An 85,969-nucleotide genomic window follows, 5' to 3' on the forward strand; every position below is an offset into this window, starting at 1 on the left:
AGATTTCGCCGATCATGCTGGCCTGGCTGGTGGCAGCGGTAATCCGCATCGCCACCGGTTCCGCCACGGTCGCCACCATTACTGGCGCGGGCATTGTCGCACCGGTGATCGAGCTGGTCCCGGGTGTGAACCGTGAGTTGCTGGTGCTGGCCACCGGTGCTGGATCGTTGATCCTGTCCCATGTGAACGACGCCGGCTTCTGGCTGGTGAAGCAGTATTTCAACATGACCGTAGCGGAAACCTTCAAGACCTGGAGCATGATGGAAACCATCCTCTCGGTGGTTGGCATCATCTTCATCATGTTGTTGGCACAGGTGGTGTAACCGTTTATCGGGGTCATGGCACCTTGATGCTTTGGGTAGGGCCAAAGGAAAGTATGAGACCTACCCGAAGCAAAGGAGCCTGCCATGCCCCGCTCAAGCATTCTGCTGATTGCCCTGCTCGCCTCGCCACTGGCCCTCGCGGCCGGAACCGGCCCTACCTACCCTGACGATCCCCACAATCCGGCACCACGGCCGGGCGTGGACAGCACCCTGAACCCGATCGAAAAGCCCATGCCGCGGGATACTGACACGCGCATACAAGGTAACGACCCAGAAAGCCCACCGGCAAAGCAGAATGACAACCGCGATCTGCCAGGGATGGATGGGAGTGGTTCGGAGGGTACCGTTCCTCGGGGAAATAGCGGCACCGGTACAGGCAACCCATAAGTACGCTGCTTAATGGGCCCCGCTCAAAACTGCAGCGTTTGGTTTGTGCCTGCACTGGCCTCTTCGCGGGCATGCCCGCGAAAAGGCCAGCATGGGCAGTAAAGATTGATGATTTACCACTGACGCTTGTCGGGGCGTGTCAGCCCCAGCTTTTCTATCCTGTAACGCAGCATGTCCCGCGACAACCCGAGCATCCGCGCCGACTTGGTCACGTTCCAGTCCGTACGGTCCAGCGTCTTACACACCAGGTCGCGTTCCATGTCTGGCAGGCTGGTCCCTGGCTCCGGCTCGTGCCGCGGCATTTCGAACATCGCTGGCGCTGGCGGCTGCACCAATGGCTCGTCAATCAAGGTCATGCACAGGTTCAACTGGTGCGCCTGCACCACCTCGTTCGGGGCCAGCAGTACAGTCTGTTCAAGCATGTTGCGCAGTTCGCGCACATTGCCTGGCCAACTGTAGCCCAACATCAGGCTCTCGGCCTCGGCGGAAAACCGCAGGTTCGGCTTGCCGTAACGCCGGCCATGGTGGGCCAGGAAATGCCTTGCCAGCAGCATAATGTCCTGTCCACGGGCATACAGGCGCGGCACCTTGAGGGCGATGATGCGCAGGCGGAAGAACAGGTCGCGGCGGAATTTGCCCTGCTGCACCATCTGCTCCAGGTTGCAGTTGGTGGCGCTGATGACCCGCAGGTCAACCTTGCGCTCCTTCACCGCACCAATCCGGCGGATGCTGCGATCTTCCAGCAGCTTGAGCAGCTTGGCCTGCAACACCAGGTCCATCTCGCCGATCTCGTCGAGGAACAGGGTGCCTCCGTCGGCCGCCTCCACCAGGCCCAACCGTCGCTCCTTGGCATCGGTGAATGCGCCCTTCTCGTGACCGAACAGCTCGGCCTCCAGCAGGTTGGCCGGGATTGAGGCGCAGTTGAACTCGATGAACGGCCCTTTGCTGCGGGAGCCGTCAAAATGCAGGGCGCGCGCCACCAGCTCCTTGCCGGTCCCGGTCTCGCCTTCGACCAGCACCGGTGGCAAGTCGTCGCTGGTCATGCGCCGTTCGGCATCCAGCACCTGGCGCAGGGTGTGCTTGAGGGTGAGCATTACTGGCGACTCGCCGATCAAGGCCTGTAACCCGGACTTCTGAGCCTCGCGCTCCTGGTAGAACGACAGTGTGCGCTCCATGCGTTCGGCAGCCAGAGCCTTGTCCAGGGTCAATTTGAGCTCGGCAAGCACTACCGGCTTGGTCAGGTAATGGAAGGCACCCTCCTTCATCGCCTGCACAGCATCTTCGACATTGCCGTAGCCGGTCATCATGATCACTTTCAGGCCCGGCACCTGCGCCACAAGGCTGCGCAGCAGGTCGTGCCCGCTCATGCCCGGCAACGAGTTGTCGGTCAGCACCGCGTCGGGCTGGGCCCGCTTGATCTGCTCCAGCGCAAGCTCGGCGCTGTGGCACACGGTGACCTCAAAGCCCTTGAGGCTGAGGTAGGTGCGAATGTTGTCAGCGAGGATTTCATCATCCTCGACTACCAGGATGCTGTGCTCCATGGTCCCCTCCCGCTGCGATATTGAATGTAAGGCTGACGCGGGTTCCTTCCTCTTCGCGGCTGCTCAGGCTGACCGAGCCGCCAAAACGTTCCATGATGCGCTTGACCAGGGCCAGGCCCACACCGAGCCCCCCCTGCTTGGTAGTGAAGAACGGTTTGAACACCATCCGCTCCTGCTGCTGGCTCATGCCTTTGCCCGTGTCGACAAGTACGAACTCGGCACGCTGGCCATCCTGTACATTGACCTGGGCAGTCAGCATGCCGCCCGCCGGCATGGCCTCCAGAGCATTGGAGAACAGGCTGTTGAGAATCTGCGTGAGCTGCAGCGGCTGGCTGGCCACCCACTGCTGATCAGGCCCTTCGAAGTGGAAGCGCACACCATTGCGCTCGATCTGCTGGACGAACGCCAGGTGGGTGTCCTCGATGGCCGCCACCAGGTCCACAGCCTCGGCCTCGTCACTCACCGGGCGCAACGACACCAGCAAGTCGCGCACCCAACGCGACATGCGGTCCACCTGGCTGATGATATCGGTGATGTTCTTCTGCGCCGCAGGGTTGGCGATTTCCTGGGCCAACTCGGCGCTGGAGCGGATGTTGGCCAGCGGGTTGCGCAGGCTGTGCGCCACCGCAGATGACATCTCACCCAGTGCCACATAGGTTTCACTGGCCACCAAACGGTCCTGTTGCAGATGCAGCATCTGCGCCGCGCGGCGGACGATCCAGAACAGCCCGAAGTAGATCAGCGCCCCGCCGACCAGGGTCGAAGCCCAGATCAGTACGTATCCGCGCTGGATCCGCCTTATCAGGTCCTGCGGTTCCTTGTAGATTTCTACCATGGCCATCACCTGTTCGCCTTGGCTGTCGAACAGCGGGATGTAGTTCTCGATGAACAGGTAGCGCGGTTCTCGCAGGAATTTCTGCTCCTCGCGGTCATCCTCAGCCTTGTGGTAGCTGGCCGACACCGCCCTGCGCGAGCGGAAGGCGCGATCCAGATCGCCATCGGCTTCTATCCGCTTGCCGATCAGATCGACGTTGGTGGACCAGACAATGGTGCGGTCGCGGGCGTAGACATTGGCCAGCAAGGTATCAGGCAGGTGCTCGACATGGTCGAGAAACTCGATCCGGGTCGATTCGGCCAGTGCCGGGGTGAACTGCAGGTGCTGCTGGTCCAGGCGCGGGTCGAGCAGTTCACCCATGGTGGTGCCCGGAGGCAACTGCGAATGGCGTACCTCGGCCTGGGCCATGGCCTGAATGAACTGCGCGGTCAGCATCGCGTCACGCTGCACGCTATCGCGGACCACAAAGCGCGTGGACACATAACCCAGGCCGCCCGCCACCGCAGTGATGATCAACAGGCTGATGACCGAAAACCAGCGCAACAGGTTGAACTCACGCAATGGCACGGCCAGACCGCTGGCAGTCGCACTGGCCTTGTCGCGAACTTCGTTTTCCAGCATCTGCATCGCGTGGTTCCCGCACAAGGCGTCCGTCCAGAAATGCATCAAGGCCAACCAACACAAGCCAGTTGATAGCATCCCGCCTGGGCAGCCATAAGCTGCCATGTGTCGCGTGTTGCGCTCCGCCTGTCACGTTGCAAGAACTTGGCCAGCGCAAAGTCCAAAATGTAAATCAATATTTTTCAGTGCTTTAGGATGCCTTTTTAAAAACAACCTAAGGATAAGGCCCCACATTTGGGTACTAATAACCCAAAAACCAATTACGTATTTTAAATCAATAGGTTGCGTTGAATTTTTAAAGACATTCAACAAGTCATTGCCAAGCGGAAATTCAACGACACCCGCGTACCATGGCCTTCACTGCTGCTGAGCCTGACCGTGCCGCCGAAACGTTCCATGATGCGTTTCACCAGCACCAGCCCCACCCCCAACCCACCCTGTTTGGTGGTAAAGAACGGCCGGAAGGCCATGCGCTGCTGCTCTTCGTTCATCCCCTTGCCGTTGTCGGCCAGGCGCAGGGTCAGGCTGCGCCGGTCATGGCGCACTACCTCGATACGCAGCCGTCCGCCCTGCTCCATGGATTCCAGTGCATTGGCGATCAGGCTGCTGAAGATCTGCCGCAGTAACGCCGGATGCCCCAATACCTGTACCGCCGGTAACGGTTGCAGGTCCAGGCTCACCCCGCCACGCGCCAACTGCACGGCGTAGCTCTGCAGGCTCTCCTGCAACGCCAGCGGCAAGTCCACCGCCACCGCCTCATCGTTCAGTGGGCGCAGCGACTGCAGCATCTGGCGGATCCACTGCGACATCCGGTCAACCTGGCTGATGATGTCGTTGATATTGCGCTGTGCCGGCCCTTCGTCGAACGCCTGGGCCAGCTCGGCACTGGAGCGGATACTGGCCAGCGGGTTGCGCAGGCTGTGGGCCACCGCTGAGGACACCTCGCCCAGTGCCACATAGGTTTCGTTGTTGATCAGCCGCTTCTGCTGCACCGCCAGCAACCGCGCAGCGCGGTGCATGATGCCGTACAGGCCAACGTAGACCAGTGCGGCGCCGACGGTGATCGCCAGCCAGATCAGTATCAGGCCATGCTCGATGCGCACGATCAGGTCATGGGGCTCTTTATAGATCTCGACCATCGCCGTGACGTGCTCGCCATCAGCAGCGAACAGTGGAATGTAGTTTTCGATGAACAGCTGCTCGGGCGGGGTGACAAACTTCTGCTCAGCGCGGGCCTTTTCGAAGTTGTGATAGCTGGCCGAGACTCGCATCTTGTACTCGAAAGCCCGCTCCAGGTCGTCGTCGCTGTCAATCAGCTTGCCAATCAGCGCCGGGTTGGTGGACCAGATCACCGTACGGTCCGGGGCATAGATATTGGCCAGCAGCATGTCTGGCAGGTGGGCGATATGGTCAAGAAACTCGCCGCGGGCCTTGCGCCGGGCATCCGGGTCGACGTCCGGCAGGTTGCTGCGATCGGTGCGCGGATCCAGCAGCTCGCCCATCGTACGCACGTTGGGGATCGACACATGGCGCACTTCGGCGTCGGCGATGGAGGTGATGAATTGTGCCGTGAGCAAGGCATCGCGCTCAACGCTCTCATCGATGATGAATCGGCTGGAAATCAGCCCTAGGCCGACAGCCACCGAAAGGATAATGGCCAGGCTGACCCAGGCATACCAGCGCAACAGGTTGAACGGCTTGCGTGGGGCTGCCAGCTCGTTACCGGCAGGCACTTCGATGGCGTCGGAACGGGGGGCGATGTCCATGGCGGGCTCCACAGCTGGGCACCTTCAGAAGGTTATAGCCCAGACCTGGGGAAACCGTAGTGCTAAATTGATGGCAACCGCCGAAGGGTACAGGGACCGCGTAACCTCTGACAGGCAATTACAGTGGCGAATCATTCGCCAACCCCTGCAGCTTGCGGTATTCGCGCAGCACCGTGGGCACATAGCGCCGGGTCTCGGCAAACGGCGGCACAGCGCCGCGCCGCATCACGGCGTCCGGCCCCGCGTTGTAAGCTGCCACGGCCAGGGTGATGTCGTTGTCGAAGAGGGTAAGCATCTGCTTGAGGTATCGTGCCCCGCCCTGCACGTTGTCTTCCGGGTCCAGGCGGTCTTCCACGCCCATTTCGCGGGCGGTATCCGGCATCAGCTGCATCAACCCTACTGCCCCCGCCCGCGAACGGGCCTTCGGGTTGTAGCCGGACTCGGCCTTGATCAGCGCATGCAGCAACGCCGGTGGCACGTTGTGGATGCGCGCGGCCGTGGCGACCACCTCGGCGTAAGGGCGGCCAGTGATCATCTGCGCGTTGGCCGGGCCAGCCTGGGCCAACTGTTCGCTGATCACCTTTTCATAGTGGCGCCCGGGTCGATGGACGTTGGTCAGTACGTAGCCGCCCTTGGCATCGATGGAGATGTACACATCGGCCTGGGCGGCACCTGCCGCCAGCCAGATCAAACCGAGGATGAGTCCACGCATGATGGTCGCCTCTTTGTCGTGGCCCCCAAAGTGGGGGAAATGCCCCGGAAAACCCGAGGTCGATGACCACGACGCAAGCACTGTGCCGCTTCCTGTTCCGCATGGCGCAAGGCCCCGAGGCAGACGTGCACGGCTGTTGCATGGTGCCTGGCAACCCGTGTCCCCATGCAGTGGAGGGCTTCACCATGCAGCGCAGAACCAACCCGCAACGTGGCTTCACCCTGCTTGAACTCCTGGTGGTGCTGGTGGTGCTCGGCCTGTTGGCCGGCATCGTCGCGCCCAAGTACTTCAGCCAGCTCGGTCGCTCCGAAGCCAAGGTGGCGCGGGCGCAGATAGAAGGGCTGAGCAAGGCGCTGGATTTGTATCGCCTGGAAGTCGGCCACTACCCCAACAGTGAGCAAGGCCTGCAGGCGCTGGTAATCGCCCCCAGTGGCGAAGCGCGCTGGACCGGCCCGTACCTGCAGAAGGCCGTGCCACAGGACCCATGGGGCCGCCCTTACATCTACCGGCAACCTGGCGAAAACGGTGGTGAATACGACCTGCTGTCGATGGGCAAGGATGGCCAGCCCGGCGGTGACGGGGAAAACGCCGAAATTACCAGCTGGCAGTAAGGAGAGTGGCCATGCGCTACAGCCTCAAGGCCCTGGGCAGACAGGGCGTGGTGCAGTTGCAGATCGACGCCGAGGACGCCGACCAGGCCCGCCGCCAGGCCGAGGACCAAGGCCTGCGCGTGCTCAGCCTGCGCAGCAACGGCGGCGCCTTGCGCGGCATGGCCTGGCGACGCGAAGCGGCATTCGACCTGGTGCTGTTCAGCCAGGAACTGTCGACCCTGCTCAATGCCGGCCTGCCGCTGATCGACGCACTGGAGAGCCTGGCAGAAAAGGCCCCTGCATCTGCCACACGCAAGGTGCTGGCCGAGCTGGTACGCCAGCTGTACGAAGGCCGTTCGCTGTCCCAGGCCCTGGCCCAGCAACCGCGGATATTTCCGCCGCTGTACGTGGCGCTGGTACAGTCCAGCGAACGCACCGGTGCGCTGGGCGACGCCCTCACGCGCTATATCAGTTATCGCCAGCGCCTGGACCTGGTACGGCAGAAGCTGGTGGGGGCCTCGGTCTACCCGTTGCTGCTGTTGCTGGTGGGTGGCGGCGTGGTGCTGTTCCTGCTCGGCTATGTGGTGCCGCGTTTCAGCCAGGTGTTCGAAGGCATGGGTACCGAATTGCCCTGGCTGTCACGGGTGTTGATGCAGATCGGGCTGTTCCTGCATGCCCAGCAACTGCCGCTGGCGCTGGGCACGGTCGCTGGGGTCACGGCGCTTTGGTTGCTACGCCGCCACCCACGGGTACGGCGCTGGGCATCCTGCCAGTTGCGCCGCCTGCCGGCGCTGCATCAACGCTTGATGATGTACGAGCTGGCGCGCTTCTATCGCTCGTTGGGCATCCTGCTGCAAGGCGGCATTCCCATCCTCACCGCCATGGGCATGGCCCGCGGCCTGCTCGGCAGCGCGGCAGCCCAGGGCTTGGGCCAGGCCAGCCAACGGGTGGGCGAAGGGCTGCCATTGTCCGACGCGCTGGAGGCCGGGCACCTGGTTACACCCGTGTCGCTGCGCCTGCTGCGGGCCGGCGAGCAATCCGGCAACCTGGGCGAGATGCTGGAACGCTGCGCCGACTTCCATGACCAGGAAATCGGCCGCTGGGTGGAATGGTTCGTGAAACTCTTCGAACCGCTGCTAATGACGTTCATCGGCCTGCTGATCGGCCTGATCGTGATCCTGATGTACATGCCGATCTTCGAACTGGCCTCAAGCATTCACTGAATGGGCAGCCCCAGGCTCTCGCGCAGTGTGCTGCCCTCGTAGGCCGTACGGTACACCCCGCGCTCCTGCAACAGCGGCACCACCTGCTGGGTAAACCGGCGGAACTGCCCGGGGTGGCCGATGTAGATGTTGAAGCCATCCAGCGCCCGCGCCTCGAACCACTCGGTCATTTTTGCCGCTACCGTTTCGGCCGAGCCAACGAAGGCTCCTGGGCGCAGCTTGCGCCCGAATTCCACCGCCTGGCGCAGGCTGAACCCCTGCTCCCGGGCCTGGTCGGCGATGCGCTTGGCGTTGGTGAAAAAGCTGCTGCGTGCGTGCTCCAGGCTTTCCTGGGGGAACGGCGCATCAAGGTCGTACTGGCTGAAGTCGTGCCAGCCGAAATTGCGCCCGAATTCCTTGAGGGCCAGCTCGAAACTATGGTCCTGCTGGTGGTAATGGCGTTCGATCTCGCGGGCGTGTTCGTCGGTGTCGCCCACGTAGATCTCGGCACCAGGCAGTACCAGCAGTTGCTCGGGGTCGCGCCCCAGCCGCGCAGCGCGGTCTTTCACATCGCGGTAGAACGCCTGACCCTGCTCGATGCTGGCGGCATGGGTAAAGATGACATCTGCCGTGGCTGCCCCAAGCTCGCGCCCTTGCTGCGAGTCTCCGGCCTGGAAAATCACCGGCTGGCCCTGGGGGGAACGCTGGATATTCAATGGCCCTACGACCGAGAAGTGCTCGCCCTTGTGGTTCAGGGCATGCATCCGGCTCGGATCGAGGAACTGCCCGGTCGCGCGGTTGCGCGGGAACGCGCCGTCTTCATAGGACTGCCAGAGGCCCTGCACCACCGCCACGTGCTCCTGTGCGCGGGCGTAACGGGTGTCGTAATCGTAGTGTTCGTCACGGCCATAGTTGCCCGCGGTGCCGGCGTCACCGCTGGTGACCACGTTCCAGCCGGCGCGGCCCTTACTGATCAGGTCAAGCGAGGCCAGGCGACGGGCGACGTTGAAGGGTTCGTTGTAGGAGGTGGTCAGGGTACCGACCAGGCCGATGTTGCGGGTAGTCACGGCCAGTGCCGAGAGCAGGGTCAGCGGCTCCAGGCGGTTGAGATAGTGCGATGGCGAGCCGGGGGTGATGTACTGGCTGTCGACGATGAACATGAGGTCGAACAGCGCCGCTTCGGCCTGGCGGGCGATGTCGATGTACCAGTCGATGTTGACGCTGGCATCGGCGGGCAGCTCCGGGTCCAGCCACAGGTTGTGCCGGCCTGGGCCGCCGCAGCCCATGGTCAGGGCGCCGAGCTTGATTTTGCGGGTAGTCATGGTCATTCCTCAAAAAGTTGCTGCCTGTACCGGCCTGTTCGCGGCGGTTCGACGCCTCGATGAACCCGCGAAGGGCCGGGACTGCAGAAATCAATGGTCGAACGCTGCCGCGAACGAGGTATCGAACAGGCTCGACGCCGGGTAGTTCTTGATCAGCCCCAGCCCGGCAAAGAAGTCCACGGTCTTCTGCGCATCCACGATCACCTGCGGGTTCAGCGGCGCGACATCGGTACGTGCGCGGGCAAACCAGATGCGGGCAATGTCGCGATCGGCACGGGTGCGTTTGGCCCAGGCATCGGCATAAGCCTCGGTATGGGCCGGGTCGCTCAGGGTCCAGTCACGGGCCTTTTTCAGGCGCTGCAGAAAATCACTGATCTGTGCCCGCTTGGCCTCCACCGCCTTGGCATTGGCCACCACGAAGCTCTGCGCCGGGATCAATCCTTCGGCCGTGGCCAGCACCCGCGCCCCTTGGCGTTCCTGCTGGGTGACATAGGGCTCCCAGGTCGCGATCACATCCACTGACCCGCCATCCAGGGCATGGGAGGCGTCCAGGGCGCTGAGGTAGCGCAGCTCCAGGGCATCACGCGGCACGGCGGCCTTGTCCAGCGCGCTGAACAGCAACTGCTGGCTCCAGGAGCCCTTCCAGATCGCCGCACGTTTGCCGCGCAGGTCTTCGAGGCTGTGAATGTTCGAGTCCTTGCGCGCCAGGATCGCCACGCCATCCAGGTTCTGCCGGCTGACCGCAATCACCTTGATCGGCGCGCCCAGGGCACCAAGGAACAACGGCGGCGCATCGCCCAGCAGGCCGATATCCAGGCTGCCCACGTTCAGCGCCTCGGCTACCGGCGAGCCGGCCGTAAACTGCTTCCACTCCAATGTATACGGCAGGTCGTCGAGCACGCCGGCCGCTTCCATGACCGCTCGGGCATTGAAGCTCTGGTCACCGACTACCAAGGTTTGCGCGGCAGCGGCCAGGCTGAGGGAGCTGGCCAGCACACCGGCGGCCAATTGCTTGAGGTATCGCACGTTCGTCTCCAGGTACCGTTGGGTACTTCAGGCCGATCCGCGCGTGCGGTCTCGTGGGGGCATGGGGGCTGACATATTCACTTTGAATATAACCAGGGCAATGCTTATAAGTTATCGATTAAGCGCAGCGCCGTGAAATTCGTTTTGGGCATAACCTAATGCTTTGCCCATGCGCCCATTTCAAAACAGATCCGCCAATCTGTAAATGCGCAATTTGCATATTAGCTTATTCATATTTTTACTTTTGAGAATATTCAGTGCGTTTGCTAGGGTTAACCCAAACCGTCAGCCGAGCCTGAACCATGAGCCAACCCCTGCGCCTTGAGCGCCTGCGCCACTTCATCGACGCGCTTGCGCAACTGGTGGACCAAGAACCCGACGAAGCCACCCTCCTCGACCACGGCCAGGGCCTGCTGCGCAGCCTGGTCGCCCATGACGACTGGTTGCCCGAAGCACTGGCGCAGCCAGACCCGGCCCGTTACCAGCAATATTTGCTGCATTGCGATTCGCGCCAGCGCTTTTCCATCGTCAGCTTCGTCTGGGGGCCAGGCCAGCAGACACCGATCCACGACCACCGGGTCTGGGGCCTGATCGGCATGCTGCGCGGCGCGGAATATTCGCAAGGCTTCGCCCGTAGCGAACACGGCGCATTATTGCCAGCGGGTGAGCCCGTACGCCTGGACCCCGGCCATGTAGAGGCCGTTTCGCCGCGCATTGGCGATGTTCATCAAGTCAGCAACGCGTTCGACGACCGGGTGTCGATCAGCATCCACGTCTATGGCGCCAACATCGGTGCCGTCAGCCGCGCGGTGTACTCGCCCGACGGCAGCGAAAAACCGTTCATTTCCGGCTATTCCAACAGCCTTCTGCCCAACATCTGGGACCTGTCCAAAGAGAACCCTGCCCCATGAGTACCGTTGCCACCCGCTCCTACCAAGACATTCGCCAGGCCTTGCTGGCCCATGAAGAATTGGCGCTGATCGATGTGCGCGAGGAAGACCCGTTCGCCCAGGCACACCCCCTGTTCACCGCCAACATCCCCTTGTCCAAGCTGGAGCTGGAAATTTACGCCCGTGTGCCACGGCGCGACACCGCCATTACGGTGTATGACGACGGCGAAGGCCTGGCACAGCAGGCCGCCGCACGCCTGCTGGCCTTGGGGTACAGCGATGTCGCATTGCTCGAAGGCGGCCTGGCCGGCTGGCGCGCCGCCGGTGGCGAGCTGTTCCGTGACGTGAACGTGCCGAGCAAGGCGTTTGGCGAGCTGGTTGAAAGCGTGCGCCATACCCCGTCGCTGGCGGCCGAACAGGTGCAGGCGCTGCTGGACGACAAGGCCGATGTGGTGGTGCTCGACGCCCGCCGCTTCGACGAATACCAGACCATGAGCATCCCGGGGGGCATCAGTGTGCCGGGTGCCGAACTGGTACTGCGGGTTGCCGAACTGGCGCCCAGCCCCGCTACCCAGGTCATCGTCAACTGCGCAGGGCGCACCCGCAGCATCATCGGCACCCAGTCGCTGGTCAACGCCGGCATTCCCAACCCTGTGGCTGCCCTGCGCAACGGCACCATCGGCTGGACCCTGGCCGGGCAAGCGCTGGCACACGGCCAGGAGCGCCGCTTCGCCGAGGTGAGCGACACCACCCGCGCCGACGCCGCCCAACGCGCACGCAATGTGGCCGACCGTGCCGGTGTGCTGCGCCTGGGGCGCGAAGCCCTGGCCGCCTGGCAGGCCGATACCCAGCGCACCACCTACCTGTTCGATGTGCGCACCCCCGAGGAATATGCCCACGGCCACCTGCCGGCCAGCCGCAGTGTACCGGGCGGGCAACTGGTGCAGGAAACCGACCACGTCGCCAGCGTGCGCGGGGCGCGCATCGTGCTGGTGGATGATGACGGCGTGCGGGCCAACATGAGCGCTTCCTGGCTGGCGCAAATGGGCTGGGAGGTAGCCGTGCTCGATGGGCTGTCAGCGCAACATTTCAGCGAGACCGGCGATTGGCAGCCCCCCCAGCCTGCACTGCCTGCAGTCACCGAAATCGGGGTCGAGCAGCTGGACGACTGGCTGCAAACACCAGGCACCGTGCTGCTGGACTTCACCACCAGTGCCAACTACGTGAAACGCCACATTCCGGGTGCCCACTGGGCAATTCGCGCGCAGTTGCCGCAGGTGCTGGAACAGCTGCCAGTAGCCGAGCGCTATGTACTGACCTGCGGCAGCAGCCTGCTGGCACGCTTTGCGGCGGTAGACTTGCAGGCGCTTACGCAGACACCGGTGTACGTACTGGAGGGCGGCACGGCGCGGTGGATTGCGGCAGGCAAGCCGCTGGAAAGTGGCGAAACGCACCTGGCGGTGGCGCGTACCGACCGTTATCGCCGGCCTTATGAAGGCACTGATAACCCGCGTGAGGCCATGCAGGGGTACCTGGACTGGGAGTTCGGGCTGATTGCCCAGCTGGAGCGGGATGGCACCCACGGGTTCAACGTATTGAGCTGAGATTGCCGGGGGCGCGTTGCGCCCCTTTTCCGGAACACATCACCGCGCCCTGCTTGTTCCGGGCAGCTTCTCTTCCCCCTCACCTTTGTAGCTGGGCCATTGCTGAATGTGCGCAATTGAAATAAATTGCGACTAATTCTCATTAGCGCGCAACAGCACCATGCCTGACTCCCTCCCCTCGACCGGACACAGCCTGGCCGGCTTGTACGCCAACCACCATGGCTGGCTGGTGAACTGGCTGCGTGGCCGCCTGCAGTGTTCGCAGCAGGCCGCCGACCTGGCCCAGGACACGTTCGTGCGTGTACTGCTGGCCGACCGCAGCCAGCCTTTGCTCAGTGAACTGCGCGAGCCACGCCACTTTCTGGTGACCATGGCCAGGCGCGTGATGATCGACAGCTTCCGCCGCCGGGCACTGGAGCAGGCCTACCTGCAACTGTTGGCCGAACAGCCCGAGCAGTATGCGATGTCCCCCGAGGAACGCTGGATGCTGGTGGAAACCCTGCAAGCACTGGATGCGATGCTTGAAGGCCTGGGCAAGAAGGTCAAGCAGGCGTTTCTGTTATCGCAGTTGCGTGGCCTGGGCTACAAGGACATCGCCGCCCATATGGACGTATCGGTCAGTTCGGTCACCAAGTACATTGCCCGCGCCACCGAGCACTGCTTGCTGTTTGCCCTGGAACACGGCCAGTGAGCCCGCTGCTCCAACGGCAGGCACTGAGTGCCGCCGCGCAGTGGTTTGCCCGGCTGGGCGAGGCCCCTGCAGACCCGGACCTGCAGCAACGCTGGCAGGCCTGGCATGCGGCCGACCCGCAGCACCAGTGGGCCTGGCAGCGGGTGGCCATGTTGCAGGCACAACTGAACCAGGCACAAGGCGCACTGGGCCATGACGTGCTGGAGCGTGCCGGCCAGCAGGGCCCGGCGCTGCAACGGCGCATGCTGCTCAAGGGGCTGTTGCTGGGCGCGGGGCTTGGCGCCCTGGGCTGGCGCGGTTATCGCGATGCGCCGGTGTGGCTGGCCGACGTGCGCACTGCCATCGGCGAACAGCGCAGGTTGACGCTGAATGACGGCAGCCGCCTGATCCTCAACACCGGCAGTGCGGTGGACATTGCCTTCAGCAACGACACCCGCCAGCTACGGCTGCGTGCGGGGGAGATCTTTGTCGAAACTGCCACCGATCACCGCCCGTTCATGGTCAGCACTGCCGAAGGCCACATCAGGGCGCTGGGCACCCGGTTTAGCGTCAGACAACAGGACCACCAGACCCGCGTATGCGTTTACCAGCATGCCGTCGTCGTGAACCCGATCAACGCGGGTGGCGAGCAAACCCGCCTGGACAGTGGCCATGGCCTGTTGTTCGACAACACCCGCATCCTGCAACGCATGCCACTGGCCAGTACCGACGCGGCGTGGACCGACGGCCAACTGGTGGTGGACGATTGGCGCCTGGATCACCTGCTCGAAGAATTACAGCGGTACCGCAGCGGCTATCTGGGCTGCGACACGGCGGTCGGCCACTTGCGGGTTTCCGGCGCCTATTCGCTCACCGATCTTGACCTGACCCTGGCCACCGTTGCCCGCTCGCTGCCGGTAAAGCTGGTGCGCCATACCCGTTTCTGGACACGCGTGGAGCCATTGAGCGGCAATGCCTGAAAAAAAATGCACAGGGCATTGTCGATTTGCCCTCGCCCACTCGCCTCCCTGGCAATAACACCGAAAACACTACGCCCAGGAAGCCCGCATGCGCCGCCTTATCTCACCACCCCGCCAAGCACTCACGTTTGCCTTGCTCGGCGCCTCGCTCGCCCTGCTTGCGCCGCTACTGCCCGGTACAGCCATGGCCCAGGCAGCCAACGCGCAGAAGACCTACGCCATCAGCGGCGGCCCGCTGAGCACGGTGCTCGGCCGCTTCGCCAACGCGGCCGGGGTTGTGCTGTCGTTCGACAGCCAGCTCACTGCTGGCAAGCACAGTGCCGGCCTGCAAGGCACCTACAGTGTCGAACAGGGCTTCGCCACTCTTCTGGCTGGCACCGGCCTGGGCGTTGCGCCTGCCCAGCAAGGTGCCTATGTGCTGTACCCAGCCGAAACCGGCAATGCCGTGCAGCTGGGCGCGACCAGTGTGGTGGGCGATGGCCTGGGCGAAACCACCGAGAACACGGGTGCCTACACCACCGGGCGTACCCGTACCGCAACCAAACTGGGCCTGTCACTGCGCGAAACGCCGCAGTCGGTCAGCGTGGTCACTCGCCAGGTGATGAATGATCACCACCTGGCCTCGATCGACGATGTGGTGAAGTTCACCCCGGGGCTTTCCAGCAACCATCGTGACAGCGAACGCTATACCTTCTACGCCCGCGGTTTCCAGATCCAGAACTTCCAGTACGACGGTATCCCTGCGCAAATCGCCAACGAGTCGCAGCAATTCACCAGTACCTTGGCCGACATGGCAATTTATGACCGAGTCGAAGTGGTACGAGGTGCCACCGGCCTGCTCAGTGGCGCAGGCACGCCGTCAGCCACGCTCAACCTGGTGCGCAAGCGGCCTACGGAGGATGCACAGGCGACGGTGGCTGGCGAAGTCGGTTCATGGGACCGCTACCGCACCGAGGCCGATGTCTCCGGGCCGCTCACCGAAGCCGGCAACATCCGTGGCCGCCTGGTCGGGGTGTACGAAACCGCCAACTCGTTCGTTGACTGGTACAAGACCGACAAGCGCGTGATGTACGGCGCCCTGGACATCGACCTGAGCGAAGACACCCTGCTGCGCCTGAGCCTCGACTACCAGAACAACAATGCCGATGGCGTCAGCTTCGGGCACATCCCTTTGTTCAACAGCGATGGCAGCGCAACAAACTTCTCGCGGTCGTTCAACCCGGCCGCGCGCTGGAGCTACCTGAACAATACCCAGTACAACTTCACCGGCATGCTGGAGCACAAGCTGGCCAACGACTGGGTCGCCAAGGCCGCCTACAGCCACCAGTACGCGTACCGCCGTGGCGTCACCGGCTCCGCCAGCGGCGGTACGCCCGACCCGCTTACCGGCAGCGGCGTATCGATGTATATCAACCGCCTGGACAGCTACCAGACCCAGGACAATTTCGACCTGTACGCCACCGGCCCCTTCCAGCTGGGCGGCCGCGAACATGAGCTGGTGCTGGGCAGCAACCTGGCCTACACCCACCTCAACTACCCCACCTACGAACGCGGCTTCCCTGCGGTCGACAACATCTATGAATGGGATGGCGACCCCCATGGCAAACCGCACCTGGACAAGACCGAAGAGAGCCTGTCACGCCTGAGCCAGTCCGGTGTCTACGCCGCCGTGCGCCTCAAGCCGTACGATCCGCTGTCGATTATTCTCGGCAGCCGGGTCAGCTGGTGGAACCAGAAGGACGACAGCAGCGATGATTTGACCGGCGAGGTCACTGGCCGCGACCGCACGAAGAAATCCGGCGTGGTCACGCCCTACGCCGGTGTGGTGCTGGACCTGAACGACACGTATTCGGTGTACGCCAGCTGGACGCAGATTTTCCTGCCACAGACCTATTACAAGACCGCCAGCAATACCTCGCTTGACCCGCTCGAAGGCGACAACTACGAACTTGGCATCAAGGGCGAGTTCTATGACGGCGCTTTGAACGCCAGCGCCGCACTGTTCGAAGTCAAACAGAAGAACACGCCGCAATTGGTGGATGACAGTGGCCCACAGGAAATCTACCGGGCCATTGCCGGCACCACTACCCGCGGCATCGAGACGGAAATTTCCGGCGAGGTACTGCCAGGCTGGAATGTATTTGGCGGTTACACCTACCGCGAGTCCCACGACAAGGAGGGCAACCGCGTCGAGACCAACCAGCCGATGAACCTGTTCAAGCTGGCCACCACCTATCGCCTGCCCGGTGACTGGAACAAGCTGACAGTGGGCGGCAACATGACTTGGCAAAGCGACATCTACGCGGTCAATTCAGACCTGGGCACCAAGGCGCACCAGCGTGACTATGGCGTGGTCGGGCTGCTGGCCAACTATGCCTTCGATGAACACCTGAGCGTAGGGCTGAACCTGAACAACCTGTTCGACAAGAAGTACTACGACGGCCTGGGTACGTTCAGCTCCGGCTCTTATGGTGAGCCACGCAACCTGGTGGCGAATGCCCGCTGGCGGTTCTGAGGGAATGCAAGCGAACGGGGCTGCCGGGCAGCCCCATCATGCCCGCCATCGATGAATGATCCACACATATCATTCAGCGTGATATTAACCTTCGTCCCGTTCGATTCGTGCCTCACGCGCAACACACTCACACTCCGCCCACTACTAATACATTGGCGGAGTTCTCCATGGAACAATCTCTCAAACCCTTGCGCTTTCCCCTCGCTGCCCTGGCAGTGGTGGTGATCAGCGCTTGCGGTCGAACCCCAGACGCCGTGCAGGCTCCCGCCGCGCCGAAGGTCACCGTGGCCAAGGTGATCGAGCAACCGATCAACGAATGGGACGAGTTCACCGGCCGCCTCGAAGCCCCGGAAACTGTTGAAGTTCGCCCGCGGGTTGCCGGCCAGATCGACCAGGTTGCCTTCACCGAAGGCGCCCAGGTGAAAAAAGGCGACCTGCTGTTCCAGATCGACCCACGTCCGTTCCAGGCTGAAGTCCGCCGCCTTGAAGCCCAACTGCAACAAGCAAAAGCCACCGCCATTCGCAGCGCCAACGAAGCCCGCCGTGGCGAGCGCCTGCGCGACAGCAACGCCATTTCTGCAGAGCTTGCAGAATCGCGTAGCAGCGCTGCCGCCGAAGCCCGCGCCGGGGTCGACGCGATCCAGGCACAGCTCGACCTGGCGCGGCTGAACCTCAGCTTCACCCGCGTCACCGCGCCCATCAGTGGCCGCGTCAGCCGTGCCCAGTTCACTGCCGGCAACATCGTCACGGCCGATGTCACCCCGCTGACCAGCGTGGTGTCCACCGACAAAGTCTACGCCTACTTCGACGCCGACGAGCGCGTGTACCTCAAGTACACCCAGCTGGCGCGCGAAGGCCAGCGTGGCCAGAGCACCCCGGTGTACCTGGGCCTCACCAATGAAACCGGCAACCCGCACCTGGGCCAGATGAACTTCGTCGACAACCAGGTCAACCCGCGCACCGGCACCATCCGTGGTCGTGCGGTGTTCGACAACCGCGACGGCCAGTTCACCCCGGGCCTGTACGCACGCCTGAAGCTGGTCGGCAGCGCCCAGTACGACGCCATGCTGATCAATGACGAAGCCGTGGGCACCGACCTTGGCAAGAAGTTCGTGCTGGTCATGGACAAGGACAACAAGGCCACCTACCGCGCCGTGGAACTGGGGCCGAAGCTGGAAGGCCTGCGCATCGTGCGCAGCGGCCTGGCCAAGGATGACCGCATCGTGGTCAAGGGCCTGCAGCGCGTGCGTCCAGGCTCGCCGGTCACCCCGGAAGAAACCCCAATGGCCAGTGAGCAGACCCTCGCCGCCCTCGCCCAGCAGCGCCAGGCACTGGAGGCCAGCAACCCGGCGCCGAAAGTGGCGGGCAACAACGTGAAAGTCGCCAGCGCCCAGGCGCCACGCGGTTAAGGGAACATACCGATGAACTTCTCGAAATTCTTCATTACCCGGCCGATTTTCGCCGCGGTGCTGTCGCTGGTGCTGCTGATTGCGGGTTCGATCTCGCTGTTCCAGCTGCCGATCAGCGAATACCCCGAAGTGGTGCCACCCACCGTGGTGGTACGTGCCAACTTCCCCGGCGCCAACCCCAAGGTCATCGGCGAAACCGTCGCCGCGCCACTGGAACAGGCCATCACGGGCGTTGAGAACATGCTGTACATGTCCTCCCAGTCCACCGCTGATGGCAAGCTGACGCTGACCATCACGTTCGCCCTGGGCACTGACCTGGACAACGCCCAGGTGCAGGTGCAGAACCGCGTTACCCGTACCCAGCCCAAGCTGCCCGAGGAAGTGACGCGTATCGGTATCACCGTCGACAAGGCCTCGCCAGACCTGACCATGGTCGTGCACCTGACGTCGCCGGACAACCGCTACGACATGCTCTACCTGTCCAACTACGCCATCCTCAACATCAAGGACGAGCTGGCGCGTCTGGGCGGCGTAGGCGACGTGCAGCTGTTCGGCATGGGCGACTACTCGCTGCGCGTGTGGCTCGACCCGAACAAGACCGCTTCGCGCAACCTCACCGCCAGTGATGTGGTCGCGGCAATCCGCGAGCAGAACCGCCAGGTGGCCGCGGGCCAGCTGGGCGCCCCGCCTGCCCCGGGCTCCACCAGCTTCCAGCTGTCGATCAACACTCAGGGCCGTCTGGTCAACGAGGAAGAGTTCGAGAACATCATCATCCGTGCCGGTGCCGATGGCGAAATCACCCGCCTGAAGGACATCGCCCGCGTCGAACTCGGCTCCAGCCAGTACGCCTTGCGCTCGCTGCTGAACAACCAGCCTGCGGTGGCCATCCCGATCTTCCAGCGCCCAGGCTCCAACGCCATCGAGATCTCCGACGAAGTGCGGGCGAAAATGGCCGAGCTGAAGAAAGACTTCCCTGAAGGGATGGACTACAGCATCGTCTATGACCCGACCATCTTCGTGCGCGGCTCCATCGAAGCAGTTGTGCACACCCTGTTCGAAGCACTGGTGCTGGTCGTACTGGTGGTCATCCTGTTCCTGCAGACCTGGCGTGCCTCGATCATCCCGCTGCTGGCCGTGCCGGTATCGTTGATAGGTACCTTTGCGGTGATGCACCTGTTCGGTTTCTCGCTTAACGCCTTGTCGCTATTCGGCTTGGTGCTGGCCATCGGCATCGTGGTGGACGACGCCATCGTCGTGGTGGAGAATGTCGAACGTAACATCGGGCTGGGCCTGAAACCGCTGGAAGCCACGCAAAAGGCCATGAGCGAAGTGACCGGGCCGATCATTGCCACCGCCCTGGTGCTGTGCGCCGTGTTCGTACCGGCTGCGTTCATTTCCGGCCTTACCGGGCAGTTTTACAAGCAGTTCGCCCTGACCATCGCCATTTCCACCGTGATCTCGGCGTTCAACTCGCTGACCCTGTCGCCGGCCCTGGCTGCCGTGCTGCTGAAGGACCACCATGCGCCCAAGGACCGTTTCTCGCGGTTCCTCGACAAACTGCTGGGCAGCTGGCTGTTCTCGCCGTTCAACCGTTTCTTCGACCGCGCCAGCCACAGCTACGTCGGTGGTGTGCGCCGGGTCATCCGCTCCAGCGGCATCGCCCTGTTCGTCTATGCCGGCCTGATGGGCCTGACCTACCTCGGCTTCTCGTCCACGCCGACCGGTTTCGTGCCTGCCCAGGACAAGCAGTACCTGGTGGCCTTCGCCCAGCTGCCGGACGCCGCCAGCCTCGACCGCACCGAAGCGGTGATCAAGCGCATGAGCGAAATCGCCCTGAAGCAGCCTGGCGTGGCCGACTCGGTGGCCTTCCCTGGCCTGTCGATCAACGGTTTCACCAACAGCCCGAACAGCGGCATCGTGTTCACTCCGCTCAAGCCGTTCGATGAGCGCAAGGACCCGAGCCAGTCGGCGGCGGCCATCGCGGCTGCACTGAATGCCCAGTTCGCCGATATCCAGGACGCCTACATCGCCATCTTCCCGCCACCGCCCGTACAGGGCCTGGGCACGATCGGCGGCTTCCGCCTGCAAATCGAAGACCGTGGCAACCTGGGTTACGAAGCGCTGTACAAGGAAACCCAGAACATCATCGCCAAGAGCCACAACGTGCCGGAGCTGGCAGGCTTGTTCACCAGCTACCAGGTCAACGTGCCGCAGGTCGATGCCGCCATCGACCGGGAAAAGGCCAAGACTCACGGCGTGGCGATCACCGATATCTTCGACACCTTGCAGGTTTACCTGGGCTCGCTGTACACCAACGACTTCAACCGCTTTGGCCGCACCTATCAGGTCAACGTCCAGGCTGAGCAGCAGTTCCGCCTCGATGCCGAGCAGATCGGCCAGTTGAAAGTGCGCAACAACCTCGGCGAAATGATCCCGCTGGCGACCTTCCTCAAGGTCAGCGACACCTCCGGGCCGGACCGCGTCATGCACTACAACGGCTTCATCACTGCCGAAATCAACGGTGCCGCCGCCCCGGGCTATAGCTCTGGCCAGGCCGAAGCTGCCATCGAGAAGCTGCTGAAAGAAGAACTGCCCAACGGCATGACCTTCGAGTGGACCGACCTGACCTACCAGCAGATCCTCTCGGGCAACACCGCACTGCTGGTCTTCCCGCTGTGCGTACTGCTGGCGTTCCTGGTGCTGGCCGCCCAGTACGAAAGCTGGAGCCTGCCGCTGGCAGTGATCCTGATCGTACCGATGACCCTGCTGTCGGCCATCACCGGTGTGATCGTGTCCGGTGGCGACAACAACATCTTCACCCAGATCGGCCTGATCGTACTGGTGGGCCTGGCGTGCAAGAACGCGATCCTGATCGTCGAGTTTGCCAAGGATGAGCAGGCCAAAGGCCTGGATCCACTGGCTGCGGTGCTGGAAGCCTGCCGCCTGCGCCTGCGGCCGATCCTGATGACTTCGATTGCCTTCATCATGGGTGTGGTTCCGCTGGTGTTCAGCTCTGGTGCAGGTTCGGAAATGCGCCATGCCATGGGTGTGGCGGTGTTCTCGGGGATGATCGGCGTGACCGTGTTCGGCCTGTTCCTGACCCCGGTGTTCTTCTTCCTGATTCGCCGTTTCGTCGAGCGTCGCCAGGCCCGCAAGGCCGAGCGCGTTCAAGTGCTGGAGAACCATGCATGAACCTGCTCAAACCCCTAACCCCAAGCCTGCTCGCACTGGCCCTGGCAGCCTGTGCGGTAGGCCCGGACTACCAGGCCCCGGCAACCGAACCTGCACAACTGAGCAGCGATATGCAGGCCAAGGCCTACGACCGTAGCCGCTTCGAAAGCCTGTGGTGGAAGCAGTTCGACGACCCGGTGCTGAACCAGCTGGTGCAGGCTTCGCTGGACGGCAACCGTGACTTGCGTGTGGCCTTCGCCCGCCTGAAATCCGCCCGTTCGATCCGCGAAGACGCCGAAAACGACCAGTTCCCGGTGGTCACCAGCCGCGCCAGCAGCGACATCGGCAAGGGCCAGATCCCCGGCCAGACCACGCAGCGGGTGAACAGCGAGCGCTATGACCTGGGCCTGGACATGGCCTGGGAGCTTGACCTGTTCGGTCGCATCCAGCGCCAGATCGAGGCCAGCGAAGCCCAGGAAGCGGTAGCCGCCGCCGACCTGCAACAGTTGCAGGTCAGCCTGATCGCCGAACTGGTCGATGCTTATGGGCAACTGCGCGGTGCGCAGTTGCGCGAGAAGATCGCCTTGGCCAACCTCAACACCCAGCAGGAATCGCGGACCATTACCGAAACCCTGCGCGATGCCGGCGTGGGCAATGACCTCGATGTGGTACGTGCCGATGCACGCCTGGCCGGGGTCGAAGCCACCGTGCCGCAACTGCAGGCCGAACAGGCACGGGCGCGGCACCGCATCGCCACCCTGCTCGGCCAGCGCCCGGACGCGCTCAGCGTAGACCTGTCACCCAAGGACCTGCCGGCCATCTCCAAGGCGTTGCCGGTGGGTGACCCCGGTGAACTGCTGCGCCGTCGCCCGGACATCCGCAGTGCCGAGCGCCAGCTGGCTGCCGCCACCGCCAACGTCGGCGTGGCCACGGCAGACCTGTTCCCCCGCGTCAGCCTCAGCGGCTTCCTTGGCTTTACCGCCGCACGCGGCTCGCAGATCGGCTCCTCGGCAGCCAATGCCTGGGCGCTGGGCCCAAGCATTACCTGGGCAGCCTTCGACCTGGGCAGCGTACGGGCCCGCCTGCGCGGCGCCAAGGCCGATGCCGAAGGGGCACTGGCCAACTACGAGCAGCAGGTATTGCTGGCCCTGGAAGAATCGGCCAACGCCTTCAGCGATTACGACAAGACCCAGCAGCGACTGCTGTCGCTGATGCGCCAGAGCGACGCCAGCCGCAAGGCAGCGGAGCTGGCCTCGATTCGATATCGCGAAGGTACGGTGGACTACCTGGTACTGCTCGACGCCGAGCGCGAGCGGCTGAGCGCTGAGGATGCGCAGGCCCAGGGTGAGGTTGATCTGTACCGCGGTATCGTCTCCATCTACAAGGCCCTGGGCGGCGGCTGGCAACCGGAGACCGTGGCCAGCGCACGCTGATACACCCGTTTCAACGACTCCTTTGGTTGGCTCCTCCCCCAACCGTTTGCCCCGCTGGCCTTGGTCCGCGGGGCTTTTTTATGCCGTTGAAGCTTCAGCGCCAGCGAGATCGAGCGCCGCCCGCGCGGCGCATCGCGAGCGAAGCTCGCTCCTACGTTTGTTTCGGGCCAATTATTCCTGTGGGATTTGCGCGCGACCGCCTTGGTGCCTGCACTCGGTTGCATTTGCCCCCCGGCTGGCCCAAGCTCTGCCCTTCCCGCCGCCACGGACCGTCCGATGCACAGACGCAACCGCTACCTGATCGCCCTGCTGCTGTTGATCCTGGTATCGGCCCTGTTCGGTTACCTGTGGCGCGATGAGCAGCCAGCCCCGCCGACCTTGCCTGCACACAGCTATGCCAAGGCCCTGCGCCAGGCCCATGACGGCCAACCCGGCGCTGCGCGCGTGCTGTACCAGCAATTGCAACGCGACGACCTGCCCCCTATCCGCCGCGCTGCACTTTATGCCGAGTTACCCAACTACCCCTCGCCCCAGGCATTGAAACTCGCCCGCCAGGACCTGGAGCATGCCGACCCGCTGGTGCGCCGTGCGGCCATTGCCGGTATCCGCCGCCTGCTGCCGGCGGCGCAGCGCAGCCTGGTGCTCGGCCCATTGCTGGACGACGACGAACAAAGCGTGCGCTTTGCTGCCGTGGATGCCCTGCTGGGCCTCGATCCCGATGCCATCGGCCTGTATTTCGGCCCTTTGCAGGCAGCCCTGGAACAATACCAGCAGGCGCTCGAGCAACAACCCGAGGATGCCGACGCCCAGGTACACCTGGCGCGCCTGTACCTGCACGAAAACGACTACACCCAGGCAGCCACGGCCTTGCAGCGGGCGCTGGAGGTTGCACCCGGCAACCTCGACGCCCTGGCCACCCAGGTGCGCCTGCTGGAGCGTCAGGGCCACCACGATGCCTCGCGCCAGGTCTTGGGCAAAGCCTTGGCGCTAAGCCCCGACTCAGCCTTCCTGCAGTACGAGCTGGGGCTCTGGCTGAACCGTCATGAGCAGCGCGAGTACGCCTTGCTGGCTTTGTCCCGCGCCGTCGAACTGGACCCGGACAACGCAGACTACCGCTATACGCTGGCAGTCACGCTGCACGAGCTGGAACAACTCGACGCCGCGCAAAAGCAGCTGGAAACCGTGCTCAACCGGCAACCGGCCAACCGCCGGGCGCGGGTGCTGCTGATCCAGTACTCGAAAGAGACCGGGCAATTGCAGAACGTACAAGTGCTGCTGGCCGAGCTGGAGCGTCAGAACCCGGACGACCCCGTATTACAACAGGGCCTGTAGGCAACACCTAAATATTGTTGAACCCTGAGCATGTGCCCAGGGTCCAGTGGGTATCAGGCCACCCTACAGGAGAGTCGTTTTGGCCCATTCACTGGCGCTGGATGAACGTGCCTTGATCCTGGCACCTGCGCCGTTAGCAGCGGATACCTCGCGCCTGCTCGCCACCGCCGGCATCGATAGCCTGTGTGCCGTCGACCTGCCCAATCTGCAGGCTTGCCTGGAAGAAGGCGCAGGCATGGCGATCATTGCCGAGCAAGTGTTCAGCGAGGGCCCAAGCGCGTTGCTGCAGGCATTCATCGACCAGCAACAGAGCTGGTCGGACGTGCCTATCATGCTGCTCATCCAGGGGGCGTGGTCGGCTGCTGGCGCGAGTAACCATCCCGTGGGCAATATCTTGCTGCTGATCGCCCCGTTCGATAACGCCCAACTGCTGCAGATGACCCAATCCGCCCTGCGCAACCGGCGCCGGCAGTACGCGGCGCGCGACCAGTTGCAGAACCTGCAGCACCGCCTGAACACCCAGGTTGCGCTGCCGCCAGAGATGGAACCGGACTGTAAGGAGTTCGCCCACTATCAGGCACGCAAGATGGAAGCCATTGGCCAACTGGCCGGGGGAGTCGCTCATGACTTCAACAACCTGCTTACCAGCATTGGCGGCAGCTTCGAACTGATTGAACGGCGCCTGCATCAAGGCCGCAGCGATGGTTTGGACAGCGTGCTGCATATGGGCCGTGAGGCAGTAGCACGCGCTACCCGCGTGACCCACCGCTTGCTGGCGTTCTCCTCCCGCCAATCGCTGAACAGCCAGCGTGTCGACCTGCACGGCATGCTTGAGGTGAAACGCCTGACGGCCTGCCTGAACCCATCCGTAACCTTGCACGTGCACATCGCCAAAGGCCTCTGGCCTGTAGAAGCTGATGACAAGCAGTTGCAGGAAGCCCTCGACAACCTGCTGCTCAACGCCTGCGAAGCCATGCCCAGTGGCGGCCAGCTACGAATCGAGGCGAGCAACCAGCACATCGGGAGCACGCAGTTCAGCAGCGGATCTTTGTGTGCTGGTGACTATCTGCGCCTGAGTATCATCGATGACGGCCAAGGCATGGCGCAAAGCACACTGGAGCGCGCTTTCGAGCCATTTTTCAGTACCAAGGCGATTGGCCAGGGCATCGGCCTGGGCCTGTCGATGGTGTATGGCTTCAGCAAGCAGTCTCACGGGCATGTCACCCTGCACAGCCAGATCGGCCAGGGCACCCGGGTGGACCTGTACCTGCCGCGCCATATCGGCCAGGCCAAGGCACCGAGCAAGCCTGTATCTGTGCAGAGAAGCCGCGGCCGTCACGTGCTGGTAGTCGAGGACGACCCCCACGTGCGCCAATTGCTGTGCCAGGCCTTGCGCGAAAGTGGCTTCCCCTGCCGCAGCGCGGCCAACGCCACCGATGGGCTAAAGGTACTGCGCTCGACACAACCCGTGGACCTGCTGGTCAGCGATATCGGCCTGCCTGGCATGAATGGACGGCAACTCGCCGAAATTGCACGCAGCCTGTATCCACACTTGCCCGTGCTGTTCATCACCGGCTACGCGGAAACGGCCATGGCCCGCGCGGGTTTTCTGGGCACGGGCATGCACCTGATCTGTAAACCGTTCGAACTCAAAGACCTACAGACTCAGGTAACGCAAATTCTAGGCCGCCCCTGACCCTCATTATTTTTCGAGCATGTTCAGCGCCTGATCGGCAAGGTCCGCCAGCAAGAACGGCTTGTTCATCAATGCCGTTCCTGGCTGTTCAAGCAACTGCGCTTCAACAGCATGGTCAGCATAGCCGGTAATGAACAGGATCTTCTGAGCTTGAACCTGCATGCGCATGGCCTTGGCTACTTGCCTGCCACTGAAGCCGCCCGGTAAACCGATGTCGGTAATCACAAGGTCAAAGGGTTCGTCCAGACGAAAGCGCTCCAGCGCAGTATTGGCGTCGCTCGCTTCGGTGACCACAAAACCGCGTTCGGTCAGATACTCGCGCATCACGGCGCGCAAGTTCACCTCGTCATCGACCAGTAACAGGCGTTCACCCTGGGCTATGCGCCGGGAACGCTGAATGGGTCTGGACACTTCTGGTGCAGGCTCATGGCACCTCGGGAAAAGCATTGAAATTCTGGTGCCCTGGTTCGGGTTCGACTCGATCCACGCATATCCGCCAGATTGACCGACAAAGCCATACACCATCGATAGCCCAAGCCCGGAACCCCGTCCCATGCGCTTGGTGGTGAAGAACGGCTCAAAAGCCCTGGCAATGTCCTGCGCCGACATGCCATGGCCATCGTCCTCTACATGCAACGCAACATAGTCGCCCGGCGGCAGGCCATTCTCATCAGGGAAACAGGACGTCAACCGCTCGTTGACGCTGCGAACAGTGACGTTACCACGCTCCAGGCAGGCCTCCCGGGCATTGGTGCAAAGGTTGACCAAGGCATTTTCAAGTTGGGTAACGTCAAGGCATACCGCCCACGGCGCGACATCCAGTTGCCAATGCAAGCACATTTCTGCGCCCAGCGCCTTCAGTAGTAACGGCTCACTTAGCCGCAACTGTCGATTGAAGTCCAGCGGCCTGGGTGCAAGTGGTTGGTGCCGAGAGAATGCCAGCAGGCGATGAGTCAGCTCCATGGCGCGCATCACCGAGTCGCGAGCGACCTCCAAATAGGCGTCGATCCGCTCCAGCCGCCCATCCTGAAACCGCCGCTGCAAAAGTTCGAGACTGCCACCGATACCAGAAAGCAGGTTGTTCATCTCATGGCCCATGCCCCCGGCCAACTGGCCAACCACCTCCATGCGTTCGCTATTGCGCATCAGCGCTTCAGAATTACGCGCTGCCTCTTCGCGGTCCTCGGTGATATTGCGACCGACTGCCGTCAACAGGCTGCCGTCGAACCGGGCACTCCAGCGAAACCAGTGATAGTGGCCATCGCAGTGACGCAAGCGAGTTTCCAGCTGCTCGGTATTGCTGTATTTCAGAAACCCAGAGACTGCCACTTGTACCTCGGCGCGATCTGCAGGATGTACCAATTCCAGCACCGGCATATCGTGAATCTGCTCATTGGTCCAACCCAGAATGCGGCACCAGGCAGGGTTGGCAGCACGCAACTTGAGCTCAGGGGTAACCGTCATCATTGCATCACGGGACAGTTCCCATATCTGCTCGCGTTCGGCCACATGGCGCTGTATCTGTCGTTCATAGCCCTGCACCTGGTCACGCCAATGATGGTATGCCTCAACGCTGGCCGTGGTCTCGATCACCTTGTGCAGAAATCCCGCCACGTTTCCAAATTCATCGCGCAGGGGTGCATAACCGAATGCGCACCACAGCGGCTCGCTGCCTTCCACGCAGATGAGCAGAGGGGGGTCCTCGACAAAGTTCGAAACCCCTTCAAGCGCCTTGAACACCCAGGGCCCCATGACCTGCCAGAGGTCACTCCAGAGCGCATCGAACGCACTGCCCAGCGCATCCGGCCTGGCGGCCCGCAGCGCCCTATAGCCATCGTTGTGCACCACGCAAAGGTCCGCTCCCCAGACCACTGCGCAGGGAAACGGAGACAAATGCATCATGTCCACGGCAATGCGCAACGATGCCGGCCATCGCGGTAACGGCCCAAGGGTTGTACGCCCCCAGTCAAATTGCGCAATTCGTTCGCTCATCAGACCAAGCGGTGCCGATACGGGCGTTTTCAAGGTGAGCTCCCGCGCAGCTTTGCGCGGCGTACCGTGTACGGCCAATAGCGTTACTCCAACAATGCGAAGATGTACCCAGGTGTCAAATTGCCCCGAGGGTTTCGTTGAAGTTAGCACAGCACAAGCTGTGCACCATGGCGTACTTGTGCCTGGCAGCTATGCTGATTAGGTTTTCCCTTGGGCCAGGGCGCAACGGCCCATTCAGGTTTCCGACGGGAGCGTGGTCATGAGCGAGAAAATGCTGGTAGTGCTGACCAATACAGCCAAGTATCCGACCCTGAAACGGGCTACTGGGCTATGGCTGGGTGAAGCGGTGCACTTTGTCGAGAAAGTCGAAAAGGCCGGCTACACGGTCGATTATGTCAGCCCAGAGGGTGGCTATGTCCCTGTCGACCCACACAGCCTGCAGATGGCTCCCGACCTGGACTGGCAATGGTATGACGACAAGCGTTTCATGACGCGACTGGGCACCAGCTTGAGCCCTGGCCAGGTCAAGGCCAACGAATACAGCGTAATCTACTACACAGGCGGGCACGGCGTGATGTACGACTTCGCCGATAATCAGCCGCTGCAAGAGCTGGCGCGCAGGATCTACGAAAAGGGGGGCATCGTTGCCGCGGTCTGCCACGGCGTAGTCGGCCTGCTTAACATCAAGCTCAGTGACAACAGCCTGCTATTGAAAGGCCGTAAGGTGACCGGGTTTTCAAATGTCGAGGAAAAACTGGCTGAGCTGGATACCGTGGTTCCTTTCTTGACAGAAAACGAGCTAGGCGGCCGCGGCGGTGAGTACAGCAAACATGATGAGCCGTGGAAGGCATTCGTCATCGAGGATGATCGGTTGATCACCGGGCAGAACCCCAACTCCACTGCACTCGTGGCAGAGAAAGTACTGGCAAGACTCAACGTTAGGTAAAGCCTTACAGCACTCTTTTGGTTTTCCTCTCGCCCAAACTGCTAGCGGACTACAGCCGGCCGGACAATGAACGCATAGGCTCGGGGCTCAGCTGTACCCTACGAACAGCTCAGGCCGGAGAGCGATTGCCCTATGTTGAAAATCATGCACGCGAGGCACCGCCTGCGGGAGCTGCTGCTACTCATCACGGTGGGCTTGGTGCCTGTGATTTCCGGCTTGCTGGTGATGATTGTCCAGCTGGAAATGAAACTTGCGGAAAATGCGACTATCTCGGTCCAGGAAGCGGTATTCAGCATTGATCAGGCACTGAACCGGATGCATGAAGCGGCCCAGCGTGCCCTGCCGCTTGCAGGCCAGTCCTGCGACAGCGTCAAGAACGTATTGCAGGATCAGGCGGTGAGCCGCTCCATGCTAAGGTCGCTGACATTGGTAAAAGGCGACAAGGCCTACTGCAGCAGTACTTCGGACCCACTGGAACACTTGTCGGCCTTTGCCTTGTCCGGCCGGCAGGTCGAATTGTCATACGGGCAACCCGATAACCGCCGCAAGCTGCTGGTCAACTATTACCTGCAGGGCAAGAACGGTGGCGTGATCGTGACCGCTTACGCCATACAGCTGCGCAACGAACTGGACGGTTTCCAGGATGGGCTGACTCTGCTTCTGGAGTTCGACGACCGCTATATCTGGAGCAAAGGCGATAGCCGGGATGTAAAGCGCCCCTCGCAGTCCGAGTTTTCCGCAAGCGCGCTGTCCTCACATTACGGATACAGGGTAAAAGGCGGTTATGCCGATGGTTTCACCGCAAAGGAAATCCGCCAGTCGATGCTGCAGATCGTTCCATCGTTGATGCTGGTAGGGATCGGGACCGGCTCGATCGTATATCTGGGCTTGTACAGGGCACGGGCCCAAAGGCGTGGGGCGGTCGCCGAGCATGCATGATGGCGGCGCCCCTCCACCAGCTTCAGTCGGTGCTCAGCACGCCACGGCGCACCTGGTCGCGCTCGATGGATTCGAACAACGCCTTGAAATTGCCTTCACCAAAGCCATCGTCACCTTTGCGCTGGATGAACTCGAAGAACACCGGGCCGAGCAGGGTTTCCGAGAAAATCTGCAACAACAGGCGTTTGTCTTCGGGCTGCGAGGCACCATCGAGGAGGATGCCGCGTGCTTGCAACTGGTCGACCGGCTCGCCGTGACCAGGCAGCCGCTCTTCAAGCATTTCGTAGTAGGTTTGCGGCGGCGCAGTCATGAAGCGCATGCCAAAGCCCTTCAGGGCATCCCAGGTCTTGAGCAGGTCGTCGGTCAGAAAGGCCACGTGCTGGATACCTTCGCCGTTGAACTGCATCAGGAACTCTTCGATCTGGCCTGCACCCTTGGACGACTCTTCGTTGAGCGGAATGCGGATCATGCCATCGGGAGCGGTCATGGCCTTGGACGTCAGGCCGGTGTACTCACCCTTGATATCGAAGTAGCGGATTTCGCGGAAGTTGAACAGCTTCTCGTAGAAGCCAGCCCAGTAGGCCATGCGCCCGCGATAAACGTTGTGGGTAAGGTGGTCGATGATTTTCAGGCCGGCACCCACTGGGTTGCGGTCAACACCTTCGATGAAGTTGAAGTCGATGTCATAGATCGAGCTGCCTTCTTCGAAGCGGTCGATCAGGTACAGCGGCGCACCACCGATGCCTTTGATTGCCGGCAGGCGCAGCTCCATCGGCCCGGTTTCGATTTCAACCGGCTGGGCGCCCAGTTCCAGGGCACGGGCATAGGCCTCATGGGCATTGCGCACACGAAACGCCATGCCGCACACCGACGGGCCGTGTTCGGCCGCGAAGTACGAGGCGATGCTCTTGGGTTCGTTGTTCAGGATCAGGTTGATGCCACCCTGGCGGTACAGGTGCACATCCTTGGAACGGTGGCTGGCCACCTTGGTGAAGCCCAGAATCTGGAAGACCGGCTCAAGTACGCCTGGGGTCGGCGAAGCCAGTTCGATGAATTCGAAGCCCATCAGGCCCATTGGATTGTCGAAGATATCAGCCATGTTCGTGTCCTCATCTGCAGCGAAATATTATTGATTGCGTAGGATGTGGGACAGAAACGGCGGGGCGCACGGGATACCTCGCACGCTGCGGGCGAGGAAGTCACCTATGATCAGCTTGAACCCATGGTATGTCATATGGACCCATTCTCGGCGGGCTTGATCCTTCGGTATTGAAGGACCTTATTGTTGTATTCGTAAATGGATTCTACATTGCGTAAAAACGTTTGTCGCGTTTTAGTTGGCCGCACGTCCCGACAAGCGGCTATCCTCTCGTTACCCCTCCCACAGATCATTCCCGCATGCCTCTTACCGCCAAACGCCGCGCCAGCCTGGGCTGGCGCAACCTGCTGCCCTGGGTCGTCGGGGTGCTGCCGGTAATGTGCGGCCTTGCCGTGATGAACTGGCAGGTCGAGCGCGAGATGCAGGCCAGCAGCCAGGCCACCACCCGTCAGGCGGTGGAGCACGTCGAACGCATCCTCGACAACCTGTCCGGTGCTGCCAATGCGCTACTCCCCCTGACTGCCAGCCCTTGCGACCAGGTCCAGCTTACGCTGCGTGCCCAGGTGACCCGCAATGCCTTCGTGCGCTCGACCAACCTGTTCAGGCACAACAACCTTTATTGCACCTCGCTGTTCGGCGAATTCGACGAGCCGGTCAACGCCAGCGACTACACCGACGGTAAACTGTGGTTGATGGACGGCAACTCGGTCACCCCAGGGCATCCGCTGTTGGTGTACCGCGCAAGCGACGGCGACCACGGCGCAATCACCACGGTGGATGGCGACCATTTGTTGACCGCATTGCGCCTGATCGGCCCGGATGAAGACCTGCAAATACGGGTGGGCAACGCCTGGATGGGCAAGGACGGCGTTGTACACGAAGGCGCACCACCTGCCGCAGCCAGTGCCAACGTGCTGCTGGGCTCCACACGTTACCCGTTCAGCGTGCAGGGCGGCTACAGCGCCGATAAGCAAGGCCAGCTGCTGCGCGTTCACTACCCTGCCCTGCTCGGCCTGCTGCTGGTCCTGGGTAGCGTGGCCGCGCTGGTTTGCCGCTGGCAGATTCGCCGCGCCTCCTCGCCCCGCGCCGAGCTGGATCGAGCCTTGCAGGCCGACGAATTCCTGCCCTACTTCCAGCCGGTGGTGCGCAAGGGCGATTTCCGCTGGGCCGGTGTCGAAGTGCTGATGCGCTGGAACCACCCACGAGAAGGCCTGGTTCGCCCTGACCTGTTCATTCCCTATGCCGAGCACAGCGGGCAGATCGTCGCCATGACCCGTGCGCTGATCATGCACACTGCCCAGAGCCTGGCGCCCTATGCCGGGCTGCTGGAGGATGGCTTTCACATCGGGATCAACATCACCGCCGACCACTGCCGCGACTTGCGCCTGCTGGACGATTGCCGCACCTTCCTGCAGCACTTCCCGCCTGGCCGGGTGGTACTGACCCTGGAGCTGACCGAGCGCAAGCTGATCGAGCCCACCCCGGTGACCCTGGAACTGTTCGAGAAACTGCATGCCATGGGGGTGATGATTGCACTCGACGACTTCGGCACCGGGCAATCCAGTCTTAATTACCTGCGCCAGTTCAAGGTCGACTACCTGAAAATCGACCAAAGCTTCGTCGCCATGATCGGCGGCGATGCGCTGTCCCTGCACATCCTCGAAACCATCATCGAGCTATCTGCCAAATTAGGCCTTGGCATCGTTGCCGAGGGTGTCGAAACCGACACCCAGCGCGATTACCTGGCCCGCCATGGCGTGGACTTCCAGCAAGGCTACCTGTTCGCCAGGCCCATGCCGGCGGCGCAGTTCCTTGAGGCACTGGCCGCACATCCGGGCGCGTCACGGTTGCCGCAAGGAGCGCCCCCTGAGATCATGCGCGGCTGATCCAACCGCTCAACTCCCCATTCGAGGCATTTGTGTCAAAAGGCATTGTTTCATCGGTCATGGCGTCCTGTCTGTTCGCTGTGATGTACTTCTATACCTCGCTGCTCACGCCACTCGATGGCGAGGAAATCTTTGGCTGGCGCACCCTGCTGACGCTGCCCTGCCTCACCTTGTTCATGCTTGTCTCGAAGGACTGGAAACGCGTAGGCGAGCTGCTAGCCCGGGTAAAACGCACGCCCGTGCTGTTGCTAGGCATGGTCGGTACGTCGTGGCTGATGGGCGTGCAGTTGTGGCTGTTCCTCTGGGCGCCCCTGCACGGGCGCAGCCTGGAAGTGTCGATGGGCTACTTTCTGCTGCCGCTGGCCATGGTCCTGACCGGGCGGCTGGTGTATGGCGAGCGCCTGTCGCGCCTGCAAAAGGTAGCCGTGGCGTGCGCCGCGCTGGGCGTAGGCCACGAGCTGTACCAGAATGGCAGTTTTGCCTGGGAAACCCTGCTGGTGACGATCGGCTACCCGATCTACTTCGTACTGCGCCGGCGTTGCCGCACCGACCACCTGGGTGGCCTGTGGTGCGACATGTGCCTGCTGCTGCCATGGGCGCTGTACTTCGTGATCCAGGGCCCGCTTTCGTCTGGCGACCTGCAGGCTCACCCGGGCCTGTATGCCCTGATCCCGGTCCTTGGGGCCATCAGCGCCTCGGCCCTGATCGCCTACGTGCTGGCCAGTCGCATGCTGCCGTTCAGCCTGTTCGGCCTGCTCAGCTACGTCGAGCCCGTGCTGCTGGTGGGGGTGGCGCTGCTGCTGGGCGAGACCATCGGCCCGGATCAGTGGCTGACTTACCTGCCGATCTGGGCCGCGGTGCTGGTACTGGTGCTCGAAGGTTTCAAGCACCTGCTGCGTCAGCGTCGCCGTTCGGTATAAGCCGAACCTGGCGCACCCGCCGCTCTTCAACCGCCTCCACGGTCAGCGTCCAGCCATTCCAGGCAAGGCGATCCCCCACCATCGGCAGGCGGTCGAGCAGGCTCATCACCAGGCCTGCCAGGGTCTGGTAATCGTCGGTGGCACGGGCACTGAAGCCAGTACGTGCCTGCACCTGGCTCAGGTTCAGTGCACCGCTCACCACAAAGCCTTCCCCCTCCTGGACGATACCGGGGCCTTCAACCTCGCTCGCATCCGGCAGCTCACCGGCAATCGACTCAAGGATGTCGGTCATGGTCAGCAGGCCGGTGAAGTCACCGAACTCGTTGACCACAAAGGCGATGTGGGTCGACTGCCCACGCATCTGCTCCAGGGCATTGAGGATGCTGAAGCTCTCCAGCAGGTTCAACGGCGCCCGTGCCATGCCTTCCAGGTCTGGCTGGCTGCCCGACAATAACTCCTTGAACAGCTCCTTCTTGTGCACGAAGCCAAGTGGTTCGTCGACACGGCCATCGCGGATCAACGGCAGGCGCGAGTAAGGCGAATTGGCCAGGGCCTGCGTAATGGCTTCAGGCGGCTGCGCCAGGTCGATCACATCGACCTCGGTACGGGCGGTCATCACCGTACGGATCGGCCGCTCGGCCAGGTTCAGTACGCCACTGATCATTACCCGCTCACGACGGTCGAACAGCACCTGCTGCTCGCCACCTTCGACCAGATCGGCGATTTCCTCGCCCACCTCGTCAGCCTCGACCCGGCGGCCGCCCAGCAGGCGCAGCACGGCATGTGCGGTACGCTCACGCAGCGGCCGGTGCTGCTGCAAGCTGCGCTTGCGGCGGGCACGGGCCAGCTGGTTGAACAGCTCGATCAGGATCGAGAAGCCAATCGCTGCGTACAGGTAGCCTTTCGGGATATGGAAGCCCAGGCCCTCGGCGGTGAGGCTGAAGCCGATCATCATCAGGAAGCCCAGGCACAACATGATCACAGTGGGGTGGGCGTTGACGAAGCGGGTCAGCGGCTTGCTGGCAACGATCATGATACCGATCGAGAAGATCACCGCGATCATCATCACCGATAGCTCATCGACCATGCCCACTGCCGTGATCACCGCATCCAGCGAGAACACCGCGTCCAGCACCACGATCTGGGCGACGATAGGCCAGAATGCGGCATGGCGCAGCGTGCCACTGGCCTGGGTCACATGGCCTTCCAGGCGTTCGTGCAACTCCATGGTGGCCTTGAACAGCAAGAACACACCGCCGAACAGCATGATCAGGTCACGGCCAGAGAAGCTCTTGCCGAACACGTCGATCAACGGTGCGGTGAGGGTGACCATCCACGAAATGCTGGCCAACAGGCCCAGGCGCATGATCAACGCCAGGCTAAGGCCAATCACCCGCGCGCGGTCGCGCTGATGCGGAGGCAGCTTGTCTGCCAGGATGGCAATGAACACCAGGTTGTCGATACCCAGCACCAGCTCAAGGACGATAAGCGTCAACAGGCCTAGCCAGGCCGTGGGATCGGCTAGCCATTCCATTAGCGGGTACTCACGAAGGAAGCGTCACGAGGACAGAGGGAGGACGGCCTGAGAGGCCAGAGACTGGGGGGCTCCGCGAAGGTGCTCATATATACCTTGATAGAAAATTGGGAAAATAATCCTACAGGCACAGCAGTTTTCTCTGATAGCGCAAAACTATTACAAAACCTGTAACGCGTGTGAGTCCGCATTGGGGGTACTTTTATTCAATACTTTAGACAACCCACAGCTGAAAATCAGGGTTCCTTGCAACCACCCGGATCTCTCACATGAGCCTGTCCCTGTCCATGGCCGCCTTTGCACTGGCGGCGTCAATCTCCCCCGGCCCGGTCAACATCGTTGCCCTGAGCAGCGGCGCCAGCCATGGCTTACGTGCCAGCCTGGCGCATGTCGCCGGCGCCACCCTGGGCTTCTGTCTGTTGCTGGTGCTGGTCGGGCTGGGCCTGCACCAGCTGCTGCTGCGCTGGCCTGTGTTGAGCGTGCTGCTGCACTGGGGTGGGGTGATGTTTCTGCTGTACATGGCATGGAAACTGGCCCGCGACGATGGCCAGCTGACTGGCGCGCACTCAACACCCGCCCCCTCGGCCTGGCACGGCGCGGCCATGCAATGGCTGAACCCCAAGGCCTGGCTGGCGGCAGTGGCCGGGGTCGGCGCTTATACCGGCGGTGAGCAGCACTTGCTGTGGTTGTTCACCTGGATCTACGGGCCGATCTGTTTCATTTCGGTGGCCAGTTGGGCATGGGCCGGCAGCGTGATTCGCCAGTACCTGAGCAACCCACGGCACATGCGCCTGCTCAATCGAGGGTTGGCGGTTTTGCTGGTGGGCAGTGCTGTGTACCTGGTTATCTGACCCCGGTGGCATTGCGGTAATGACCCGGCGTCGCAGCCAGATGCTTTTTGAACGCCCGCTGCAAGTGCGCCTGGTCGGCAAACCCGGCCTCCTGCGCAACCTCGGCAATCGCCCGCCCCTGACGCAACTGCGCCCTCGCCAGCTGAACCCGCTGGTCGAGCAGGTAGCCATGCGGTGTCAGCCCGTAATGTTGGCGAAAGGCACGAATCAGGTAGGCGCGCGACAGGCCGCACGCTGTGCAGATATCTTCCAGGCTCAGCGGATCGCTGCGATGAGCGCGTATGAACGCTGCCGCCGCGTCCAGCCGGGGGTGGCCTTCGTCACTGACACGGGCATTGGCGCCGAGAAAGCCCGGCAAGGCGCCGAACAGCGCGGCCAGCCGGCCTTCCCGGTCAGGCACCCCCGCATCGAACAGGTCTGCAAACGCCTGCAATAACCGTTGGTACAACGCAGGCGAGTCACTCCAGGTTTGCGTCGGCAATTCAAAGCCATGCGCCTGTAGCCAAGGCAGGTCGACGAACAGCATCAGGTAAGACCAGGGCTCACTGCCGATGGGATTGCAGGTATGCACAACGCCCGGGTTCATCAGCACCGTGGTACCGGCCCCTACCTGGATGCGCAGGTCACCGTTGAGGTAGGTGCTTCGCCCGCCGGTGATCACACCGATTGAAAAGCTCTCATGGGAGTGCGCGGCGTAGCACACCTGCCGCCCGTCCCCTACCCGCCGCGCCTCGACAAAGGGTAATGCAGGGTCACGCCAGAACCGCGAAACCTCGATCATCCCCTTGCCCACTCGCTGCTGACATACATCGATACTACCCGTTTACCTGTGGAAACAGGTCCAGCGTCCGCTCCACCTCACCGATATCGATCAGGAAGCCATCACCCTCCGGTATGCCGACCACAAAGCCAAAATGCTGGTAGTCACGATCCGTCAGGTACTTGTAGTAGCTGACAAAGCGGTTCGGCGGCTGCAAGGTCAGCAGGCAGCCGCCAGGCTGAAGCACATTCACCCCGTGCACCAACTGGCTGCCCTCCACGCCGATGACCACTCTGGCCCCGGCACAGGCCGCAACAATACTCGGCAGGTCAGACTTCAGCGGATTGACGACGCGAAAACCACGGGTAACACGCAGGTGCTCGGCAAGCTCCAGTTCATTGCGCAACAGGCGCAGGTCCCCGTCACCGCCGCGCAGCAGGAATACGCCAGGATGCGGGGCATGCGGCACGTGCGACAGCAGTTTGTCACCCATGGCCTGGTAGCGGGCATGCCGGCTGCGATTATTGCTCTGGTCATCGAACAGCACCAGCTCACGGAAAAATGCACTGCGCAGGCGCACCGGCTTCATGCCCAGCCAGTCTTCGTAGGCCGGCGCCTGGGTGAACAGCGGGTACCTGGCCGATGGCGCGGTGGTCACCGGTATGCCCTCGTTACAGGCCAGCGCATAGGTCGGGCAATCTTCCATCAGCCAGGTGCCGAACCACGAGTTGCCATTTTGCGTGCAATAAACGGCCCCGCGGTCTATTTCGTTGTCCACGATGATGGTCGGGAAGGTGCTCGGCTTCAGCGACAGCCAATGGCTGGCCTTGCCCTTGTACAACGCGCCATCGACCAGCCACACATTCTTGATCAGGTAGCCGCGGGTTGGCCCTTGTAGCGTGCTGATACCGCCCTCCATGGTGCGAGCGGGGTGCACGTAGGGGTAAAAACGCTTGCCCTCCCAGCCCGTTACCCGCTCCAGCTGGCCAGGCAGAAAGATGGCCGCCGGCGACACCGTGGTTTCGCCCGGAGCAATGTCCCAACTCTTGGTGGCGATACTCTTCAGGTCGATGGCCGTATGCCTGCCCAGCCGCTTGCGCGCCATGTAACGATAGGCGGCCAAGGTCCAGGTGTGCTGCCTGGCAGCGGAAGATGCACTGAACTGCGAGATGTCGCCTCCCATGAAGCGTCCTCCCCTGATGACGAAGTCTAAACCCTGGCGTAAAGCGCCAGATCAATGCATCCCTGGCAGCCACTCAGTTGCACGTGACTCTCTCCATGGTCGGCGGTGACTGCAAGCTGGCGTAACGGCTGCGCAGAGTTTCTACGAAGGGTTCACCCGCACCGTTGTTACCATAGAGATAAATCTTGTGCAGGCCCCCGAACACCATTTCGTGGTAACGGCTGGCAACCTCCTCATCGCTCGGGCCATCCGGCAACCCCAGGTGCAGCGTGAGTTTGTCGCCCTCCACTGCGAACATTGGCGTATCCCACAAGAACTTCGCGGTCCCGGTCTTGGGCAAGCGGACAAATAGATAAGCATGGTTGCCCAGCGAGTCGATATCCCCTCCGCGACGGCGCTTCCATTTCAGCAGGCCGTCATCCGGGCGCGCGAGGCACAGGCCGATATCGTAGTAATCGAAGCCCTGCTCCAGTGCCCACTCAAGCGCCATGAAGGTGGTGATCGAATTTACCTCGCGCAATCTTTTGGCATCATTGAACACCGCCTCGCAATAGCCGAAACGCAACGTGCTCCAGTAACGCTTGCCACCGCGTACCACTTCGCAACCCAGATGGCAGCCGATCACTTCGTCACCCAGCGTGATCAGGTCGAGCCGGCCGACGCTTTTGGCAATGCGGAACACTTCTTCCGTGGGGAACTGCGCAGCATGGATACCCTGCCTGGCAGTGGCATAGGGGCGTAGCAGCTCACGGTCCGCCATGGCGATCTCGTCGTCCGAGAGGGCCTGGCGCATCTGGTACAGCGGGCGATTCTTGCGAATACTGCGCCGCAGTTCGCTGTCGTAGCGCGCCGTGATGTCCTCCAGCGAACGGCCCAACGGCACTACGGCGCTCAGGTAATGGGGCACTGACAGCGCCCCCGACGAGGGCATTTCGCTGATGACAACGACATGATTGGCGGCCGCTGTGGCACTGGCACTGTCCACGATCGAAGCGCTGCCCTGGCCCTTGCCACCGATCAGCAGCTTGGCCATTTCCCGCTGTTGCTTGCGGCCGATATAGAGAATTTCGTAAGGGCTTTCCTCTTGTAGCCGAAACCTGGCTATTTCCCAACGCCAGAAACAGGCACGCGACGCCATTTCTCGGGCTTTGCTGGCCAGCAGCCGCATTTCGTAACGCAGGGAGGGTGATAGGTGCTTTCGCGCCACAGCCGTCAAGGTCTCTTTCATTTCTTCTTCGACGTCCTTTGAAGTGCTCTATGGTCTATCTGAAAAAGAGAAAAAATCAGCAAAAACACTTAACGCTTTGATTTTTATAATGTGCCCTGCAACTTCGCTATCACATTCAGTAACAATTTAAGATGCCTGCAAACCCTTTGGCAAGCGGCTCCTGGCCGACTTTAGCTGAAGTTTCATGGCGTCAAATTTCCTGCGTAAAAATCCACCCCATCTAGAAGTTTGCTATAAGCGTGCCACCCACACGGTATTTGATTACCACTTGCTTATTGAAAATAAGCGTTTGATGCCCTCTTTGTGTAGAAGGAGCATCGGCATGCCTGCAAACAATCCTCATCAAGCCCTGCTTGAGGCCCAGGTGCCACACTGGACGCGCCGGGTAACCCCCATTCAGTGGGCTGCGTTGCAGCAAAGCCAGGCCAGCCCTTGGCAAGAGCAAGACTGGTTCGCCAACGCCGCCCCTGACCTGCGCCAGGCGGTAGATGCCAGCCAGGCATGCCTGGTACGCTCACAAGCAGCCTTGGCCCGCTCACTCAGGGGGCTTGAACAGATCACCGAATTCGCCGAGCCTTTACTACAAAATTTCTTGGCCGAACGAGGCTTTCTAGCTCCGGTGCAAAAATCAAGGCTGCTGCGTGTCAAACGCACTTGGCACTGGACCGCCCTGCGCTATCTCTACAGTCATCGTAGCGACAACCTGTTACAGGCTGCGATGCAGAACTTCGCCGATGACGAGGCGTTTACCTCTCAAAGCGCCATTGCCCTGAGCGACAACATTCAAGTCACCCGTATTCAAGTACAAGGCTCCACAGTAATCGGTATGCAGGCACCTGTGGCGTACTTCCCACTGACCTCGGAGCGCTACCAGGTCGAGCCGCTTCCCCTCTCACCCACCACGTTCGCCACATACTGCCGTGAAATGGACCTGGGTGGGGCCTACCAAGTCCACCTGCAACAGCACTTTGCCCAGCCAGCTGTGCGTGAGCAAGCCATCAGGGTGCAAAAAGCCCGTCTGCGCCTGGCATCCGACCTCGCCTACCTGCGCCACCACATCAGTGGCCACACACACGATCAATTGCAACGATTGCTGCAAGGCAGCACCGTGAATTGCTGGCAGCTTGCACTGTTCGGCATCAACCTGCAGGACGCCATGCTGATCGATACGGGCCGTGGGGGGTTGGCCCTGTACCTGCCAGGCCATGATCCAGCCCTGCGCCAATGCAATGACCTTGGAGCAGTGCACGATGCACTGGCCACCCTCCTGCTGCAGCCCGATGCTCGCCAGGCATTCGCGGGTTACATCATGCAGGACGAGCGCGCGCACTTTCTCGATCTGTTGCAACAAAACCTTGATGCCTCCGGCAATACTGCCACTGACCGCCCGTGGCAACGCGCAGCACACGCGGACTTGCGCCCGACGCGCCAAGCCATCACGGTAGAACCTTTCGGCTACTTTCAGGACCTGCACCTGACTCGCCTCAAGCATGAGGCCAGCCTGCTGGCGGTACCGACAGCGCTGGCCGATGCCAGTGCACGGGCCAGACGCCTGGCTGAATGGGAGAACCTTGGCTGGGATGTGCTGAACGTCGCCGGGTTCTTCATCCCGGGGGTTGGCGCCTTGATGCTCGGCGTCACGGCCTGCCAACTGCTGGGCGAGGTCTATGAGGGCTACGAAGCCTGGGAGGAAGGCGATCGCCACCTTGCCTTGCGTCATCTGGAAGCAGTCGGTCTGAATCTGGCTCTGATTGGCGGTTTTGTCGCGGCAGGCCACGCAGTTCCCAAGCTGTTCAGCAGCGCGCTGATGGAAAACCTGCACGAAGTGCCGGTCAACAACGGGCGCTACAAGCTCTGGAACCAGGACCTGACCCCTTACCGCAGCCGCATGGAGCTGCCAGAAGGCCTGCAACCCAATGCGCAAGGCCAGTACCTGCACGAGGGGCGGCAGTTCATCCGCATGGACGGCCATCTCTACCAGCAACACTTCGATGACACGCTGCAGCAATGGCGCATCATCCACCCGGACGCGCAGGATGCCTGGCAACCACCGCTGGAACACAACGGGCAAGGCGCCTGGCGCGGCCAGCATGAACAGCCCTCCCAGTGGCCTTTCGCAACACTCGCGCGCCGCCTGGGTGAGCCCTTCACAGCGTTCGCCCCGCTAGAGCTGGAGCGGGCCGGGCGCATTTGCGGCCTCGACGCCACCCACCTGCGCCAGGTGCACCTGCAAGGCCAACCAAGCCCGCCGCTGTTGCTCGATACCCTGCAACGCATGGCGGCACAGGCCGAAGTACGCGCCATGGGCCCAGACGCAACGCCGCACATGTTCGACCAGCTGTACAACGGCAGCACGCCCATCGCCCCGGCAACGCAGCAGTTGCTTACGGCGTACCCGCGTCTTTCTCCGGCCCTGGCCAGGCGTTTGCTGACCACAATGGACGATCCCGAGACAGTCGCCTGGCAAGAGCACGGCCGGCTGCCCATGGCGCTTAGGCGGCAGATCGAACACGTACACAGTGAGCTGCCGCTGGTACGCGCGCTGGAAGACGTGTTGCAACCTGGGTGGGGTAACACTGACAGTGAGCGCCTGCTGTTCAGTGCGCTCGATGCCCTGCCCGAATGGCCTGCTGACCTGCGCCTGGAGCTGCGCGCCGGCGGCCCGCAAGGGCCAAGGCTGGACCATGTCGGCACCGAACAGGCCACTACCGTGCGCCGGGTGCTCAAATCGGCCGAAGGTTATGAGGCCGACCTGGGAGAGCGCCCGGCACCCGCGCAGCGTGATCCGGACTTGTGCCGTGCGTTGGAGCAGGCGCTGCCCCCAGCGCAGCGCGAAGCCCTGGGCATCGCGCAAAGTGACGGCAACGTGCTGCGCGAGTGGGTACTGGCATGGGCCGATGAACATCGGCCGGTGCTTGCGCAGCGGCTCTGGGGAATGCGCGCCGTGCGGCGCAAACCCCAAGGCTGGCTGCGCGGCGGCCGCCCACTGACGCCGCTGCCCGCGCCTGCGTCCCAGACCGGCTCGCTGGCGGTGGCCTACCGCCGCGTCTTCCCCGATGCCACCGATGCAGAATTTACCGACTGGCTGGGCGACGAGCAGGAAGACCACAACCCGTATGACATGCGCTCTGCCACTGAGCGATTGCGAGACTTGCAACAGCGCCTGGATGCCCTGCGGCGAGACCTGCATCAATGGGCAACGCCTGACCCCTCAAGCCCACACCAGCGGCATCGGGCAATCCGCCCGATCATCGCCGCCTGGCGTCGCCTTTCGTGGCTGCCATACGGGCGCAGCGGACGCCTTTTCAGCCTCGACCTGTCCAGCCTGGACCTACGCGACGAGGACCTGGCCAGCCTCGCCCTGCCCGACGACTTCACCCACATAGAACACGTTTCCCTCAGCAACAACCGGCTGCTCAGCCACCTGCCGGCTGAATTCTACGAGCGCTTCCCCAACCTCAAGCGCCTGCTGCTCATCAAGTGCCGTTTCCAGCGCTTGCCCCGCGTGGCCAAACCTGAGCAACTACGCTGGCTGGACCTCGACAGCAATCGCATCACCTGGGATGGCCAGGCCCAGCGAACACTCAACCAGTTCAGCCACCTTGGCGCGCTCGATCTGAGCGGCAACCCGCTCATTCAAGCACCAGACCTGCGCTGGCTTGGCGAGCTCAGAACCGTGTTCCTGTCTGATTGTGCGCTCACCGAATTGCCTCAAGGCCTGGACCTTCTCACCGAACCACTGGTACTGGACCTTTCGTCCAACCAGTTTCAGCAATTACCTGCTGCCTTCGATGTTCCACTCCCGGTAGCTGAAACCCTAAGCCTTGAAAGCGAGTGGCTGGGTCAAGCTGCGCGAGCACAAATCGAAGCCTATAACACCGCCCACGATGTCGATCTGTTGGTATGCGAAAGTGACTATCTGGGGTTCTTCGACAACGCGGGCCCGGCAGAAACCGCATTGTGGCAACGCTTGCCACTGCAGTTTCGCCGTGGCCTCAGGCCATTGCTCGACCGTGAACCCTTCCTGTCACATCCGATTCAAGCCCGCCGTGAATTCTGGCGAAGACTGGCAGTGATCGACACAGATCCTGTACTGCGCCAGGAGTGGCTCACGCACCCGCCATCCAACCTTTTCAACCTGCCGCTTTGATCGAGTACGCAGTGCCTGCCGCCCCTCGGCAGGCACTTGTGGCCAGTTTGATCCAGACTGGTGTTTTCCCGGTGGGCGGTGCATGCTCGTAGCTGAAGCGATTCACCCGGCTTGAAACCAGCCCCGCAATGTGAGGTGCAGTACCTATGGACCGTCTGCTCGATTCACTCTTCCCCAGCGCCGAGAACATCCCTGAAACCTGGCGCCTGGGAGCCCCTCTGGAACAACGAGATTACCTGGTGAACGGCGAGCTCAGGCGCTGGGACGGCCCCTTGGCCACGGTACGCAGCCCGGTATGGCTCAAGGAGGGCGCTGATGAACGCCAAGTGGTGCTGGGCAGCGCGCCGCTGCTCGATGCCGACACCGCCCTTACCGCCCTCGACGCCGCCGTACAGGCCTACGACAAGGGCCGCGGTGCCTGGCCGAACATGCGTGTGGCCGAACGTATCCAGCATGTCGAAACCTTCCTTGCACGCATGCGTGAGCAGCGCCAGGCGGTTGTCAAGCTGCTGATGTGGGAGATCGGCAAGAACCTCAAGGATTCGGAAAAGGAATTCGACCGCACCTGCGACTACATCGTCGACACCATCAACGCCCTCAAGGACCTCGACCGCCGCTCCAGCCGCTTCGAGCTGGAACAGGGCACCCTCGGCCAGATCCGCCGCGCGCCCTTGGGCGTGGCATTGTGCATGGGGCCCTACAATTACCCGCTGAACGAAACCTTCACCACGCTGATCCCGGCGCTGATCATGGGCAACACCGTGGTGTTCAAGCCGGCCAAGTTCGGTGTGTTGCTGATCCGACCGTTGCTCGAAGCCTTCCGTGACAGCTTCCCGCCGGGTGTGATCAACGTGATCTATGGCCGCGGCCGGGAAACGGTGAGCGCGCTGATGGCCAGCGGCAACGTCGATGTGTTCGCCTTCATCGGTACACACAAGGCTGCCAGCGACCTCAAAAAGCTGCACCCACGCCCCCACCGCCTGCGCGCCGCACTGGGCCTGGATGCCAAGAACCCGGGCATCGTGCTGCCGCAGGTCGACCTCGACAACGCCGTCGAAGAAGCGGTTACCGGCGCGCTGTCGTTCAACGGCCAGCGCTGCACGGCACTGAAGATCCTGTTCGTCCATGAGGACGTGGTCGACGCCTTCCTCGACAAGTTCCAGCGCAAACTGGCCGCGCTCAAGCCCGGCATGCCCTGGGAACCGGGCGTCGCGCTGACGCCACTGCCGGAGCCCGGGAAAGTCGACTACCTAGACGGCCTGGTCGCCGATGCCACAGCCAAGGGCGCGCGCGTGCTGAACGAATGTGGCGGGCAAAGCCGCGGGTCGTTCTTCTACCCGGCCCTGCTGTACCCGGTGAACCACGAAATGCGCGTGTACCACGAGGAGCAGTTCGGCCCCCTGGTACCTGTAGTGCCATATCGCGACCTGCAAACCGTCATCGACTACGTGCTGGACTCCGATTACGGCCAGCAGCTGAGCCTGTTCGGCAACGATCCGGCGACCATCGGCAGCCTGGTCGACATCTTCGCCAACCAGGTCGGGCGCATCAACATCAATGCACAGTGCCAGCGCGGCCCCGACACCTATCCGTTCAACGGCCGCAAGAACAGCGCCGAAGGTACCTTGTCGGTGCATGACGCCCTGCGCGTGTTCTCCATCCGCACCTTGGTCGCCACCCGTTTCCAGGAAGCCAACAAGGAACTGATCAGCGAAATCATCCGTAACCGCCAGTCGAGCTTCCTGACCACGGACTACATCTTCTGACGCGAGCGCTTATAGAAAATCGATCTAGCGCCATTGTCGATTTTCCATCAGCGCAAACGACTCTAAGCAACAGGGCGCCCTCCGGCGCCCACTGCAAAGGAGAGTCGAACATGGCAGTCAAACCCATCCCCGAAGGCCAGCACAGCATTACCCCCTACCTGGCCATCAACGACGCCGCCAAAGCCATCGAGTTCTACAAGGAGGCCTTTGGTGCGGTCGAGATGTTCCGCCTCGATGCCCCTGGTGGGCGCGTGGGCCATGCCGAATTGAGGATCGGTGATTCGTCGCTGATGCTGGGCGACCCCTGCGACATGGAGGGCGGCCTTACCGCCAGCCAGAAGCTCAGTGGCGCAGGCGTGGGCCTGCACCTGTATGTCGAGGACTGCGACAAGGTATATGCCCAGGCCCTGGCGGCTGGCGGCACCCAGTTGCACCCCTTGACCGACCAGTTCTACGGCGACCGTAGCGGCACCCTGAAGGACCCGTTCGGCAATATCTGGTTCGTCTCCACCCATAAGGAGGACCTGAGCCCTGACGAAATTCGTGCCCGCGCCGCGAAGATGTTCGGCGCTAACCCAGCGGCAAGTTGAAAGCGGCGCGACTTTGCTTGAAGCTTGAGGCTCGTAGCCTGGAGCTGCTTCATGCGAATCATCGACAAAACCGCTGCGCAGGTGCGCAGCCTGACCCCCGCCGAAGAGGAGCTGCTGGTCGGCTTTGCCACCGGCAGCCTCGTCGGCCCACGCCTGCTGCAGGCCAACCAGCTACTGATGAAGGTACGCAACGCCAACCAGTGGCTGGCCTGCGACTGCCGCGACGACGCCTTGCCGGTGCTTAATGTCACCCTCAACGGCAGCACCGGCACCTTGTTCCTCAAGAACAACCCAGGCACCGCCGAGCACGCGCCTGGCTGCCCGTTCACCAAGGACGAGCGGGAGGCCGCCGAGCGCGAAGACGCCCCTGCGCCACCCGCCGCCTGGCTACCGCCCGACACGCCATTGCGCCTGATGGGTGACTTTCGCGCCGGTACCGCCAGTGCCAGTGATGGTAACGACCGGCGCGAACAGCAGCGCCTGCTGTCGCTGTTGCTGACCTGGATCGAAACCAGTGGCCTCAATCTCTACGCCACCCACTTGAAAAAAGACCTGACCACGCAGTTTGCCGAATTGCGCAGCGTGGCCAGCCGCTACCCGCTGCTGGAACGGGTACCTGCCGGCAACTACCTGGAAACCCGGCTGGACATGAAGCACATGATGATGCTCAAGTCCCGCCTGCGCGAAGCCACCGTGTTCGGCAACCATCGCCGCCATGGGCTGATGCTGGACTGCGTCGACCAGATCAAAGGGCGCAAGCTGTTCAACAACCGCAGTGAAGACGGCTTCGACTTTCAGGGGCACCACCTGTACTGGGGCGGTAGCCGCACCACCGGGCCGTTGCTGGCGCTGATGATCTACTCGCCGACCAGCGCCGGTAGCCATTTCTATGAGCTGATCCACGTGGCCAGCGTGCCGGTGCTGTCCCGTTCGCATCTGTTCCCGGTGTATCGCGATGAAGAGCGCGAACCGCTCAAGGCCTTGGTGTCGCTGATCGACTGGATGGCCAGCAAAGGCGTCAAGGTGCAGATGCGCCGGCCAGTGATCGGTGGCCAGGTGATGGATGAGCTGGTGCTGACCTCGGACCAGGACAGGGTGCTGTCAGTGTCGCTACTGGAACAGCCCATCGGGCCAGAGCCGGACACCGAAAACTTCAAGCGCTACGCCGACTTCAAGAGCCTGGAAACCTTCCGCAAGTTCGTTGCCGGTTTCTTCATGCGGGAGCGCTGAAAGCCGGACATTCCATGCCCCGCTGCAGCAACGGTCTTGTGGCGCGACCGGGGTGCAAAGGGGCCCAGGATCGCGGGTACCGATTCAGTCCAGGCATTCCTTGGCAGCCTGGCGCAATTTGTCGCCAGACAGGAAGCTGCCCTTGTAGAAGGTCGCGCGGCTGCCCTCGCGAGCGTCGACCACATCCAGCACATCATCACTTGCCACCGCACTGGATGCCGTCAGCCGGTAACCGTGAGCAATCGACTTCTGTGTGGCCTGGGGTGCCAAGACCTGCCACTTGGGCAGGACACAGGCAGCATACTGCTGCGGTGTTTTTTTGGTCAGCTTGCTGGCAGTGGGTTTGCCGGGCGTTGCGCAGCCGACAAGAGTGGCAACTAACGTAGAGGCGAGGAAGATACGAAAAGTAGGCATTTGCAATTGGCCGTCAGGGATACGCTGCATTCTAGCGAGGGTTGCGCCGAGTTCCTAATCAACCAAGGTCTTGCAGCTGAATTTTCGCGTAATTGACGAAGCACCAACGCGCCAGCAACAACAAACACACATAGCAGCTTGTTTACTAGCGCCCGGTACCAGCAATTAATTGTTGTGACCCAAGGAACGAATTCATTCTGCCCTGCTTCTGATTAACATCACGGCATCACCGGCCGGCTTTGCTCAGGAGAATCCCATGCTCTGGTGGCTGGACCTACTCGCCCAATATGCAACCTCCACCGGCCTCGCCGTGCTCTGTATTTTCGTGTTCTGGGCTTATGGCCTGGCATTCGGCAGGGCCTACATGAAGCTGCTTTCTGGCCTGCTGGCCGCCATGCTGCTCATGCTCGCCGCGTGCCCGCATGGTGTGGACTTCGCGCTAGGCAAACACCTGACGCCGGGTGATACCAGTGCTTTGCTGCTGTTTCTTGCAGATGCTACAGGCGTGATCACGGCGGTGGTGGTGGCCTCGTTTTTCTTCAGCCCAGGGCGGTTGCCGGACGAAGCCTGAGCGGGAGGCATACAGAGCACCTGATATTTCTGCCAGTGGCATGGGCGGTTGAATGTTGAGAAAGTGAAACTGCCAATGGGGCATCACACCGCGACTCGGCCAGGAACTACACACCATGCAAAAGAACGCCAACCACACGCAATTGTTCTATCAGAATGGCAAGCTGGTCACGCTTAAAACCGGTGAGCAGGGCCGCAGCATCTTTCGCTCCTCGGACGTGCCACTTGCCGAGCAGCAATCAGACGGCACTCACACCAGCGGATTACTGGTGACCGACGACAAGGGTTCGGTACTGCAGGTGCAGGAAAAAAGCTGAAACCCGCGACGCCAGTGCTGGGATCGCACAAGCTTTTCACAGCTCGGTCAAGGGTGGGCCTTCCACAAATCTGTTGCGTTTCACCCGGGCCTGAGGCGATGCTCACGGGACCGATGAAGCAATAGACAAGGAAGGCCTTTAGCACCATGGAGACGCTTCACAGCATCAAGTCGGATCTGGTCCGAACAGCCGATCATCTGGAAAAACTCAGTCAGGCCATGAGCGGCCACGCCCGGTTCATGGAGGCGCGAGGTACTTCGCAGCACGAGATCGATGTCACAGCGCACATCAGGTCCATCGATGTGGTTGCGGACGAGTTGCGCTCTGTCGCTGCAAAAATCGACGACGACATTGACAGTGCTTGCTGATGAGTGAACCTGGTCACTCGCCCCCAGATGTGTAGTTTGAAACGGGGCGAGCAAATCCTGTTCAGTGAGCGCGTCAGGTGGCGCGCACAGCTGCTCAGCTGAACCTGAGCTTCAGCACTTTGCTCAGCGCCCAACCACTGAAGACGTAGAACGTATCCAGGTAGAAGCGCCCCGCATAGTTGGGCAATGGCGCGTGATTCAATAGCACATCCGGATCGGGCGCGGGTGGAAACAGGGCATAAAAGCCGTTGGGCAACACCGCCAGGACCAGTAATAACAGGTAAGTCGAGGCTTGCACCAAGGTGCTACGCTTGCTGAAATTGGCGGACCACTTCAGCCCGTAGTACGCAACCAGACCGGCAACGGGCAAAACCCAGAAATGTGTCGGGATCCCAATGAACATTTCGGCGACAACGCTTCTTGCTTCCACCCACTGCTCTCCATCCAAATGCGTGAATTATCACGGGCAAGGCAGGCAAATGCAAAACAAGCGCATCGTTGTCCTCGCGCTGTTCCGAGGTGATAGCGTCGCTGGTAATGCACAGGCAAACGGGTGAGCCGGGAGCACGCATCCACTCTTGATGAAGGCGCCCTGCCCCAGTTCGGGGTTACCGCGTTCCGGGCAGGCGCCTTATTTGTGCTCGAAGGTTAGTTGATCATGCTTTTGAACACATCAACGCGGCGTCCAGCAACCTGCCATGATCGTACCAGGCATCTCGTTGATAGGCCGTGAACTGATGCTGACCTGCTACGCTGCGCAACTCCACAAGGCCCTCTGCCTTGCTGGGGTCGGTGCTTTCGATGAACAGTCTGACCGAGTTATCGCTATCGACCTCGTAGGTTTTTACATTCGCGGGTAGTTCACCCTTCACGCACCCCAGATACGCGGGCGGGCTTTTCGCGGTGCTGCCAGAGGTATAGTCATGGCCGTCACGCACGTCAGGGTTTTGTGCGCAACCCGCCGTGAATAATGTGGCGAAGGCGGACACGATTAGTGCGCCAGCTACCGATATCGAAGTCTTCACGCGACACGCTCCTGCTGCCCCATCCAGAACGTAGGAAAGTGTTGCCAGGTAGCACGCCATTTTTTAGTTTTAGTGAGCCCATATTACTGCCCAATGACAGCCGTGCCATATGTTTGTTTGCTATATGGATTCAGGCTGCAACGGCAATTGGCCCCAACTCCGAGTATTACCCAACCCACTATCGGGGTCAGGCAATGGCCTTTAGAAATACCAAGGTTGCCGCCAGGTCCAGGACCAGCACAGCAGCCACAACGAAAACCATGTAATAGCGGTCATCCTGAGTCATTTCGGCGCTCTCCGCGGGATCAATGTCTCAGACTCACAGCAATTACCGTTCCAGCCTCGAAACCCACCCAATGGCTGCCAATGCGTTCATGCGCGGGGCCCTTTACGACGCCTTGACCTGGCACACCCCGTTGGCTTTGTTCTTGCCTGTATATGAGACATCGGGCGAACCGTCGGGGTTGATCGACAGTGAAACAGTCACCCCGCTGCCTTTGGCTTCAAAGTAGTTGTCGTTGAACTTCTTCAGTTTGCCTTCCTTGCCATTGATATAGATCGGACCGCCCTTGTCGGCATGCACCTCGATGCTTCCGGGGCACGTTGCGTTCAGCAGCGGAATCCCGGCCTGGGCAGCGCCCGACGCTACTAGCAAAGCAGCCAGCAATAATCGTTTCATCTCACGTTCCTCGAGTGGATTCATTACCAGGTCTTCGGCTCTGATCGCTTGTACGAGCCACCGGTCATGCATTTTTCGACCAGGTCTTCCCGAGCCTTGTTGTCAGGAAGCGTTTTCAGATAGTCGGGCTGACAGTGTTCGGTCGTCGGCTCGTACGCTGCAGCGTCCGCTGCCTCGTCTTTGCTGCCCGACAGAGCGGCAGCAGAGAATGCTGCAGCGGAAACAAAAAGCAATGCTTTGAGAGACATGAGCCCATTCCTTTGAAGTTGGGGGCGTTATAGCAAACCTCACGCCGCTTCGCAAAAATGGTCTCTGTCACACGAGCGATTTGCTGTAAGAACCTGTTGATAGTGTTGATTCACACAGATCTACAACATCGTACCCTTGAAGACTTTAACCACCAGGTCGGGGGTAGGAGCGCCTTCGGCAGCAAAGTGACGCGCCCGAGCCACTCCCCAGGCAAGCGCCCTGGTCATCGACTCGCCTGGCCGAGAGTTGAATGCCTCTTCATACAAAGCCATCCCTGACCGAGCATAAACCCCCAGGAACATCTGCGCGCCACCCGTTCGGGAAAGCCTGACCCGCACATCGATGCGGGTGCCGTCACTCAGTGTTTCTTCATGGCATTGGTGGTGCAGTGTAGGGTCAGCCCAAGCCCAGTACACGTGGCCCCTCATTCGCATAAAGCACTCCTTCACCGCCAGCGGGTGGTTGGTGGAACCAGGACGGGCAGACCCCTTCATTTGTAATTAGGCCTATCCAACTAGCTTGACCACCAGGCGCGAGCAAAAGCTCCATTTTTTTCCCCTCTCCCTCTGTCAAGTGCCGCGACATGGCGGCAACGGCGAAGCCAGGCTCCCCGATCCAAACGCATTTGTGGGTTCGCGAATCGCTCCTTCAGATCTGTACAGGCCGTCATGCCACGGCATGTGTCTCACACCACTGGATCTGCCTGACAGCCATCCAAGGCAGCGCAGCCGCATGCCCGTGTTGACGACTGCGTCCCCTGCGCGGCTCATTGTCAAAAGCTGGGGCATAAGTTTTAATCCCATTTTTTATTCACCCACTCGGCGATCTTGATGCCTTATCCGTCTGACCTTTCACATGACGTCACTACGATTGCCAAGATTGAGGCCGTCCCGCTTATTCTGAATATGGTGAAGCATGTTACGGGCATGCGCTTCGCGGCAATTGCGCGTGTCACCGAGACAAAATGGGTGGCTTGCGCCGTCGATGACTCTATTGATTTTGGGCTCATACCCGGCGGCGAACTGGTGCTGGAGACGACGATTTGCCACGAAATTCGGGAGCACCGTCAACCTGTTATATTCAAAAATGCCAGTGACCATCCGGTATATTCAACCCACCACACCCCTCAGACTTACGGTTTGAAAAGCTACGTCTCCATTCCGATCACCAGGTCAAACGGAGATTTTTTCGGAACGCTCTGTGCTATCGACGAAGTTCCGGCCCATTTTGATGAAGATGCCGTATACAAAACGCTAACGCTTTTCGCTCAATTAATAGCAGTTCAATTAGACGTTGTGGCGGATCTTGAGAACAAAACGATTGAACTGGCAGACGCCACTGAGACCGGCATTATCCGAGAGCAGTTCATTGCCATACTGGGACATGACCTCCGCTCACCACTTAGCGCTATCAGGATGAGCGCCGATCTGCTGGAGGCCAAGCTTCCCGCCGGTCGCGAACAGCGGCTTGCCACTGCAATACGACAAAGCTCCCAGCGCATGAATAACTTGATTGAAGATGTCCTGGATTTTTCTCGTGGGAAGCTGGGGGGAGGCATTCCGGTCAAACGGACTTTAGTGGACAACCTTGGTGAGGTTTTCACAGCCGTCATAAATGAAATCATGGCGAGCTATCCCAACGTGAAAATCCGCCAAGAGGTGATCATTTCACCCGGGATCTTCTGTGATGCTGGAAGAATGGGGCAGGTGCTCTCGAACCTGTTGGGCAATGCCGTTGCTCATGGGGCGCTTGATCACCCAATAGAGGTGATCGCAAGCATGCAAGAAAATCATATAACCCTGTCAGTAATGAATCATGGCCCAGAAATCCCTGAGGTTTTGTTACCGCTACTGTTCCAGCCGTTTAAACGGTCAGCAGGTGGTGGTCGCGGGGAGGGGCTGGGCCTCGGTTTGTATATCGCATCTCAGATAGTAACGGGTCACAACGGGACACTATCAGTAACCTCTACGCGTGAGGCCGGCACGCGCTTCGTAGCGAGGTTCCCTGGCACCTTGGAGTGGACGAAAGAGAACTAGATACAGATCTCAGTCGACAGGTGACTTCGCCGAGAAACTACCTCATCTCGGCGTTGACCCACCTTCAGTCGCCCCCTGTCAGCACCTTTGTGTTCCAACCGAGCAAAGGTGGGCTGTGGATCAACGAACCAAGTGTTACAATCCGCCACTTCAAATCGGCGCTCAAGGCGCTGAACATCCGTGAACGCCGGCAGTACGACACCCGCCACACCTACGCGACCATGTGCCTGATGTCTGGCATGAACCCCGCGTTCATCGCCAACCAACGCGGCCACAGCGTCAAGATGTTGCTTTCTACTTACGCGAAATGGATCAGCTCCTCCTCGGACTGGAGGGAGCTGGAGAAGCTGCCGCCCCGAGTCGAATTGGCCCAAAATTGGCCCAAAATTGGCCCAAACCTGACGCGAGGGCCTAAATACACCTCTGGAAACCCCGCAGGACAAGCACTTGATTTCTACCGCTAACATCACTATGCGGTTTCTTGGCGGTGTTTGGCGGTTACAAAGGGTTGATTTTATTGGTCCAAACGCCCCTGCATCCCCCTCGATTCCCCATCATTGGTATCAGAATTGGTATCGCGATTTGACGATGGCCCGACGTCCAAACATCGCGTAGGGTAATGGCTCTCGCAAAGGAATCGGATCTTCATCAAGGATGCTTAGAATGGCCAATCAACTACACGCATTGGATGTGCGCGTTGCCATGCTTGTGGATTGCGACAATGTCTCGCCAGAGGTGTTGGAGCACGCTCTTCGGGTCGTAGCACAGTTTGGCCGGATCGTGATCCGGCGGGCTTATGGCAACCACAGCACTCTAGCCAACAAATGGCAGGAGGCATTAGTCCGCCTGGCGTTCACTCCCTGCCTGCAATACCAGTACGCCTCCGGTAAAAATACCTCTGATATTGCCCTGGCGCTTGATGCACAAGAAGCGCTTTTCGACAATAGAGCCGACATGTTCTGCCTAGTGACAAGTGATTCGGACTTCGCCTACCTATGCCGCAAACTCCGCGAGCGCGGAGCATCTGTATGCATTGTCGGTGAAGCGAAGACCCCTGACGCGCTGAGAAACGCTAGTGATCAGTTCTTCGAGTGGACTCGACCTGCTCCTGCCGTAACGCACCAGGACTCCAACACCAAACCTGCTCACTCAGACTGCGTTCCACCAGCAGGGGCATCTAAGCAGGAGATGACACCCGTTACGGTCAAGCGCAGACCAAGGTTCGTCGTCGAGGCAGTGTCCTTATTGGCGAGTGGCGCAACTGAAGGGATGATCGCTGCAGGCATGCTGGGCGCCTATTTGAAGCGTACTGATCCTGCTTTCTCACCGAGCTTGTACGGACACTCTGGCTTGGTTGATATGATCAAAACGTACGACCTCCTGACTTCAGTCATGGAGCCAGGTGGTCACTGGATGGTTGGTATCGCAGCCAAGGACGGAGAGCCAGCTAGCTATGGCAAATAGCGCGCTGCCGCCCGAGCCTCAATGGAACTTGAAGGCTTATGTAGTTACGGATTTGCAATCCGATACAAAAATCGCCGCCCCGCGCCTGCTGGAGATAAAAATCAGTTCCAAAAAGAATCAGGATTCACCAGCCTGCAACCCGCATTCTACAAGGGTCGCCGTTTCAGTTTTGGAACCAATTTTCGGCCCGCCTCTATGGTAGTCTCGACGCATCTTGATTTGGAAAAACCGCGATAGCCGATGACGACAATACTGCGCTGAATGACCTCATAGACCAGCACAATTTGAGCCAAGAAAAGACGGTCGCCCGGGCAACCGATTTAGTCAAAACGCTTCTGCTTCTCAGTGGGGGCGCCTTGGCCGTATGCGCTAATTTCTTCTCGGCAAAGGTCGCGCTTCCACCGTCCACCGTCGCACCAGTTCAATTCGCATGGGTCTCCCTCACTTCTGCGATCGTGCTATTTGGGATTGTGCTAACTGTCACGCTTGCGCGAGATTACCTTTCCGGCGAAATCGTTGGTCGTCAAATCCAAGCATTTAAGCGTGGGCAACCCGATCCAGACGAACCCGAGCCATCCAATGCCTGGGACGCCGTTATGTGGGCCGGGGGCTTGCTGGGTTTCGCGGCATTTATCACCGGAATGGCATGTTTCACGTACGCAGCTTGGCGCTTCCTGAACGAGCAGATTCCATTCCTCGGATGAATCTTCCCATAGTGCAACAGTAGCGTGAGAATCGAACCTCAGGCCGCGCCGCTAGCGGCCTGCGAATCGCAACTGTCTAATACGGTTCGGCCAGTTTCAGCGACTTTCGCCCAGTAAAACCGAGAGGCTTTCGAGCAGTTTTAGACAGCCTCAACCCCCCACCCCGGCGTTCTGCTTACGATGATCCGTCCTGGCTCGTCGCCATCCCATTTACCTGAAATCTCATAACTGAACAGGCCGATGTGATACGCGTCATCGACCTCCACCGGTTTTTCTACCTGCGCTTCATCGAGTACGGCACCAAGGGCTATACCGGCGGTAAGCGGGCCGGTGATCGCAACCGGCGTGTCACCAACAAAAGCGACGGCACCCACTTCTTTGGCAAATACCCGGATATCCCGGCCAGGCCGGCCCACCCGTGGCTGCGTCCATCTATCCAGGTACACCGCGAGTATGTCATGGCTGACATCAAGGCCGCCGTGAACCGTACGCTGCTCAAAGCAAGCCAGGGGGTAGGCAATGGCTGATCCATCACTGGCGCTGCAGCAGACCATATTCGCCAGGCCAGCAGCACGTCACTGGCGTGCCTCTAGCTCGCCGGGCCGGGTTTCGGCGATCCGCTGAGGGTTCAGCGACCCAGCCCCGCCGCCTCCTCGGCCTGCTTGACGGCGTCGTGACAAGGCTTACAGAGACTCTGCCAGTTGGTCTGATCCCAGAAGAGAACCATGTCGCCACGGTGAGCAACGATGTGGTCGACAATCCTGGCGGCAGTTGTGCGTCCGTTCCGCTCGCAGTAGATGCACAGCGGGTTGTCTCGCAGATACCGCTCTCTCGCCATCTGCCATCGATAGTCGTAGCCACGCTGAGAGCTGGTCATGCCGCTTCGCCAGCTGCCGGGCGTGACTAGCTTGACGCGTGAAACTGCGCTTTCGTTGATGCGTGATCCCAGCGTCTTGAGCTTAGCCATTAGCGCACCTCTAAAGCATAAATGAGTGGATGCGCCGGTCAGGAAGCTTTACCTATCGAATTGACTGACGACGTTCACGGAAATGCTATATGGCACATCATCAGAACCATTCGTCCAGTGCTCGCAGGCGCTGAAGCGCGTGTTTGTACTGACACATCAAGGAGTAGCCAGACCGAGCAGTTCCAGCAACGCTCATTTGGTAAATCCCATCACAATCTAATTTGACATACTCTTTCCACTGGGATTGAGATCCCTTGAGAAGAACAGGGACTTGTTCATAAGACGAAAACCTGTCGGGGTGCTCAACCATCTGCAGAGCGTCAGCCATTTTTTCTTGGTACTTGAGCTCAACTTTCTCGTTAGCAGTACGCACCAGTGTTAGAAGACACATATCGCTGTCGTGCGTGGTATGAACATCTGGGCGCCGCAGGCACTTCTTCCAGACAGCTTCAACCTTTGCAGCGAACTGACGAACCGCTTCGTCCAACTCTTCCTCGCGTCCAACATCGGCGTGGACAACACTCACTATAAGCAGCGACCCTATAGAGATCGCTTTAAAAAAATTCCTCACGTGCCTCACTCCTTGATATGGCTGTTGGAACGGTGCATGGTCCTTTAAAAATAGGCAGCGCGCCACGATAAGGTGCTAATGCATTTCGTGGCGCGACTATGGCGATACCCGATTTAGGGCTTCATCGGCCTTGTCTGCCGTCTGCGTCGCAGTAGTCGCGGCCTTCGAAGCCTTGGCGGCGGCATTGCCGGTCTGGCGGGCCAGCTCATCCAGCCGCAGATCGCGCTGCTCTGTGGCTGCGTCATAGGCCTTGCGCACCTCAGCGACCTGCTCCAGATATGCTCTTGCCAGAGCTCATTGCGCCAGTTGGTAGCCAGCGAAGCCGCCACTAACCACCAGCAGCAAGGCAATGACCCAAACCTCAATGCGCCTCCACCAGCGGCGGGCTATGAATTCCAATGCGCATCTGTCCATTACGTGGTACCCCCAAGCTTGATGCGCAGGGGGGCGTCTCATCGCTTTGAAGAGTTATGCGCAGGCGCAGGGCAAGATCGGTGACCCGATCAGCCTGGACGAGCTTTCCGAGGTGCTGGACGAGGACAGGCCGAAGAACTTCGCCGACTTCATCAGGTCTGGCGACTACGGGATCACCGAGAGCTTGGCCGCCGACAAGCGAACCCTCAACCAGTACCGTCGCTACACCGGCCGCGCCGAAGGCATGTCGATCAGCTTCGAAGCGCACCTGCTCGGTGAGCGCGTTGAGTTCGACCCGGCCAGCGCCAGCCTGACCATCAAGAATCTACCAACGCAGCTAGTGAACCAGCTTCAAACTGGCGGCTCCCAACAAAAGTGACCGCGCTTGCACTAATCGGTGCTTGCAGACTTCTTTGGGCGGAACGGGTTTCTCTTTGAAGGCGCTCCGTTGAAAGGATCTCTAGCCGGAGCACTGGATCGGTTCGCGTGGAACTGCTCCAAGCCTTTGACCAGAGCACCCGGCAGTCCGTCTAGAGCACGATCTCGCTCAGCTCCGCGGATCCCCCCAGGCACTCCAAAACGCTGCAGATCTGAGGTCAGCAACAGCCCTCCAACGAGAGCGACCCTTTCCCCTAAAGGAGTCTGGCTTTCCTCCTCTCCAGAATACTCGAGGATCAACTCAATCAACTGAGCTCTGTATGACCACCAGCGGAGGTCCTCAGGCTCACCCGCTATTTTGGAGTTGGCCAAATGGAGCTCACGTGACAGCGCCTCTCGCTCGCCCTCTGTGAGCGGCGTCCATTCCATTTCATCGACAAGCACTTTTAACCTCTGAGCAATTCCTCCGAGACTCGGAGCCTGCCTCAATAATCCACCGACAGCAAGCGAATTGCCACCATGCCGCATCAGGCCACGGTGGGCGGCGCATGCATGGAGAAGGCCATAACCCAGCCCTACCTGCAGGACAGCCGCGGAAACACATATGATGGCTGGTGTTCGTAAGCGGATGGCGAACACATCGATGATGCAACTAACGACCTCAAGTCCAAAGGCCGGCTGGAGGCTGCTTGTGACATCCTGATCAGCCGGCTACAAGGTGAATTGCGTGAAGCCAGGCGCACCAGCAGCCCTAAATCCCTAGTCGATACGCACACTACGAGCATTGAGGCCGCTTGCAAGCGCCGACAGGAGCACCGCACCAATATCCTTGCGCTCAGGCTCCGCCCCTAACCATCAGGCAAGAAGAAACCGGTGCCTTTTGCTCTGATTTTTGCCCCTACCGACTTATTCAAGCATTGGTCACTTCTGTTTCTTGTTTGCGTTTGGATCGAAGTTGAATACCGTGCGCATAACGACGTTGTAAATGCGCTCCATCTCGCGCTGGTTATCCTCTGGCCTACTTTTCGGAGATGGATCTTCAACATAAAATTTAAGAAAGTCTGCATACAACTGCAATGCAGCTTTAGCATTGGCCCGATATGCCGGCGAGTCGTAGGCAGGCTTCTGGGTTGGCGCAAGCATGTTCTGAGGTATAACTGGCCCCCTTATGCTCGTTTGACGGGCCTCCCAGCGCATGTAGCGCAACATAAGCGGCTCACTCCTACCTTCGGCCTTCTCCGTTACTTGAGGCTTAGGCGCCTGCACAGGAGCAGCTGGCGCAGGGGTTACCTGGACAGGGGCTGACTGCACTGAGGCAACTCGTTTAGGAGTACAGGTTGGCGGGTGATTGGATTTCAGCTGGTAAGTTTGTCCCTTTAGCTCAACCGTGTACTTTGCACCGCACTCTGCACAGGTACGCTCAAAGACAATCAGACCCGCCACGTACTCAGCGGCCACTCGTGAAAACCGCTGATTCGAGACGCTTCCGCCGTAGCCAACCCCATCTACAAGCACAGAGTCCAGGAACCTTGCGTTGGTCTGCGCACCCGCCGACCCCGTTTTATTGCCAACTGCAGCGGCTATTTGTGAATACAATGCTGCGCGATAAGCTTCTGTCGAAACCTTACTGTTTGGGTTGTAGTCGTTGTGTGGGCCTTCGTCGAGCGTAAAACGGTCGAAAAATGACCTGCACTCAAGCGCGGCCCTGGTGCCAGCCTTGGCGTAAGAGGAAAAAATCAGGATATGCCCGGATCTACCTTCTCGTGTGCGAATATCGAGAATCTGACCTGCGAGATAGCTGACGAATTCATTGTAAGTCATAACACGTCCTTGAGGGTGAGCTCAGATAGCCTGGATCCTGATGGCAATTCCAGTGTCAGAATTTTGTGTGCGGCGGTGCTTTACGGGGCTAACCAAGTCTAGCGGAGTCCAGCTGTCGATCACCTCGTAGATCAGATCACGCTTACCGCGTGGTAATTTCTTCAGCCCACTTTTCGCCGATGCTCTAATGGCTTCGTCTGTTCCAGGGATGCGTGCTGCTAGGAGCAGTACCAGCGTGGCATCAGTCAGATTCATAACATGGCCCTAGAGGCAAGCGTCCCGAAATCACACGGCTTTGCACTCTCGATTCATTTAATAAAGATCCTGATAGCTCCAAGAAAAACCCATCCTAAACCAAATTGCTACCATGCCGCATCCGGCCACGGAGGGCGGCGCATGCATGGAGAAAGCCATGAGCTACTTCTACAAGACCGAATCGCCGAAAGTCCTGGCCGCCGTGCGCGCCTGGGACGAGAAGAAGGCCGCGTGGGACGACCAGCGCATGAAGCTGGGCGAAGCCTTTGGCGCCGCCGCCTCGCCGATGTACAGCGGATCCCGCAACTGCGTCGGCGGCATCAAGCTGAGCGCCAGCCGCGACTTGGATGTGCACTGGTGCCGTCCTGACGAATACGCTTACCGCTCGCTGCGCCGGGCACCCAAGCATGCAAAGGGCACGGACAAAGAGCTACGCACGGCCGAGAAGGCGGAACACCAGCGCCTGGGAGGCCTGTGGAAAGCACACTGCCCGGGTGATATCGACCGCGATGAAATGTGGGAGGCCATCGGCGTCGAGCGGGGCGGCATCTGGCTCAGTGGCGGGGTGTGCTTCACCTATGGCGATACCGTGTACCTGAACCTGGGCAGCAAGGCCGCTGACGGCGATGTCGAAGGCTTGGTTGAGGTAGTGAGCAGCGAGTACGAAGCCGCCCGCCAGCGTGTACTAAACGCGCGAAAAGCGGCCTGCCCCTTCGGAGCTGCCCACCAGCGCTTTTTTACTAGCGAGGCTAAAGTGTTTCTTCGCATCGGCTCTGCACTGCATTGGGGCAGGCACAACACTAAGCCCCGAATAAATGTCATGCATTGTTAGTTTGTATAGGGTACTGCAATCGTAAATTAAAAACTTACCTGAAATAGCACCCAATAAAACCCTTGCTGAACCGACTTCGACCATAAGCGGTGGCGGCACGCATCACGCCCTGGTACAGCCGACGATGGCGATGGCTGGATGCCTTCCTGAGCATGCGAATGGGTCGACCCAGCGCACTTTCGACACTCTTGAGCCACTGCGAACCCAAGTCGCTAAAGTCAAGGGAGGCCACTTTGCGTTGGTCGGCGCGCATCTGACACACCTGACGCACCATGGTGATCGATCAGGCTAGGCTGCCACGGACCCTGCCATGACGGTGACAGGCGCCAATCGCGGCGAGCAGGCACTGGTTTCCGCCTCCCTGGTAACGTGGGTGCTGCCGCAAACGGCCCTCTCAGCTGCATCACGCAAAACAGCGGTCACCACGCTATTGCATCCGCCCACTTGGAGCAGGCCAACGGTGGCTTCTACAAGGGCGACGGCCGTGCAGCGGACGATCCGTTCGCGACCGTCCTGGGCAGGCTCAAATCAGCGTCTGGTCACTGCCTACATGGTGAAGTACTACGGTGCCGAGAAGGACGGGATCTCACTTCGTGAGCCGGTCCACACGATCCCGTCGAAGGATCGCATGGCTGTGGTCGAAGTCGTCCAGTTTCACAGCCACACGCTGACAGATGAGCAACTGGCTGGTGCCCGTAAGTGCGCGGCGTTCCTCCGCAAATACCTGCCGCAGCACTTTACCGAGCACGCCGATATCGTCATGGTCGGCGACTACGTGCTGATCGACATTACCCTGCGCATGCTGCAGCCGCACGAACTGAAACGCGCCCAGGGCTTCCGACCGGACTACATCATCGACCGAGGCCTGTTCCTCGATGAAGTGACCGGCCAGCTGTACTGGAAAGCCATCAGCAAAACGGACCAGGTGAACCTGCTGGGCAACAGTGTCTGCAAGGACGAAGCCCGGGCCCTTGTCGCGGCGAACGCATCCGACCTCATCGAACTCTACCAGCGCCTGGCCGCCTGATTTGCTGGGCCGGGAGTTCCATAACCGACTACCTAATCCCAGTTTTCAATAGGACTTAAAAGCTCGTAAATCTGAACCTCCAGCCGAGTGATAAATGGAGGGTCCGTGTGAACGCGTTTCTCCTCCAAATATTTTCTTGTTTGGGCAACATAAAAGCTGCGCCCGTCCTCAATCACAGATCGAAGGACATCTTTGTTGATTGAGTAGTTGCGGCAGTCCAAGCAGTCGAACCCAACAAAGCTACCTACTGCCGGCAGCTGATCCGCCTGCGCGCCGCAGATAACGCATGTGCTTTTACCCATACATACCTCCTTGTGAGTGTTCGTTCAACTGTAGCCGAACAGATTGAGATATCCCCATGCCCACAGAAAACCGATCCAGCAACACCGAGATGGTCAGCGTGCCGCGCGAAATCATCGAGTTCGCCGCCGGCCTCAAATGGCACGGCCACAAAAGCGGTACCGATCAGAAAGACGATCAGCTCCACGCGCTGAACAGGCTTCGTGCCATTTTGGCAGCGCCAGCCCCGCAGCCCCACGCCGAGCCGATAGCGTGGATGGTAGGTACTGCCATCTGGTGGACCGAAGAAGAGGCGGAGCGGGATGCGGCTGCGATGGGCCTGCCAGTGCTTACCCTGGGCCCATCCGCGAGCCTTGGCGATCATGAGAGGCTCCGAACGGAGCTGTAGAGTCGGACCTCGCCTTTGTCAGAGCTGCCACTGAAGCTGAACAACTGCGCGCAAAGCTGGCCAAGCGGGATGCGCTGCTGCGCGAGGCACTCAAATTCATTGACGACGGCGTTGGTCGCAGCGATGCCGAGTGGCGGTTGATCAAGAAGCTGCGTGCCGCCCTATCACCCGACGGAGCTGCGAGCGCGACAGATGAGCCGCACCAGGGAATACCCGGCACGTCCTTCCAGCGCCTGAATGCACTCGCCAACCAGGGCGAATGACCGCAAGAGCACATTTGTACCCCCCTGCAACCCCTCTGCCCTCTATTCACTGCCGCGATATGGCGGTAAAGGCCTCATATCGACAGAAATCGACCTAGCGGCCAGCGCCGCCTTCACACTAACCAAACAGCTAGTCTAGAGAATCCACTGACCCAATTATTTTGAGAGACAAATTTCAGACAGAAGCTCTAGCTCCCGGGCATCAGTTTAGCGTGTAACAGATCACCATAACCCCAGACTAGAGTTCCCAAGACTGCCGCAATGGCGCAAATAGCGCGCCACAACGTGTAGTAACCGCCATGCGATCTCCGCATTTGCCTGTTGAGTCGGCTTACACCCTCGCTTAAAAGCGATTCGCCGAGAAGAGTAAACACAGTTACAACAGATCCCGACCGTGAAAATTGCGAAGCGTCTCCCTTAAACCACCATGCGATACACCACGCAAACGAAATAAACACTGCGATTGCCACCGCGTAAAGACGTCGTCTAACCTCGAACAATGATGCCGCTGCCCTGCCCGTAACTTCAGGCACGTACTTTTCATCATCATTTAAGCCTCCAGACCCACTGTCTTTTTCCTCTTTTGGCTTTAACGCCCCGTGAATCAGAAGTGTAGCGGCAACGCCTAAGATCAGGCCAAAGTGTGTCTTGCGCACGTCGCTCTCTCTTATAAAAATTGAATTATCTCAAGTAGTTGCCCGGCTAGTCTATATGCCTGGCGCACCTCTGACGCTGTATCTACCTGAAACCACTGCCGCGATATGGCGGCCAAGGCGAAGCTATGTCTCAAGCAAAGGAACGCCCGATCCTGTTCAGCGGGCCGATGGTCCGCGCCATCCTGGAAGGCCGCAAGACGGTCACCCGTCGGCCAGTTAAAGGCGGCCAGATCCCAGGCCTGAAATATCCAGACAGCCCGGAGCCGTGGGTCGCCATAGGATGCGATTACCACGGCAGTCACTTCGGCGCGCCGTATCCCGACACCCAGTGTGTCGATGGCTTCCTGTGGGATGAGGACAGCTGCGATGTGCCGGGCGGATCACTGCTGAGCGGCGGCGACATCCCCTGCCCGAAGTGCAACGCAGAGGCCTATACCGAACACCAGCGCGATGCCAACCAATGAGCCGCCTCGCCCTCTGCCTCCTGCTGCTGGCCACCGGCGCCAGCGCAACTGAGAACGTCATTGACGTGCAGCACGACAGCCAGCGCGCGTCACCTGCTACCTGCTCAACGGGGTCGGCATCAGCTGCATCCCCGACAGCCAGCTGCAGGCCGGCAACGAGCGCCAGCTCTCCCCGCACGAAACACAACCCGAACCTACACCCGCACTGGCGCCTGGGCGCTGGATTGATGAAAGGTATCAGCTGTGAACGAAAAGATGCGTGAGCAGTTCGAGGCGTGGCACCTCGACCGCTACTGCGGCGGTGTCGAGCGGCTGACGAAGTGCGTGAATGCCGAAGATGTTTACTACCAGGCCGACAGCCAAACTAGATGGGTGTCCTGGCAGGCCTCCCGCGAGGCCGTGGTCATCCACATGCCTGACATGAAGAGCGAGCAGTACTGGGAACAGTTCGAGGATATGGAAGGTGAGTCATTCATCTTCCCGAAGTACCTCGGCCACCTCGATGCTGCGATCAAGGCTCAGTGCCTGAAGGTACTGCCATGACCGACCTGATCGAAGTGAACACGGCAGACCTGGCCGGCGAGGCGCTGGGGTTGGCTGTGGGAACGGCGCAGGGTCTGGACCTCTTCATAGCGCCGCCGGAATACGGCAACCCGTGGCGGGTCTTCGCCCGGTATCAGGGCCAGGCCATCGCGCACACCAAGCGCTACAACCCGTGGGAAGACTGGGCGCTGGGCGGGCCTCTATTCGATAAGCACTGCAAGGGCTTCGGCATGCTGCAGGACGGAAAAGCCTCCCGGTACCGAGCTTTCGCATACAACCGACACGCCGCTTAGCCGGAGGTCCAACGATCCTCGCCGCAGGCTGCAGGGCGATAGTCGCTCTGAATATTGGCGATACCGTCCAGGTGCCGAAGGAGCTGATGCCATGATCCTGCCGCTGATGTACATGGCCTGCCTGGTATGGGAGGCGCCGAGATGAAGAACGATCGGCATGTCGCTACCGTGATCACCCCGGCACATCGCAAGTTCGGATACTGGAGCGTGATAGTCAAAACCGACGCTGAACCGCCCACCATTGTGGTCCTCAGCTACCGGACCGAGAGGGCTGCGCTGGCGGTGGCACCCGGGTACCCAATTCCGCCTCCTCCTGATCACGGCGTCATTGCTGCAGACCTGAGCATTCCTGCTTAACCCCTCCCCCTACAACTCAAGCCCGCCGACATGCGCGGGCATGGAGAGCTATTGCCATGACGAAGAAGAACTGGCCAGCCTGCCAACAAGCTCGGCCTCCTTGACAAGGACAAGTACGCAGAGCTGTTCCCCAGTTCACAGGCTGCGGTCGGCGGTAAGCCGACCTTCGGCGAGCATGCCCAGCTCTGGCTCGACGGCCGGGAAATCACCCAGGGCACGCACAACAACTACAAAAGAGCCCTGAACATCTACTGGATACCGCGACTGGCCATCGTCCGTGTCGACCTGATCACGACCAATCTTTTGCGTCGCGTCATCGCCGAAACCGAATGGACCTCCCCAAACGTGAAGCGCAATGCGATCACCAGGCTGTCCACCATCCTTAGTGCAGCCACCCGGGAAGGCCTGCTTGCGAAGAATCCCGCCGAGCTGATTGACCTGCCGAAGCGCTCGAAGAAAGAGATCGATCCTTTCACCCTGGCAGAAGCCAACACCATCCTCGACAAGCTGTACCAGCACAAGCACTGGCCCAGCCTCATCTACGCCGCTCTGTTTGAATTCATGTTCTTCACCGGCCTCCGCCTGCCGGAGGCCTTGGCCGTGCGTTGGGATGTGATAGACATGGAGAAGAGAACAGTACACGTCAAACGGACCGTCGCCTTGGGCGAGGTTGAGGAAAGGACGAAAACCGGGCGGGATCGCTTCGTGCTGCTGAACGATCGGGCGTTGCGGGCAATCCAGTTCGCCAGGCAGTACGCGGATCGCCGCAGGGATGGCAAGGGAGCGGTGACCGAAACGCCGTTCCTGTTCCCGCCGTCAAAGAACGCCGAGTACGTGAAACAGACGTCCGATCTGCATAAGCAGTGGGTGCCGGTGCTGAATGAATTGGGGATCAGACGTCGCCCCCCATACAACTGCCGTCACACCTATGCGACAATATGCTTAATGTCCGGCCTCAACCCCGCATTTATCGCCCAACAGCTGGGTCACAGCGTGCAGATGCTGCTGTCGACGTATGCCCGTTGGCTTAACTCAAGCTCCGATTGGAGCGAGCTGGAAAAACTCAAGATTGGTATCAAATCGGTATCAGCTGAAAGCCCAGCGTCGTAAGTTACTGATAGGTAAGCCCTTTGATCTCCACCGCTAACATCACCATGCAGTTCGGCTCCAAGCCGCTGTTCGAAAACGTTTCCGTAAAATTCAACAACGGCAACCGTTACGGCCTGATCGGCGCCAACGGTTGCGGCAAGTCGACCTTCATGAAGATCCTCGGCGGTGACCTGGAGCCTTCCGGTGGCCAGGTCATGCTCGAGCCGAACACCCGCCTGGGCAAGCTGCGCCAGGACCAGTTCGCCTATGAAGAATTCACCGTGATCGACACCGTGATCATGGGCCACGGCCAGCTGTGGAAGGTCAAGGCCGAGCGCGACCGTATCTACTCGCTGCCGGAAATGACCGAGGAAGACGGCATGGCCGTCGCCGAGCTGGAAACCGAATTCGCCGAAATGGACGGCTACACCGCCGAATCCCGTGCCGGTGAACTGCTGCTCGGCCTGGGTATCCCCCTGGAGCAACACTTCGGCCCGATGAGCGAAGTGGCGCCAGGCTGGAAGCTGCGTGTGCTGCTGGCCCAGGCATTGTTCTCGGACCCGGACGTGCTGCTGCTCGACGAACCGACCAACCACCTGGATATCAACACCATCCGTTGGCTGGAAACGATCCTCACGGCGCGTAACAGCACCATGATCATCATTTCCCACGACCGCCACTTCCTCAACAGCGTCTGCACCCACATGGCCGACCTGGACTACGGCGAGCTGCGCCTGTTCCCGGGCAACTATGACGAGTACATGACTGCGGCTACCCAGTCGCGCGAGCAGTTGCTGTCGGACAACGCCAAGAAAAAGGCACAGATCGCAGAGCTGCAGACCTTCGTCAGCCGCTTCTCGGCCAACGCCTCCAAGGCCAAGCAGGCGACTTCGCGCGCCAAGCAGATCGACAAGATCCAGCTGGCCGAGGTCAAGCCTTCCAGCCGTGTCAGCCCGTTCATCCGCTTCGAGCAGACCAAAAAGCTGCACCGCCAGGCGGTGGTGGTGGAGAAGATGGCGAAAGCCTTCGACGACAAGGTGCTGTTCAAGAACTTCGACATTACCGTCGAAGCGGGCGAGCGCGTAGCGATCATCGGCCCCAACGGTATTGGCAAGACTACCCTGCTGCGCACCCTGGTCGGCGAAATGACCCCGGATGCGGGTTCGGTGAAATGGACCGACAGCGCCGAAGTGGGCTATTACGCCCAGGACCACGCTCACGACTTTGAAGACGACCTGAGCCTGTTCGACTGGATGGGCCAGTGGACCTCCGGCGAGCAGGTGATCCGCGGCACCCTGGGGCGCATGCTGTTCTCCAACGACGAGATTCTCAAGTCGGTGAAGGTGATTTCCGGTGGTGAGCAAGGCCGCATGCTGTTCGGCAAGCTGATCCTGCAAAAGCCGAACGTGCTGGTGATGGACGAGCCTACCAACCACCTGGACATGGAATCGATCGAGGCGCTGAACCTGGCGCTGGAAAACTACCCGGGCACCCTGCTGTTCGTCAGCCACGACCGCGAGTTCGTGTCGTCGCTTGCCACCCGCATCATCGAGCTGTCGCCCGATGGCGTGGTGGACTTCAGTGGCACCTACGACGATTACCTGCGCAGCCAGGGCGTACTGGTCTGATTGATGGGTAAGGCCTGGCCATTGTGTATGGCTGGGCCCGCCTCTTCGCGGGCTTGCCCGCGAAGATCCCACCGCCAGCCCCACAGCTGACACAACCCGACGAATAATTCGTTAGCCTGCTTTCATTTCCTTCATGTAACAGCCATCATGGAACCACGCCCAACCGCCCGCCCGCGAAAGAGCCCATGACCGCGCAACAACCTGCCCCCGCCAGCCATACGCTGCACATAACCCTGCAGATCCTGTCGATCGTTTTCTATACCTTCATTGCCTTCCTCTGCATCGGCCTGCCGATTGCGGTGTTACCCAGCTACGTGCACGACCAGTTGGGCTTTGGTGCAGTGATCGCCGGGGTGACCATCGGCCTGCAGTATCTGGCCACTCTGCTAAGCCGCCCGTTTGCCGGGCGCGTTGCAGATACCCTTGGGGGCAAGCAAGCCATCCGCTTCGGCCTGCTGGGGATTGCCGGCTGCGGGGTATTGACCCTGTTATCGGCCTGGACCCTGACGCTGCCGCTGCTGAGCCTGGCATTATTGCTGGGGGGTCGTTTGCTGCTCGGCATCGCCCAGGGGCTGATTGGTGTGGCCACCTTGAGCTGGGGCATCAGCCAGGTCGGCCCCGAACACACCGCCAGGGTGATCTCATGGAACGGCATCGCCTCCTACGGCGCCATCGCCATTGGCGCACCACTGGGCGTATTGGCCGTGGATGGGCTTGACTTCAGCGTGTTGGGGCCTGCTTTGCTGGTGCTGGCAACCCTTGCCCTGCTGGTGTTGCGCAAGCGTGCCGACGTGGTGGTGATGCGCGGCGAACGCCTGCCGTTCTGGTCGGCGTTTGCCCGGGTCGCGCCGTGCGGCCTTGGCCTGACCCTGGCCTCGATCGGCTATGGCACGCTGACCACATTCGTCACCTTGTATTACCTCGAGCGCGGTTGGCTCGGCGCAGCCTGGTGCCTGAGTGCGTTTGGTGTGTGCTTCATCATTTCGCGGCTGTTGTTCGTCAACGCGGTCAACCGCTTTGGTGGGTACAACGTGGCGGTCGCCTGCATGGCCACTGAAGTGCTCGGCCTGAGCTTGCTGTGGCTGGCGCCTTCGCCGGCCTGGGCACTGGTCGGCGCAGGGCTTACCGGTTTCGGGCTGTCGCTGGTGTACCCGGCGCTGGGCGTGGAGGCAATCAAGCAGGTCCCCAGCAGCAGCCGCGGAGCGGGGTTGGGGGCCTATGCGGTGTTCTTCGATATGGCCCTGGCTATCGCCGGGCCGCTAATGGGCGCAGTCGCCGTGCACCTGGGCTATGCCTCGATCTTCTGCGTGGCGGCCCTGCTCGCCCTGGCCGGGGTAGGCCTAACGCTGTTGCTGTCGCGGCGCGCTCGCCGCGGCTGACCGCTCGGCCAGTTGCGGCGCGCCCAGCGCCTGGCTGAAGAACGCCGCCGTTTCACGCTCCAGCGAATGATGGATGTGGCGGCGATCCACGCCCTCGGCATCTTTGCACAACGCAGGCATGCGCGCGTACTGCTCGGCGTCGCAGTGGGCCATGAACACAAAGTGGCCGGCACCGGCCAACAGGCGGTAATCGGGTGTGACGGGCAGCTTGCGGGCCAAGGCCTCGGCATTGCGGTCTACCGCCACCAGTTGGTCGCTATCACCGCTGTAGATCAGGGCTGGCACTTGAACCCCGGCCAAGGCATGGCGCCCGAACAGCAGGCTCAGCGGCGCCATCAGCATCACCGCCCCTACCCGCGGGTCGGGCTGCGGCGCCAGCTCACTGCGGTCGGCGATCAATATACCGTGGGTCTTGCAGGCATCGCCGTCGTTAGGGCGCTCCAGGCAGTACTGGCGCAGGCGATCCAGGTCCGGCCGCGCACCAGAAAGGATCAACGCGGTTTCGCCACCCGCCGAATAGCCGATCACGCCCACCTTGCCATCATCCAGGGAGGGCCCGACCAACGCATCATCGCGGGCTGCGGTAATTGCGGCACTGACTTGCAGCGGCCGGCCATAAAGATTGCTCAGGGTGCCCAGGCGACTGTGGTCGCGGGCATTGTCCCCAGGGTGCACTACCGCCACTACCACGAAGCCTCGCCGCGCCAACGCCGTGGCAAGATAATGCAGCGCCAATGGGCTACCGGTATTGCCGTGGGACAACACCAGTAACGGGTACCGGCCCGTGGCGACGGGCGCCTCTTCAGCCACGTCGACTGGATAGCCGTCTATACGGCTGCTACGGGTTTTACCGGTAGCCGGGTAAAACGCCAGCGCTTGCATCGGCCGTCTATCGACCGGGTCGGCCAACGTCATATGGTGCAGGCCGGTGACCCGCGGAGCAGCTTCGGCATGGACCAGCAGGCCGCCGAGCAGGATCAGCGCCAACAAGCAGCGGGGAAGAGTCATCGGCCGGCGGTGCCTTGCGGGACGAATAGATAGCTCAGCATAGAACCGGCCTGGCCTGCGCCGGATGAAAACTGGATGAAACCATCGTCATGCACGATGCGCGCGCATGCTATGCATTTGCGCATGGCGTCGAACCCGTGGCATAGATACAGGTCCACGTCTTTACGTGACCGTTTCGCGCCAATGAAGGAGATTCATGCATGAGTAAGCCCGCCTACGTGCCCCCCAAGGTCTGGCGCAACGAAGCAGCCTCCGGCGGCCAGTTCGCCAGCATCAACCGTCCGGTTGCCGGCCCGACGCACGACAAGGACCTGCCGCTGGGCAAGCACCCGCTGCAGCTGTATTCCCTGGCCACACCCAATGGCGTCAAGGTCACCATTGCCCTTGAAGAGCTGCTTGCCTTGGGCCATACCGCAGCCGAGTACGATGCCTGGTTGATCCGCATTGGTGAGGGCGACCAGTTTTCCAGCGGCTTCGTCCAGGTCAACCCCAATTCCAAGATCCCTGCCCTGCTCGACCGCAGCGTCGAACCGCCTGTGCGGGTATTCGAATCGGGTTCGATCCTGCTGTACCTGGCAGACAAGTTCGGCGCACTGCTTCCAAAATCGCCAGCAGCACGCACCGAGAGCCTGAACTGGCTGTTCTGGCAGATGGGCGCGGCGCCTTACCTGGGCGGTGGCTTCGGTCACTTCTACGTGTACGCCCCGGAAAAATTCGAATACGCCATCAACCGCTTCACCATGGAGGCCAAGCGTCAACTGGACGTGCTCGAGCGCCGCCTGGCCGAGAGCCGCTACCTGGGCGGTGATGAGTACAGCATTGCCGATATTGCCGTGTGGCCGTGGTATGGCCAGCTGGTACGCGGCAACCTGTACGACGCAGCAGAATTCCTGGCGGTGGATGAGTATCCCAACGTGCAGCGCTGGGCCGAGGAAATTGCCCTGCGCCCGGCGGTGCAGCGCGGAACTCGGGTAAACCGGACGTGGGGGGATGAGGCCAGCCAGGTGCCCGAGCGGCATGCGGCGCAGGACCTGGATTGAGGGTTGGCCGGGGTCGCTGGGCGACCCCGACAATGCCCGCTTGCATAAAACCATTTGCCCCCGCGCAAACCTGCGTCCGCCAAGCCCTTCTTGTACACTCCTCGCACTAGCCCCCACCTGCACAATATTTTTGGTGAACGCATGATCGAGGTAACCGAGGTTTCCATTGCCGAGCTGCGCCAGGCGCTCGAGTTGGGCCGCACGACGGCGGTCGAGCTGGTCAAGGCCTACCTGGCGCGCATCGACGCCTACGATGGCGCCGACACCGCCACCGCCCTGAACGCTGTCGTGGTACGCAACCCGCAGGCGCTCAAAGAAGCCGAGGCCTCCGACGCCCGCCGCGCCCAAGGGCAGGTTCTGAGCCCGCTGGATGGCATCCCCTACACCGCCAAGGACAGCTACCTGGTCAAAGGCCTGACCGCCGCTTCCGGCAGCCCTGCGTTCAAGGACCTGGTCGCCCAGCGCGACGCCTTCACCATCGAGCGTCTGCGCGCCGCCGGAGCCGTGTGCCTGGGCAAGACCAACATGCCGCCCATGGCCAACGGTGGCATGCAGCGCGGCGTGTATGGCCGCGCCGAAAGCCCCTACAACGCCAACTTCCTGACTGCGCCCTTCGCCTCGGGCTCGTCCAACGGTGCCGGCACCGCCACCGCCGCCAGTTTCAGTGCCTTCGGCCTGGCCGAGGAAACCTGGTCCAGCGGCCGTGGCCCGGCGTCCAACAATGGCTTGTGCGCCTACACCCCATCGCGCGGCGTGATTTCGGTGCGCGGCAACTGGCCGCTGACCCCGACCATGGACGTGGTGGTGCCTTACGCCCGCACCATGGCCGACCTGCTGGAAATCCTCGATGTAGTGGTCGCCGATGACGCTGACAAGCGCGGCGACCTGTGGCGCCTGCAGCCCTGGGTACCGATCCCGGCGGCATCGACTGTGCGCCCTGCCTCCTACCTGGACCTGGCAGTGGATGCCAGCGCACTCAAGGGCAAACGCTTTGGCGTACCGCGCATGTACATCAATGCCGATGCCGAAGCAGGCACCTCCGAAAAACCAGGCATCGGTGGCCCGACCGGCCAACGCATCAACACCCGCGCTACTGTGATCGACTTGTGGCAACAGGCACGCCAGGCCCTGGAAGCGGCCGGCGCCGAAGTGCTGGAAGTGGACTTTCCGCTGGTGTCCAACTGCGAGGGCGACCGCCCGGGCGCGCCGACCGTTTACAACCGCGGCATCGTCAGCAAGGAGTTCCTGCATGACGAGCTGTGGGAGCTGTCGGGCTGGGCGTTTGACGACTTCCTGCAAGCCAACGGCGACCCCAAGCTCAACCGCTTGGCCGATGTCGATGGCCCACAGATCTTCCCGCACGACCCGGGCACCCTGCCCAACCGCGAGGACGACCTGGCCGCCGGCATGGATGAGTACGTCAACATGGCCAAGCGCGGCCTGAAGACCTGGGACCAGATCGAGACCGTGCCCGATGGCCTGCGCGGCCTGGAGCACACCCGCAAACTGGACCTGGAAGACTGGATGGACAACCTGGGCCTGGATGCGGTGCTGTTCCCGACCGTGGCCGATGTGGGCCCGGCCGATGCCGACGTCAACCCGGCATCGGCGGACATCGCCTGGAGCAACGGTATCTGGGTGGCCAACGGCAACCTGGCGATCCGTCACCTGGGTGTACCGACCGTGACCGTGCCAATGGGCGTGATGGCCGACATCGGCATGCCGGTGGGGCTGACCTTTGCCGGGCGGGCTTACAGTGACAATGCATTGTTGAGCTTTGGTGCAGCCTTCGAGGCGACTGGCTCGCGCCGGATGATTCCGCCGCGCACCCCGGCTCTGGGCTGACTTTTACAAGGGCCGCTTTGCGGCCCATCGCCGGCAAGCCAGCTCCCACAGATCGCACAATTCAACTTTATGTGTAAAAATACACAAAACGTTGATATTGCGATTTGCCATGCCTATCACCCGCAGCGAAGAACGCCACCTCACCCTCACAGTGCTCAAGGCCGCCATCCAGGCCTTGGGCAGCGTTGCCGCACGCAACATGGAAATCCTCCTGCACGACCTGGACCACCCGGAGCATTCCGTGGTGGCGATCGTCAACGGTCACCTTTCCGGCCGCAGCGTCGGCAGCCCGATCCTCGCCGCCCCGGAGCAGGACCAGGGCTTCAAGGCACTGATGCAGGCCTCAGCCGACCAGCACGGCAGCGAGCCGGTGGTACTGCCCGACTACCCCACCACGCTCAAGGGCCGCACCCTGCGCAGCGCCACCGCTATCTTTCGCGACAGCACCGGCCACCCCTTCGCCAGCCTCTGCGTCAACACCGACGTCACCGGCCTGGACGCCGCCATGAGTTTTCTCCAGCAGTTCCAACCGCTGGGGGCCACGCCTGCCGTCAGTGAACCCGCCGACATGGAGCTGCTGATGAGCGAGATCATCCAGGCTTCCCTGCAACGTAGCGGCCAAGGCCGGATGAACAAACAGGCCAAGGTCGAAGCCGTGCGGGTCATGCAGGAGCGCGGCCTGTTCATCGTCAAGGGCGGCGTGGAAAAGGCGGCCAGTGCGCTCGGCGTGACCCGCTACACCATTTACAACTACCTTGAACAATTACGCGGAACCAGCCAATGACCTTGCATATCCACACTCCCCTGATCGAATCCCGCTCCATGTCGTTGGCCGCGGGCCGAAACATCTGGCTCAAGCTCGATGCCCTGCAACCTTGCGGCTCGTTCAAACTGCGCGGGGTGGGCCACGCCTGCGAAGTGCATCAGGCCCGTGGCGCCCGGCAGTTCATCTCATCGTCGGGCGGCAACGCCGGCCTTGCGGTGGCCTATGCGGGACGCAAGCTGGGTGTACCGGTGACCGTGGTAGTTCCCGAGACCACCACCGACCGGGCCAAGGATCTGCTGCGCCAGGAGGACGCCAATGTGGTGGTGCATGGCAGCTCCTGGCAAGAGGCCAACGCCCTGGCGCAGACCTTAGTGGGGCCGGATGATGCATTCATCCACCCGTTTGACGATCCGCTGCTGTGGGCCGGGCATGCCAGCCTGATCGATGAAGTCGCCGAAGCAGGCATAAAACCGGACGCCGTGGTGCTGTCGGTGGGCGGTGGCGGCTTGCTCAGCGGCGTTGTCGAGGGGCTGCAGCGCAATGGCTGGGGGGATGTACCGGTGCTGGCGGTGGAAACCCACGGCGCCGCGTCGCTGCATGCAGCCATGCAGGCGGGGCATTCGGTCGAGCTGGAGCGCATCGCTTCGGTGGCGACGTCGCTGGGGGCAAAGCGGGTAGCCGATCAGGCACTGGCCTGCGCACAGCAACACCCGGTGCACAGCCACCTGGTCAGCGATCGCGCAGCGCTGGAGGCCTGCGAGCGGTTCCTGCTGGACCATCGCGTGCTGGTCGAGCCAGCGTGTGGAGCGGCGCTGGCATTGGCGTATGCGCCGGGCGCCCTGGCGCAATACCAGAATGTGCTAGTGGTGGTTTGTGGTGGGGCTACTGCAACGCTGGAGCAGATTCACGCGTGGTTGCAGCAAGCTGATTGAGGCTGCCGCCCGTCGGTGGTGATTACGATAGTCACATGCGCCTGTTCTACTGAGCCCGCCGCAACCGGAAAAATGCCCTCGCAACGGCGTCAACCCTGACGAAATGCGTATCGCACCCTTTCGGTCTGCGGCAAGTGAAGGCACAATGCGTGTCCTTTTTTTGGCCGGCCTGGCCGGGGGCCTTTAAATGATCAAGACGCCGTATTACCTCATCGATAAAACCAAGCTGCTCAGCAACATGGAGAAGATCGCCTACGTGCGCGAACACTCCGGTGCCAAGGCGCTGCTTGCCCTCAAGTGCTTTGCCACCTGGTCGGTGTTCGACCTGATGCAGCAGTACATGGACGGCACCACCTCGTCCTCCCTCTTCGAGCTCAAGCTCGGCCGCCAGAAGTTCGCCGGCGAAACCCACGCCTACAGCGTGGCCTGGGCCGACGACGAGGTCGAGGAAATGCTCGAAAACTGCGACAAGATCATCTTCAACTCGATCGGCCAGCTGCAGCGCTTTGCCGAACAGTCCGAAGGCAAAGTGCGCGGCCTGCGCGTCAACCCGCAGGTCAGCAGCTCTGACTACCTGCTGGCCGACCCGGCACGTCCGTTCAGCCGCCTGGGCGAGTGGGACCCTGCCAAGATCGAGCAGGTGATCGAACAGATCTCCGGTTTCATGTTCCACAACAACTGCGAGAACGGCGATTTCGGCCTGTTCGACAAGATGCTCACGCACATCGAAGAGCGCTTCGGTCACCTGCTGCACAAGGTCGAGTGGGTCAGCCTCGGTGGCGGCATCCACTTCACCGGTGAAGACTATGCGGTAGACGCCTTCTGCGCGCGCCTCAAAGCCTTTTCGGAAAAATACGGCGTGCAGGTGTACCTGGAGCCGGGCGAAGCGGCCATCACCAACAGCGCCTCGCTGGAAGTGACCGTGCTCGACACCCTGTACAACGGCAAGCACCTGGCCGTGGTCGACAGCTCGATTGAAGCGCACCTGCTCGACCTGCTGATCTACCGCCTCAACGCCAAGATGGCCCCCAACGACGGCGAGCACACCTACATGGTCTGCGGCAAGTCGTGCCTGGCCGGTGACATCTTCGGCGAGTACCAATTCGATCGCCCGTTGGCCATTGGCGATCGCCTGTCGTTCATCGACACGGCGGGTTACACCATGGTCAAGAAAAACTGGTTCAACGGTCTGAAAATGCCATCCATCGTGGTCAAGCAACTCGACGGCAGCGTCGAAGTCGTCCGCGAGTTCGGTTTCGAAGACTACGTTTCCAGCCTGTCGTAAGGCCGGCTTTCCAAGTAAGGAGCAAAAGGTAAATTGAAGAAGAACGTTCTTATCATTGGTGCAGGAGGTGTCGCCAAGGTGGTGGCCCACAAGTGCGCGCAGCATAACGACGAACTGGGTCGTATCGCTATCGCGTCACGGAACATCTCCAAATGCCAGGCCATCATCGACAGCGTCAAGGCCAAGGGTAGCCTCAAGGTACCCGCCGACATCCAGGCCTTCTCGCTCAATGCCCTCGATGTCGAGGCAACCAAGGCGCTGATCCGCGAGACCGAATCGCAGATCGTGATCAACGTAGGTTCCGCCTTCCTCAACATGTCGGTGCTGCGTGCCTGCATCGATACGGGTGTCGCCTATCTGGACACCGCCATCCACGAAGAGCCGGGCAAGATTTGCGAGACCCCGCCGTGGTACGGCAACTACGAGTGGAAACACCTCGAAGAGTGCCAGGCAAAGAACATTACAGCCATTCTCGGCGTCGGTTTCGACCCGGGTGTGGTAAACAGCTACGCCAAACTGGCGCAGCAGCAGTATTTCGACAGCATTGATTCGATCGACATTCTCGACGTCAATGCCGGTTCGCATGGCAAGTACTTTGCCACCAACTTCGACCCGGAAATCAACTTCCGCGAGTTCACCGGGCAAGTATGGAGCTGGCAGAACAGCCAGTGGACCAGCAACACCATGTTCGAGGTCAAGCGTACCGACGACCTGCCTGTGGTAGGTTCGCAAAATCTGTACCTGACCGGCCACGACGAAGTTCACTCGATTTCGAAGAACCTCAACGTGCCGAACGTGCGTTTCTGGATGAGCTTCGGCGAGCACTACATCAATGTGTTCACCGTGCTGAAAAACCTGGGCCTGCTCAGCGAGCAACCGGTGAAAACCGCCGAAGGCCTGGAAGTGGTACCGCTGAAAGTGGTCAAGGCCGTGCTGCCAGACCCAGCCTCGCTGGCCCCTGGCTACACCGGCAAGACCTGCATCGGTGACCTGGTCAAGGGCACCAAGGATGGCCAGCCGCGCGAAGTGTTCATCTACAACGTGGCTGACCACGAAGAAGCCTACGCCGAAACCGACAGCCAGGGCATTTCCTACACCGCCGGTGTACCGCCAGTGGCTGCCGCCCTGCTGGTTGCCCGTGGTGAGTGGGATGCCAAGCGCATGGTCAACGTCGAGGAGCTGCCAGCCGAGCCGTTCCTCAAGGCGCTGGACGTGATGGGCCTGCCGACCCGGGTCAAAGATGAAAAAGGCGATCGTCCTTGGGACGCTGAGGCCTAAGCAACACACAGAAGGGGCGCCACATGGCGCCCCTTCTGCTTTTGCAGGGCCCGGCCTTTTCGCGGGCTCGCCCGCTCCCACAGGTAATATGCTTCTTCAGGCCTGTAGCAATCCTGTGGGAGCGGGCGAGCCCGCGAAGAGGCCAGTGCAGGACTACACCCTACTTCCGCGCCTCCAGGATCAGGTTGAACGGCGTCTGCGTCGCCCGCCGGAAGCGGCTGAACCCCGCCTCCTCGAACACCGCCCGCAAGCGCGCCTCCCCGGCTTGCGCCCCCAGCCCCAAGCCCACCTCCTGCGACAGCGAATTCGGCGTGCAGATGAAGGTAGACGCTGCGTAGAACAAGCGCCCTACCGGCGTCAGGTTGCCGTCCAGCGAATCCTCGGCAAAAGGTTCTACCAGCATGATCGTGCCGTCAGCCTTCAGCGCTCGATAGGCATGCTTGGCCGCCCCCACCGGGTCGCCCATGTCGTGCAGGCAATCGAAGAAGCACACCAGGTCATGGTCATGCCCTGGGTAATCCTTCGCACTGGCCTGCTGAAAACTCACCCGCTCGGCTAGCCCTGCATCACGCGCACGATCGTTGGCGGTGGTGATGGAAGGCCCGTGGTAGTCGTAGCCGACGAAGGTAGACGCTGGAAACGCCTGGGCCATGACCAGCGTCGAGGCGCCATGCCCGCAGCCTACATCCGCTACCTTGGCGCCCGCCTTTAGCTTGGCCACCACACCCTCGAGCGCCGGCAACCACTGAGCGACCAGAAACGTACGGTAGCCCGGCCGGAAAAACCGCTCGGTACCGCTGAACATGCACGGGTGGTGGTCACCCCAAGCCAGCCCGCCATCGCCGCGCATGGCCGCGACCAGCTTGTCCTTGTCATGGAACAGCGCAGCGATGACTGCGGCCCCACCGGCCATGTAGGCTGGGGAGTCCTCCAGCGCCAAGGCCATGGCCTGCTCTTCGGGTAGCACAAAAGAGCCCTTGTCGTGCGCCATATAACCCGAAGCGGCCTGGGCGTTCAGCCATTCGCGTACCAGTCGTGGATGGCAGCCGGTTTTTTCCGCCAGCGCTTCGGGGGTGGTCGGCTGGCTGTCGGCCATCGCCCGGTACAAACCCAGTTCGTCGCCAAGGATGACATTGGCCAGGGTCGCCGCTGCGCCCATGTCGCCCACCAGCTTGCCCATGAAATCGTGAAGCCTTGCCTCGTCCATGACCTGCCCTCCTCTGCAAGAAGGCCATCGCCAGCGAGGGAACTCCGCTCCGGGGAGGCGGTGGTCGGTTCAAGGGTTTGCGCTCGCCCTATAGCGCGTTACCGCGAGCACTCGATAAGTCTAGATCTTCTGCACATACGCGACGAGATACCGTCCTCATAGCGGCTGAAGCACTCCTTCAGGTAACAATTCCTAAACATCACTGTGACATTTTTTTCAGCTGTCTTATCCAGGAGCGGAAAGATGAAAGTCACGGTCTTCGGTACCGGCTACGTTGGCCTCACCCAGGCAGTGTGCCTGGCCCAGGTGGGGCATTCGGTGTTGTGCATGGATGTCGACGCCGAGCGGGTCGCCACCCTCAATGACGGTCATTGCCCGTTCTTCGAGCCCGGCCTTGCGCCGCTGCTGGAGAAAAACCTGGCCTGCGGCCGCCTGCATTTCACTACCGATGCCAAGGCAGCAGTCCACTACGCCAAGCTGCAGTTCATCGCAGTCGGCACACCGCCACAAGCCGATGGCAGCGCCGACCTGAAGCACGTTTTTGCCGTGGTCGACAGCATCCTCGAACACGCTGATGGCGCCAGGGTGATCGTCAACAAATCCACCGCACCGGTCGGCACGGTGCACCGCATCAAGTTGCGAATAGCCCAGGCTGTCGCCGACACTGGTCGTTTCCAGGTAATCAGCAACCCGGAGTTTCTCAAGGAAGGCTCTGCCGTGGACGATTGCATGCGTCCGGACCGCATCATCATCGGCGGCGCTGAACCGGCCGAAGTGGAGTTGCTGCGCGAGCTTTACCTGCCCTTCAGCCGCAACCGCGAAAAACTCATGGTCATGGATGCACGCAGCGCCGAGCTGACCAAGTACGCGGCCAACTGCATGCTGGCGACCAAGATTTCCTTCATCAACGAAATCGCCAACCTGGCCGAGCACCTGGGGGCCGATATCGAAATGGTCCGCCGTGGCATCGGCTCCGACCCGCGCATCGGTTACGACTTCATCTACGCCGGCTGCGGCTTTGGCGGCTCGTGCTTCCCCAAGGACCTGCAAGCCCTGCGCCGCAGCGCCGAGGCTGAAGGCTTCGAGCCGCAGTTGCTGCGTGCGGTGGAGTCGGTCAACGAACATCAGAAGGGGCGGCTGTTCAGCAAGATCCAGCGGCATTATCCCGATGGGCTGCGGGGCAAGGTGTTTGCCTTGTGGGGGTTGTCGTTCAAGCCCAACACCAATGACATCCGTGAAGCCTCCAGCCGGGTCTTGCTGGAAGCGCTGTGGGCGGCTGGCGCGCGGGTACAGGCCCACGACCCGCAGGCGATGGAAGAAATCCAGCGGCACTACGGCCGGCGTGCGGACCTGCAACTGGTGCCGTGCAAGGACGATGCACTGGAGGGCGCCGATGCGCTGGTAATCGTCACCGAATGGCAGGATTACCGGGTGCTCAACCTGGACAAGGTACCGCAACAGTTGGCCGACCGGGTGGTGTTCGACGGGCGCAACCTGTTCGAGCCCAAACACATGGCCGCCGCCGGCCTGACTTACTACGGTATCGGCCGCGGCCAGCCGGACGCTAAGGCGCAGGAGGTTCCAGCTGCAGCACCTCGTTCGTATACGCCCACTCCTTCTGTACCTGGTCCGGGTGGTCATTCAGGCGGGTGCCATAGGACGGGATGATCTGCTTGATCTTCGCCTGCCACTCGGGCGAGGCCACCTTGTCCTTGAACACCTTGTTCAGCACATCGAGCATGATTGGGGCCGCGGTCGAGGCGCCGGGCGAGGCCCCCAACAAGCCGGCAATGCTGCCGTCCCTGGACGTTACCACTTCGGTCCCGAGCTTGAGCACACCACCGAGTGCCTCGTCCTTCTTGATGATCTGTACACGCTGACCCGCCTGCCACAACCGCCAGTCTTCCTTCTTGGCCTCGGGGAAGTAAGTGCGCAGCGCTTCGAAGCGGTCATTGTCGGATTGCAGCACCTGGCCGATCAGGTACTGCACCAGGTCAAACTCGCGTACCCCCACCCGCATCATCGGCCAGGCGTTGTGCACGCTGGTACTGGCAAGCAGGTCGAGCAGCGAGCCTTGCTTGAGGAACTTGGTCGAGAAGGTGGCGAACGGCCCGAACAGGATCATGCGCTTGCCATCGAGTACCCGGGTGTCCAGGTGCGGCACCGACATGGGCGGCGCACCGGTGGCGGCAATGCCATAGGCCTTGGCCATGTGGCGCTGCGCGATAGCCGGGTTGTCGGTGACCAGGAACGAACCGCCGACCGGGAAACCGGCATAGTCCTTGGCTTCGTCGATGCCCGACTTCTGCAGCAGGGGTAACGCCGCACCACCAGCACCAATGAACAGGAACTTGGCGTCGGTGGCCGCCTTGCTGCCATCTTTGAGGTTCTTGTACTCGACATGCCACGAGCCGTCGTCGTTACGGGTGATGTCTTGTACTTCGGTGGACAGCTTGAGGTCGAAGTTAGGCCGGGTCTGCAGGTAGCCCACGTACTGCCGGGTAATCTCGCCAAAGTTGACGTCGGTGCCAATTGGCGTCCAGGTTACCGCCAGTTTCTGGTTGGGGTCGCGCCCCTCCATCATCAACGGTACCCACTTGCGGATCTGCTCATGGTCCTCGGAGTACTGCATGGGCTTGAACAACGGGCTGGCCTGCAGCGCCTCGTAGCGTTTTTTCAGGAAGCGGATGTTGTCGTCACCCCAGACGAAGCTCATGTGAGGGGTGGTGTTGATAAACGAATGCGGGTTCTTCAATACCCCCTGCTTCACCTGCCAGGCCAAGAACTGTCGGGTGACCTGGAACGACTCGTTGATCTCCACAGCCTTGCTAATGTCGATCTTGCCGTCTTTTTCCGGCGTGTAGTTGAGTTCGGCAAGGGCCGAGTGGCCGGTGCCTGCGTTGTTCCAGCCGTTGGAGCTTTCTTCGGCGACCTTGTCCAGGCGTTCGACCATCTCCATGGACCAGCCTGGCTCCAGTTCGTTGAGCCAGACCGCCAGCGTGGAACTCATGATGCCGCCGCCCACCAGCAGCACATCGACCTTCCTGGTTTCTGCGGCCTGGGCGTTGAGCATGCCAAAGGCCAAGGCCAGCCCGGCCAACGCCAGCTCCGGCTTCAGGGTGATTTTCATAACCTTTTCCGCGCCTCGTTGCTATCCGTAAGTCCAGCCACAAGCTTAGCTGACGGATTTAGTCGGGCATGGCTGGTGCACAACCACTTGCAATCAGACACATCTCAAAATACTGTATGAATACTCAGTACGCAGAGACAGCCCCATGCAACTCATCGCCAAACTCGGCATCCTTGCCGACGCCGCCAAGTACGATGCATCTTGTGCCAGCAGCGGTGCACCCAAGCGCAATTCGCGCGGCGGCGACGGCCTGGGCGCTACCAACGGCATGGGTATCTGTCACAGCTACACCCCCGACGGCCGCTGCGTATCGCTGCTCAAGGTACTGTTGACCAACTTCTGCCTGTACGACTGCCAATACTGCGTGAACCGCCGGTCCAGCAACGTCCCCCGCGCGCGCTTCAGCCCTGAGGAAGTGGTACGCCTGACGCTGGATTTCTACCGACGCAATTGCATCAGCGGCCTGTTCCTCAGCTCTGGCATCATCCGTTCGGCGGACTACACCATGGAGCAACTGATCCGCGTAGCCCGCTTGTTGCGCGAAGAGCACAACTTCCGCGGCTACATACACCTCAAGACCATCCCCGATGCCGACCCGCTGCTGATCGAAGAGGCCGGCCGCCTGGCCGACCGCCTCAGCGTCAACATCGAACTGCCCACCGAAGCCAGCCTCAAGCGCCTGGCGCCGGAAAAACACGCGCATACCATCCGTCAGGCCATGGGCGTGATTCACCAGGGCCAGCAAGCCGTGGCCAACGAACCCAAGGCCCCGCGCTTCACCCCTGCCGGGCAGAGCACCCAGGTCATCGTCGGCGCCGACAGCACCGACGACAGCACCCTGCTGCGCAATGCCGAGTCGCTGTACCAGGGCTACGGCCTGAAGCGCGTGTACTATTCCGCCTTCAGCCCGATCCCCGACAGCCCGGGCAGCGTGCCCCTGGCTGCACCGCCGCTACTGCGCGAGCACCGCCTGTACCAGGCCGACTTTCTGCTGCGCGGCTACGGCTACAAGGCGGGTGAACTGCTTGGCCAAAGCGGTAACCTGGCGCTGGACATCGACCCCAAGCTGGCCTGGGCGCTGGCCAACCGTGACGTTTTTCCGCTAGATGTAAACCGCGCCGAGCCTGCCCTGCTGGCGCGCATTCCCGGTATCGGCCTGCGCAGCGTGCAGCGGCTGGTTGCGCTACGCCGGGAACGGCGAATCCGCTATGACGACCTGATCCAGTTGCGCTGCGTGCTGGACAAGGCACGGCCGTTCATCGTCACCAGCGATTACCGCCCAGCCCAGGGCGAGCTGCGCAGCGGCTTGCTGCGAGCACGTTTGCGTGAACCGCAGGCACCGGTGCAGATGGGGTTGTGGGGATGATTGCGCTCAACTGCGATGACCGGTTCGCCACCTGGCGGGACCAGGCCCGCGTGTTGCTGGGGCATGGCATCGACCCGTCGCAAGTCACCTGGTCACAAGGCCCGGTGGCAGACCTGCTGGCGGTGCCTGCGCCGCTCCCGGAGGGTCCTGGCCCCTTTCGCGCCAAGGTGCCTGCCGCGCTGCTGAGCCAGTTGGAACAGGCGGCCCGTTACTGTGGCGACCAACGCTGGAACCTGTTGTACGAAGTGCTCTGGCGGGTGGCCCATGGTGACCGCACGGCCATGCTGGCCGGCGACCGATTGGGCAGTGAGTTGCAACGGCGCATCAAGCAAGTCAGCCGAGAGGCGCACCACCTGCATGCATTTGTGCGCTTCGTGCCGTTGCCAGAAGCGTTGGCAGAACGCCTGCAACTTGATCTGGTGGCCTACCACGAACCAGCGCATGACATTCTGGAGAGTGCCAGCCCACATTTTGCCGACCGCCTGGGGCGTTTACGCTGGTTGATCGCCACACCACAGGATGGTATTCGCTTCGACGGCCAGGCATTCGATTACCAACGCCGGTGCCCGGAGCGCTGGCAGCAATGGGCACGCAATGCTGAAGACCCAGGCGCCGAACTATGGCGCACCTACTACCGTCACACCTTCAACCCCGCCCGCCTCAACCCAGATGCCCTGCGACTGCACATGCCCGGGCGGTTTTGGCGGCATTTGCCGGAAGGCATGCTGATACCGCAGCTCGAAGGCCTGGCCCGCCAAGGCAAGCAGCGGGACGGTCAAGCGCTCGAAGTTGCCGCTAAACCCGGCAAACAGATCAACACACCCGCAGGTAGCTGAAAAAAAATAACTGTCTCACGCTGTCTCCCACAGGTACAGCGTAAATCCTTGGTCACAACCGGTTTCTGTGGGAGCGGCTTCAGCCGCGAACACCGGCGTAGCCGGTGCCATCCACTCAATGCCTGTTCTACAGCCCGTCTTACAGCAGCCACCCAGCATCGCCCTCCTCAAGCACACCACCATGATCCGTCCGGTCGCCTTTGCGGGCCACCGCCGCACCTTCTATCAGGAAATGCTCAGCCCCACTCTCTATCGCCGCGCCACAGGTTGTCCGGTCCCCCACCCTGGCAACCGCTCTGCCGTTAAACGTATACGTAGCACAACCGCTTTCTACCTGGTTAACCCCATGCAGCGGGCAGTTGTGTTGATGGCCTACAAGTACAACCGGGTTCATAGGGCTTCTCCTTCAGACGGTGCAGTACGGGATTCGCGGTCAATGTCCGCTGGCCATTCAACTTTCGGCGCCAGGCAGTGCATGTGGCTGAGGCCATCGTCATCGTTCCAGTCGCGGGGTGGGTGCACGAACTTTGGCAAGGCTTCGGGGCCTTGTTGCATGAACAGCCGGGCGATGGCCCAGTAGGTCTCGCCCTTGTATAGGTTGGAGGCGAACTCCACGCGATCGATGACTTCGTTAGTTTCAGGATTGCGGACAGACAGCTTGACGTTTTCGATAAGGCCGCCGTGGCCGGGAGCGTAGACGCGGTAAACTTCGGCGGTTACGTCGTCCCAGTTGTAGGCGACAGGTTTTACACCCCAGTGCTTACGGCTGAACAAGTAAAAGTAGTGGTAACGGAACTGATAGAAATAGACCTTCCGTCGCAGACGATTAAAGCGAATGGGCTCGTCTCTTGGAAGCATCAAATCTAACTTCACAACCGAAAACACACCACCAAACCAAACAATAGGCCCAATAATTAGTATAACGTACATCATCCATTCACGCGTCCAGCCATAATTCAAGACAGCCCAGTACAACCACAGCGTCAAACCAAAAAAGAACAGTAATGTGGGAATGCCAAGCAAGGCCAGAACGCCACGCAATATTAGAGTGGACCTGGACAATTCCAGATAGACATCGTCAATATGGTTCGGCGACGGTTTGATATCCTCCAGATTTAAACGGGGGCCTATTCTTTCATCCACTTGCGGCAAATCGCGGCTCCAGCCCAATTCGCGCCTCCATAAAACTCTTGAATCACGCTCAATCATTTTGCCTCCGGTTACATACCTCGGCATACGCACTGGCTATATTACGATCTGGCCAAAACATTACTAGTAATGTCGCTGCCACTACGGAGTGACTTCCTATCGTCGGCAGAAGCTCAACAACTCCAGAAATCTCTAGACTCGCCAATTCTTCATCACCCGCTGCCGCGATATGCAGTTTTTTATCAAAAGCGATATCACTTTTGTAGTCAGGAAGGCGCGGTGAAGAAAATTCAGAATAGTTAGCCGATTTGGAAACAGCATTAAAAGAAGCATGGCGATCTTCACCAACAAGGATTTCCCCACCGGAAAACTCTGGAAAATCTCCATCACCATGACGATGCACTATCAAATTCCAGCTATACGCAGAGTCTTTTTTCCTATACCTAGGCAAGACGATCTGAAATTTCAGCTTATGCTCTACTTCTAACCCGACCAATCCACCTACCCGAGGAACAGTCGGATCGGTTATGAGGTTTGACTCAAAGTGCAGCTTAGCTTGCACGCCCAGCGTTGCAGCATTGAGTTCGGCAAAAGCTATATCCGCATATTCTGGAGTATCCCAATGAACAACAGGCGTTTCATCTGCTTTTCCAAAGCAGCATCGCCTTGCCCAACGTTCCAGCAGGTCTGATTCATTTCTTTCAGCTTGCTTGCTCGCCGTATATGCTAACAGCACCAGTATCACAGCAATACCTAATGGGCCAAGCAGAGAAGAATTGAATACCGCTCCTGCAAAGAAAATGGCTCCGGTACCAAAAGTCGCCGCAGAGAAATAGAAATACGCCATCGCTACACTGTCACCCGCTGCCGTAGCGCGTTTAGCAGCTGAAATAGCCTGAGCGGCTTCGATAAACCCAGCAACAGAGCTTACTACCGCCCCCAGCCTTATTAAGGCCCCTCCGGTGGCTACGGTAGCCGTGGTCCACGCCCCCCCCATTCGGCCAGCAGTTGACCTCAATACAAGTCCAACCACCTCAAGTTGTCCTCCCAACAGTCCCAATTGCGAACCTTGCAATGCCAATTTTGCTTCGTAAGCCTTCGGCCCAATCTCCGCTTCCGCTTTTTCCTGATTCCTGCTCAGGGTGTCATGCTGCAAATACAACCCACCTATAGCCAGCAGCAACTCCCAACTGCCTACCACTCCACGCAAGCCGCGAAAGCCAGTCCGTACCAACTGCGCCGCCTGCTGCGAAGTGATCTTCATCCTCTGGAACACCTTTCGCGCATTCGGCTCTAGCGTCCCCGCCGCCACCGAGATATCCACCAAGGTACGCTGCGCGAAGCTGCTTGCCTGAGTTACCTTCATGTTGGCTTCTTCAAGCAACCGACCATGCACGTCCGCCGCGGTACCCTCGACCCACACCGACACACTGATCATGGTGTTGGTAAACCGCGGGTCCAGCACGGCCAGGCTCATCAACCCGTGCTGGATGATCGGCCGCACCTTGTTCCAGGCCTTGGTTGAATGAATGTCGATGTCATCAATGTTGCGGTGCATCCGGTCCCTGGCCTCGGCG

At 60.8% G+C, this 85,969-nt stretch carries 72 protein-coding genes and 8 pseudogenes (1 of these 80 running past the window's edge); 50 read left to right on the forward strand and 30 right to left on the reverse strand.

Annotated elements, in window-relative coordinates; all coding sequences use genetic code 11:
* On the forward strand, positions 1-323 hold the end of the coding sequence (locus ABI582_RS23570) for a GntP family permease (protein WP_016499892.1). 1,030 nt of this gene lie to the left of the window's left edge; the window shows 323 of its 1,353 coding nt (coding positions 1,031-1,353); its start codon lies off the left edge, out of view; it ends in the stop codon at positions 321-323.
* Between the two features lie 84 nt (positions 324-407).
* Entirely contained in the window at positions 408-710 is a 303-nt protein-coding gene (locus ABI582_RS23575) for a hypothetical protein (protein WP_338747312.1), read from the forward strand.
* 113 nt (positions 711-823) lie between these two features.
* Here the strand turns inward: ABI582_RS23575 and ABI582_RS23580 are convergent, their stop codons facing one another.
* The 4 genes from ABI582_RS23580 to ABI582_RS23595 all read right to left on the reverse strand — a co-directional run bounded on the left by ABI582_RS23580 (position 824) and on the right by ABI582_RS23595 (position 6,185).
* Positions 824-2,251, reverse strand: a complete 1,428-nt coding sequence (locus ABI582_RS23580) for a sigma-54-dependent transcriptional regulator (RefSeq protein ID WP_338747311.1) — start codon at positions 2,249-2,251, stop codon at positions 824-826.
* Entirely contained in the window at positions 2,220-3,713 is a 1,494-nt protein-coding gene (locus tag ABI582_RS23585) for a sensor histidine kinase (RefSeq protein ID WP_442120454.1), read from the reverse strand. The genes ABI582_RS23580 and ABI582_RS23585 overlap by 32 nt, the downstream gene beginning before the upstream one ends.
* A gap of 299 nt (positions 3,714-4,012) precedes the next feature.
* Positions 4,013-5,473, reverse strand: coding sequence for a sensor histidine kinase (locus ABI582_RS23590; protein ID WP_442120455.1), 1,461 nt, complete (start codon positions 5,471-5,473; stop codon positions 4,013-4,015).
* A 118-nt stretch (positions 5,474-5,591) separates the two neighbouring features.
* Complete coding sequence (locus ABI582_RS23595) at positions 5,592-6,185, reverse strand: lytic transglycosylase domain-containing protein (protein WP_442120456.1); 594 nt, start codon at positions 6,183-6,185, stop codon at positions 5,592-5,594.
* Between the two features lie 185 nt (positions 6,186-6,370).
* Between ABI582_RS23595 and gspG the strand changes: the two genes are divergently transcribed.
* Both gspG and ABI582_RS23605 read left to right on the forward strand, forming a co-directional pair.
* Positions 6,371-6,796, forward strand: a complete 426-nt coding sequence (gene gspG / locus ABI582_RS23600) for a type II secretion system major pseudopilin GspG (protein WP_028613001.1) — start codon at positions 6,371-6,373, stop codon at positions 6,794-6,796.
* Positions 6,797-6,807: 11 nt separating this feature from the next.
* Positions 6,808-7,998: a type II secretion system F family protein gene (locus tag ABI582_RS23605; protein WP_442120457.1), complete on the forward strand. Its 1,191-nt coding sequence runs from the start codon at positions 6,808-6,810 to the stop codon at positions 7,996-7,998.
* Here ABI582_RS23605 and ABI582_RS23610 read toward each other — a convergent pair.
* Together ABI582_RS23610 and ABI582_RS23615 are read right to left on the reverse strand one after the other, a co-directional pair.
* Positions 7,992-9,299, reverse strand: a complete 1,308-nt coding sequence (locus ABI582_RS23610) for an LLM class flavin-dependent oxidoreductase (protein WP_442120458.1) — start codon at positions 9,297-9,299, stop codon at positions 7,992-7,994. The genes ABI582_RS23605 and ABI582_RS23610 overlap by 7 nt on opposite strands.
* Before the next feature lie 90 nt (positions 9,300-9,389).
* Positions 9,390-10,325, reverse strand: coding sequence for an ABC transporter substrate-binding protein (locus ABI582_RS23615; protein ID WP_043200145.1), 936 nt, complete (start codon positions 10,323-10,325; stop codon positions 9,390-9,392).
* 302 nt (positions 10,326-10,627) lie between these two features.
* On the opposite strand from ABI582_RS23615, the gene ABI582_RS23620 reads away from it, so the two are divergent.
* The 10 genes from ABI582_RS23620 to ABI582_RS23665 all read left to right on the forward strand — a co-directional run bounded on the left by ABI582_RS23620 (position 10,628) and on the right by ABI582_RS23665 (position 26,025).
* Positions 10,628-11,236 (forward strand): cysteine dioxygenase, encoded by a 609-nt coding sequence (locus ABI582_RS23620; RefSeq protein ID WP_338747304.1) that lies wholly within the window; start codon positions 10,628-10,630, stop codon positions 11,234-11,236.
* The gene (locus ABI582_RS23625) at positions 11,233-12,819 is read left to right on the forward strand and encodes a rhodanese-related sulfurtransferase (protein WP_442120459.1); all 1,587 of its coding nucleotides are present in this window, start codon (positions 11,233-11,235) and stop codon (positions 12,817-12,819) included. The genes ABI582_RS23620 and ABI582_RS23625 overlap by 4 nt, the downstream gene beginning before the upstream one ends.
* 160 nt (positions 12,820-12,979) lie before the next feature.
* Positions 12,980-13,510, forward strand: coding sequence for a sigma-70 family RNA polymerase sigma factor (locus ABI582_RS23630; protein WP_442120460.1), 531 nt, complete (start codon positions 12,980-12,982; stop codon positions 13,508-13,510).
* Positions 13,507-14,469 (forward strand): FecR domain-containing protein, encoded by a 963-nt coding sequence (locus ABI582_RS23635; RefSeq protein WP_442120461.1) that lies wholly within the window; start codon positions 13,507-13,509, stop codon positions 14,467-14,469. The genes ABI582_RS23630 and ABI582_RS23635 overlap by 4 nt, the downstream gene beginning before the upstream one ends.
* Before the next feature lie 88 nt (positions 14,470-14,557).
* Complete coding sequence (locus tag ABI582_RS23640) at positions 14,558-16,984, forward strand: TonB-dependent siderophore receptor (RefSeq protein WP_442120462.1); 2,427 nt, start codon at positions 14,558-14,560, stop codon at positions 16,982-16,984.
* Between the two features lie 167 nt (positions 16,985-17,151).
* A complete protein-coding gene (gene mexE, locus ABI582_RS23645) occupies positions 17,152-18,393 on the forward strand; it encodes a multidrug efflux RND transporter periplasmic adaptor subunit MexE (RefSeq protein WP_197897785.1) in 1,242 nt (413 codons plus the stop codon).
* 12 nt (positions 18,394-18,405) lie between these two features.
* Positions 18,406-21,585 carry an efflux RND transporter permease subunit gene (locus ABI582_RS23650; protein ID WP_049274507.1) on the forward strand — a complete coding sequence of 1,060 codons (3,180 nt, stop codon included), beginning with the start codon at positions 18,406-18,408 and terminating at the stop codon, positions 21,583-21,585.
* Positions 21,582-22,997, forward strand: a complete 1,416-nt coding sequence (locus tag ABI582_RS23655; RefSeq protein WP_442120463.1) for an efflux transporter outer membrane subunit — start codon at positions 21,582-21,584, stop codon at positions 22,995-22,997. Before ABI582_RS23650 ends, ABI582_RS23655 begins: the two co-directional genes overlap by 4 nt.
* Before the next feature lie 276 nt (positions 22,998-23,273).
* Positions 23,274-24,329 carry a tetratricopeptide repeat protein gene (locus ABI582_RS23660; protein ID WP_258657197.1) on the forward strand — a complete coding sequence of 352 codons (1,056 nt, stop codon included), beginning with the start codon at positions 23,274-23,276 and terminating at the stop codon, positions 24,327-24,329.
* 79 nt (positions 24,330-24,408) lie between these two features.
* Positions 24,409-26,025, forward strand: a complete 1,617-nt coding sequence (locus tag ABI582_RS23665) for a response regulator (protein WP_442120464.1) — start codon at positions 24,409-24,411, stop codon at positions 26,023-26,025.
* Positions 26,026-26,031: 6 nt separating this feature from the next.
* Here the strand turns inward: ABI582_RS23665 and ABI582_RS23670 are convergent, their stop codons facing one another.
* Positions 26,032-28,017 (reverse strand): ATP-binding protein, encoded by a 1,986-nt coding sequence (locus ABI582_RS23670; RefSeq protein ID WP_442120495.1) that lies wholly within the window; start codon positions 28,015-28,017, stop codon positions 26,032-26,034.
* Positions 28,018-28,276: 259 nt separating this feature from the next.
* Here ABI582_RS23670 and ABI582_RS23675 point away from each other — a divergent pair, with 259 nt between their 5' ends.
* Entirely contained in the window at positions 28,277-28,963 is a 687-nt protein-coding gene (locus tag ABI582_RS23675; RefSeq protein WP_338747297.1) for a type 1 glutamine amidotransferase domain-containing protein, read from the forward strand.
* A gap of 132 nt (positions 28,964-29,095) precedes the next feature.
* Entirely contained in the window at positions 29,096-29,902 is an 807-nt protein-coding gene (locus tag ABI582_RS23680) for a CSS-motif domain-containing protein (RefSeq protein WP_442120465.1), read from the forward strand.
* Between the two features lie 22 nt (positions 29,903-29,924).
* On the opposite strand, the gene hppD is transcribed toward ABI582_RS23680, so the two are convergent.
* A complete protein-coding gene (gene hppD / locus ABI582_RS23685) occupies positions 29,925-31,001 on the reverse strand; it encodes a 4-hydroxyphenylpyruvate dioxygenase (protein ID WP_028613015.1) in 1,077 nt (358 codons plus the stop codon).
* A 299-nt stretch (positions 31,002-31,300) separates the two neighbouring features.
* Here hppD and ABI582_RS23690 point away from each other — a divergent pair, with 299 nt between their 5' ends.
* The gene (locus ABI582_RS23690) at positions 31,301-32,887 is read left to right on the forward strand and encodes an EAL domain-containing protein (RefSeq protein ID WP_442120466.1); all 1,587 of its coding nucleotides are present in this window, start codon (positions 31,301-31,303) and stop codon (positions 32,885-32,887) included.
* A 32-nt stretch (positions 32,888-32,919) separates the two neighbouring features.
* The gene (gene rarD, locus ABI582_RS23695; RefSeq protein WP_338747294.1) at positions 32,920-33,807 is read left to right on the forward strand and encodes an EamA family transporter RarD; all 888 of its coding nucleotides are present in this window, start codon (positions 32,920-32,922) and stop codon (positions 33,805-33,807) included.
* Here the strand turns inward: rarD and ABI582_RS23700 are convergent.
* A complete protein-coding gene (locus ABI582_RS23700; RefSeq protein WP_338747293.1) occupies positions 33,770-35,341 on the reverse strand; it encodes a TerC family protein in 1,572 nt (523 codons plus the stop codon). The two genes, rarD and ABI582_RS23700, sit on opposite strands and share 38 nt — an antisense overlap.
* A 269-nt stretch (positions 35,342-35,610) precedes the next feature.
* Here ABI582_RS23700 and ABI582_RS23705 point away from each other — a divergent pair, with 269 nt between their 5' ends.
* Positions 35,611-36,192, forward strand: a complete 582-nt coding sequence (locus tag ABI582_RS23705; protein WP_442120467.1) for a LysE family translocator — start codon at positions 35,611-35,613, stop codon at positions 36,190-36,192.
* Here ABI582_RS23705 and ABI582_RS23710 read toward each other — a convergent pair.
* From ABI582_RS23710 to ABI582_RS23720, 3 genes are all read right to left on the reverse strand, one after another.
* Complete coding sequence (locus ABI582_RS23710; RefSeq protein WP_338747291.1) at positions 36,185-36,973, reverse strand: helix-turn-helix transcriptional regulator; 789 nt, start codon at positions 36,971-36,973, stop codon at positions 36,185-36,187. The two genes, ABI582_RS23705 and ABI582_RS23710, sit on opposite strands and share 8 nt — an antisense overlap.
* A 34-nt stretch (positions 36,974-37,007) precedes the next feature.
* Positions 37,008-38,135: a glycosyltransferase family 61 protein gene (locus tag ABI582_RS23715; RefSeq protein ID WP_338747290.1), complete on the reverse strand. Its 1,128-nt coding sequence runs from the start codon at positions 38,133-38,135 to the stop codon at positions 37,008-37,010.
* A 73-nt stretch (positions 38,136-38,208) separates the two neighbouring features.
* Positions 38,209-39,363 (reverse strand): hypothetical protein, encoded by a 1,155-nt coding sequence (locus ABI582_RS23720; protein WP_338747289.1) that lies wholly within the window; start codon positions 39,361-39,363, stop codon positions 38,209-38,211.
* A gap of 322 nt (positions 39,364-39,685) precedes the next feature.
* Between ABI582_RS23720 and ABI582_RS23725 the strand changes: the two genes are divergently transcribed.
* From ABI582_RS23725 to ABI582_RS23740, 4 genes are all read left to right on the forward strand, one after another.
* The gene (locus ABI582_RS23725; RefSeq protein ID WP_442120468.1) at positions 39,686-43,513 is read left to right on the forward strand and encodes a dermonecrotic toxin domain-containing protein; all 3,828 of its coding nucleotides are present in this window, start codon (positions 39,686-39,688) and stop codon (positions 43,511-43,513) included.
* Between the two features lie 146 nt (positions 43,514-43,659).
* Entirely contained in the window at positions 43,660-45,279 is a 1,620-nt protein-coding gene (locus ABI582_RS23730; protein ID WP_442120469.1) for an NADP-dependent glyceraldehyde-3-phosphate dehydrogenase, read from the forward strand.
* A 110-nt stretch (positions 45,280-45,389) separates the two neighbouring features.
* The gene (locus tag ABI582_RS23735; protein ID WP_442120470.1) at positions 45,390-45,869 is read left to right on the forward strand and encodes a VOC family protein; all 480 of its coding nucleotides are present in this window, start codon (positions 45,390-45,392) and stop codon (positions 45,867-45,869) included.
* A gap of 51 nt (positions 45,870-45,920) precedes the next feature.
* Positions 45,921-47,099: a hypothetical protein gene (locus ABI582_RS23740; protein WP_442120471.1), complete on the forward strand. Its 1,179-nt coding sequence runs from the start codon at positions 45,921-45,923 to the stop codon at positions 47,097-47,099.
* Positions 47,100-47,183: 84 nt separating this feature from the next.
* Here ABI582_RS23740 and ABI582_RS23745 read toward each other — a convergent pair whose 3' ends face one another.
* Entirely contained in the window at positions 47,184-47,543 is a 360-nt protein-coding gene (locus tag ABI582_RS23745; RefSeq protein ID WP_338747286.1) for a hypothetical protein, read from the reverse strand.
* A gap of 226 nt (positions 47,544-47,769) precedes the next feature.
* On the opposite strand from ABI582_RS23745, the gene ABI582_RS23750 reads away from it, so the two are divergent.
* The 3 genes from ABI582_RS23750 (at position 47,770) to ABI582_RS23760 (ending at position 48,768) form a co-directional block, all read left to right on the forward strand.
* Positions 47,770-48,084: a hypothetical protein gene (locus ABI582_RS23750; RefSeq protein WP_338747285.1), complete on the forward strand. Its 315-nt coding sequence runs from the start codon at positions 47,770-47,772 to the stop codon at positions 48,082-48,084.
* Between the two features lie 115 nt (positions 48,085-48,199).
* Positions 48,200-48,400: a hypothetical protein gene (locus ABI582_RS23755; RefSeq protein ID WP_338747284.1), complete on the forward strand. Its 201-nt coding sequence runs from the start codon at positions 48,200-48,202 to the stop codon at positions 48,398-48,400.
* A gap of 146 nt (positions 48,401-48,546) precedes the next feature.
* Entirely contained in the window at positions 48,547-48,768 is a 222-nt protein-coding gene (locus tag ABI582_RS23760; RefSeq protein WP_442120472.1) for a hypothetical protein, read from the forward strand.
* A 94-nt stretch (positions 48,769-48,862) separates the two neighbouring features.
* Here ABI582_RS23760 and ABI582_RS23765 read toward each other — a convergent pair whose 3' ends face one another.
* From ABI582_RS23765 to ABI582_RS23785, 5 genes are all read right to left on the reverse strand, one after another.
* On the reverse strand, positions 48,863-49,171 hold the full coding sequence (locus tag ABI582_RS23765; RefSeq protein ID WP_442120496.1) for a hypothetical protein: 309 nt from the start codon (positions 49,169-49,171) through the stop codon (positions 48,863-48,865).
* A 253-nt stretch (positions 49,172-49,424) separates the two neighbouring features.
* On the reverse strand, positions 49,425-49,793 hold the full coding sequence (locus ABI582_RS23770; protein ID WP_338747282.1) for a hypothetical protein: 369 nt from the start codon (positions 49,791-49,793) through the stop codon (positions 49,425-49,427).
* Between the two features lie 388 nt (positions 49,794-50,181).
* A complete protein-coding gene (locus tag ABI582_RS23775) occupies positions 50,182-50,472 on the reverse strand; it encodes a hypothetical protein (RefSeq protein ID WP_338747503.1) in 291 nt (96 codons plus the stop codon).
* Between the two features lie 23 nt (positions 50,473-50,495).
* Positions 50,496-50,720: an entry exclusion lipoprotein TrbK gene (gene trbK / locus ABI582_RS23780; protein ID WP_442120473.1), complete on the reverse strand. Its 225-nt coding sequence runs from the start codon at positions 50,718-50,720 to the stop codon at positions 50,496-50,498.
* Positions 50,721-50,840: 120 nt separating this feature from the next.
* On the reverse strand, positions 50,841-51,155 hold the full coding sequence (locus ABI582_RS23785) for a hypothetical protein (protein ID WP_442120474.1): 315 nt from the start codon (positions 51,153-51,155) through the stop codon (positions 50,841-50,843).
* A 396-nt stretch (positions 51,156-51,551) separates the two neighbouring features.
* Here ABI582_RS23785 and ABI582_RS23790 point away from each other — a divergent pair, with 396 nt between their 5' ends.
* The 4 genes and pseudogenes from ABI582_RS23790 to ABI582_RS23805 form a co-directional block, all read left to right on the forward strand.
* Positions 51,552-52,757 (forward strand): GAF domain-containing sensor histidine kinase, encoded by a 1,206-nt coding sequence (locus tag ABI582_RS23790; protein WP_338747279.1) that lies wholly within the window; start codon positions 51,552-51,554, stop codon positions 52,755-52,757.
* A gap of 20 nt (positions 52,758-52,777) precedes the next feature.
* Positions 52,778-53,221: an integrase gene (locus tag ABI582_RS23795; RefSeq protein WP_442120497.1), complete on the forward strand. Its 444-nt coding sequence runs from the start codon at positions 52,778-52,780 to the stop codon at positions 53,219-53,221.
* Between the two features lie 199 nt (positions 53,222-53,420).
* On the forward strand, positions 53,421-54,221 hold the full coding sequence (locus ABI582_RS23800) for an NYN domain-containing protein (RefSeq protein ID WP_442120475.1): 801 nt from the start codon (positions 53,421-53,423) through the stop codon (positions 54,219-54,221).
* A 961-nt stretch (positions 54,222-55,182) separates the two neighbouring features.
* Positions 55,183-55,452, forward strand: a pseudogene (locus ABI582_RS23805) (HK97 gp10 family phage protein); the annotation flags it as partial.
* A gap of 101 nt (positions 55,453-55,553) precedes the next feature.
* Here the strand turns inward: ABI582_RS23805 and ABI582_RS23810 are convergent.
* From ABI582_RS23810 to ABI582_RS23820, 3 genes and pseudogenes are all read right to left on the reverse strand, one after another.
* Complete coding sequence (locus tag ABI582_RS23810; RefSeq protein ID WP_442120476.1) at positions 55,554-55,892, reverse strand: HNH endonuclease; 339 nt, start codon at positions 55,890-55,892, stop codon at positions 55,554-55,556.
* Between the two features lie 100 nt (positions 55,893-55,992).
* Entirely contained in the window at positions 55,993-56,463 is a 471-nt protein-coding gene (locus tag ABI582_RS23815; protein WP_442120477.1) for a lysozyme inhibitor LprI family protein, read from the reverse strand.
* A gap of 96 nt (positions 56,464-56,559) precedes the next feature.
* A pseudogene (locus tag ABI582_RS23820) lies at positions 56,560-56,877 on the reverse strand (hypothetical protein).
* A 46-nt stretch (positions 56,878-56,923) separates the two neighbouring features.
* Here ABI582_RS23820 and ABI582_RS23825 point away from each other — a divergent pair.
* Positions 56,924-57,256, forward strand: a pseudogene (locus ABI582_RS23825) (nucleoid-associated protein); the annotation flags it as partial.
* A 920-nt stretch (positions 57,257-58,176) separates the two neighbouring features.
* On the opposite strand, the gene ABI582_RS23830 reads toward ABI582_RS23825, so the two are convergent.
* Together ABI582_RS23830 and ABI582_RS23835 are read right to left on the reverse strand one after the other, a co-directional pair.
* Positions 58,177-59,076: a hypothetical protein gene (locus ABI582_RS23830; protein ID WP_442120478.1), complete on the reverse strand. Its 900-nt coding sequence runs from the start codon at positions 59,074-59,076 to the stop codon at positions 58,177-58,179.
* A 21-nt stretch (positions 59,077-59,097) separates the two neighbouring features.
* Complete coding sequence (locus ABI582_RS23835; RefSeq protein ID WP_442120479.1) at positions 59,098-59,331, reverse strand: DUF7740 domain-containing protein; 234 nt, start codon at positions 59,329-59,331, stop codon at positions 59,098-59,100.
* 157 nt (positions 59,332-59,488) lie between these two features.
* On the opposite strand from ABI582_RS23835, the gene ABI582_RS23840 reads away from it, so the two are divergent.
* A complete protein-coding gene (locus ABI582_RS23840; protein WP_442120480.1) occupies positions 59,489-60,163 on the forward strand; it encodes a hypothetical protein in 675 nt (224 codons plus the stop codon).
* A 58-nt stretch (positions 60,164-60,221) separates the two neighbouring features.
* Positions 60,222-61,190, forward strand: a pseudogene (locus tag ABI582_RS23845) (DNA cytosine methyltransferase); the annotation flags it as partial.
* A 32-nt stretch (positions 61,191-61,222) separates the two neighbouring features.
* Here the strand turns inward: ABI582_RS23845 and ABI582_RS23850 are convergent.
* Complete coding sequence (locus tag ABI582_RS23850) at positions 61,223-61,492, reverse strand: hypothetical protein (protein ID WP_338747271.1); 270 nt, start codon at positions 61,490-61,492, stop codon at positions 61,223-61,225.
* A 56-nt stretch (positions 61,493-61,548) separates the two neighbouring features.
* On the opposite strand from ABI582_RS23850, the gene ABI582_RS23855 reads away from it, so the two are divergent.
* The 8 genes and pseudogenes from ABI582_RS23855 (at position 61,549) to ABI582_RS23890 (ending at position 68,550) form a co-directional block, all read left to right on the forward strand.
* Positions 61,549-61,878, forward strand: coding sequence for a hypothetical protein (locus ABI582_RS23855; RefSeq protein WP_442120481.1), 330 nt, complete (start codon positions 61,549-61,551; stop codon positions 61,876-61,878).
* Between the two features lie 1,044 nt (positions 61,879-62,922).
* A complete protein-coding gene (locus ABI582_RS23860; protein ID WP_442120498.1) occupies positions 62,923-63,261 on the forward strand; it encodes a hypothetical protein in 339 nt (112 codons plus the stop codon).
* Positions 63,258-63,508: pseudogene (locus ABI582_RS23865) on the forward strand (hypothetical protein). Before ABI582_RS23860 ends, ABI582_RS23865 begins: the two are co-directional and overlap by 4 nt.
* A complete protein-coding gene (locus tag ABI582_RS23870) occupies positions 63,505-63,804 on the forward strand; it encodes a hypothetical protein (RefSeq protein WP_442120482.1) in 300 nt (99 codons plus the stop codon). The pseudogene ABI582_RS23865 and the gene ABI582_RS23870 overlap by 4 nt, the downstream one beginning before the upstream one ends.
* A pseudogene (locus tag ABI582_RS23875) lies at positions 63,801-64,192 on the forward strand (DUF2591 domain-containing protein). Before ABI582_RS23870 ends, ABI582_RS23875 begins: the two are co-directional and overlap by 4 nt.
* A gap of 302 nt (positions 64,193-64,494) precedes the next feature.
* Positions 64,495-65,564 (forward strand): annotated as a pseudogene (locus ABI582_RS23880) (tyrosine-type recombinase/integrase).
* A 20-nt stretch (positions 65,565-65,584) separates the two neighbouring features.
* Complete coding sequence (locus ABI582_RS23885) at positions 65,585-67,171, forward strand: ABC-F family ATPase (protein WP_012272468.1); 1,587 nt, start codon at positions 65,585-65,587, stop codon at positions 67,169-67,171.
* 185 nt (positions 67,172-67,356) lie between these two features.
* The gene (locus ABI582_RS23890; RefSeq protein WP_442120483.1) at positions 67,357-68,550 is read left to right on the forward strand and encodes an MFS transporter; all 1,194 of its coding nucleotides are present in this window, start codon (positions 67,357-67,359) and stop codon (positions 68,548-68,550) included.
* On the opposite strand, the gene ABI582_RS23895 is transcribed toward ABI582_RS23890, so the two are convergent.
* Positions 68,512-69,558 carry an alpha/beta hydrolase family protein gene (locus tag ABI582_RS23895; protein WP_442120484.1) on the reverse strand — a complete coding sequence of 349 codons (1,047 nt, stop codon included), beginning with the start codon at positions 69,556-69,558 and terminating at the stop codon, positions 68,512-68,514. The genes ABI582_RS23890 and ABI582_RS23895 overlap by 39 nt on opposite strands.
* A gap of 200 nt (positions 69,559-69,758) precedes the next feature.
* Here ABI582_RS23895 and yghU point away from each other — a divergent pair, with 200 nt between their 5' ends.
* From yghU to ABI582_RS23925, 6 genes are all read left to right on the forward strand, one after another.
* On the forward strand, positions 69,759-70,598 hold the full coding sequence (gene yghU, locus ABI582_RS23900; protein WP_442120485.1) for a glutathione-dependent disulfide-bond oxidoreductase: 840 nt from the start codon (positions 69,759-69,761) through the stop codon (positions 70,596-70,598).
* A gap of 141 nt (positions 70,599-70,739) precedes the next feature.
* Positions 70,740-72,443, forward strand: coding sequence for an amidase (locus ABI582_RS23905; protein WP_442120486.1), 1,704 nt, complete (start codon positions 70,740-70,742; stop codon positions 72,441-72,443).
* Between the two features lie 109 nt (positions 72,444-72,552).
* Positions 72,553-73,227: a helix-turn-helix transcriptional regulator gene (locus ABI582_RS23910; protein WP_442120487.1), complete on the forward strand. Its 675-nt coding sequence runs from the start codon at positions 72,553-72,555 to the stop codon at positions 73,225-73,227.
* On the forward strand, positions 73,224-74,141 hold the full coding sequence (locus ABI582_RS23915) for a pyridoxal-phosphate dependent enzyme (protein ID WP_442120488.1): 918 nt from the start codon (positions 73,224-73,226) through the stop codon (positions 74,139-74,141). The genes ABI582_RS23910 and ABI582_RS23915 overlap by 4 nt, the downstream gene beginning before the upstream one ends.
* A 187-nt stretch (positions 74,142-74,328) precedes the next feature.
* The gene (nspC, locus tag ABI582_RS23920; RefSeq protein ID WP_003248125.1) at positions 74,329-75,426 is read left to right on the forward strand and encodes a carboxynorspermidine decarboxylase; all 1,098 of its coding nucleotides are present in this window, start codon (positions 74,329-74,331) and stop codon (positions 75,424-75,426) included.
* A gap of 33 nt (positions 75,427-75,459) precedes the next feature.
* Complete coding sequence (locus tag ABI582_RS23925) at positions 75,460-76,704, forward strand: saccharopine dehydrogenase family protein (RefSeq protein WP_003248123.1); 1,245 nt, start codon at positions 75,460-75,462, stop codon at positions 76,702-76,704.
* Between the two features lie 160 nt (positions 76,705-76,864).
* Here the strand turns inward: ABI582_RS23925 and ABI582_RS23930 are convergent, their stop codons facing one another.
* On the reverse strand, positions 76,865-77,911 hold the full coding sequence (locus tag ABI582_RS23930; protein WP_442120489.1) for a class I SAM-dependent methyltransferase: 1,047 nt from the start codon (positions 77,909-77,911) through the stop codon (positions 76,865-76,867).
* A 243-nt stretch (positions 77,912-78,154) separates the two neighbouring features.
* Here ABI582_RS23930 and ABI582_RS23935 point away from each other — a divergent pair.
* Positions 78,155-79,468: pseudogene (locus ABI582_RS23935) on the forward strand (UDP-glucose dehydrogenase family protein); the annotation flags it as partial.
* A gap of 7 nt (positions 79,469-79,475) precedes the next feature.
* Here the strand turns inward: ABI582_RS23935 and mqo are convergent.
* The gene (gene mqo, locus ABI582_RS23940) at positions 79,476-81,041 is read right to left on the reverse strand and encodes a malate dehydrogenase (quinone) (RefSeq protein ID WP_442120490.1); all 1,566 of its coding nucleotides are present in this window, start codon (positions 81,039-81,041) and stop codon (positions 79,476-79,478) included.
* Between the two features lie 145 nt (positions 81,042-81,186).
* On the opposite strand from mqo, the gene ABI582_RS23945 reads away from it, so the two are divergent.
* A complete protein-coding gene (locus tag ABI582_RS23945) occupies positions 81,187-82,407 on the forward strand; it encodes a putative DNA modification/repair radical SAM protein (RefSeq protein ID WP_016486573.1) in 1,221 nt (406 codons plus the stop codon).
* On the forward strand, positions 82,398-83,243 hold the full coding sequence (locus ABI582_RS23950; RefSeq protein WP_442120491.1) for a TIGR03915 family putative DNA repair protein: 846 nt from the start codon (positions 82,398-82,400) through the stop codon (positions 83,241-83,243). The genes ABI582_RS23945 and ABI582_RS23950 overlap by 10 nt, the downstream gene beginning before the upstream one ends.
* Positions 83,244-83,382: 139 nt before the next feature.
* On the opposite strand, the gene ABI582_RS23955 is transcribed toward ABI582_RS23950, so the two are convergent.
* The 3 genes from ABI582_RS23955 to ABI582_RS23965 all read right to left on the reverse strand — a co-directional run.
* Positions 83,383-83,637, reverse strand: coding sequence for a PAAR domain-containing protein (locus ABI582_RS23955; RefSeq protein WP_442120492.1), 255 nt, complete (start codon positions 83,635-83,637; stop codon positions 83,383-83,385).
* Positions 83,634-84,452, reverse strand: coding sequence for a DUF6708 domain-containing protein (locus ABI582_RS23960; protein ID WP_442120493.1), 819 nt, complete (start codon positions 84,450-84,452; stop codon positions 83,634-83,636). The genes ABI582_RS23955 and ABI582_RS23960 overlap by 4 nt, the downstream gene beginning before the upstream one ends.
* Positions 84,445-85,969, reverse strand: a 1,525-nt coding sequence (locus tag ABI582_RS23965) for a T6SS effector BTH_I2691 family protein (RefSeq protein WP_442120494.1), incomplete at its 5' end; no start/stop codon positions are given. The genes ABI582_RS23965 and ABI582_RS23960, both read right to left, overlap by 8 nt.

The sequence above is a fragment of the Pseudomonas sp. SAS7 genome (genome assembly GCF_052112345.1).
GTDB classification, from domain to species: Bacteria; Pseudomonadota; Gammaproteobacteria; order Pseudomonadales; family Pseudomonadaceae; genus Aquipseudomonas; species Aquipseudomonas putida_Q.

Coding starts and splice junctions, on each gene's coding strand:
- trbK (WP_442120473.1), bottom strand. CDS start 50,720: ATGTCTCTCAAAGCATTGCTTTTTGTTTCCGCTGCAGCATTCTCTGCT.
- gspG (WP_028613001.1), top strand. CDS start 6,371: ATGCAGCGCAGAACCAACCCGCAACGTGGCTTCACCCTGCTTGAACTC.
- ABI582_RS23700 (WP_338747293.1), bottom strand. CDS start 35,341: ATGGAATGGCTAGCCGATCCCACGGCCTGGCTAGGCCTGTTGACGCTT.
- ABI582_RS23890 (WP_442120483.1), top strand. CDS start 67,357: ATGACCGCGCAACAACCTGCCCCCGCCAGCCATACGCTGCACATAACC.
- ABI582_RS23580 (WP_338747311.1), bottom strand. CDS start 2,251: ATGGAGCACAGCATCCTGGTAGTCGAGGATGATGAAATCCTCGCTGAC.
- ABI582_RS23750 (WP_338747285.1), top strand. CDS start 47,770: ATGCTCTGGTGGCTGGACCTACTCGCCCAATATGCAACCTCCACCGGC.
- ABI582_RS23760 (WP_442120472.1), top strand. CDS start 48,547: ATGGAGACGCTTCACAGCATCAAGTCGGATCTGGTCCGAACAGCCGAT.
- yghU (WP_442120485.1), top strand. CDS start 69,759: ATGAGTAAGCCCGCCTACGTGCCCCCCAAGGTCTGGCGCAACGAAGCA.
- ABI582_RS23955 (WP_442120492.1), bottom strand. CDS start 83,637: ATGAACCCGGTTGTACTTGTAGGCCATCAACACAACTGCCCGCTGCAT.
- ABI582_RS23705 (WP_442120467.1), top strand. CDS start 35,611: ATGAGCCTGTCCCTGTCCATGGCCGCCTTTGCACTGGCGGCGTCAATC.
- ABI582_RS23855 (WP_442120481.1), top strand. CDS start 61,549: ATGCCCACAGAAAACCGATCCAGCAACACCGAGATGGTCAGCGTGCCG.
- ABI582_RS23895 (WP_442120484.1), bottom strand. CDS start 69,558: ATGACTCTTCCCCGCTGCTTGTTGGCGCTGATCCTGCTCGGCGGCCTG.
- ABI582_RS23910 (WP_442120487.1), top strand. CDS start 72,553: ATGCCTATCACCCGCAGCGAAGAACGCCACCTCACCCTCACAGTGCTC.
- ABI582_RS23680 (WP_442120465.1), top strand. CDS start 29,096: ATGTTGAAAATCATGCACGCGAGGCACCGCCTGCGGGAGCTGCTGCTA.
- nspC (WP_003248125.1), top strand. CDS start 74,329: ATGATCAAGACGCCGTATTACCTCATCGATAAAACCAAGCTGCTCAGC.
- ABI582_RS23575 (WP_338747312.1), top strand. CDS start 408: ATGCCCCGCTCAAGCATTCTGCTGATTGCCCTGCTCGCCTCGCCACTG.
- ABI582_RS23850 (WP_338747271.1), bottom strand. CDS start 61,492: ATGGGTAAAAGCACATGCGTTATCTGCGGCGCGCAGGCGGATCAGCTG.
- ABI582_RS23720 (WP_338747289.1), bottom strand. CDS start 39,363: ATGAAAGAGACCTTGACGGCTGTGGCGCGAAAGCACCTATCACCCTCC.
- ABI582_RS23740 (WP_442120471.1), top strand. CDS start 45,921: ATGCGAATCATCGACAAAACCGCTGCGCAGGTGCGCAGCCTGACCCCC.
- ABI582_RS23905 (WP_442120486.1), top strand. CDS start 70,740: ATGATCGAGGTAACCGAGGTTTCCATTGCCGAGCTGCGCCAGGCGCTC.
- ABI582_RS23660 (WP_258657197.1), top strand. CDS start 23,274: ATGCACAGACGCAACCGCTACCTGATCGCCCTGCTGCTGTTGATCCTG.
- ABI582_RS23640 (WP_442120462.1), top strand. CDS start 14,558: ATGCGCCGCCTTATCTCACCACCCCGCCAAGCACTCACGTTTGCCTTG.
- ABI582_RS23860 (WP_442120498.1), top strand. CDS start 62,923: ATGTCTCAAGCAAAGGAACGCCCGATCCTGTTCAGCGGGCCGATGGTC.
- ABI582_RS23765 (WP_442120496.1), bottom strand. CDS start 49,171: ATGTTCATTGGGATCCCGACACATTTCTGGGTTTTGCCCGTTGCCGGT.
- hppD (WP_028613015.1), bottom strand. CDS start 31,001: ATGGCTGATATCTTCGACAATCCAATGGGCCTGATGGGCTTCGAATTC.
- mqo (WP_442120490.1), bottom strand. CDS start 81,041: ATGAAAATCACCCTGAAGCCGGAGCTGGCGTTGGCCGGGCTGGCCTTG.
- ABI582_RS23690 (WP_442120466.1), top strand. CDS start 31,301: ATGCCTCTTACCGCCAAACGCCGCGCCAGCCTGGGCTGGCGCAACCTG.
- ABI582_RS23585 (WP_442120454.1), bottom strand. CDS start 3,713: ATGCAGATGCTGGAAAACGAAGTTCGCGACAAGGCCAGTGCGACTGCC.
- ABI582_RS23755 (WP_338747284.1), top strand. CDS start 48,200: ATGCAAAAGAACGCCAACCACACGCAATTGTTCTATCAGAATGGCAAG.
- ABI582_RS23715 (WP_338747290.1), bottom strand. CDS start 38,135: ATGGGAGGCGACATCTCGCAGTTCAGTGCATCTTCCGCTGCCAGGCAG.
- ABI582_RS23590 (WP_442120455.1), bottom strand. CDS start 5,473: ATGGACATCGCCCCCCGTTCCGACGCCATCGAAGTGCCTGCCGGTAAC.
- ABI582_RS23930 (WP_442120489.1), bottom strand. CDS start 77,911: ATGGACGAGGCAAGGCTTCACGATTTCATGGGCAAGCTGGTGGGCGAC.
- ABI582_RS23745 (WP_338747286.1), bottom strand. CDS start 47,543: ATGCAGCGTATCCCTGACGGCCAATTGCAAATGCCTACTTTTCGTATC.
- ABI582_RS23655 (WP_442120463.1), top strand. CDS start 21,582: ATGAACCTGCTCAAACCCCTAACCCCAAGCCTGCTCGCACTGGCCCTG.
- mexE (WP_197897785.1), top strand. CDS start 17,152: ATGGAACAATCTCTCAAACCCTTGCGCTTTCCCCTCGCTGCCCTGGCA.
- ABI582_RS23810 (WP_442120476.1), bottom strand. CDS start 55,892: ATGGCTAAGCTCAAGACGCTGGGATCACGCATCAACGAAAGCGCAGTT.
- ABI582_RS23840 (WP_442120480.1), top strand. CDS start 59,489: ATGAGCTACTTCTACAAGACCGAATCGCCGAAAGTCCTGGCCGCCGTG.
- ABI582_RS23725 (WP_442120468.1), top strand. CDS start 39,686: ATGCCTGCAAACAATCCTCATCAAGCCCTGCTTGAGGCCCAGGTGCCA.
- ABI582_RS23595 (WP_442120456.1), bottom strand. CDS start 6,185: ATGCGTGGACTCATCCTCGGTTTGATCTGGCTGGCGGCAGGTGCCGCC.
- ABI582_RS23775 (WP_338747503.1), bottom strand. CDS start 50,472: ATGAAACGATTATTGCTGGCTGCTTTGCTAGTAGCGTCGGGCGCTGCC.
- ABI582_RS23790 (WP_338747279.1), top strand. CDS start 51,552: ATGCCTTATCCGTCTGACCTTTCACATGACGTCACTACGATTGCCAAG.
- ABI582_RS23675 (WP_338747297.1), top strand. CDS start 28,277: ATGAGCGAGAAAATGCTGGTAGTGCTGACCAATACAGCCAAGTATCCG.
- ABI582_RS23785 (WP_442120474.1), bottom strand. CDS start 51,155: ATGCGAATGAGGGGCCACGTGTACTGGGCTTGGGCTGACCCTACACTG.
- ABI582_RS23730 (WP_442120469.1), top strand. CDS start 43,660: ATGGACCGTCTGCTCGATTCACTCTTCCCCAGCGCCGAGAACATCCCT.
- ABI582_RS23800 (WP_442120475.1), top strand. CDS start 53,421: ATGGCCAATCAACTACACGCATTGGATGTGCGCGTTGCCATGCTTGTG.
- ABI582_RS23605 (WP_442120457.1), top strand. CDS start 6,808: ATGCGCTACAGCCTCAAGGCCCTGGGCAGACAGGGCGTGGTGCAGTTG.
- ABI582_RS23915 (WP_442120488.1), top strand. CDS start 73,224: ATGACCTTGCATATCCACACTCCCCTGATCGAATCCCGCTCCATGTCG.
- ABI582_RS23670 (WP_442120495.1), bottom strand. CDS start 28,017: ATGAGCGAACGAATTGCGCAATTTGACTGGGGGCGTACAACCCTTGGG.
- ABI582_RS23610 (WP_442120458.1), bottom strand. CDS start 9,299: ATGACTACCCGCAAAATCAAGCTCGGCGCCCTGACCATGGGCTGCGGC.
- ABI582_RS23735 (WP_442120470.1), top strand. CDS start 45,390: ATGGCAGTCAAACCCATCCCCGAAGGCCAGCACAGCATTACCCCCTAC.
- ABI582_RS23710 (WP_338747291.1), bottom strand. CDS start 36,973: ATGATCGAGGTTTCGCGGTTCTGGCGTGACCCTGCATTACCCTTTGTC.
- ABI582_RS23650 (WP_049274507.1), top strand. CDS start 18,406: ATGAACTTCTCGAAATTCTTCATTACCCGGCCGATTTTCGCCGCGGTG.
- ABI582_RS23830 (WP_442120478.1), bottom strand. CDS start 59,076: ATGACTTACAATGAATTCGTCAGCTATCTCGCAGGTCAGATTCTCGAT.
- ABI582_RS23945 (WP_016486573.1), top strand. CDS start 81,187: ATGCAACTCATCGCCAAACTCGGCATCCTTGCCGACGCCGCCAAGTAC.
- ABI582_RS23630 (WP_442120460.1), top strand. CDS start 12,980: ATGCCTGACTCCCTCCCCTCGACCGGACACAGCCTGGCCGGCTTGTAC.
- ABI582_RS23835 (WP_442120479.1), bottom strand. CDS start 59,331: ATGAATCTGACTGATGCCACGCTGGTACTGCTCCTAGCAGCACGCATC.
- ABI582_RS23625 (WP_442120459.1), top strand. CDS start 11,233: ATGAGTACCGTTGCCACCCGCTCCTACCAAGACATTCGCCAGGCCTTG.
- ABI582_RS23960 (WP_442120493.1), bottom strand. CDS start 84,452: ATGATTGAGCGTGATTCAAGAGTTTTATGGAGGCGCGAATTGGGCTGG.
- ABI582_RS23620 (WP_338747304.1), top strand. CDS start 10,628: ATGAGCCAACCCCTGCGCCTTGAGCGCCTGCGCCACTTCATCGACGCG.